A 115,343-nucleotide genomic window follows, 5' to 3' on the forward strand; every position below is an offset into this window, starting at 1 on the left:
ATCAACGACGTCCAGACCAGGAGCCCGAAAACCGTTCTCGTGACGCGCCATGACGGCCGCAGGGTACAGGGCGTATCGCGGTTCATGCCAGACGGCGGCTGGGTCACCGTGCATGAGGATGTCACCGAGCGGCTGCAGCACGAAGAGACGCTGAAACAGCAAAATCTCATGCTGGATGCCGCGCTCGAAAACATGGCGCATGGCCTCGCGTTCTACGACAGCGACATGCGCCTGCGCATCTGCAACTCCACCTACCAGCAGATCTATCGGCTGTCGCCGGAGCAGAGCGAGCCCGGCACGCATCTCTCCGAGCTGATCGAGCGCGCAATGGCGAACCGCGCCTTCGCTTCCGAATACACTCCGCAACAGCTCCTTGAAGCCGCCAGCGCGCGCATCGCGGACCGCGATTCCTCTCCGATGCGGCGGAGCATGTCGAACGGCACCGTGGTCTCGGTGCGCTATTGTGCGCTGCCCGAGGGCGGCTTCGTCGCCACATATGAGGACATCACCGAGCGCGAACGCGCGGTCGAGGAGCTGAGTGAGCAGTATCGCCGCTTCGACGCGGCACTGAACAACATGAGCCAGGGCCTGTGCATGCTCGATGCGAGCCTGCACGTCATCGTCTGCAACCGCCGCTATATCGAGATGTACGGCCTGTCGCCCGACATTGTGAAGCCCGGCGTCTCGATGCGCGAGATCATGGAGCACAGCTGCGATCTCGGCATCCATCCGAACACCACCGCCGCCCAGATCTATGCCGACTATGTCGAGCGGCTGCGCGAGGGCGAGCACACGCTGCACCGCCATTTGAGCGACGGACGCATCATCAAGCTCAACCACAAGCGGATGGAGCATGGTGGCTGGGTCGTCACCTACGAGGACGTCACCGAGCGTCATAAGGCCCAGGCCCGGGTCGCGCATATGGCGCAGCACGATTCGCTCACCGATCTTCCCAACCGCACGCTGTTCCGCGAGAAGATGGGCGAGGGGCTGAACCAGGTCGCGATCGCCGGCGGCGCCATGGCCGTGCTGTGCTTCGACCTCGACAATTTCAAGACCGTGAACGACCGGCTCGGCCACGCCGCCGGCGACCGGTTGCTGCGCTGGGTCGCCGCGCGGCTGAAGGAGAATGCCGGCGAGCACGACACCGTCGCCCGTCTCGGCGGCGACGAGTTCGCCGTGCTCCAGCGCGGGCCGCAACCGCAATCGGCGGAGCGGCTGGCACGATGTCTGGTCGAGATCATCGGCCATCCGCCGCCGCTGGAGAGCCAGTCGATCCATGTCGGCGTCTCCGTCGGCATCGCGATCGCGCCCGACCACGGCCTCGACGCCGACGAACTGATGAAATGCGCCGATCTCGCGCTGTACCAGGCCAAGGCCAAGGGACGCGGCGCATATCAGTTGTTCGAGCCCGAGATGGAAGAAGCAGCGCGCAGCCGGCATGCGCTCAATCACGATCTGCGCGGCGCGCTGGAAGCCAACCAATTCCATCTGGTGTTCCAGCCGCAGGTGCGGCTCGACACCACCGAGCTGACCGGCTTCGAGGCACTGCTGCGCTGGAAACATCCATTGCGCGGCTTCGTCTCGCCGGCCGAGTTCATTCCGATCGCCGAAGAGAACGGGTTGATCGTTCCGATCGGCGAATGGGTGCTGCGGACCGCTTGCGCCACAGCGGCCTCATGGCCGGATGTCACGATTGCGGTCAATCTGTCACCGGTGCAGTTCCGCGCGCGCGGGCTGGTGACGATGGTGACGAGCGCGCTTGCAGAGGCCGGCCTGCCGCCGCAGCGGCTCGAGCTCGAGGTCACCGAGACGGCGCTGCTCGATGACAGCGAAGCCACGATCGGGATCCTGCACCAGCTCCGCGCCCTCGGCGTGCGCGTCAGCCTCGACGATTTCGGCGTCGGCTATTCGTCGCTGAGCTATTTGCGCAAATTTCCGTTCGACCGCATCAAGATCGACCGCTCCTTCGTCGGCACACTGGGCGAAAGTCCGGAAAGCGTCGCCATCGTCCGCACCATCGCGAGCCTCGGCTCCGTGCTCGGCGTCGAGACAACGGCGGAAGGGGTCGAGACGATCGAGCAGCTCGAGTTCGTGCGCGAGTGCGGCTGCACCGCGGTGCAGGGCTATTATTTTGGCAAGCCGTGTCCCGCGGCGGACGTAGAGCGCGCTATCGAGCGGCTGAACGCAGTCCGCCGCGTGGCGTGAGCCCGCTTTGCCTATCTCCTAGCGGACATCGCGAAAACAACCCCATGCAAAGTAGAAGCGGCGTTGATTTCAAAGGGAAAAATCGTGGCGCTGGTGACGCGACCCTACTTCGTCCTGCGATGCCTCAGCTTGCCGCCGGCAGTACGCTGTCCGGCGGCGCACCCCACGGGCGGTCGGCGGATGCGAGGCCAATCAGGCGGCCCTGGATGTAGTCGCAACCCCAGTCGCGCAGCATGTCGGCGGCCTCCTCGTCCTGCACCCATTCGGCGACGGTCTTGATGTCGAGGCGGCGGGCGAGGTCGATCAAGGTCTGCACGAAAGCGCGGTCGTCGGCGGAATGCGTGATGTTCTGCACGAAGGCACCGTCGATCTTGACGATGTCCACGCCGAGCTTGCGCAGATTGCGGAACGAGGTGTAGCCGGCGCCGAAATCGTCGATGGCGATGCGGCTGCCGAAATTCTTCAGCCGGGTCACGAAGCCGCGGACATCGTCGATATCCTGGATCGCAACGGTCTCGGTGATCTCCACGATCAGCCGCTCGGCGACGCCGGGATGGGCGCGCATCAGCGATTCGATCCCGGCCCACCAATCGGGGTCCATCGTGGTATCCGGCGAGATGTTGAGGCTGAGGCGGATGTCGGGCGCGGCCGCGAGCTCGGCGACCACGAGCTCGAGCACGCGGTGATCGACCAGGCGGATGAGGCCGAGCCGCTCGGCGACCGGAACGATGTCAGGCGCGAGCAGCACCTGGCCGCCGCCCTGGTCCATCCGCACCAGGCATTCGTGGAACGCGCCCTCGCGCGTGGCAGCCGACACCACCGGCTCGTATGCGAGCTTGATGCGGCGCTCGTTCAGCGCGGTGACGATCTCGTCGGTGACGCGGATGTTGACGCGGCGCTGCGCGTCGCGCTCGGCGTTTGGACGCCAGACGGCGAACGAGCCGGCGCGGCGGCGCTTGGCGGCATCCAGCGTCTCGTGGGCGCGGTTGATGGCCTCGTCGGTATTGCGGGCATAGCGCGGCAGGTTGACCGCGCCGATCGAGACGGTGACCGAGACCGGGCCGGATTTGGTCGGCACCACCTCGTCACGGACGCCGGCGAGGAAGCGCTCGGCGGCGACGTTCATATCATCAACGGTGCAGTTCTTCAGGATCAGGCCGAACTTGTTGCCGGAGAAGCGGCCGAGCACGTCACCGCCACGCAAGCGCGCGCGAATGCGCTTGGCGACGTCGAGGATCACGGCATCGGCAACGTCAAAGCCAAAGGCGTCGTTGACGCGGGCAAGATGATCGATGCCGACCAGCATGAAGGCTGCGGTCGAGCGGAAGCGGCTCGTCTCCTCGATCGCCTCGGCCAGCGCCGCGATCAGGTGAGAGCGGTTGAGCTCGCCGGTCAGCGGATCAAGCCGGGCGAGCTTGGTCAGCTCCTCGTCGCGGGCGTGCTGCTCATTGTTGATGCGGACGGAGCCGATCGCTCGCATCGGGCGGCCGTCGGCACCCGCGAACCAGCGGCCGGTCTCCTCGATCCAGACCATGGGATCGGAGGCGCTCATGCGCACGCCATATTCGACCCGGTAGGGCGTGCCGTCGGTGCCGTGCACGGCGGATGTCTGCGCCAGCGCCGCGCTCCGCAGCGTCTGCGCGGGCTCGATCAGCTTGGCGAACTCGGCGCCGGTCGCGAGGCGCTCGAGGGGAATGCCGGGGAAGATGGCGCCGGCCTGCTCGCCCCAGACGATGGCGTCGCTGGCGATATCCCAGACGAACACGGCCTGACCAAGAGCGGCCAGGATTTCGGAGGCTTGCGGCAATGCTGGGGTCAAAAGCGCCTCGTTTCGGGACAGCGGGGAGTCCTGAGCCGGCACAGAATACGGCCAGATTCACCTCCCAACCTAGGCAAAGTTGATAAACAATTTGGAAACCACGTTTTGCGAGCCCCCGGAACCCTATAGGCTCGACCGGCATAGGCCTTGCGAGACCATCACAGGCACAGCGCGCTTCGTCCCGAAACGCGACAGTTGACCGGCCTGACGGTGTTACGATGGTGACGACTGATAGATCGGACGAAGTGGAGCGGACGATGGGCACCGCAGTGGTGCCGCTGACACCGACGCTGGAATGGGTCCACAAAGGCATCCCGGTGACCCGCCCCGATCCGAGCTTCGTCGCCCAGCTGATCGCCAATGCCGAGCACCTGCCCCAGGCAAGCCGGCTGCGCCGCGGCTCGTCCGAGGACGCACGCATGGCCTATGGCAACCGCCCGCTTCCCAGCGTCACCTCACGGACGCGTCAGGTGGCGTAGCACCGATCAGCGCGGCCACCTCTCTTCGACTCGCCCCGCTAGCGGCAGGGCAATCGCATATCGCATTTTGCACGACCTGAGTGCGCGCCTCATCGTTCGAGACGACCGCTTCGCGGTCTCCTCAAGATGAGGCTAAGCGGCATCGGTGCTCGTCAAAACGACGGCCCCATGCTCAGTCCTCGTCCTGAGGGCCCGTCAACGGCGGGCGTCTCGAAGGATGGCCACGGGGGAATCGCTCCCATATGCGATAGCCCTGCCGCTTGCGGTGCAAGGGAGCGCACCGGCGTCGCGGCAAGATCAGCGCGGCTCTTCGGGCGAGGACGGCGTGCCGTTGCCCGGCTGCAAATGCGGCGAGGGAATTTCCGGCGACGATACGATGCCCGGCTTCGGCGCGGGGTGATCCATCAAAACGGATTCGGCAACCGATTGCGCCGTGGGCGCGGGCGGCGATTCAGGCTGCGGTGCAGACACGGGATCGAGCTTCGGCTCGAACACTGTCGCTGGCGGCGGCGCCTCGGCCTGGCGCTTGGCCTTGCGCGGCACCGCCACCGTCTCCGCGGCGACATAGGCGATGCGCCGGCGTGCGCGTTGGGCGATGCCGCCGAGGAAATCGGCCATCGCAAGCAGCACCAGCAGGAAATAGGTGGAATTGCCGAATTTGGGCCACATCACGAATTCGGCCGCGGCCGCGCCGAACACGATCAGCGACAGCAGATGATCCATCAGGAATTTCGCGCCGGGCCGCGCGCCCTTGACCACCTCGAGCAGCAGCAGCAACACGCCAAGCGCAAGCAGCAGATCGGCAAGCGTGACCGGCCAGGTCTCGCCGGTGATCATCGGCACCTTGAACAGCACATCCGAAAAGGACACGCTGGGCATCAGGAAGGCGATGATGTTGTAGACCGCGAGCGGAATCAGAAGCAGCGGGAAACCGACCATCGGCAAAGCGCCTTCTCGATCAAGATGTCCGGGCAAGACAATGCGACGGCGAAGCATTCGCTCCGCCGCCGACACCGTCATATCTCATGGATTGGCCGAAATCAGGCAGGTCACGTCATCCTGATTGAGGATAACCCTGCCCGAGAAGAGTCTTTAGGACTCTTTCTTCTTCAGGACCTGACGGCCCTTGTACATGCCGGTCTTGAGGTCGAGATGGTGCGGACGACGGAGCTCACCGGAGTCCTTGTCTTCCACATAGGTCGGCTTCTTGATGGCGTCTGCCGAGCGGCGCATGCCACGGCGCGACGGCGAAGTTTTTCGTCTCGGAACGGCCATTTCAATATCCTCTAGGGATTGATGTTCATCCGGGCATCGTCCACGAAAGGACTGCTCAGCACCCGCAATGCGAGGCGAGCTGAATGCCGATCAAGGCCGGGCTTATAGAGGAAGGCTGGCCGTAAAGCTAGGGTTCTGGGACGGAAAATACGCCCGAAAAGAGCCCGAAATCAGCGATTTTCCCGCCAGCAGGTCAACAGCGAAGACGCCTGCCCCCTTGCCACATAGGTCCCGGCCAGTCGCCGGACGCCCGGTCCCGGGGTCCTGGCGCTGCGTTTGACCGGATTCGGGAGGATCGAGGCCAAAAGGGCCGCTTCCCGGGGGGAGAGGTCGCCAGCCGACTTGCCGAAAGCATAGGCGCTGCCCGTCTCGACCCCAAACTGGCCGTGCGGACCGAGCTCGGCGATGTTGAGGTAAATTTCCAGGATCCGCTGCTTGGGCAGGACCAAATCGATCCAGAGCGCCAGCGGGAATTCCAGCGCCTTGCGGACGAAATCCCGCCCCTGCCAGAGGAACAGGTTTTTCGCGACCTGCTGGGTGATGGTGGAGGCGCCGCGGAACGGCGTACCGTCCTCCTTGGCGTCGTCAATGGCTTCGCGCAGCGCGCCCCAGTCGATGCCGTGGTGCTTGCAGAAATGCGCATCCTCGGCCGCCACCACCGCGCGCGGCAAATACGGCGACATCGCCGCCAGATCGATCCATTCCCGATGCATCGGCGCGCCCGTCAGCGAACGCCAGGCCATCAGCGTCGAGACCGGATGGCCGCTGCGGTAGAACGGCGCGACCACATAGGGCGCGAGAGCCACGACCGCGAGCGCCAGCAGCAGGATTTTGACGATGCGCAAATCGACCTTTCCGGCGCAAAATGAAACGCGGCTCACGGCCTCGGCATTAAGTCTGTGAAAATTCGGGCCTTTTCCAGCACTTTTTAGGCCTTCCAAACGATTGACTGGGGCCGGCTCATAAAGGATTGTCCCGCCGAATTTTGGTTCTGGAGCCTTTCTTGATGACCGGCACGTCCCCGTCCGATTTCGCCAAACGTCTGGACAAGACCGCTGATGACACCGAAGCCCTGCTCGGGCGCCTGCTGTCGGACGACATCCTGCACGATGAGATCGCCCGTCCCAAGCGACTGATGGACGCAATGCGCTATTCGAGCCTGAATGGCGGCAAGCGCCTGCGGCCGTTCCTGGTGGTCGAGAGCGCGGCCGTGTTCGCCGTTCCCCGCGAAGCGGCGCTGCTCGTGGGTGCCGCGCTCGAATGCATCCACTGCTATTCGCTGATCCATGACGATCTGCCGGCCATGGACAATTCGGACCTGCGCCGTGGCCGCCCTACCCTGCACAAGCAGACCGATGATGCCACCGCGATCCTCGCCGGCGATGGCCTTCTGACCATCGCCTTCGACATCGTCACCCGGGACGAGATCCATCGCGACGCCAATGTACGGCTGTTGCTGACCCGCGCCCTGGCGCGTTGCGCCGGCATCGGCGGCATGGTCGGCGGCCAGATCCTCGATCTCGCCGGTGAAGGCCGCTTTGGCGATCGTGAACCGGTCGATGTCGCGCGCATCCAGCAGATGAAGACCGGCGCGCTGCTGCGCTACGGCTGCATCGCCGGCGCGGTCCTCGGCCAGGCCACGAAGGCGGAATATCAGGCGCTCGACGATTACGGCCGCGCGCTCGGTGAAGCCTTCCAGATCGCCGACGATCTGCTCGACGTCGAGGGCGATGCGGCGGCGCTCGGCAAGCCCTCCGGCCAGGACGCAGCGCTCGGCAAGACCACTTTCGTCACCCAGCTCGGCATTGAAGGCGCAAAGCAGCGCGTGCGTGACCTGCTCGCGCGCGCCGACAGCGCCGTCTCGATCTTCGGCGATCGCGCCGCCGTGCTGCAAGCCGCCGCGCGCTTCGTCGCCGAACGCAAGAACTGACGTTCGAGTTTTCACCTCTCCCGGCTTGCGGGAGAGGTCGCGCCGAAGGCGCGGGTGAGGGCTCTCTCCTCTTGGGGGTTCTCGCTGGCGGAGACACCCTCTCCCCTACCCTCCCCCGCAAGCGGGGGAGGGAGCGCACCTGCGATTGCCGCTCAGGCCTCACCGGACGATCTGCATGGAAAAAGAAGATCCCGTCCTCGTCCGCTTCCGCCAGATGTCACGGCCGATGCGGTTGATCTACGCCCGGCCACGGACGTTCATCTCGCTCGCTATCGGCATCCTCGTCTGCCTGCTGTTGCCGGGCTCGCCCCGGCTGACGACGCGGCTTGTACTCGGCTGGGATGCGCTGATCGCAGTGTATCTCGTGCTGGTCTACAGCATGATGCTGTGCAACGACCACCAGCACATCCGCCGCAGCGCCGCGATGCAGGACGACGGCCGCTTCGTGATCCTGCTGGTGACGGCGATCGGCGCGTTTGCGAGCATCGCGGCGATCGTCGCGGAGCTCGGTACCCACCGCGGCGCCGCGGAGCTGACCATCGCCATCACCACGATTGCGCTATCCTGGGCCGCCGTGCACACGACGTTCGCGCTGCACTATGCCCATGATTATTATCGCCCCCCGTTGGGTGGATTGCAGTTCCCGAGCGGCGACAAGGATGATCACGCCGACTATTGGGACTTCGTCTATTTCTCGTTCGTGATCGGCATGACCGCGCAGGTCTCCGACGTCGGCATCACCGACAAGACCATCCGCCGCACCGCGACGGCGCATGGCATCGTATCCTTCATCTACAATACGGCGTTGCTGGCATTGACGGTGAACATCGCGGCGAGTGCGATTGCGACATGATCGCCCGACATTGTCACGGCTTCGCATAGGGGAGCGATTCCCCTGTGGCCATCCTTCGAGACGCCCGCCGCTGGCCGGCCCTCAGGATGAGGACCTGTGCGTGCGGCCGTAGTTTTGACGAGCACCGACGCCGCTTAGCCCCATGCTGAGCTGCGTTGGCGGTTCCCCGCCAAGTGCGTACGAGCCGGGTTGCCCTAGGCATCCCGGATATGCTCCCGATACTGCGGCAGATCGTCCGTGATCTCGTGCCACGGTGCCTTGGAGCCGACGAAAATATGGGCGCTCGGGCGGATCGAGGGGAATCGACCAGGGTTCCCATGGCGACATGGGCCCATTTTCCTTCGCGGACGCGCGAATAGAGCAGCGAGCCGCAGCGGGCGCAGTGCGCGTCATGGGTGGTGTCGTCCCCGTAAATCATCCGCTGCTCCTCCCCGCCGACGAGGCGGAGCCGGCTGTACTCGATGCCCGCGAACGGCTTGAAGGCGGAACCGGTGGTCCGGCGGCAGTTCGAGCAGTGGCAGTTCAGCGCATAGGAGAACGCATCCGCCACCTCGTAGCGCAGGGCGCGGCAATAGCATTCGCCGGCAAGGGTGCGAGCGCTTGATGTTTCTGATCCGGTCATGACGATGCCCTCGCTTAGATTGCGCAGACACCCATAGCGCAATTCGATGCGTACCACTAAGTTCGCGGCGCGCCATCATTCAAGGGGGATGACCCATGAGCCCAGATCGTTCGAGCGTCGAAGCCGTCGTGCAATGCTATTTCGACGGTCTTTACGAGGGCGACGCCGAAAAGCTCGGTGCGATTTTCCATCCGTCCGCCGATCTGCGCTGGGTCGAAAAGGGCGAACTGCAGGTGCTCACCGTGCCCGACTGGCTCGACCGGGTGGGCAAGCGCGCATCGGCCAAGGCGGAAGGCAAACCGCGCGAGGATTTCATCGTCACCATCGACCGCTCGGACGACAAGACCGCCTTCATCAAGGTCAAATGCCAGCTGCCGCCGCGTTTTTTCACCGATTATCTGGTGGCAATGAAGCTCGCCGATGGCTGGCAGATCGTGTCGAAATCGTATCGCTATGATCTGAAGGAGTGAGGCTTCAATCGCCAGTGCCCGAAATCGGGCGCACTCGCCCCCATTCTCCGTCATTGCGAGCGAACCGAAGCAATCCGGAATCCCGCCGCGGTGACAGACTGGATTGCTTCGCTGCGCTCGCAATGACGATGCCCGAAAGTCCACCATGCTGCTCGACCGCCGTTCCCTGCTTGCCTCGCTGTGCTGGATGGCCGCTGCGCCGGCTCTCGCCGCGGACGCACCGCCTGAACTCGAATCCTATGAGCGCGAGAGCGGCGGACGGATCGGGGTCTACGCGGAGAATCTCGCCACCGGCGCCAAGCTCACCTGGCGGGCCGACGAGCGCTTCGTGATGTGCTCGACGTTCAAGGCCTCGCTCGCGGCTTGCGTGCTGGCGCGGGTCGATCGCGGCGAGGAGAAGCTGGCCGCGATAATCCCCTATGGCAAGACCGACCTGCTGGAGTACGCGCCGGTCGCGAAGCAAAACCTCTCGGCCGGCGCGATGTCGGTCGCGGACATGTGCAAGGCGATCGTCGAACTCAGCGACAACACCTGCGCCAATCTGCTGCTCGCGCGGATCGGCGGTCCCGCCGCACTCACGGCGTTCTGGCGAGCGATCGGCGATACCATTTCGCGGCTCGACCACAACGAACCCGAGCTGAACCGCTCGCCGCCCGGCGATCCCCACGACACGACGACGCCGGCGGCGATGGCCGGCAATCTCAAGCGGCTGGTGACGGGCGAAGCGCTGTCGCCGGCGTCACGAGCCCAGCTCATCGACTGGATGGTCGGCTGCAAGACCGGCGCGAACCGGCTGCGCGGCGGCTTGCCGGCGGCCTGGAAGATCGGCGACAAGACCGGCAACAACGGCAAGGACGCATCGGCCGACATCGCGGTCGCCTGGGCCAAAACCAGGCCTGATGCGCCGATCCTGATCGCGGCCTATACCCAGGGCGGCACGCCGAATGCGGCGCAAATCGAGGCGGTTTTCGCCCGCATCGGGCGCATGGTGACTGAGCGATTGTCGTAAGCGGCCTCGCATTGACCTCTTGGCGGCTTCCGGGCCAAGACAGGGCATGATCGCAGCGCAATTCCAGACCTTCCTGATCCTGCTCGCCGTGCTGGCGGGCACGGCGCTGGTCGCCCGCCGTTTCAACATGGCACCTGCCATTTTGCTGATGCTCTCCGGCGTCGGTCTCGCTTTCGTGCCGGGCATGCCGCCGGTGGAGCTGCCGCCGGAACTGGTGCTGTTGATGGTGCTGCCGCCGCTGATCTACTCGGCGAGTGTGGCCATGAGCTGGCGCGAGTTCAGGAACAATTTGCGTCCGATCGTGCTGCTCGCGGTCGGCGCCGTGATCTTCACCGCGGCGATGGTCGCGACGGCCACTCATTACGTGATCGGCCTGCCCTGGAGCATCGGCTTCCTCCTGGGGGCCATCGTCGCGCCGCCCGACGTGGTGGCGCCGCTCGCGATCGCGCGACGGCTGAACATGCCGCGCCGGCTCATGGTCATCCTCGAGGGCGAAGGGCTCGCCAACGACGCCACCGCGCTGATCCTCTACCGCTTCGCGCTCGCTGCGATCGTGGTCGGGCATTTCTCGCTGCCGCTGGCGGCCGGCGAATTTGCCCTGATCGTCGCCGGCGAAATCGCCTTCGGCATCGGTATCGGCTGGCTCTCCCTCCGCTTCCGCAAATGGTCCTGCGATCCGCAGGTCGAGCTGACGCTGTCGCTGATCACGCCCTACGTATCCTACTGGCTGCCCGAGCATGTCGGCGGCTCCGGCGTGATCGCCACCGTCGCCTGCGGTCTTTATGTGAGCTGGAACGGGCCGCTGCTGATTTCGGCGTCAACGCGCCTGCAAGGCATCTTCTTCTGGGACCTCATCATCTATCTGATCGAGGGCTTGCTGTTCCTGCTCACCGGCTTCCAGATGCGCGCGCTCTACGAGAAATCGAAAGCGTTCCCGCTCGACAACATCATGATCGCAACCGCCGTGGTCATGGCGATCATCGTTCTGGCGCGCTTCACCTGGCTCTACCCCGCGACCTATCTGCCGCGGATGTTCAGCAAATCGCTGCGCAGGCGCGATCCGTCGCCGCCCTGGCAATGGCCGTTCGCGCTCGCATTCACCGGCGTGCGCGGCGCGGTGTCGCTGGCCGCTGCGCTGGCGCTGCCGTTCACGCTGCCCGATGGCGCTGCCTTCCCGTATCGCGACCTGATCCTGTTCGTAGCCTTCGGCGTCATCTTCATCACGCTGATCGGCGTCGGCCTGACGCTGCCGCCGGTGGTTCGCTGGCTCGGCATCGCGGAGGCCGGCCGCAACGAGCATGCCGCCGAGCACGCGGCCGAGATCGCGGCACGGCGCCAGGCGCTCGACGCCGCGCTGAAATCGCTGGATGCATTGGCCGAAGAGAAAGAGGTCTCGGACGAGGTGATGCGGCTGCTGCGTGCCCGTCACGAGATCCGCGTCAACCAGCTGCCTGAGTCACTCGACCCCACCCACCACGACGTCTCCGCCGCCGGCACCGCACTGACCCGCGAATTGATCAGCGCCGAGCGCAAGTTCATCCACGACCTGCTGCGCGACGGTCAGATCACGGACGAGACACGACGCCGGATCGAGCGCGACCTGGACCTGGAGGAGGCGAGCCTGGCGAACCGGGAGTATCAGGGAGCGCCGCTGTAGGGCGTGCAAATCGCCGCGTCCTCTGCTACTGTTGCTGGATGACCAAGCAAGCCCTTGAGATATTGTTGGAACGCGTGTCGGCCTGGCCCGAGGAGGCTCAGGAAGAGCTGATGCGGTCCGTGACCGACATCGAAAACAGGCATCTCGGCATCTACCGGCTCAGCGACGACGAACGAAGTGCCGTACGCCGCGGCCTGAAGGATATGCGTGAAGGGCGGCTGGCAAGCGACGACGCGGTCGCCGCCGTTTTCAATCGCTACAGCGCATGAGAGTGCGCTGGTCCGAAAGCTCGCTTTCGGACATCGACGAGATATTCTCCTATATTCACGAACACAATCGCACGGCCGCAGCTGCGGTGGTTGAGCGCATCAAGGCCGTCGCCAGCCTCCTCCAGGATTTTCCCGAGGCTGGCCATCTTACCGACGAACCCGGCGTCCGCATGTTCCCAACCGTTCGTTACCCTTATCTCGTATTCTACACTGTCAATCCCGATGACGCCGAGATCGTGATTCTCCACGTGCGTCATGGAGCTCAGGAACGCCGGCCTTAGGATCGTAAACCTACCCCTTCTCGCAATAGGCCCGCATCGCCGTCACCACGGCGGTCGCAATCAGCTCCTGCCGCTCCGGCGAATTCATCGCCATCTCCTCGTCACGGTTGATGATCGAGCCGGCCTCCAGCAGCACCGCGGCGCTTCGGGTCTGCGAGAGCACGACGAGGCCGTCATAGCGGTAGACGCCGACATCCTTGTCGAGCAGGGGATGCCGGTAACGTCCCATCAGCGGCAGGCTGTATTGCGTGGCGTATTGCAGGCCTTTCTCCTTCAGCTCGCGGCCCAGCAACCGGGCGAAGGCGAGGCTGGCGGCGAAGTGCGGATTGCGCTCGGACACGAACAGTGAATGGCCGCTGAAGCGGTCGCTGAAATGGCTCCCGGCGCCCTCGAATTCCCAGTCCTCGAGCATCTTGTCCGGCACGGAATCATGGTGGATCGACAGGAAGAAATCGGCATGCCCGGCGTTGGCCGTGCCGACGCGCTTGAGCAGGCTCGCTCGCGCCTTGCCTTCGGTCACCAGCACGCGAGTCGCGGCAAAGCCGGCCGACGTCAAGCGCTGTCCGATCAGCCGGGCCAAATGCAGGTTGAAGCCGAATTCCACATCGTTGCGCGCGCTGGTCGCGCCCTGCGCTTCCGAGGTGTGTCCGACATCCACGATGATCCTGAATTTGCGCGGCTCGCAGGTCTCCGGAACAGGCGGCCTGCGCCTGGCCCTTGCGGCCTTCCGCGCCCCGGCTGCGTCGCCATGATCAGCCGAACACACCAGCAGCGGGATCAACGCGACAGCGATAGCGGCGGTGATGCGCCACGATATGCTCACACCGGCCGTTCCTCCTTCACCGTCACCCGCGTGCCCGAGCGCGTGTGCGGCCAGTAATCCCACATCGCGCGGTGCTGGGTGCAGCGGTTGTCCCAGAACGCGATGGCGTTCTCGGTCCAGCGGAAGCGGCACTGGAACAGCGGGTTTTCGACGTGCTGGTAGAGATAGGCCAGCATCGCGTCGCTCTCGTCGCGCGGGATGCCGTTGATGTGGCGGGTGAAGCCGCGGTTGACGTAGAGCGCCTTCTTGCCCGTGACCGGATGGGTGCGCACCACCGGGTGCTCGGCGTTCGGATAGGACGAGCGATCGGCGACGCCGTAATTGGCGTAGAGTCCGCGATAGATCGGCTCGCCGTCATGCAGCGCGGTCAGGCCGTCGAGATAGGCCTTCATGCGATCCGACAGCGCCTCATAGGCCGCGTACATGTTGGCGAACAGCGTGTCGCCTCCGCGCGGCGGACACTGCTTGATGTAGAGGATCGAGCCCATCGGCGGCTCGAGGTCGCAGGAGACGTCGGAATGCCAGCCCTCGCCGTTCGCGCGCGGCGAGTTCGCATCCGCATAGATCTTCATCAGCGCCGGGTCCTCGTCCTCGTGCGGCGCGGCCGGATGAACATGCAACTCGCCGAACTTGCGGCCGAAGGCGAGATGCTGCTGCGGCGTGATGGCCTGTTCGCGGAAGAAGATGACGAGGTTTTCGGCGAGCGCGCGGTGGATCTCATCCATCTGCTGGTTGGAGCGGGCATCGTCCGACACCAGCTTGCCGATGTCGACGCCGGAGATTTCCGCGCCGATGATGGGGGTGAGCTTTTCGACCGCGATGGTTTCGTAAGGTGCGCCGTCCTCCGCCGTGTGGCGATAACGCGGACCTTGTTTGCCGGCGAGTGAGCTCATGGGCGTTGCTCCCGATCATTGTTGATTGGGAGCATGGTAGCCCGGATGGAGCGAAGCGCAATCCGGGAGCAGTCAATCAGCGTGCGAGCGGCCCCGGATTTCGCTTCGAGACTGGGCAAGAATTGTATTGCGCGCTGATTATGTGGCTATGGCGAAGGTCAGGCGCACTTTGCCTTGGGAGAGCGGCATGCTGGCTTGTAGGCGGTTGACGATGGCCGAGACGGCTTTGAGCAGCAAGAACGCCCAATATGGATGGCGGTTGGCCAGATAAGCCATGAAACTGTCGCTGCCGAGGATGTTCAGCACGCGGGAGAAGTTGTAGCAGAGTGCCATCAGGCTCCATTCGCCGCGCACCTTGTCGAAGCCGCGAACGAGGAAGTGGCGATAGCCCGCCCGGCATTTCAGGGTACCGAAGGGATGTTCGGCGAGTTCTGCCCGGCGTCGCATCTGGGCGTCGGCGTCCTGCATCCGCGCACGATGCCGCTCGAGCACCGCCTCATGCTCCCAGCGGTAAACGGTGCGCGTCGGCGTCTTGGCAGAGAGGCAGCGTGAGCGTAGCGCGCAGGCGTCGCAGTCGGATTTGCGGCTGACATACCGGATCTCGATCCGTTTGCCGTTGGTCTTGCGGCCGTCCGTCGGGCTCAGGAGCCTGCCGGCGGGACAGCGATAGACATTGGCTTCGGTGTCATAGGCGAACTCTTCATGGCTGATGCGATCTTGCGCTTCGAGCCGCGCGGTCCGCCTGGCTTGCGGAACGTAGGCCACGATCCCGTTCTCCTCGCAGTCCTTCAGCGTGTGGCCGTTGTAATAACCGGTATCGGCCAGCGCCGTGAGCGTCTCGACGCCAAGCTCCTCCTTCGCGGCTTTGGCTATATCGTAAAGCTGGCCGGTGTCGTTGCCGTCGTTGACGACCTCGCTCGCCACGATCAGCTTGTGCTTGTCGTCGACGGCGATCTGAACGTTGTAGCCCGCCACCACCTGGCCGTTCTTTGCCAGCAAGCGGGCATCCGCATCGGTTCGCGACAACTGCGTCTGACCACTCTCTTCCAGCCGCGCCAAATCCGCCTTCAGGGCTGTGCGCTTGGCCATCAAGGTCGCCACCTTCTGCGCGACGTCCCCGCCGCCTTCGCCCCCGCCACCATCTGGCCCCGCCGGCGGACGTTCCGCCTCCACGCTGTCGTTGGCCTCCAGCGCGGCACCATAGGCTTCAATCTCCTGTTCGATCTCCGCCAGCCGCTTGGCAAGTCGGCGTTGCGTCTTGATGCTCGCCTTGCTGGCGTTGCCATCAAAAACGCCCCGTCGATCGCCACCACCTCACCACCCAGAAGGTCGAGTTCACGCATCAGCAGCACGAACTCCCGGTTCGCCGCCTTGAGCGCCTTCCAGTTGTCCCGGCGGAAATTGGCAATGGTACGATAGCCGGGCGCCAGGTGCTTCATCAGCCAGATAAGTTCGAGGTTGCGCCCGGCCTCGCGTTCAAGAGCGCGCGAGGAGCGGATTCTGTTGATGTAGCCATAAAGATAGAGCTTCAGCAGGTCGGCGGGATCGTAAGCAGGTTGTCCTGCCCCGCCGCCTGACCCAGCATGGCCGAAGCCAAGCCGTTTAAGATCCAGCGCTGCGACAAAAGCATCGATGGCGCGAACAGGGTTGTCGCCAGCCACGTAATCTTCCACTCTCGGCGGAAGAAAGCTCGCCTGATCCCGGCTTACCCCGGTCTTGAACATACGATCTCGTCATACCGAATCGTACACTCCTCTGCACAAACGGCTAGATTCTTGCCCAGTCTCTTCGCTCCATCCGGGCTACGCAGGCGCCGTAAAAGCAGAGTAAAACTACTCCGCCGCGGTCACCGGCGCCTTGGCGCCCTGGCCGTAACGCTGGTCGATGTAATCGATCACCAGCGCCTTGAAGTCGGCGGAGATCGTCGGCCCGCGCAACGTGCGGAACTTCTTGCCGTCGACGAAGACCGGCGCAGCCGGTGCTTCGCCGGTGCCGGGCAGGAGATACCGATGTTGGCGTGCTTGGATTCGCCGGGGCCGTTGACGATGCAGCCCATCACCGCGACGTTGAGCTCCTCGACGCCGGGATACTTGCTCTTCCAGTTCGGCATCTCGTCGCGGATGAAGTCCTGGATCGAGCGCGCCAGTTCCTGGAACGTGGTCGAGGTGGTGCGGCCGCAGCCGGGGCAGGCCGCAACCAGCGGCACGAAGGTGCGGAAGCCCATGGTCTGCAACAGCTCCTGGCCGACCTGCACCTCACGGGTGCGGTCGCCGCCGGGCTCCGGCGTCAGCGAGATGCGGATGGTGTCACCGATGCCCTGCTGCAGCAGGATGCCGAGCGCGGCCGAGGACGCCACGATACCCTTGGTGCCCATGCCGGCCTCGGTCAGGCCGAGATGGATGGCGTAGTCGGAACGGCTGGCGAGATCCTGATAGACCGCGATGAGATCCTGCACCGCCGAGACCTTTGCCGAGAGGATGATGCGATCCTTGGGCATGCCGAGCTCTTCGGCGCGCGCGGCCGAGAGCAGCGCCGACTGCACCATCGCCTCGCGCGTCACCGCGCGCACGTCACGCGGATTGGCGGACGCGGCGTTCTCGTCCATCAGCTTGGTCAGCAGCTCCTGGTCGAGCGAACCCCAATTGGCGCCGATGCGCACCGGCTTGCTGTTCTTGTTCGCGATCTCGATGATGTCGGCGAACTGGGTGTCGCGCTTGTCCTTGAAGCCGACATTGCCGGGATTGATGCGGTACTTGGCCAGCGCCTCGGCGCAGGCCGGATAAGCCGCAAGCAGCTTGTGGCCGATGTAATGGAAGTCGCCGATCAAGGGCGTGGTGATGCCGCGCTTGAGCAGGCCGTCGCGGATGTGCGGAACGGCGGCAGCGGCTTCCTCGCGGTCCACGGTGATGCGGACCATTTCGGAACCGGCGCGCGCGAGCGCTGCGACCTGGGCGATGGTGCCGTCGATGTCGGCGGTGTCGGTGTTGGTCATCGACTGCACGACGATCGGCGCACCGCCGCCGACGGCGACGTCGCCGACCTTGACCTGGGTGGTCCGGTGACGCGGCGCCGGGCCTGCGATATCGGAATCGAGGGGGTTTTCGAGCTTGTTCATGGGGTCCAAATATCAGGTTTTGGTGACGTTCAGCAATGCATCAGCTGGCGCCGCGGCCGTTTGGCTCGGACGGTTAACCAGAAAAAGCCCAGCAATGACAAGGACGGCAGCCGCCCCGAAGGCCAAGCTTAGGGTGTCGTGCATGATGAAATAGCTACCCACCACGCCAAACAAAGGGGTGATGAAGGTAAAAGCCGACAATTTGCTGGCCGAATAGGTCTTCACCAGCGCGAACCAAAGCGTGAACGTGGTTCCAACCACCCAGATCGCCTGGAAAGCCATCAGGGCGAACGACAGCGGCGACGGAGTGTGGGTGATGGATTCCCCGGCCAGCAGGGCAGCCGCCCCCAGGATCGGAATCGAGGTCGCGACCTGATAGCCCAGCGCCTTCTCCGGCGCAGCGAAGCGCAGCCGGGTGCCCTTGGCAACCAGCGTGGTCGCCGCCCAGAGCGACGCGCCAAGCACGATCATGAAATCACCGAGCAGAACGTGCGAATCGACATTGGCCTGCGGCACGCCGATCGCGAGCGCGACACCGGCGAAGCTCACCGCAAGGCCCAGCCATTGCGTGCTGCCGAGACGCTCGCCGAGCATCTGGTAGGAGCCGAGCGCGACAAAGAACGGCGCGGTGTAGAGAAACACCACCGCGCGTGACGCCGAGGTCAGGCGCAAGCCCTGGAAGATCAGCACGAACTCGATGCCGAACATCAGCCCGGCGATCAGCCCGGGCTTCCACGTGCCGTCACGCTCGAAGAATTTGACGCCGCGCAAGCTGCCGATGATGAACAGCACCGGCAGCGCGCCCATCGAGCGGATCATCGCCTGCAGCATCGGCGGAATGTCCGGCAGCACCAGCTTCACGGCGATCTGGTTGAAGGCCCAGGTCAGGCACAGCATGAGCATCAGGGCTATGGCGCCGGCACTGAGGGGGCGCGCGGCGGGCGGATTGGCTTGATGTGAGGACATGTCTTCCCGGGATCCGGCTTTGCGCCGTTGTTGCTTCAAGACGTTTTCTGACAATGGGTGCAGAGGCCCGTGATCTCGACGACGGACAGCTTTGGCGCGAAACCTGACGCGCGCGCCGCGGCATTGAGCTCCGTGGCGAACGACCCTGACGGGATCTCGCCGACGAGAGCGCAGCGCTCGCAGATCAGGAACGCGACCGCCGAGGTCGCGTCATGGTCGTGGGCGGCGCAGGCGAGATAGGCGTTGCGGCTTTCGATGCGGTGAACGAGGCCGTTCGCCATCAAAAAATCGAGAGCGCGGTAGACCGTGATCGGCGCCGGTCGCGCCATCGACTTGGCGAGCTCGTCGATCACCTCATAGGCCCCGAGCGGGCGATGGCTGGACAGCAGCGCACCCAGCACCTGGCGGCGTATCGGCGTGAATTTCTGCGCCCGCTGCTCGCAAACCGCTTCCGCATGCGCCAGCGCGTCCGCGGTGCAGCGGCCGTGATCGTGGTCGGGCGTCGGAAAGGCCGGCTTTGCGAGTGACATTCGGCCCGCCTTCTAGCATTTCGGCCGGGGAACCCAAAGCACGACCGGCGCCGCGGCGGTCAGCCATGCTTTTGCTGCGGGACAGCACCGCGTTCTTCCGCCATGAAATAATCATAAGCTTGCTTATTATATTCAAGCTCATTGGAGACAAAGCTTATGACCCGCGGGTCGGTCGACCAGAACTTCCTGTTCACGCTCGGCGAGCTCTACCGCCTGCTGCGCGTCTATGCCGACAAGGAGGCGTCGCGCTTCGGCATCACCCGCGCGCAATGGGCCGTGCTGGCCAAGGTCGAGCGCAGCGAGGGCATGAAGCAGTCGGAACTCGCCGAACTGCTGGAGATGCAGCCGATCACGCTGACGCGGCTTATCGACAAGCTCTGCGACAGCGACTGGATCGAGCGCCGCAACGACGCCTCGGACCGCCGCGTCAAGCGCCTCTATCTGAAGAAGGCCGGCCGCGCACTGCTCGGCAAGATGAGCGGCCTGAAATCGGAACTCACGGCAAACGCGCTCGACGGCATCAGCCCGGCGGACGCTCACCGTCTTCTCACCCAACTCGAAACCATCAAGGAAAACGTGCGTAACGCGATCCAGACCAGCGGAGCGGAACAAGCGCGTAAGGAGCAGCGCTATGGCTGATCAGGTTCTCAAATTCCAGCCCGAGCAGAAGATCGACAGCGGCAAGCCGACCAAGAAAGCCGGCACCGACCCGCGCCGCCGCTTCGTCGCCAGCCTGCGCCGCTATCGCCGCTTCCTGCTGATGGTGGTGCTGCCGATCGTGGCTGTCATCGCCGGCCTGACTTTCTATCTCAATGGCGGCCGCTATGTCGGCACCGACGACGCCTATGTCGGCGCACAGAAGGTGCTGGTGACGCCCGACATCTCCGGCAAGATCGAGAAGGTCGTCGTGAAAGAGGGCCAGCTGGTCAAGCAGGGCGACGTGCTGTTCGAGATCGACCCCGTGCCGTTCCAGCTCGCCGTGGATGAGGCTAAGGCCCAGCTCACGCAGGCCAAGTCGACCTATGACAACCTCGTTGCCAACATCAAGATCTACGGCGACATGCTCGATCTCGCCCAGAAGGGCGTCGACCTGAAGCAGCGCGACGTCGAGCGCAAGCAGGCGCTGGTCAAGAACAGCTACGGCTCGCAACTGGACCTCGACAATGCGGCGAACGCGCTGGTCACGTCGGGCTCGATCGCGCAATACGTCAAGCAGCAGATCTCGACCGCCAAGACTCAGCTGCTCGGTGATCCCGACTTGCCGCTGGAGAAATTCCCGGCCTATGCGCAGGCCAAGGCCAAGCTCGAGAATGCGGAACGCAATCTCGACCACGCCGTCGTGCGTGCGCCGATGAGCGGCGTGGCGACGCAGGTCGAGCAGATTCAGCTCGGCCGCTTCGTCGCCGCCGGCTCGCCGGTATTCTCGATCATCGATGTCGCCCATCCCTGGGTCGACGCCAATCCGAAGGAAAGCGATCTCACCTACGTCACCGAAGGCCAGCCTGTTACCCTCGAGGTCGACGCATTCCCGAACCACCTCTTCAAGGGCAAGATCGGTTCGCTCTCGCCCGGCACCGGCGCGCAGTTCGCGATCCTGCCGCCCCAGAACGCCACGGGCAACTTCGTCAAGGTGGTGCAGCGCGTGCCGATCCGCATCTATTTCGACGAGAGCGACAGATACGTGAAGAAGCTGAAGGCCGGCATGAGCGTGTACGCCACCATCGACACCGGCCACCAGCGCTCGCTTGCCGGTCTGCTCGGCCTGTCGGCGACGGCTGGCCAAGATAAAGATCAAGACAAAGATCAGGACAAGGACTGATCCGATGGCGGAGTCCAACCCCGCCCTGATGGTCCCCGGCCTGCGCCGGAACATGGTGACGATCTGCGCCATGACCGCGACCATCATGCAGGCGCTGGACACCACGATTGCCAACGTCGCCCTGCCCTATATGCAGGGCACGCTGTCGGCGTCGCAGGACCAGATCAACTGGGTGCTGACCTCCTACATCGTCGCTGCCGCCATCATGACGGCGCCGGTCGGCTGGATTTCCAACCGTTTCGGCCGCAAGCGCATCTTCATCATCTGCGCCGCCGGCTTCACCTTCGCCTCCGTGCTGTGCGGCCTCGCACAGGACATCAACCAGATGGTGCTGTTCCGGCTGCTGCAAGGCGTGTTCGGCGCAGCGCTGGTGCCGTTGTCGCAGTCGGTGATGCTCGACTATTACACGCTGCAGGAACGCGCCAAGGCGATGTCGATCTGGGGCATGGGCGTGATGATGGGGCCGATCATGGGCCCCTCGCTCGGCGCCTGGCTGACCGAGACCTATTCCTGGCACTGGGTGTTCTTCGTCAATCTGCCGTTCGGCGCGATCACCGTGCTTGGACTCAGCATCTTCATGGACGAGACCAAGCAGGATACCAGCCTCAAATTCGACTGGTTCGGCTTCGCGGCGCTGGCGATCGGAATTGGCGCGCTGCAGCTCGCGCTCGACCGCGGCGAGCAGCTCGACTGGTTCGAATCGGTCGAAATCCTGACCGAATTTGCCGTCTCCGCCGTCGCCTTCTACTATTTCTTCGCGCACTCCTTCACGACCGCGCGGCCATTCATCCAGTTCGCACTGTTCAAGGACCGCAACTTCCTCACCGGCTGCATCTTCATGACGGTGATGGGGCTGGTGCTGTACTCCACCATGGCGCTGGCCTCGCCCTACCTGCAGAACGTCATCGGCTATCCCATCATGACCGCGGGCGGCCTGCTCGCGAGCCGCGGCTTCGGCACCTTCTTCGCCATGATGATGGTTGGTCGCATCATGCGCTTCATCGAGGCGCGCACCCTGATCATCTCCGGCCTGACACTGACGGCGGCATCGCTGTTCCAGATGACCGGCTGGACCGACCAGACTCAGGTGCCGGAAATCATCATCGTCAGCGTGATCCAGGGCTTCGGCTTCGGCCTCGTCTTCGTGCCGCTCTCGACAGTGGCGTTCATGACGCTGCCGAACCATTTGCGCACCGACGGCACCTCGATGCTGACGTTGCTGCGCAACGTCGCGAGCTCGGTCGGCATCTCCATCGTCATCGCCCAGCTGACCCAAGGCACGCGCAAGACCTATGCGATCCTGTCCGAGCACATCAACCCGTTCAACCACGCCCTCCAGATGCCCGACGTGAGCGGCATGATCAACCTCTCCACCGACGCCGGCCGCGCCATGGCCGACCGCATCGTCGGCCTCCAGGCGCAGATCATCGCCTTCGCGCGCGATTACCAGCTCGTGATGTTCTTTATTCTTTGCACCATCCCGTTGGCACTGATGATCGGCTCGACCAAGGCCCTGCTGCGCAAGCAGACCGCAGCGCCGGAACATGCGGTGATGGAGTAGTTGTTCGGATACTGGCGCCTTATCGTCATTGCGAGCGCAGCGAAGCAATCCAGACCGCATCCGCCGAGGCAGTCTGGATTGCTTCGTCGCAAGTGCTCCTCGCAATGACAGCTTGCAGCACGAGCCCTACAACAACTCCTCGCAGCCGAGATCCTCGACCGCCATCATCACCCGCTCCAGATTATTCCACCAGATCAGCGGCGGGATGTTGATGGCCCATTGCCAGACTGGCTTGGTGATGTGCCAGAGCACCGACAAGCGGTAGTCACGATCGAGCGCGCCGCGCGTGTATCCCGTGATGCCGCTTGCGAGCAATGTCTCGTGATACAGATTGAGCAGCGAGCGTTCGAGCGCCTGCCGGCGTTCCGGATACCAATGAAGCGCCATCATGTAGGCGAGATCGTTGGTCGGGACGTTGATCCACCACAGGTCGAAATCGAAGATGCGCGCGGTACCGGCAACGCCGGTGCGCGGCAGGAGAAAATTCCAGGTATGGGCATCGCCATGGGTGATGCTGAGATGGCGGCGTGAATGGTAGCGCTCCGACAGCCGGGCCGACTGGTCGATCAGGCGCCGATAGAGAAGGCGCCGTTCTTCACTGAGGCGATCGCCGAGCAGATCGGCGAAACGGTCGTAATGGCCGGCAAAAGTCTCGATGTGCTGTGCGCTGTCTTCGGTGCTCACCCAGGTGCCGACGGTATCGCCAAGGCTCGGATGGTCCCACCAGGCCGCATGCCAACGCGCGAGGGTGGTCACGATCGCGACTGTTTGCTCACGCGACGGCGGCAACGGCCATTGCGTTGCGATCTCATGGCTATCGGTGAGATCTTCGAGCAGCAGATGCCAGGTCTGGCCCGCCTCGTCGAAACGTCCGTCGAAACAGCGCGGCACCAATCCCGGCGCCATGTTCGGTGCCAGCTTCGTATAGAAGGTCACCTCGTGCCGACCGCCATTGGCGAGCGTCTCGGCAAAATCCGCATGCGCCGTCTTGAGAATCAGCGATTGCGGCGCACCGGCTGATTCGCCGACATAGCGCAGGCCGAGCCGGGCGATGTGCGACACGACGGTGTCGCGCTCATGCAGCACCTTCACCTCGCGCACGGCGCCGGCGTCCAGCGCACCGGCCTTGCGCAGTGCAGCCGTCAGGTAAGCGGGCTCAGCGACCGCCGGCAGTTGCGTGGATGTCATGAAGCGCCCCCCGGTGCATGCAGCCATACTGCATGATCACTTGGGGAAGCGCCAGCCGCATCGGCCGCCTGACGCGGCGGCCCGGCCTCACACGTCGAAGAACACCGTCTCGTTGTCGCCCTGCAGGCGCAGATCGAGACGATAGACCGGCTTGCCGGTCTCGCGCGCCGCGATCAGCGTGGCGCGGCGGTCGGCCGGTACCAATCCCAGCACGGGATCGGCGGCGTTGCCCGCCTCGTCGCCGAAATAGATGCGGGTGTAGAGATGCCGCAGCATACCGCGCGCGAACACCGCCAGAACGATATGCGGTGCCTGCGGCTTGCCATCGGGATCGGGCACGACCCCCGGCTTGATGGTGTCGAAGGAATATTTGCCGTCCTTGTCGGTGCCGCAGCGGGCGAAGCCGCGGAAGCTGGCATTCGGCAATGCGCGCTTGTCCTGCGGATCGGCAAAGCGGCCCTGTGCATCGGCCTGCCAGAGCTCCAGCATGGCATCCGGCACGACGACGCCGTCGCCGTCAAACACCCGGCCCTCGATGCGGACGCGATCACCGGTGACATCGGGCGTCAGCGTCGAATTGGTGAACGCGTCGTTCCAGGCGTAATCGCCGGTCGGCGTCAGGCCGTATTTGAAGAATGGGCCGACCGTTTGCGACGGCGTGATCCCATTGGGCTTCACAGAATCCTGCACGTTAGTGGTTCTCCATGGGGGTGGCGTCCTTGCCGCGCAGCACGATGTCGAAGCGATAGCACAGCGCCCATTCCGGCTTCGTATTCTCCAGGTCGAACGACGAGACCATGCGCATCCGCGCCTTCTCGTCCGGCACCGAGTTGAAGATCGGATCGAACGGGAACAGCGGGTCGCCCGGGAAATACATCTGCGTCACCAGGCGGGTGACGAAGGAATGGCCGAACACCGAGAGGTGGATATGAGCCGGCCGCCAGGCATTGTGGTGATTGCCCCAGGGATAGGCGCCGGGCTTGATGGTGACGAAGCGATAGTAGCCGGCGGCATCGCTCACGGTGCGGCCCGCTCCGGTGAAGTTGGGATCGAGCGGCGCGGGATGCTGATCGCGGACATGGACGTAGCGGCCGCAGGCATTGGCCTGCCAGATCTCGACCAGGGAGTCCGGCACGCCGCGGCCGTCCTCGTCGCGGACATGTCCGTGCACGATGATGCGCTCGCCGAGCGGCTCGCTTTTGTGCTGGGTGGTGAGGTCGTTGTCGCCGTCACGCACGGTCTCGTGGCCATAGACCGGTCCGGTCAGTTCCGACAGCGTGTGGCGCATCGGGATCAAGGGCCTGCTCGGTGCGCGCTTGATCGAGCTCTTGTATTCGGGCGACAGCGGCAGCGGATGCGCCTTGTTGCTGTCGACGGGATAGATGAATGTCATGGGCGAACTCCTCCCCGGCCATTCTGGTCCGGCCGGTCAACGCTTGTGCCAATCATTATAGAACATAACTAATTTAGGGAAGCGGGTTTAGCGGCCTCCCGCGAACCCGACATGATCCGTCACGAGGCCTTACTTGATCGGTGCCCGCGGCAGGACGGCCTCTCCGGCCTCGAGCCGATAGGTGTGGTCGAGCGAATACCATGGCGTCGATACGTCAGGCGCGGCCGGATGCGGCGTCTCGTGGCGCACGAACTTGCCGATCAGCGCTTGTGTCACGCCGAACTGCACGTCGCTGTCGATATGGGGGTCATTGGGATCGTAGACCTGCGAGATCAGCACCTTGAATCCCGGTTTGACGATCAGGGCATGCAGATGCGCGGGGCGATAGGGGTGGCGGCTTTGCGCCTTCAGCAGCCGGCCGACCACGCCATCGGTAGGAATGGGATAGCCAACCATCATCACCGAGCGGAAGGCGAAGCGCCCATCCTGGTCGGTCGTGAACTTGCCGCGCAGGTTCATGTCGGCCTGCTCGGGGTCCTGGTTCTCATAGAGCCCGACCGGCGAGGCGTGCCAGATATCGACCTCCGCGCCGCCGACGGGGCGGCCGTCTCTGTCGACGACACGGCCGTTGACGAACAGCGGCGCGCCCGGTGTTTCGGAGCGGACGATTGATCCGCCATTCTCCACCCGCGGCGAGTTCAGCCGCCAGAATGGGCCGAGCAGCGACTGATCGGTTTCGGTATTGCCCTCATCGCCGTTGTTGAGGAGGCAGACCAGCGGCGAGACGCCGAGCGAACCCGCCATCAGCACGACTTCTTGTGCGTGTCCGTGGTCAGCTTGCCGAGTTCGGCGATAACAGCGGTGGCGTCGCGGAATTCCTTCTCGGTCAGGCGTACGTCACGGACGAAGCCGTGCAGATGCTTGACCAGCGAGACCATGATCTGCCGCATTCGCGGATCGGACGTCCGCTCCATCACCGCCAGTGCGGCGGCCGTGACGTCCTGCTCGCGCGCGATGATCATGGCATGATCCCTTCCCCGTCATTCCGGGGCCGCCCGCAGGGCTGAACCTGGATCTCGAGATCCGGATTCCGCTCTAAAGAGCGGCTCCGGGATGACGGTCCACTGGGTGGACCGTCAGTTCAGCTTCTCGATCGCAACGGCAACGCCTTGGCCTACGCCGACGCACATGGTGGCGAGGGCAAGCTTGCCGCCGCGCTTCTCCATGCCATGGACGGCGGTGAGCGCGAGGCGCGCGCCGCTCATGCCGAGGGGATGGCCGAGCGCGATGGCGCCGCCATGCGGATTGACGAAATCGGCGTCGTCGGCGACGCCGAGCTGGCGCATGCAGGCGATGCCCTGCGAGGCGAAAGCTTCATTGAGCTCGATCAGGTCGAAGTCGGTGATCTTCTTGCCCAGACGCTCCATCAGCTTGCGGGTCGCGGGCACGGGGCCAATGCCCATGATCCGCGGCGGCACGCCGGCCGAAGCGAGCCCGAGAATACGGGCGCGCGGCGTGAGGCCATGCTTCTTCACGGCAGCTTCCGACGCCAGGATCATCGCGGCCGCGCCGTCGTTGACGCCCGACGCATTGCCGGCCGTCACCGTGCCGGGGTTGCGCACGATCGGCTTCAGCTTGGCGAGGCCTTCGAGCGTGGTCTCGGGGCGCGGATGCTCGTCCTTGTCGACGGTAACAGGACCGGCCTTGCCGCCGGGAATGGTGATCGGGATGATCTCCTCGGCGAAATAGCCGGCTGCGATCGCCTTGCCGGCGCGCTGCTGCGAGCGGATGGCGAAGGCATCCTGGTCTGCGCGCGAGACTTGGAACTCCTCGGCGACGTTCTCGCCGGTCTCCGGCATCGCATCGACGCCATACTGCGCCTTGAGCAGCGGATTGATGAAGCGCCAGCCGATCGTGGTGTCGAATATCTCGGCCGAGCGCGAGAAGGCTTCCTGCGCCTTGCCCATCACGAACGGCGCGCGGGTCATGGATTCCACCCCGCCGGCGATCGCAAGCTCGATCTCGCCGGAGCGGATGGCGCGGCCGGCCGCACCGACCGCGTCGAGGCCGGAGGCGCAAAGCCGGTTCAGGGTCTGGCCGGGAACCGAGTCCGGGAGCCCCGCGAGCAACAGCGCCATGCGCGCAACGTTGCGGTTGTCCTCGCCGGCCTGGTTGGCGCAGCCGAAGAAAACTTCGTCGACCTGCGCCCAATCGAGATTGGGGTGCTTGGCCATCAGCGCCTTGATCGGGGCCGCCGCGAGATCGTCGGCGCGCACCTTGGCGAGCGAGCCGCCGAAACGGCCGATCGGGGTCCGCACGGCATCGCAGATAAAGACGTCACGCATCGTTGTTCTCCCTGACTGCCGCGGTTCGGCCAGAATTCTTCAATGACGGCGGAGTTTTAGGAGGGCGCCCGCGGCAGGTCAATTGACGGTTTGGGGGCGGCATATTTGACTGAATGCCATGAAACTCGGCCGTCATTCCGGGGCGCTCGGAGAGCGAGCCCGGAATCCATAACCATGAGCCGGGATTATGGATTCCGGGCCTGCGCCTGGCGGCGCATCCCGGAATGACAACGGAAAATGTGGCAGCCGCTTGCGCAACACGGACAACGTGGAAAACCTCCCCTCGCCGGCCAAACCGGTAGGATGGGCGGGTGAAATTTTGTAGGTTGCGCCGCTCATGACGATGCAACAGCCCATCCCTGTACCGCCTCCCGACGACATGCCCGCGCCGCTGGCGGAGGCCGCCGCGCGCGTCACGCCGATGATGGAACAGTACCTGGAGATCAAGGCGGCACATCAGGCCTGCTGCTGTTCTACCGGATGGGCGATTTCTACGAGCTGTTCTTCGAGGACGCCGAGATCGCCTCGAAGACGCTCGGCATCGTGCTGACCAAGCGCGGCAAGCACCAGGGCGCCGACATCCCGATGTGCGGCGTGCCGGTGGAACGCTCCGAGGATTATCTGCATCGCCTGATCAGCGCCGGCCACCGGGTTGCGGTCTGCGAGCAGACCGAGGATCCCGCCGCTGCGAAAGCGCGCGGCAACAAGAGCGTGGTGCGCCGCGGCGTTGTCCGGCTGGTGACGCCGGGCACGCTGACGGAAGACACGCTGCTCGATGCGCGCGCCAACAACTATCTGCTCGCGATTGCGCGAGCGCGCTCGTCGGCCGGCGGCGACCGATTTGGCCTCGCCTGGATCGATATCTCGACCGCCGAATTCACAGTCACGGAATGCTCTAGCGGGAGCTCGCCGCGACGCTGGCGCGCATCAATCCAAACGAGGCGATCGTCACCGACGCGCTTTATAGCGACAACGAGCTCGGCCAAACCTTGCGCGAACTGCCGGCGGTCACGCCGGTGACCCGCGACATCTTCGATGGCGCCACCGCGGAGAAGCGGCTCTGCGACTATTTTGCGGTCGCGACCATGGATGGGCTGGCGCAGCTCTCCCGGCTGGAGGCGACCGCTGCTGCCGCCGCCGTCAGCTATGTCGACCGCACCCAGGTCGGCAAGCACCCGCCGCTGTCGCCGCCCGCGCGCGAAGCCTCCGGCGCGACCATGGCGATCGATCCGGCGACGCGGGCCAATCTCGAACTGACGCGGACGCTCGCCGGCGAACGCCGCGGCTCGCTGCTCGATGCGATCGACTGCACGGTGACGTCGGCCGGCTCGCGCCTGCTGGCACAGCGGCTCGCGGCGCCCTTGACCGATGCGCCGGCGATCGCGCGGCGGCTCGATGCCGTCAGCGCCTTCGTCGCGGATTCGGCCACGCGCGAGGACATCCGCAGCATCTTGCGCGGCGCGCCCGACATGTCGCGCGCGCTCGCCCGTCTGTCGGTCGGCCGCGGCGGGCCGCGCGACCTGCAGGTCTGCGCGATGGCATCATCGCCGCCGACCAGGTGCTGGCGCGGCTTTCCGAACTGGACCAGCCGCCGCACGAGATCGCCGCCGTGATGGTCGCGCTGAGGCGTCCTCGCGGGAGCTCGCGGCCGAATTTGCAAGCGCGCTCGACGAGCAGCTGCCGCTGATCAAGCGCGATGGCGGCTTCGTTCGTGCCGGTTACGAGCCGGCCCTGGATGAAGCGCGAAACCTGCGCGACGCCTCGCGCCTCGTGGTCGCCTCGATGCAGGCTCGCTACGCCGACAACACGGGCGTCAAGGGCCTCAAGATCCGCCACAACAACGTGCTCGGCTATTTCGTCGAGGTCACCGCGCAGCACGGTGACAAGCTGATGTCGGCGCCGCTGAACGCGACTTTCATCCATCGCCAGACGCTGGCCGGCCAGGTGCGCTTCACGACGTCCGAGCTGGGCGAGATCGAAGCCAAGATCGCAAATGCCGGCGACCGCGCGCTTGGGCTCGAGCTCGAAATCTTCGAGCGGCTCTGCGCCAAGGCGATCGAGATCAGCGACGATCTGCGCGCGGCGGCGCAGGGCTTTGCGCTGCTCGATGTTGCGACGTCGCTGGCCAAGCTCGCGGTCGATGAGAACTATGTGCGGCCCGAGGTCGATGGCTCGCTCGGCTTTGCCATCGAGGCCGGCCGCCATCCCGTGGTCGAGCAGGCCCTGAAGCGCAACGGCGAGCCGTTCATCGCCAACGCCTGCGATCTGTCACCAGCACCTGCGCAAAAATCCGGTCAGCTCTGGCTGCTCACCGGCCCGAACATGGCGGGTAAATCGACCTTCCTGCGCCAGAACGCATTGATTGCGCTGCTGACGCAGATCGGCAGCTTCGTGCCGGCCACGCGCGCGCGGATCGGCATCATCGACCGCCTGTTCTCGCGCGTCGGCGCCGCCGACGATCTCGCCCGCGGCCGCTCGACCTTCATGGTGGAGATGGTCGAGACCGCTGCGATCCTCAATCAGGCCGGCGAGCGCGCGCTGGTGATCCTCGACGAGATCGGCCGCGGCACTGCGACCTTCGACGGTCTCTCCATTGCCTGGGCCGCGATCGAGCATCTGCACGAAAGCAACCGCTGCCGCACGCTGTTCGCGACGCATTATCACGAGCTGACCGCGCTCTCGGCAAAACTGCCGCGCATGTTCAATGCGACCGTGCGGGTGAAGGAGTGGCAGGGCAATGTCGTGTTCCTGCACGAGGTGCTGCCGGGCTCGGCCGACCGCTCCTACGGCATCCAGGTCGCAAAGCTCGCAGGCCTGCCACCGGCCGTGATCACGCGCGCGAAATCGGTGCTGGCAAAGTTAGAGGCACAAGACCGCGGCCAGACCGCCCGCGCGCTCGCCGACGATCTGCCGCTGTTCGCCGTCCCCTCACGCGCCGCCGCCGAAGCCGCGCCGCCGACCGAGGCGGAGCTATTGATGGACGCCGTCAAGGCACTGCACCCCGACGAGATGTCGCCGCGCGAGGCGCTGGATGCGCTGTATGCGTTGAAGGCCAAGCTGCCGAAGCAATAGCGGGGGCTTCCGCAATCGTCATTGCGAGCGAAGCGAAGCAATCCAGATCTTTCCGCAGAGGCAGCCTAGATTGCTTCGTCGCTTCGCTCCTCGCGATGACGGAGGCTAGCCCGCATTTCTCACACGACCGATTGCTCAGCGACGGAGGATAGGAGGATTTGGCAAGGCAACGGGGAGCCGTGGCGCTGAAGGCGCAGCCGGCGATTTGGTTTTGAATGTCTCCGTTGGGCCTGTTGGTGATGCCGCCGATTGAGCGCGTCGCAGCGTCGCGTGTCAGGCCGGCGAGGCGCGAGCCTTGGCGGCTTCGGCCAGGCGACGAGCCGCGTGTCCCCACGGCTGAGCGGCTGGGCAGGCCGAGGCCATGGCGATCCTGATGCGGCGGACGCTGATGCGCACCAGTGCGCCGATCTTGAGGAGCTTGAGGCGGATGGTGCCGCAGGTGGCGTCCGCAAGGTGGTTTCGGCAAGGCCGATGCGCCGCAGGGCACAGATCAGCACATAGGCCATCGAGGCGAACCACAGCCGCAGCTGGTTGGCGCGCATGGTGGCGGCCGAGGTGCGGTCGGCGTAGAGATCGAGCTGGCACTCCTTGATGCGGTTCTCCATGTCGCCGCGGGCGCAGTAGATGTCCTCATAGAGCTGCCGCACGCCCGCCGCGCTGCGCTTGAGCGAGGTGACGACGAAGCGCGGATTGGCCTCGCCTTGCGTCCACTCCGCCTTGGCGACGACGCGGCGCTCCTGGCTCCAGGTGTCGCGCGTACGCCATTGGAAGTCCTTGAAGCGGCGTGCCGGGTGGCCGGTCGTCTCGGCTGTGGCTCTCGCCGCGGCGAGCTCCTCCTCGATCATGGCGACCAGGCGCGTGTTGCGGGCGAGCCCGAACAGATAATCCACGCGGTTTTGCTCACACCACGCCATCAGCGCCTCGCGCGCAAAGCCACTGTCGGCGCGCAGCACGATGCGCACGAACGGCCAGCGGGCGCGGATTTGCCGGACAATCCGCGCGATCTCCGCGACACTGCCTGCGCTGGCATCGATGTCGGCGCGCCGCAGCTTGGCCGCCAGCAGATGCCGGCCGCAGAACACGTACAGCGGCAGATAGCAGTAGCAGTCGTAATAGCCGTGGAAGAAGCGCCCCTCCTGATGCCCGTGCAGAGGATCGTCGGTGGCGTCGAGATCGAGGATGATCTGCGGCGGCGGTCGCTTGTGCGCCTCCAGGAACAGCGTCACCGGCAACGCCTCGATCGCCGCCGCGTCGTAGGCGATCTTGTGATAGCGCGAAGGTTCCTCCGGCCCAGTTCCAGCCGGTTCAGCGTCGACTTGCCGGCCACCGGTGCGCAGTCCTCGCGCCTGGCAACAAGCTTGCCCGCCAGCACCGCCATCAGCGGGTCGTGCCGCAACTCGTCGTGATCGTTGATGTCTTCGTAGCCAAGTGCGATGCCAAAGACCCGCTGTCCGACCAACGTTCCGACTGCGTGCTCGATCAAGTCCACCCGGCGATGATCGCGAAAGCAATCGGCAAAGCGCCCCACCAGATCAATCGCCCGATCAGACGCGCCCAGCAGCAGCGCGCCCGCATCCGACGTCACCAGGCCACCATCAAAAGCCGCTTCCACGATGCGGCCTTCCACCTCTCCAAAATCAAACCGTTCTGCGCTACACTGTGCCGGCATCGGGGCATTCCCTGAATCACCGCGAAGTCCTTCTCGCAAAAGAACTTTCGCTGATTCGCGCCCCGATGCGCCTCAACACTGGAGAAATGCGGGCTAGCGCGCCAGCGGCTTCCGTCGCCCGTTCCACCACAATGTTAAATTCCACACGATGCAGGTCGTGAGCGCGAGGCCGAGGCCGATGGCGGAGCCGAAGTTCTCGGCACCGACATGCAGCACCGCAATCGCCATGCCGAAGCCAAGCAGTCCCCAGGCCGAGTTCGCGAGCACGGCGGCGGTCGGCGGACCGCCAATGCGCGGATGCAGGATCACCATCATGCTGGTGAAGACGATCGGATAGAGCGCGATGACGCCGGAGACGCGCGGGCCGACCCAGCCCGAGGTCGAGACCACGATCGCGACCAGCGTCGCGACCAACAAGGCGCGGAACGGAATGTCGTACCAGCGGCGCGTCACCAGCGGCATCTTGACGTGGCGGTACCGTGCAAGCAGCGGAATGCAGATGCCGAAGGCCATCAGGTTGACGGCGAGCCCGGCCGCGAGCGTCCAGTCGAACAGGCGAATGACCGAGGCGAGACCGATCCACACTGCGACCGCACACCCGACGCTCACGGCAAAGCTGTGCCGCTGGGCCAGCACGACATAGGTCAACTCAAGGAAGATCGTCGCGGCGTTGACGGGAAGGCTCGACAACGCGCCCTGCGCGATGAAGGCGGCGTCGTGGTCGATCGCGAGGAAGACGTAGGACGGGCCCGCCGAGATCGGCAGCGTCGCCACCAGCGCACCAATCACCGGGCCGGAGCGCTCGGTGATAACAGACGCCGACACCACAAAGGCGGCCGCAACCGCCATGCGCAGGAAAAGAAAGAGGATGTAAGACAGTTCGGCAGGCATTCAATCCGTCGTCCCGGCGCAGGCCCGGGATCCATAACCGCGACTATTCGTTGGGAGCGAAAGTCGTCAGGCAGCAAATGCTTCAATCGATGGGACGCGGCGTATGGGTCGCGGCTTTCGCCGGGACGACACCTAAACCCGCTGCATCGACACCGAAATCTTGGGGCCGTTCTTGATGGTCTGATAGACCACGCAATAACGCTCGGTGAGCTTGAGCAGCAGATCGAGCTTGTCCTGGGTGGCGTCGGTATCGACCTCGAAGCGCAGGCGGATCTCGGCGAAGCCGACCGGCGCCTCCTTGTCGACGCCGAGCGTGCCGCGAAAATCGAGATCGCCCTCGGCGTAGACGTTACCGGTCTTGAGCGGCACGTCGATCGCGGTCGCGACCGACTTCAGCGTGACGCCGGCGCAGGCCACAAGCGCTTCCAGCAGCATGTCTCCGGAGCAAAGCTCGAGGCCGGAGCCGCCGGTGGCCGGATGCAGGCCAGCCATCGCGATGGCGCGGCCGGTCTCGACCTTGCAGGCGATGCCTTCGCTGTCGGTCGAGCCCTTGGCCTTCAGCGTGATCATCGCGGTCTTCGGATCGGTCTTGTAGCGTTCCTTGATCGGGGCCTGCATCTGGCGCAGTTCTGCGGCGTCCATCTTGTTCTCTCCCGGAAAATTGCCCCTCGATGTACCGGCTCACAGAGAAAATGTCACCACCACATGGCCTGACCGGGACCCTGGGTTGCGTCCCGGTCGGGCACGTTGCGATCGAGCGAACGGTCGAGCGATGTCAGCACGCTGCGTTTGAAATTCTCGAACAGCGGCGAATTGCGGTCGCGCGGCCGGCCCAGATTGATCTCGATCTGGTCGAAGAGCCGGCCCGGCCGCGGCCGCATCACCAGCACGCGGTCGGCCAGCACCACCGCCTCGTCGACGTCATGCGTGACGAGGATCAGGGTCGGGCGCGTGTCGGCCCAGAGGTCGAGCAGATGATCCTGCAGGTCGCGGCGAGTGAAGGCGTCGAGCGCGGAGAACGGCTCGTCGAGCAGGAGCACCTCGGGCTGCGGCACCAGCGCCCGCGCAATCGCGACGCGCTGCGCCTGCCCGCCGGAGAGCTCGCGCGGCCAGGCCTGCGCCTTGTCGGCGAGGCCGACGCGGGCGAGCGCACGCGCCACCTTCTCGCGCCGCTCAGCGGCAGGCAGATCGGCGAGCCCAAAACCGATATTGTCGGCGACGCTGAGCCAGGGCAGCAGCCGCGGCTCCTGGAAGATGATGCCGATCTTGGCGTGCGGCGAGGCGATCGCTTCGTTGTCGAGCGTCACCGTGCCGGAACTGGCGCGGTCGAGGCCGGCGATGGCGCGGAGCAATGTTGATTTGCCGCAACCGGAGCCGCCGATGATGGCGACGATCTCGCCCTGCCTGATCTCGGCCGAGAAACGCGCCAGCGCCTGCACGCCGTTGGGATAGGTCTTGCCGACCCGGTCGAGCGCCAGCATCGCCTAAGTTCCCTTGGTGCGCCCGAAGGCGTCCTGCCAGCGCAGGAAGGGTGCGGCTCCAACCTCGATCAGCCAGTCGGTGAGCTTGCCGAGGATGGCGAAGATCACGATCGCGGCGAGGATCTGCGCCGGCTTGCCGAGCTGCTGGCCGTCGAGCAGGAGATAGCCGAGGCCTTCGGACGCGCCGATCAATTCCGCCGCCACCACGAACATCCAGCCGAGACCGAGGCCGACGCGCAAGGACACGACGTAAGCCGGCAGCACCGCGGGCAGCAGGATGCGGCGGATCATCGCAAACCCGGACAGGCGGAAGGTGCGGCCGACCTCGACGATCTTGCGGTCCACCGACAGGATCGCGCCCATCACGCCGAGATAGACCGGGAAGAACACGCCGACCGCGATCAATACGATCTTGGATGTCTCGAAGATGCCGAGCCAGAGGATGAACAGCGGCACCCAGGCCAGCGACGGAATTGCACGCAGCGCCTGCACGGTCGGGTCGAGCAGCCGCCGCGCCAGCGACCAATAGCCGGAGATGGCGCCGAGCAGCGTGCCCGCGATGACACCGAACGCGAAGCCGAGACCGACGCGCCACAGCGTCGCGGCGATGTGGCGGATCAGCTCGCCGGAGCGGGCGAGATCGGCGATGGTGGCGAAGACGCGCGAGGGCGGCGGCACCAGCCGGCCGTTGGACCAGCCCAGCCAGACGACGAGCTCCCAGCCCAGCGCGAGGATCAACGGCAGGAGCAGCCCCAGCATCGGCCGCGTATAGCGCGACAGCCGCGAGGGCGCCGCGGCGCTCTCGGCCGGTTCCGAAGATTGCTGCAAAACTGGCGCGTCGGAGATCATGGCCGGTAGGAAGCGCGTCTCACGCCGGAATGCAACAGTGTTGCCAAGCCCACGACCGTCGTCCCGGGCAGGCGCGCCTGAAGCGCACGCCGATCCGGGACGACGGCGGAGTTTGGTGCACGCGCGTGCCCTCTTCTGCGAAAACTAATTCGTCGGCAGCGCGACCTGCTCGTCGATTAGGGCATCCAGCGTCGCCTTCACGTCGACCTTGGCATCGACGACGCCGGCCTGTTGCAGGGCGAGGCCGGCGGCGAGGATCGACTCGCGCTGGGGCGCGCCGATGCGGCTGTGGGTGAGCTCGGTGCGCTCCTTGAGCTGCTTGTCCACGACGGCTTCCGGCAGCTTGGTCACGGCGATGAAAGTCTTCTTCAGCTCGTCGTAATTCGCCAGCGAATATTTCCGCGCCTCCTCATACACCGCGAGCACGCGGCGGGCGGCGTCCGGATAGTCCTTCAGAAACTGCTCGCGCACATTGAGGATGCCCCAAGTGTTGGCGTCGGCCTTGCGGTAGAACAGCTTCGCGCCCTCCTCGACCTCGGCCTGCGCCATCATCGGATCGAGGCCGGCCCAGGCATCGACGTCGCCGCGGATCAGCGCGGTCTTGCCATCGGCGTGCTGCAGCAGCACCGGGGTGATATCCTTCGGTGAGACCCGCGCTGAGCAGCGCGCGCACCAGGAAGATGTGAGGATCGGTGCCGCGCGTCACCGCGACGCGCTTGCCCTTGAGATCGGCAACGCTTGCGATTTTGGAATCCTTGCCCGTGACCAGCGCGGTCCACTCGGGGCGCGAATAGACATAGATCGACTTGATCGGGTTGCCGTTGATGCGTGCGACCAGGGCTGCCGAACCCGCGGTCGAACCGAAATCGATCGAACCGGCATTGAGGAATTCGAGCGCCTTGTTGGAGCCGGCCGACTGCACCCAGGTGATGGTGATGTCGTCCTTGGCGAACTCCTTCTCCAGCAGGCCCTTCTGCTTCAGGACCATCGACACCGGATTGTAGGTCGCCCAGTCGATGCGGATTTCCTTGAGCGGATCAGCGGCCCGCGCCGCGGGGGTTACAGCGAGCGCCACGGCTCCCGCCAAGAGAATGCGTCGTGAAATCCCGATCATGCCCAGCTCCTTGAAATTTCGTTGTTTTTCAACGAGTTATATCTAGAAATCAACCAGAAAATCCCACCCTGAAAGCGTAACGGCCGAGAACAACTTTGCCCAAAGCGGCCGTTTTGCAGCATGGAACGACTATTGCTAGAGAATGGCGGGTGACAGCGCCTGTCGCCTCTTATATCCGGTGAGGCATGGACAGCGTTGCGACCGAGCACAAGCCACCCGCGGATGATCGCTTCGACACCGCGCGGATCACCGCCGCGGTCGATGCGCTTGCCGAAAAGCACAGGGGACGCGAGGACGCGTTCCGCACCGCGACCGCGCAACTGCTCAAAGCCGAGCTGTTCGCCGCGCGCGCCGCAGCGCAGGCAATCCTGCTGAAGGACCGCCATGGCCGCCGCTGCGCCGAGCGGCTGTGCCACGTCCAGGATGAGATCATCCGCATCCTCTATTCGGCCGCGACCCGTCATCTCTACCGCTCGCCGATCCCGAGCGGGGCGGAGCGCATGGCGGTGGTCGCGACCGGCGGCTATGGCCGCGGCCTGATGGCCCCCGAATCCGACATCGATCTGTTGTTTATCCTGCCTTACAAGCAGACGGCCTGGGGCGAGCAGGTCGCCGAAGCCATTCTCTATTGCCTCTGGGACATGGGGCTGAAGGTCGGCCACGCCACGCGCTCGGTCGATGAATCGATCCGGCAGGCGCGCGGCGACATGACCATCCGCACCGCGATCCTGGAGACGCGCTTCCTCACCGGCGACCAGCCGCTCTATGACGAGCTCGTCGCACGCTTCGACAAGGAAGTGGTGCAGGGCACCGCGTCCGAATTCGTCACCGCCAAGCTCGCCGAACGCGAGGAGCGGCATCGCCGCGGCGGCCAGTCGCGCTATCTGGTCGAGCCCAACGTCAAGGACGGCAAGGGCGCGCTGCGCGACCTGCACACGCTGTTCTGGATCGCCAAATACGTCTATCGCGTCCGCGATACCGACGAGCTCGCCGAGCGCGACGTGTTCGACGCGCAGGAATACCGCACCTTCCGGCGCTGCGCCGACTTCCTGTGGTCGGTGCGTTGCAATCTGCATTTCTACTCCGGCCGCGCCGAAGAGCGCCTCTCCTTCGATCTCCAGCGCGAGATCGCGGTCCGGCTCGGCTACACCTCGCATCCCGGCATGCAGGACGTCGAGCGCTTCATGAAGCACTACTTCCTGGTCGCCAAGGAAGTCGGCAATCTCACCGCCATCCTCTGTGCCAAGCTCGAGGACCAGCAGGCCAAGCCCGCACCGGTGCTGAGCCGGATGATGGCGCGGCTGCGCCCCACGCCTGCGAAGCGGCGCGTGCCTGACAGCGACGACTTCATCGTCGACAACAACCGCATCAACGTCGCCGCGCCCGACGTCTTCAAGCACGACCCGGTCAATCTGATCCGCATCTTCCGCCTGGCGCAGAAGAACAACCTCGCCTTCCACCCGGACGCGATGCGCGACGTGACGCGCTCGCTCGGCCTGATCAACGCGCAGATGCGGGAAAACCCCGAGGCCAACCGGCTGTTCATGGAGATCCTGACCTCCGACAATGCCGAGATCGTGCTGCGGCGGATGAACGAGACCGGCGTGCTCGGCCACTTCATCCGCGCCTTCGGCAAGATCGTCTCGATGATGCAGTTCAACATGTATCATCACTACACCGTCGACGAGCATCTGATCCGCTGCGTCGGCTTCCTCCAGGACATCGAGCGCGGCGGCGCCGAGGAATTTACGCTCGCCAGCGACCTGATGCGCAAAATTCGCCCCGAGCACCGTTCGGTGATCTACATCACGACGTTGCTGCACGACATTGCCAAGGGACGGCCCGAGGATCATTCGATCGCAGGCGCCAAGGTCGCGCGCCGGCTCTGTCCGCGGCTCGGCTTCAGCGCGGCCGACACCGAGCTCGTAGCCTGGCTGATCGAGGAGCATCTCACGATGTCCACGGTCGCGCAGTCGCGCGATCTTTCCGACCGCAAGACCATCGAGAATTTCGCCGCCGTGGTGCAGTCGGTCGAGCAGATGAAGCTGCTCACGATCCTGACAACCGCCGACATCCGCGGCGTCGGTCCGGGCGTGTGGAACGGTTGGAAGGCACAGCTGCTGCGCTCGCTCTATTACGAGACCGAACCGGTGCTGACCGGCGGCTTCTCGGAGGTCGACCGCGGCAAGCGCCTCACGGCCGCCTACGCCGAATTCCGGCACGCCTTCGCCGAATGGCCGGCGGACGAGCTCGATGCGTATATCGGCCGGCACTATCCGGCCTACTGGCTCAAGGTCGAGCTGCCGCGCAAGATTCGCCACGCCCGTTTCGTGCGGTCAAGCGAACAGGCCGGCCACAAGCTCGCGATCAATGTCGGCTTCGACGAGGTGCGCGGCGTCACCGAGCTCACCATCTTCGCCGCCGACCATCCCTGGCTGCTGTCGATCATTGCAGGTGCCTGCGCTTCGGCCGGCGCCAACATCGTCGACGCCCAGATCTACACCACGACCGACGGCCGCGCGCTGGACACGATCTCGATCTCCCGGGAATACGACCGCGACGAGGACGAGGGCCGGCGCGCCACGCGAATCGGCGAGATGATCGAGGATGTGCTGGAAGGCAAGCTGCGCCTGCCCGAAGTGGTGGCGCGGCGCACCGTGCGCAGCAAGGCGCGGCCTTTCGTGATCGAGCCGGAAGTGACCATCAACAACCAGTGGTCCGACCGCTACACCGTAATCGAGGTGTCCGGCCTCGACCGCCCCGGCCTGCTCTACGAACTGACCACCGCGATCTCGAAGCTCAACCTCAACATCGCCTCGGCGCATGTCGCGACCTTCGGCGAGCGCGCCCGCGACGTGTTCTACGTCACCGACCTGCTCGGCGCGCAGATCAACGCCCCGACCCGCCAGGCTGCGATCAAAAGCGCGCTGACCCACGTAATGGCCGGCGAAAAGGCGGTTCAGCCGGCGGCGTAATTCGTCATTCCGGCGCCCGCGCAGCGGCGAGCCCGGAATGACAACGGAGAGAGGTCCGCGCGCAACGCCTTCAGGCCTCCACGCCCTCGTGCCGCAGCAGCCAGCGTTTGCGCTCGAGGCCGCCGCCATATTTCACCAGCGAACCGTTCGCGCCGATCAGGCGGTGACACGGCAGCACCACGCTGATCGGGTTGGAGCCATTGGCGTGCCCGACCGCGCGAATGGCGCTGGGCATCTCGATCTTCGCGGCAAGCGCGCCGTAGCTCATGGTGGTGCCGGCTGGAATCTTCGCCAGCGCGGTCCAGACCTTTTGCTGGAATGGTGTGCCGGCGATACGCCATTCGATGCGTGAGAGCTGGCCAAGGTCGCCCTCGAAGTAAGCCGACAGCGCGGCCTTCATCGCGCTCGGCGCAGACTGATCAACCAGATCCACCGCGTCATGATGCAGGCGCAGGAGTTCGCGCATGCGGTGCTCGTAATCGTCCCAATCGAGCGCGCGCAATGCGCCATCGGCATCGGTGACGAGCAAGGCGACCCCGATCGGCGTCGCCAGCCGATCGAGGCCGAAACGTTCAGGGGTCCTGGTTGATCGAGCGCCCATTGCGATACCGTTGCTTCGAAGCACGCTTCGCACTTGCCATGCCGGCCATGCTAACGTCCACCCGAAAGCTGACGCTTTTGGGGGCTCAACTTGATTCTGATCGCCAATATCCTGGTGGCGCTGGTCGCCGCACTGCACGCCTACTTCCTGATCCTGGAGATGTTTCTGTGGGACAAGCCGCTTGGCTTGAAGACATTCCGCAATACGCCTGAGAAGGCCGGGATCACGAAAGTGCTGGCGGCCAATCAGGGCCTCTATAACGGCTTCCTCACCGCCGGCCTGATCTGGGGCCTGGTGCATGGCAACCCGGCCTTTGCGTTCCAGATCAAGGTTTTCTTCCTGATCTGCGTGATCGTGGCCGGTGCTTATGGTGCCATGACCGTCAGCGCGCGCATCCTGATCGTGCAGGCGCTGCCGGCCGCGATCGCACTGGCTGCATTGTTCGTGACCTGAGACCTCGGCCTGAGACGCTGCGGCGCCGCACCGTGATCCCTGCGCGGCGCTTGCCCTTCCTCCACACTCTTGGACAACGATGGCGACCGTTGCAATCAACGGGAAAAGACCGTCGGCCGGAAAATTCCGTCAGGAGGAACAACCCACCATGAGCAATCGCAGAGCCTTCATCGCTGCCACGGCGGCGCTCGCCTTCGCGTTCCCCGTCAGCCAAGCCTTCGTAAGTCAAGCCTTCGCCCAGAAGAAATACGACACCGGCGCGAGCGACACCGAGATCAAGATCGGTCAGACCGTGCCGTTCTCCGGTCCCTATTCTGTCTACGCCAATATCGGCAAGACGCAGGCCGCCTACTTCAAGATGATCAATGATCAGGGCGGCATCAACGGCCGCAAGATCAACCTGATCCAGTATGACGACGCCTATTCGCCGCCGAAGACGGTCGAGCAGGTGCGCAAGCTCGTCGAGGGCGACGAGGTGCTGTTCACCTTCCAGATCATCGGCACGGCCGCCAATGCTGCCGTGCAAAAATATCTCAACGGCAAGAAGGTGCCGCAGCTCCTCGCCTCGACGGGCGCTGCGCGTTTCAACGATCCGCAGAACTATCCGTGGACCATTGCCTACAATCCCAACTACGTCTCCGAGGGACGCATCTACGCCAAATACATTCTCAAGGAGCATCCGAACGCCAAGATCGGCGTGCTCTACCAGAACGACGACATGGGCCGCGACTATCTCGCCGGCCTGAAGAGCGGCCTCGGCGACAAAGCCGCCAGCATGATCGTCGGCGAGGTCTCCTACGAGGTGACCGACCCGACGGTGGATTCGCAGGTGGTGAAGCTGAAGTCGATGGGGGCCGATCTTTTCTACGATGCCTCGACACCGAAGTTCGCGGCTCAGGCAATCAAGAAGGTGGCCGAGCTCGGCTGGACGCCGGTGCACATTCTCGACATCAATGCGAGTCCGATCTCGGCGACGCTGAAGCCGGCCGGCCTCGACATCTCCAAGGGCATCATCTCGACCCAGTACGGCAAGGAGCCCGGCGATCCCCAGTGGAAGGACGATCCGGGCGTGAAAGCCTTCTTCGCCTTCATGGACAAGTATTTCCCGGAAGGGGACAAGCTCAACACCGTCAACACCTACGCCTATTCGGTGGCGGAGTTGCTGACGCAGGTGCTGAAGCAGTGCGGCGACGACCTGTCGCGCGAGAACGTCATGAAGCAGGTCGCCAACATCAGGGACTTCACCCCGAGCTTTGCGCTGCCCGGCATCAAGATCAACACCGGGCCGAACGACTACCGCGTCAACAAGCAGATGCAGATGATGAAGTTCAACGGCGAACGCTGGGAGCTGTTCGGCCCGATCATCGAGGACTCCGGCCCGACGGGCTAGCAACTGCATAGGGTGGGTTATGTAACCCACCCTACGAACTGCGGGCGCCTCCCCACCTTGCGTTGCAGCAAGCACTCCTCCACACTCGCCCCTAGCGGTGGCGCCGGACGCGCAGTGCGTGCGGCAGACCATTGGCAATAACAGATTGAGGAAATTGCGAATGAGGGAAGGAATTCTGCACTTGGCCACGGCAACGGCGCTGACCATGGCGCTGTCGGTCTCTGCGGCCAATGCCCAGAAGAAATATGATCCGGGCGCCACCGACACCGAAATCAAGGTCGGACAGACCATGCCGTTTTCGGGACCGGCGTCGGCCTATTCGTCGATCGGCAAAACCCAGGCCGCCTATTTCAAGATGATCAACGACCAGGGCGGCATCAACGGGCGCAAGATCAATCTGATCCAGTACGACGACGCCTATTCGCCACCGAAAGCCGTGGAGCAGATCCGCAAGCTGGTCGAGAGCGACGAGGTGCTGCTGACCTTCCAGATCATCGGCACGCCCGTGAACGCGGCCGTCCAGAAATATCTCAATTCCAAGAAAGTGCCGCAGCTGTTCGCGGCCACCGGCGCTTCGCGGTTCACCGACCCCAAGAACTTCCCGTGGACCATGGGATACAATCCGAATTACTTCGTCGAGGGCCGCATCTACGGCCAGTACATTCTGAAGGAGCATCCGAACGCGAAGATCGGCGTGCTCTATCAGAATGACGACCTCGGCAAGGACTATCTGAACGGCATCAAGGCCGGCCTCGGCGACAAAGCCGCCAAGATGATCGTGACGGAAGCGTCCTACGAGGTCTCCGATCCCACGGTCGATTCGCAGATCCTCAAGATCAAGGATGCCGGTGCAGATCTGTTCTTCAGCGCCACCACGCCGAAGCAGGCCGCACAGGCGATCAAGAAGATCGCCGAAATGGGCTGGCATCCGGTCCAGATCGTCGACATCAACGCCACCTCGGTCGGCGCGGTGCTGAAGCCCGCGGGCCTCGATGCTGCCAAGGGCCTGATCAGCGTCAACTACGGCAAGGAGCCGCTGGATCCGACCTGGAAGGACGACGCCGGTCTGAAGAAGTATTTCGACTTCATGGCCAAGTATTATCCGGATGGCGACAAGGATTCGAACTTCAACACCTATGGTTATGGCACCGCCCAGCTCCTGGTCCATGTCCTGAAGCAGTGCGGTGACGACCTGACGCGCGAGAACGTCATGAAGCAAGCCGCTTCCCTGAAGGACGTCACCAGCGACGTCGCGCTGCCCGGCATCAAGGCCAACACCTCGGCGACCGACTACCGCGTCAACAAGCAGCTTCAGATGATGAAGTTCAACGGCGAGCGCTGGGAGCTGTTCGGCCCGATCCTGGAGGACGCAGGTCCGGCGGGTTAGCCGCCGAGCTCTGAATCCAATCGGCGGCCTGCGGGCCGCCGATTTTTTTCGGAGGGTCTACGTCGGTATCTCGCCAAAGTTCTTCCCCACCGGCAGCACCGCATGCCGGATCAGGCGCGAATCCTCGACGGCCGCCTGGCGGTGCTTGACCGCCTCGCGATAGACGGGGTCGCGGATCATCTCGACGAAGGCGGCGACGCCGGGGTATTCGGCGATGAAGCAGTGATCCCAGCGCTCCTGTTGCGGACCGATCAGCATCAGCTCGAACCTGCCCTGCCAGACGATGCGGCCGCCGAGGCGTTCGAACACCGGACCGCTTTCGCGGCCATAGGCCGCATAGGCTTCCGCGCCGCTGGCCTTGCGGCCGTCGGGATAGGCTGCGTCCTTGCGCAAGCGCACCAGGTTGAGCATGTGGATCGGGCCGGGACGGTCGTTGTCCCGGAATTGCGCGAAGATCTCCTTGGTCGGATCGATGTGGCCCATGCGAGTTCCCTTCTTTTTTATGGCCGCGATCCTAGCCCTGCCGCGGAGCGAGCGGAACTGCGGCGAGGAATGCCGCACCTCCTAATCAGACGTTAAGGACAGCGTAACGGGCCCTTAAACCCCGGCCGCTAGCGTGCGGCGGGGCGGGATGAGCGGGCGTTTGCGTATGGGATCGGGAAAGAAAAAGGGTGGGCGGAAGGAGCCGTTGTTCGGCTTGCCCGGGGCGCTCGCCGATCTGCGCCTGACGGCGGCCGATCGCATTCCCGGCGGCGAGAAGGCGAAAAAATCCGCGACCAAGCGCAAAGCCGAACCATCCGACGACGAGCCGCCGCGCGAGCGGAAGGCGCTACCGAGCCGCAGCGGCGCCAGGCGCCGGTCGAAATCATCCATCAGCGCGGGCCTCGGCCGCCTCGTCTATTGGGGCGCCGTGCTGAGCCTGTGGGGCGTGATCGCCGTGATCGGCGTGGTGATCTGGGTCGGTGCCCATCTGCCCCCGATCCAGTCGCTGGAAATTCCCAAGCGGCCGCCGACGATCCAGATCGTCGGCATGGATGGCAGCGTGCTGGCCCAGCGCGGCGAGATGGCCGGCGCCAACGTGTCGCTGAAGGACCTGCCGCCCTATCTGCCCAAGGCCTTCATCGCGATCGAGGACCGCCGCTTCTATTCGCATTTCGGCATCGATCCCATCGGCATCCTGCGCGCCCTCGTTACCAACGTGCTCCATCGCGGCGTGTCGCAGGGCGGCTCGACGCTGACGCAGCAGCTCGCCAAGAACCTGTTCCTGACCCAGGAGCGCACCATGGCGCGCAAGCTGCAGGAGGCGGAGCTCGCGATCTGGCTGGAGCGCAAGCACTCCAAGAACGAGATTTTGGAGCTCTATCTCAACCGGGTCTATTTCGGCTCCGGCGCCTACGGCGTCGAAGCCGCCGCGCAAAAGTATTTCGGCAAGCCGGCGAAGAACGTGACGGTGGCAGAAGCCGCGATGCTGGCCGGCCTGGTCAAATCGCCCTCGCGCCTCGCGCCGAACCGCAACCCCGAGGAGCCGAGCAGCGCGCGCAGATCGTGCTCGCGGCGATGGCGGATGCAAAATTCATCACCGAAGCGCAGGCCCAGGCTTCGATCGGCCATCCCTCCTACAATGTGAAGCCGGTCGGCGCCGGCACCGTGAACTACGTCGCCGACTGGATCGGCGAAGTGCTGGACGACCTCGTCGGCCAGATCGACGACAGCATCAAGGTCGAGACCACGATTGATCCGAAGCTCCAGGCCGTGGCGGAAGCCGCCGTCATCGACGAGCTCGCGGCCAAGAGCGTGAAGTTCAATGTCAGCCAGGGCGCGCTGGTGGCGATGACGCCGGACGGCGCGGTCCGCGCCATGGTCGGCGGCCGGAATTATTCCGACAGCCAGTACAACCGCGCGGTCACCGCGAAACGCCAGCCGGGCTCCTCGTTCAAGCCGTTCGTGTATCTCACGGCGATGGAGCAGGGCCTGACGCCCGACACCGTCCGTCAGGATGCGCCAATCGAGGTCAAGGGCTGGAAGCCCGAGAACTACACCCATGAATATTTCGGCGCGGTGACGCTGACCCAGGCGCTGGCGATGTCGCTCAACAGCGTCGCCATCCGCCTCGGCCTCGAGGTCGGGCCGAAGAACGTGGTGCGCACGGCGCACCGGCTCGGCATTTCCTCGAAGCTCGAGCCCAACGCCTCGATCGCGCTCGGCACCTCGGAAGTGTCCGTCGTCGAGATGGTCGGCGCTTACGCGCCGTTCGCCAACGGCGGCTTCGCAGCTGTGCCGCATGTGGTGACGCGGATCAGGACGCTGGACGGCAAGCTGCTCTACATGCGGCAGCCCGACGAGCACAATCAGGTGATCGAGCCGCGCTATGTCGGCATGATGAACACGATGATGCGGGAGACGCTGATCTCCGGCACAGCCAAGAAGGCCGAGATCCCCGGTTGGCAGGCGGCCGGCAAGACCGGCACCAGCCAGGACTACCGTGATGCCTGGTTCATTGGCTACACCGCCAACCTCGTCACCGGCGTCTGGCTCGGCAATGACGACAACTCGCCGACCAGGAAGGCGACCGGCGGCGGCCTGCCGGTGGAAGTCTGGACCCGCTTCATGCGCGCCGCGCACGAGGGCGTACAGGTGGCGGCCCTGCCGAACCTGCAAAGCAATTGGGGGCCGGCGAACCTCGTGCAGATCTCATCGCAGGTGTCGGCGCCGACACCGGCGGCGCCCGGACCTGGAGCTGCGCCGGTCAGCAATGGCGGCTATCGCTCACCGCCGCCGGCGCGCGCCAATGCGCGGCCAGAGGCGGCCGCGGGGCTTGATGGCTGGCTGATGGACCGGTTGTTCGGCGGAATCGGTAAGCTTCGGCCTGAGGTCTCGGTCGCCTCAGAACAAAAACCGCGAAACAACCCCATGCACAGTAGGCGCGCTGGTGCGCGGTGGATTGTTCGATCCGGCGGGGTAAAGATAGCGACAGCCGCGCGAGGCGCTGACATCGCGTCAATTTCCGCTGTCATTCCCCGCGAAGGCGGGGAATCCAGTACGCCGCGGCCTCTCGGTTCGACAACAACCGACTCTGGAATACTGAATCGCCCGCTCCAGGGCGCAAGAGCGCACAAGGCGGGCGATGACAGCTTTGCTGGGCTACCGTCCTAATCCTCGACGCCGTACCGGTGCAGGTCATTCCCGTAGGTGTCGAGCCACTTCTTGGCACGCTCCATCGAGGGGCAGATCTTGCCGCAGACGCGCCAGAAGCGGGCGGAGTGGTTCATCTCGACGAGATGGGCCACTTCATGCGCGGCGAGGTAGTCGAGCACGAAGGGCGGCGCCAGAATCAGGCGCCAGGAGAACGATAGCGAGCCCGCCGAAGTGCAGGAGCCCCAACGGCTTGACTGATCCCGGATCGAGAGCCGCTTCACCTTGACGCCGAGCTCGACGGCATGGGTCTGTGACGAACGCTGCAAATCGTGGCGCGCCTCGCGCTTGAGGAAGTCGCTGACACGCCGATCGACGTGCTCGAGGCCGCCGGCGACGCAGAGAATGCGTTCGCCGCTGTCGCGAATCTCGGTCCACACCGTTCCGCGCGCACCGGCGCGATGCACGATGCGATGGGCAACGCCGCGGAGCGGTATCACTGTGCCAGGCTGGAACGGTGCAGCTTTCGGCAAACGACCAAGACGCGCCGCGATCCACGCACCGTGACGCTGCGCAAACTCCTTGGCTTCGGCGAGCGTGCCACGCGGCGGGATCGTGAGGATCGCTTCGCGGTCGCTCGGATGAATTCTGAGCGTGTAACGGCGCGCTCGGCGGTGCCTGCGCAGCCGATCGCGAAAAATTGCGATCCATGAGTGATGACGAGGGTCTTCGGTTCGTGGGGCCGCCGATAAAGGAGCGCGCGAGTGGCCATGTCTGTCAGTCCAGGGAGCAAGAGTTCGCCCGGATTCTGCCATAACCGCCGCCACGGAAAGCGCTCGGCGCAAAAACAAATCATTTGCCCAATATACAGGGGTCTGGCGTCTGGAAGACCCTACAGACTGGGGTTGGAACCCTAATTTTTCGCCCCCGCTGGGCGCATGTGGTACCCCCAAGGGATGAGGGCGCACTCACTCCTACAAAGCTACCTAAATACCGCGAATCTGACGGGAACCGGACCCTGCCGACGCCCCCGACAAGCCCTCAATTTTCGCCGGGAAAGCCGAAATACCCGCCTATTCCGCTGCAAGCGCCTGCAACGAACTCGGATTCGCAGCCGAGACCATGAAATCATGGATGCGCGGCACGATTTCCGACTTGAAGCGCGAGCCGTTGAACACGCCGTAATGTCCGACGCCCTTCTGAACGTAATGAACGCGGCGATGATCCGGGATCGAGCTGCACAATCCGTGCGTTGCTTCGGTCTGACCGAGACCTGAGATGTCGTCCTTCTCGCCTTCGACCGTCATCAACGCAACGCGCGTCACCTTGGAAGGATCGACGCGAGTTCCACGATGCATCATCTCGCCCTTCGGCAGCGAATGCTTCACGAACACGGTGTCGACCGTCTGCAGATAATACTCGGCCGACAGGTCCATGACCGCGAGATACTCGTCATAGAAGTCGCGATGCTTGTCGACGAGGTCGCCGTCGCCCTTCACCAGATTGGCGAACAGGCGCTTGTGAGCGTCCATGTGGCGATCGAGGTTCATGCTGATGAACCCGTTCAGCTGCAGGAAGCCCGGATAGACGTCGCGCATCATGCCCGGATGCGGGAACGGCACCTTGGTGATGACGGTGTTGCGGAACCAGTCGATGCCGCGCTCCTGCGCGAGCTGGTTCACCCCGGTCGGATTGCGGCGGGTGTCGATCGGCCCGCCCATCAGCGTCATCGAGGTCGGCACGAAAGGATCGCGACGCGCTTCCATGATCGAGACGGCTGCGACGACGGGCACGGAGGGCTGGCACACCGCCAGCACATGGGTGTTGCCACCGAGGACGTGCAGCATCTCGATGACGTAGTCGATGTAGTCGTCGAGATCGAAGCGACCGTCGCTCAAGGGCACCATGCGGGCGTCGGCCCAGTCGGTGATGTAGACCTCATGCGCCGGCAGGAAGGCCTCGACCGTGCCCCGGAGCAGCGTCGCGTAATGGCCGGACATCGGCGCCACGATCAGCACGCGCGGCTGCGGGCTGCGCAGCGGTCGGGCGAACTTGCGATCGAAGTAGAGCAGCTTGCAGAACGGCTTTTCCCAGACCGAGCGGACCTCGACGGGGACGCGGATGCCGTTGACCTCGGTGTCGTTGAGGCCCCATTCCGGCTTGCCGTAGCGGCGCGTGGTGCGCTCGAACAATTCGCAGGCCGCAGCCACCGATTTGCCGACCTCGGTGCGCGCCCAGGGATTCAGCGGATTCTGAAACAGCAGCTTGGTCGCGTCGGTGACGGCGCGTGCCGGATTGAGAGAGGCCTGCGCCATCTCGTACATCCAGTACATCGGCGTCGTCAGGACCGGGCTGCCTTCATTAGCCTGGAGCGGTACGCCGCCAAACTCACCAATCGGCATGATCAAATTCCTCTTCGCATCGCAGCATACTGCCGAATGCGTAATATTGCGTCAATGCATGGTTCCGTACATCTACGTGGCGCAGACGGTTAAATCAGCCTGAATCCACGGGAAAGTGAGTTATTCGCCGCCGGAGAGCAGCGAGCCGTGCTTCCTGGCGCTGCGCAAAAGCGCAAGGAATGCCCCAAAAGAAGCCACCAGAAGCACTGTATTGATGGCCAACGCATCCAGCATCAGATCGATCCTGAAGGTCTGCTCGATCAGCAACGCACGCATCCCTTCGAACACGTAGGTCGGCGGCAAAGACCAGGCGATGGTTTGCAGCCAGGGCGGCAGCACGCTGACCGGATAATAGATGCAGGCGAGCGGCATGATCGCGAACATCAACGTCCAGACGATGCTCTCGGCGCCAAGGCCGTTCCGCAGCACCAGACCCGAGACGAAGATGCCGACCGACCAGCTGGTGAAGATCAGATTGCAGAAGAAGGCGATCAGCGGCAGGCCGAGGCTGTAGACATTGAAATGAAAGAACGCAATCGCGAGCAGCGTCATCGGGATCACGCCGATCGCAAGCCGGATCAGGCTCATCGCCATCAGCGAGAGCAGAAACTCGATCGGCTTCAGCGGGCTCATCATCAGGTTGCCGAGGTTGCGCGCCCACATCTCCTCCAGGAAGGAGATGGAGAAGCCGAGCTGGCCGCGGAACAGGATGTCCCAGAGGATGACGGCGCCGATCAGCGTGCCGCCGGCGCGCGCGAAGAAATTGGCATTCTGCGCGATGTAGAGCTGAAGAAATCCCCAGGTGATGATCTGCAGCGCCGGCCAGTACAGCAGCTCGAGCAGCCGCGGCCAGGACGACATCAACAGATACCAATAACGCAGGATCATCGCGCCGATGCGGTGGACGGAAATGCCACGGTGGAGGGAGATATCGGTCATGGTTGCGCCGCGTAGCCCGGCTGGAGCGAAGCGCAGTCCGGGAATCGTGACACAAGCGACGAAGGCGCCGGATTTCTCTTCGCTTCATCCGGGCTCCGGCTACGGCCGAGACGCAAGGGCTCCCTCATCGCGCTCCCTCCTTCGCCCCGTTCGTCCGCCCTCGCGCGACGTCCAGGAACACCTCCTCCAGCGTGGAGCGGTTGTAGCGGGCCATGATGGCGTCGGGCGTGTCGTCGTCCTCGACGCGGCCGCGCTTCATGATGATGACGCGGTCGCAGAGCCGCTCGACCTCGAGCATGTTGTGTGACGCCAGCAGGATGGTGGCATTGTTGTCCTTGCGATAGCGCTCCAGATGCGCCCGCACCCAATCGGCCGTATCAGGGTCGAGCGAGGCGGTCGGCTCGTCCAGCAGCAACAGCTCGGGCTCGTTGATCAACGCCTTCGCCAGCGCGACGCGGGTCTTCTGCCCGGCCGAAAGCTTGCCGTTGGCGCGGTCGATGAAGTCGGTGAGATCGAGCTCGTCGGCCAGCTTTGCGATGCGATCGGCGAGGTTTTTGACCGCATAGAGCTTGCCGAAAATGGTGAGGTTCTGCCGCACCGTGAGCCGCATCGGCATGTCGACATAGGGGCTTTCGAAGTTCATCCGCCCCAGCACCTCGGCGCTTTGCTCCGGCATCCGGTGCCCGAGCACGCGGACACGGCCGGAGGTCGGCAGCACCAGGCCCATGATCACCGCGATGGTGGTGGTCTTGCCGGCGCCGTTGCCGCCCAAAAGCCCGGTGATGCTGCCGCGGGGAAGCGTAAAGGAGACGCCGTCCACCGCGCGGGTCTGCTTGTAGAGCTTGACGAGGCGATCGACCTCGATAGCCGCGGACAAAGTGCCATCCGCGACAGTCGGCCGGCTTGAAGCGTTGGAATTCTCGGTCATGCTAAGGGCGTTCTTCGGCCATTGCCGCGTAGAGCGCAAGACTTGAAGTCACAAGACTTGATGTCACAGGACTTGATGTCAGGGACTTCCGCCCCCATGGACGTGCGGGCCAGCGTGTTTGTGATCGAACACGCGCACCGCTAGATTGGCCTGCAATGACCGAGACCGCCGCTTCCGACTTCCGTCCTTCGCAACGACATATCCGCCTGGACACCATCCTGCGGCTGCGCTGGCTCGCGGTGCTGGGCCAGCTCGCTGCGATCTTCATCGTGGCGCAGGGGCTGGAGTTCGACGTCGCCATTGTGCCCTGCGTCAGCATCATCGGCCTGTCGGCGGCGCTCAACCTGGCTCTGCAAACCGTGGCCAATCCGATGCAGCGGCTGGAGCCGCTTCATGCCGCCGGGCTATTAGCATTGAACCTCGTGGAACTGGCGGGACTGCTGTTCTTCACCGGCGGATTGCAGAACCCGTTCTCGTTCCTGTTTCTCGCACCGGTCCTGATTTCTGCAACCGCCTTGCCAGCCCGGCTGACCTTCGCCCTCGGCCTGCTGGCCGTGGCCTGTGCCTCGATCCTGTTCTTCTTGCATTTCCCGCTGCCATGGGACTCCGAGGATCCCGTGGTGCTGCCGCCGATCTATCTGGTCGGCGTCTGGCTTTCGATCGTGCTCGCGATCGGCGTCACCAGCCTCTACTCGTTTCAGGTCACCGAGGAGGCGCGCAAGCTCGCCGACGCCCTCGCCGCGACCGAACTGGTGCTGACGCGCGAGCAGCATCTGACCCAGCTCGACGGCCTCGCCGCGGCCGCCGCGCACGAGCTCGGGACGCCGCTTGCGACCATCTTCCTGATCTCGCGCGAGCTGGAAAAGACCGTGACGGACCCGGTCTTCGCGGCGGACCTGAAGACCTTGCGCGAGCAGACGCAACGCTGCCGCGACATTCTGAGCAAGATCACCCAGCTCTCCTCCAGCGGCGCGCCGTTCGATCGCATGAAGCTGTCCGAGCTGATCGAAGAGGTGGTGGCACCGCACCGCGATTTCGGCGTCGACATCAAGGTGCGGATCGCGGTGGCCGCCGTGGCCGAGCCGGTCGGATCACGTAATCCGGCGGTACTCTATGGCGTCGGCAACATCATCGAGAACGCGGTCGATTTCGCCAACTCCACGGTGGAGGTGAACGCGTGGTGGAACAATGAGACCATCGAGATCGTGATCTCCGACGACGGCCCCGGCATTCCGCCCGACCTCATGAACCGGATCGGCGAGCCTTATTTGTCGCGGCGGCGCACCCAGGATGCCGGCGGCGGGCTGGGGCTCGGCGTGTTCATCGCCCGCACGCTGCTCGAACGCACCGGCGCCAAGGTCTCGTTTACCAACCGGGTTTTCCCGGACCACGGTGCAGTGGTGCAGATCGCGTGGCCGCGGGAGCGTTTTGAGACTATCGAGAGCTTCGAGGAAACAATAGGATAGGGCGCGACCTTGCGTCGCACGCAAGGTCCGATCGACTATTGGCGGCCTTGGCACCGCCTGATTGCGACGCCATATGTAGATGTGCAGGAGAGAGGACAAAACCTTGAACGCCATCGCAGAACTGAACGAACAGACCGACCGCTCGCTTCTCATCGTTGAGGACGACAAGCCGTTCCTGGAGCGCCTGTCGCGCGCCATGGAGACGCGCGGCTTTGCGGTGACGTCATGCGACACGGTCTCCGATGGTCTCGCGCAGATCGGCAAGTCCGCGCCGGCCTTCGCCGTGGTCGATCTTCGCCTCGGTGACGGCAACGGTCTCGACGTCGTCTCCGCGCTGAAGAAGAAGCGCCCCGAAGCCCGCGCCATCGTGCTGACCGGCTATGGCAACATCGCCACCGCCGTCACGGCGGTGAAGATGGGCGCGATCGATTATCTCTCGAAGCCCGCGGATGCAGACGACGTCGTCGCCGCGCTGCTCTCGACCAGCACGGACAAATCCGAGTTGCCGGCAAACCCGATGTCGGCCGACCGCGTGCGCTGGGAGCACATCCAGCGCATCTACGAAATGTGCAACCGCAACGTCTCGGAGACGGCGCGGAGGCTCAACATGCACCGCCGTACGCTGCAGCGGATTCTGGCCAAGCGCGCGCCAAGGTAATTTCAGCGCTGCTCTCGTGCCCCGAACGCAGCGCAGCGCTTCTTCAGCGGTGCGCTGCAGAGCCGGGGCCCACGCCTCAGCATAAACCGCTGCCTTCTGGGTCCCGGCTCTGCGCAGCAACGCCAGCGCGTTGCAGCGCGTCCGGGACACGAGACCATCCTACTCCCAAAATTCCGCATGCCCTTGCGGATCGACCAGGCGGTTGATCCGCAAAGCTGCCGCCATGCCAAACCGCACCGTCATCTGCTTGCGCGTGGCGGCTGCGATCTTGTGCTCGGACGCTTCGCAATGCATGTGCGCGCCATAGGCATCCGCGATGATCAGGCCGGTGTCTTCGGGGAAAATCTCGCACGGCAGATCCTGCGTGAAGGCGAAGAACAGCCGGTCGCAATGGGCGCGGTATTCGTGCCATTTCCGATCGGCCCGCAGATCTTCCACGGACGATTTGATCTCGACGATCCAGATCTCGCCGCGCTCGTTCAGCGCCACGAGATCGGCGCGCCGGCCCGACGGCAGCGGCAATTCGCTGATGCAGGAAAAGCCGAGCGAGCGTAAGAGCCGCGCCGTGCCGCGCGCGATCGCGAGCGCTGTTTCCGATTGACGACGGTCGGGCGGCGGCACGAGCGCGATGTTGCGGGCGTTGTCCATGGCGGGAGATTAGCCGATTCCTCCGTGGTCGTCCTGGCGAAAGCCAGGACCCATTCCCCCAAGGGGTCGTTGTCGCACGAGCTGGTACCACCAGCCTTCGTCAAACTGTGCCCTGTGGTCATGGGTCCTGGATCAGCGCTCGCTCCGCTCGCTTGTCCAGGACGACACCGAGGCGCGGAACCTCCCCTCCCCTCGCACTTATCAGGCAGCCGCCGACGATCGCGGGCGGACCGACGAGGGCTGGCCCGATATGATCGACGATCTCTGGTACAAGAATGCCATCATCTATTGCCTCTCCGTGGGCACCTATATGGACGCCAACGGCGACGGAATCGGCGATTTCAAGGGCCTGTTGCGGCGGCTCGATTATCTGCACGGGCTCGGCATCACCACGATCTGGCTGATGCCGTTCCAGACTTCGCCGGGACGCGACGATGGCTACGATGTCGCCGATTATTACAGCGTCGATGCCCGCTACGGCACGCTCGGCGATTTCGTCGAGTTCACCCATGGCTGCAAGCAGCGTGGCATTCGCGTCATCATCGATCTCGTCGTCAACCACACGTCAGACCAGCATCCCTGGTTCAAGGCGGCGCGGAGCGACAGGAATTCGCCGTATCGCGACTGGTACGTCTGGTCCGACAAGAAGCCGGCCAACGCCAATCAGGGCATGGTGTTTCCCGGCGTTCAGAAATCGACCTGGACGCGCGACAAGGAGGCCGGCGCCTGGTACTTCCATCGCTTCTACGATTTCCAGCCCGACCTCAACACGTCAAACCCGCGCGTCCAGGCCGAGATCCTCAAGATCATGGGATTCTGGATCCAGCTCGGCGTCTCCGGCTTCCGGATGGATGCCGTGCCTTTCGTGATCGCGACCAAGGGCGCCAAGGTGAAGAAGCCGGCCGAGCAGTACGACATGCTGCGCATGTTTCGTGAATTTCTGCAATGGCGGCAGGGTGATGCCATCATCCTCGCCGAGGCCAACGTGCTGCCGAAGACGGACATGGAATATTTCGGCCGCGATGCCGATCGCATGCACATGATGTTCAACTTCCAGGTCAACCAGCACCTCTTCTATGCGCTGGCCTCGTCCGATTCCCGTCCGCTGGCACAAGCGCTAAAGGCGACCAAGCCGCGGCCGGCCTCGGCGCAATGGGGACTGTTCCTGCGCAATCACGACGAGCTCGACCTCGGCCGGCTGACCGAGGCGCAGCGCGACCGCGTGTTCAAATGCTTCGGCCCGGACAAGGACATGCAGCTCTACGACCGAGGCATTCGCCGCCGTCTGGCGCCGATGCTGGGTGGCGACCGCCGGCGACTCGAGCTTGCCTACAGCCTGATGTGCACGCTGCCGGGGACGCCTGTGATCCGCTACGGCGACGAGATCGCGATGGGCGACGATCTTTCGCTGCCGGAACGCAACTGCGCGCGCACGCCGATGCAATGGTCGACGGAGCCGAATGGCGGCTTCACCACCAGCGACAGGCCGGCCTTGCCCGTCATCGACCAGGGGCCCTACGGCTTCGAGCATGTGAACGTCGCCAAGCAGCGGCGCGATCCGAACTCGATGCTGAACTGGACCGAGCGCATCGTCCGCATGCGCAAGGAAGTGCCTGAGATCGGCTGGGGCGATTTCACGGTGATTCCGACGCGCGACCCCGCCGTCTTCATCATTCGCTACGACTGGCGCAACAATTCGGTGCTGTTCGTGCACAATCTCGACGAGAAGCCGCGCGAGACCGCGTTTTCGGTGCAACTGCCCGGCGAAGCCGGCGAGCACCTGATCAATCTGCTCGCGGAAGACCATAGCCACGCCGACAAACGCGGCCAGCATCGCGTCGTGCTGGAGCCGTATGGGTATCGCTGGTACCGGGTCGGCGGGCTGGATTATCTGCTGAAGCGGAGCGACGTCGATGAGAACACCGCGGGCAACAAGCATCCGGGGTGACGTCGCGTGCCACGTTTTGCTCCGCCGTTTCAACAATCGTCATTGCGAGCGCAGCGAAGCAATCTAGAAATCATTCCGCGGAGGCAGCCTGGATTGCTTCGCTGCGCTCGCAATGACGAGGAGAGAGCGTCGGCCATCTCCGCCGCTGCGCGGCAGCTACGAGGGCGGCGCGACGATCACACCCTCATTCCCCCGCAAATCCAGCACGCCTTCGAGCTTCTCGCCTTCACGGTCGAGGGAGGTCGATATCAAAATCTCGCTGTCCACCCGTATCGCGCTCGTTGTCACCGCGATCGGGTCAGGCCCGAGATTCAGCACGACGATGACCGCCCTGCCCTCGGCCTCACGACGATAGATCAGGAGATCGCCTTGCGCGGCGATCGGGTGATAATCGCCTGACACCAGCGGCGGACAGGCCCTGCGCAACGCGATCAGCCGCTTGTACAGGCTGAGAATCGAGCGCGTGTCGGCATCGAGATTGACGACGTTCTCGTGGATATGATCCTCCGGCAGCGGCAGCCACGGCCTGACCTCCGAGAAGCCGGAGAAGCTGGACGAATCCCACTGCATCGGCGTGCGGCAGCCGTCGCGCCCCACCCCGATGCCCGGCACGTTCTTCTCGAAGGGATCGCGGACATCCTCCGGCGCAATCGCGAGCTGGTGCATGCCGATCTCGTCGCCGTAGTAGAGTGTCGGCGTGCCGCGCAAGGTCAGCAGCAGCATGGCCGCGACGCGCGCCTGCTCGGGCCCGACCCGGCTGGCGACGCGCGGGCGATCGTGATTGCCGAGTACCCAATTCGGCCACGCGCCCGTCGGCAGCGCCTTCTCGTAGTCTTCGATGATCTTCTCGATCGAGCGCGCGCTCCAGAAGGTCGAGAGCAGCGCAAAATTGAACGGCATCTGCGCGCCTGTGAGGTCGTTGCCGTAATAGGCCATGAGGCGATGCAGCGGCAGATAGATCTCGCCGATCAGCACGCGGGCGCCGAAGGCGTCGATGACGCGCCGCATCTCGGCGATCACGTCAAACACCTCCGGCTGGTCGGTGGAGTATTGCGTGAGGATCTTCTCGTTCGGCGGCCGGCCCTCGACATAATGCGGGTTCGGCGGATTGTCGCGAAACTCGGCATCTTTGATCAGGTGCCAGATCACGTCGACGCGAAAGCCGTCGACGCCCTTCTCCAGCCAGAACCGCATCACGTCGTAGATCGCGGCGCGGACTTCCGGATTGCGCCAGTTGAGGTCCGGCTGCTGGGCGAGAAAGGCGTGGTAGTAATATTGACCGGTCGCGGCGTCGATTTGCCATGCGCTGCCGCCGAATTCGGATAGCCAGTTGTTCGGCACGCCGCCATCGGGGGCCGGATCGCGCCAGATGTACCAGTGGCGCTTCGGGTTGTCGCGCGAGGAGCGGCTTTCGACGAACCAGGGATGCTGGTCGGAAGTGTGGTTCGGGACGAGATCGAGGATCAGCTTCAGGCCATTGTCATGCGCGGCCGCGAGCAGCGCATCGAAATCCGCCATCGTGCCGAACAGCGGATCGATGCCGGTATAGTCGGAGATGTCATAGCCGAAATCAGCCATCGGCGAGGGAAAGATCGGCGACAGCCAGATCGCGTCGACGCCGAGCGATTTGACATAAGGCAGCCGCCGCAAAATGCCGGAGAGATCGCCGACACCGTCGCCATTGCTGTCCTGAAACGAGCGTGGATAGATCTGATAGAAGATGCCGTCGCGCCACCAGTTCTCGCCGCCTTGAGCCATGTCGGAAAACCCATCCGAAATCTGAGCCTCGCGCGGGAGAACGCGGAAGCAACGCCCCGGTTCAAATCGGCAAGTGAATTGAGACGGCCGTGTGGCAGCGGCCGCGACTGTTCCCCGTAGCAGCCACGACTATTTTGCTTGGCGGCGCAACAAAAATCGGCATTGTGAGCCCATGACCGAGCAAAATGACACCCAACAATCCAAGGCCGGCGCGATCATCGTCCCCGTGACATTGTTCGAGCAGAATTGCACCATCATCTGGGATGAGCCCGGCAAGAACGCCGTGGTGATCGACCCCGGCGGCGACGTGCCGAAGATTCGCGAGGCGATCAAGCAGGCCGGCGTCACCGTCGAGAAGATCTGGCTGACCCACGGCCATATCGACCATGTCGGCGGCGCAGCCGAATTGCGCGATGCGCTGAAGGTGCCGATCGAGGGCCCGCATCTCGCGGACAAATTTCTGCTCGACAACGTCGTGGAGAGCGGCGCGCGCTTCGGCATGACCGGGGTGCGCAATTTCGAGCCGGATCGCTGGCTCGACGAGGGCGACAGCGTATCGATCGGCGGATTGGCGTTCGATATTTTCCATTGCCCCGGCCATTCGCCCGGCAGCGTAGTGTTCTTCAATAACGTTCTGCGCTTTGCCCATGTCGGCGACGTCCTGTTCGCGGGCTCGGTCGGGCGCACCGATCTGCCCGGCGGCAGTCACGCCACGCTGATCAACTCGATCATGACAAAGCTGCTGCCGCTCGGCGACGATGTCGGCTTCATCTGCGGCCACGGCGCCGGCTCGAGCATCGGCCAGGAGCGGATGACCAATCCGTTCATCACCGGCGAGATGTAGGCCTTACTCGGCGGCCTCGACGAGCGCCGCCGGCTCATCGAGGTTACGCTCGCCCCATTCGCGGATCGCGGCGACCACAGGCACAAAGCTCTTGCCCTTGCGGGTCAGGCGATATTCGACCTTGGGCGGCACCTCGCCGAAATCCCTGCGATCGATCAGGCCGCTCGCGGTCAGCGCCTTCAATTCACGGCTGAGCACGCGCGGGGTGATCTCGGCGCTGCCAGATGCCCCGCGCAACAGGCCGCTGCGGATTTCGCCGTAGCGGCGCGGGCCGTCCTTGAGATCCCAGACGATGCGCAGCTTGTACTTGCCGCTGATCATCTTTTGAAACGCAGCGACGGGACAGCTGCGTGCTGGGGAAGCCTTTGCCATGTCGTCTCCTCCGTGGACATTGTTGTTTTGACGCGTTTTCTTGACGCGAACCGGGATCCACTTCGCTTGAAAACGCTATGGAAGGATAGGAGCGGCACCGAAAAAGTCCATACTTTCAATTTTGTCCGTACTTGCAGGATGGCTCACAAGCCGCAGATGATGCTGCACATGACGAACAGGGAGCGTCACATGAAGCACTTCATGATCCGATACGAATTCAGGAACGGCACGACGGAGGCCTGGCATCAGGAGATCGGCCGCTTCATCAAGGCGATCGACGACGATCCGGAGCTGAAAGGACGGATCGGCTATCGCGTCCTGAAGAACCGCGACGACGGACACTATTTCCATCTCGCCAGCGTCGCCGACGAGGACGCGCAAAAGACGCTGCAGTCGCGCGACTTCTTCAAGCACTATTCGGCAATGACGCGACAAGTCTCGGGCGGCGAGGTGACAGCAACGCCGATCGAGATGATCGACGTGACGGCCTGAGCTACTTCATCAGGCCCGCAGCCGTGAGCACGCGCGTGATGATCTGGCCGAGATCGAAGCCGCGGGATTGCTGGCGCTTCGGCTCGGCCTGTTCGTCGGCGACCGCGGCGCGGATCGAGCGGGCGAGATGCGGGGCGGAGGTCAGCGCAGGCTTCGGCGATTTCGTTTCCGCCTTCTTCCCGGCCGCATCCGAATCCATCCGGTCAGACCGAAGAACTTTGCGATGTGATAGGACGACGAAATGCCGGCCTCGATCAGAAACGCGCCTTCCACGCCGTAGCGCTGGTCGTTATCGGCGAGCCCCAGCGGCGTCCCGTGGGCCATGCCGGTGATGGCATAGGATTCGACCAGCGTCTCTCCGTCCTTGTTCCACCAGGCCTGGCGCGGGTAGCCGTCGACATTGGTTTCGGCCATCGGCGTCATCGGCAGATCGTGCAAGTCGAGCCACTGCTTGACGATCTCGTTGGCATTGCCGGGATTGACGGTGCGGTCGGCGCTGCCGTGCCACACCGAAATCTTCGGCCACGGCCCGCGATGATTGGAGGCCCGCCGCACGAAATCGCCGAGCTCGCGCCCGGGCCGCGCCGGGGAATGAAACATACCGTCCAGCGCCTCGCGCAGATTCGACGCGATGCCGTAGGGAAGGCCTGCGATGATCGCGCCGGCGGAGAACACCTCCGGATAGGTCGCGAGCATCACCGAGGCCATGCCGCCACCGGCGGACAGGCCGGTGATGAAGACGCGCCTGGGATCGATGCGGTGGGCGTGAACCATATGCGCGACCATCTCGCGGATCGAACGCGCCTCGCCGCCGTCCCGCGCGGTGTCTTCCGGATTGAACCAGTTGAAGCAGGTGTTGCCGTTGTTGATGCGCTGCTGCTCGGGCATCATCAGCGCAAAGCCATAGTGACGTGCGAGCGTCGACCAGCCGGCGCCGAGATCGTAACCCGCTGCCGTCTGCCCGCAGCCATGCAGCACGACGACCAGCGCGCGCGGCTTCTGCAATTGCGCCGGCACGAACGCGAACATGCGAAGGCTGCCCGGATTGTCGCCGAAGCCGGTGACTTCCTCCAGTGGACTGGAGGAATCAGCGCTCGCACCAAAGTCGGGCAAGCGCAGACCATCCATCCTTGGCAGATGTCTCAAGAGGTCGACATTACGGGCTAACGACACGGCAAATTCCTGGTGGGCGTCTTTCAACGTTTACCCAGACCAGATAGTTGCTGCAGTGCAAAATGAAAAGGCCGTGTGCTGTCGACATCCGGGAAACCACGCGGAATCCCGCAGAAATCTGCAGGAATCCGCATATTAACTGCAATGCCTCAACTTCGAGCAGGTGCGCGGCGCATCCACGTCAGGAATGCGGCGCAGATCATGATTAACGCCGCAAACAGCCCGAGTGAGGCGAGAAAGCCTGCGCGCGCTGATTGCAACGCCTCGACCGCGAAGAACGCCGCGCCGATTGCGGCCACTCCGGCCGCATTTCCGATCTGCGCGATGGTGCCGTACATGCCCGACGCCGAGCCTGCGGCGACGGGCTTGACGGTCGAGAGCACCGCGCCCGAGAGCGGCGCCATCACCAGTCCCTGGCCGTAGCCGAAGACGATCATGATGAACGCGAGCGCAAGCGGCGTCGGTGCGTCGATCAAGCCTGCGAGAAGCGCGAGCGCGGCGAGGCCCGCGATCTGCAGCGCGCAGCCTTCGATCAGTACTCTGGTGCCGCGATGTTTTGCGCGCGCGCCGCTGTGGCGCGAGGCCACCACGAAAGCGAGCGCGAGCGGAATGAAGGCGAGGCCGGCGGCGAGCGGCGGAATCTTCAGGCCACGCTGCATGAACAGCGTCATCACCAGATAGAACGAGAGATTGGCGACGAAGAAGAAAACGCGGCGCCGAGTCCGCGCAGGAAGGCGGCGTCCGCCAGCAGCGTCAGATCGATCAGCGGCATGCCCGCGCGCGCGACGAAGTGCTCGAGCTTGAGGAATCCCGCGAGCATCGCACCGCCGCCCAGCATCACCGCCCACAGCCACGGCGCCCAGCCGACATCGTGACCGAACAGCAGCGGGCCGATCAGGCACAACAGCCCCGCGAACAGAACCATGCTGCCCTTGATGTCGAGCCTGGTGCCCGCCCGGCGCGGCACCGACGGCATGATGCGCTATGCGGCAAAAGCGATGGCGAGGCCGCAGGGCACGTTGACGAAAAACACCGAGCGCCAGCCGGTGTGCGCAAGGTCGATCGTGACCAGGAGGCCACCGAGCAAAAACCTGCGGCGCCCGCAAGCCCGAGCACGATGCCGTAGATGCCGAAGGCGCGGCTGCGCGAGTCGTCCGTGAACAGCAGATGCAGCGTCGCGAGCACCTGCGGCACCATCAGCGCGGCGGTCGCGCCCTGCGCCAGCCGGGCAATGATCAGCTCCGTGCCTGACAGCGCCAGCCCGCACCAGAGCGAGGTCGCGGTGAATCCGAGCACGCCGGCAAGGAAGACGTTCTTCGTGCCATGGATGTCGCCGAGACGGCCGCCGGTGACGACCAGCGTGGCATAGGCGATCAGATAGATCGCGATGACGGATTCGATCTGAGCCGGGGTCGCGTGCAGATCGACCGCGATGGTCGGAATCGCGACGTTCACGATGAAGGCGTCGACGCCGAACATGAACTGCGCGGCGACGACGATCGCCAGCACCCACCAGCGGCGGGTCGAATCGACGGGCTTTGTGACGGTTTGATGCATTTTTCGCGCGAGCTTTCGCAGATTTACTTGCGCCCGATGCTGGCAGATCGGCGTCATCCCTGCGATTACCTCGGAGGTAGGACTTCGAGCTGCTCGAACATCAGACGGTCGCGGCAGCGTCTTAACGCATGCCTGCATTCCGCGACGCGGGACATGGCGCGATTGCGTTCGCGGCATCGGGCACGTAGCCTCACGCTGACCTAACAAACAGAAAATGACAGCCGGAGAGAACGCCATGGCGCGCCTGAAGTTTGGAGCCTTTCTTGCCCCGCATCACCCGATCGGGGAGCATCCGATGCTTCAGTTCCGGCGCGATCTCGATCTGGTCGAGCAGTTAGATAGCCTCGGCTATGACGAGTTCTGGTGCGGAGAGCATCACTCCTCCGGCTGGGAGATGATCGCCTCGCCCGAGATGTTTCTGGCCGCGGCCGGCGAACGCACCAAGCGAATCAAGCTAGGCACCGGCGTGGTGTCGCTGCCCTATCACCATCCCTTCAATGTGGCCCAGCGCATGGTGCAGCTCGACCACATGACCGGCGGCCGCGCCATCTTCGGCTCCGGCCCCGGCGCGCTGGCCTCGGACGCGCACACGCTCGGCATCGACCCGATGACGCAGCGCGACCGCCAGGACGAGGCGATCGCCGTGATCCGCCGGCTGTTCAACGGCGAGCGCGTCACCGCCAAGAGCGACTGGTTCACCATGAACGACGCCGCGCTGCAGATCCTGCCGTTGCAGGAGGAGATGCCGTTCGTGGTGGCCTCACAGATCTCGCCGTCGGGCATGACGCTCGCCGGCAAATACGGCATCGGCATCATCTCGCTGGGCTCGATGACGACGCAAGGCCTGATGTCGCTGCAGCAGCAATGGCAGTTCGCCGAGGATGCCGCCAAGAAGCACGGCACCACGGTCAACCGCGCCGACTGGCGCGTGCTCCTCACCTTCCACATCGCCGAAACTCGCGAGCAGGCGCGCAAGGAAGCGGGAGCCGGCCTGATGCGCTGGCATAACGAATATAATGTCGGCACGCTGCAGCGGCCGGGCCTCACCGCGTTCTCCTCGCCCGACGAGGCCGTCGACAAGACTGCCTTCGTCGAGGGCGCTGCGTCCACCATCGGCACGCCCGACGATCTCGTCAAAACCATCAGGAACGTGATGGAAGTGTCCGGCGGCGTCGGCGCCATCATCGGCTTCGTGCACGACTGGGCCAATCCGGAGGCGACGCGCCGGAGCTGGGACATGGTGGCGCGCTATGTCGTGCCGGAGATCAACGGCTACATCGAAGGCCTGCGCAGGTCGCAAAAGTTCGTGATCGAGAACCGCGCGATCTTCGAGCGCGCCGGTCAGGCCGTGATGGCCAAGATCATGCAGAACGAGAAAGCCGCCGAGGCGCTGAAGGTGACCGGTCCCGGCCGCGTCGCCATTCCCGCCGTCAACGCACCGGATCTGCAGAAGGAAGCGGCCAAGCGGTAGGTTTCGGCGCTACGCTCGTAACGCCATTCACAAGCGAGACATCCCGGCCTGTGCTATGCTGATGATGATCAGCCTGGCGCAGGCCCTATTGTTGCCGCGGTCGCGCGATTCCGTCGGTCAGCCAACCGGAGCATTCGTCATGTACACCGCACCCAGGCGCAATGAGCTGACGCATATCCCCGGCGACGAAGGCTGGCCGATCGTCGGCATGACCCTCAAGGTGCTCGCCGATCCCAAGGGACATATCGAGCGGAACGGCGCCAAATACGGGCCCTTCTATCGCACCCACATTTTCGGCGAAACCAACGTCGTGCTGCTCGGCCCTGAGGCGAACGAGCTCGTGCTGTTCGATCAGCAAAAGCTGTTTTCGTCGACCCATGGCTGGAGCAACGTGCTCGGCCTGCTGTTTCCGCGCGGATTGATGCTGCTGGATTTCGACGAGCACCGGCTGCATCGCAAGGCGCTCTCGGTCGCCTTCAAGTCAGGACCGATGAAGTCCTATCTCAACGATCTCGACCGCGGCATTTCGGCACGGGTAGCGCAGTGGAAGGCAAATCCGGGCGAGATCCGGCTTTATCCGGCGATGAAGCAGCTCACGCTGGATCTGGCCGCGACGTCCTTTCTCGGCGCCGACATCGGGCCCGAGGTCGACGAGATCAACCGCGCCTTTGTCGATATGGTCGCCGCTGCGGTCGCCCTGATCCGCCGTCCCCTGCCCGGCACGCAGATGGCGGCCGGCGTGAGGGGGCGCAAACGTATCATCGCCTATTTCCGCGAGCAGATCCCGCTCCGCCGCGGCAATCACGGCGGCGATGACCTGTTCTCGCAGCTCTGCCGCGCCACCCATGAGGATGGCGCGCTTCTGTCCGACCAGGACGTCATCGACCACATGAGCTTCCTGATGATGGCGGCGCACGACACGCTGACATCCTCGCTGACGTCCTTCATCGGTGAGCTCGCGGCCAATCCGGAGTGGCAGAGCAGGCTGCGCGCGGAAGTTCTCGCGCTCGAACTCGGCCCAGGGGCACCGAGCAGCTTCGACGATCTCGAAAAGATGCCGTTGACGGAGATGGCCTTCAAGGAAGCGCTGCGGATCAAGCCGCCGGTGCCCTCCATGCCGCGCCGCGCCATGCGCGATTTCACCTTCATGGGCTATACCATCCCCGGCGGCACCGCCGTCGGCGTCAATCCGCTCTTTACGCACCACATGAAGGACATCTGGCCGGAGCCGGACCGGTTCGATCCCTTGCGCTTCACCGAGGAAGCGCAGCGCAACCGTCACCGCTTCGCCTGGGTGCCGTTCGGCGGCGGCGCGCATATGTGCCTGGGCCTGCACTTCGCCTACATGCAGGCGAAATGTTTTGCCCGGCACTTCCTGCAGAACATCGAGGTGTCGCTGGAGCCCGGCTACAAGCCGGACTGGCAGATGTGGCCGATCCCGAAGCCGCGCGATGGGTTGAAGGTAAGGGTGAAGGCGGTTTAGCCTCATTCGTCATTGCGAGCGAAGCGAAGCAATCCAGAATCTTTTCTGCGGAGACAGTCTGGATTGCTCACATGGGGATTAGGTGTGTCAAGGCGGTTGTTCAGCTCTTTGTTCGATTGCAGGCCAGCTCTTCGTCCCGACCGCGGGATGTTTCGGATGGCGCGCGGAGATCGCGTCAAGGTCGGCTCGTTAGAGCCGCCGCGCAGCGGCTTGACCTTGACGTGATCGAGCACGCCATCAGGCTTGTGTGGTCGGGAGGCCGCGGGCGAACTCCTCCTTATGGTTCAGCGATCTCAGGGTCGAGCCGGTTTTGACAATCTGGTTTTGCGTGCCAGATCAAACTCACATCCGGTCGTCGCGCGGTAGCGACTGCACCAACATTCCGCTTGCGGCGGGCAGGCTCGAGAGGACGGGACCATTCTTCGTTGCGGCGTTTGAAGCCATGCAATCCATCGGTTCGTCCACCCCGGATCGGCCGAGGCTGATCGTTCCTCGGCTGATTGGTTTTAAGGCTGCGGGAAGCGTTGCATCAGGCGACGGTCTTCATCACGGCTCCCTCGATCACGACGCCGGCGGTCACGTACTTCCACAAGGCCACGAGCAGCTTGCGGGCCAGCGCCACGATCGTGCGCTTGCGGCCGCGCTGGCTGTTGGCCTTGAACCACTGGGTCAGCGCCGATTGAGGCTGGTGGCGTATCCACAACCAGGCGAGCTGGATCATCGTGGTCCTCAGCCGCGGATTGCCGGCCTTCGACACCCCTTGTTCGCGCTCGATGCCGCCGCTCCGCCATGGCGTGGCCGCAAGACCGGCATAGGACGCAACCTGACGGCGGTTGGCGAATTGCCGCCAGAACGCCTCCGTCCAGAGAACGGCCGCGAAGTTCGGGCCCATGCTCTTCAGGGCGAGCAGCATCGTGACGGGATCCGCCTTCTCCCCGGCTGGCTTGCTCACGACCAGCAACGCCTCCTGCTCGCGCTCCACCGCCGCGATCTGGTCGAGCAGCAGTTCGAGACGATCGAGCTCGCGGCTGATCTGGGCCTTCAGATGCGCCGGCAGCATGCGCCCATCTCCGGTCCGCAAGGCTTCGAGCCGTGCCCGTCGATCGCGCCGCAGCGGCACGTAGCCGAATATCCCTTGCGCGAACAGAACGCCCTTGATCCGGTTCACATGCTCGATCCGCTCGGCGATCAATGTCCGCCGCTCGCGGCAAAGCCTGCGGCGGTCCTCCGCTTCCGGAGAGGGCGCCACCACCATCGCGCAGACCCGCGGCTCGCCGCGCTTATAGGCCAGAAGCGCCCGCAACAGCGTCTCGCCATCGAGCCGATCCGTCTTGGCCCGCCTGCGCCGGCGCGGCGTCGCAATCGAGGCCGGATCGACCACGTGGCTCTCGATGCCTTCCTGCTGCAAGGCGCGGTGCAACCAGAACCCGTCCAGCCCCGCCTCCTGGATCGTGATGATCGGATAGCTCTCACCCGTTCGCGCCTGTGCCTTGCGCTTCAGCTCCGCAAACAGCTTCAAGAGTTCCGCAAGATCGCCGGCCTCCACGCTGCGCTTCGACATCTTCTCGCCCTTGCCGGGCGACAGCGAGGTCACCAGCCATGTCGAGCGGCTCAGTTCCAATGACACGAAAATTGCGCCAAACTGCGTGCGGATAGCGGCCAGTCCGTCGGAAGGATGATCGAGCAACATCATTGTCTCCAGGTTGAGTGTTTCAGCAACCTCAGTCTGGCCTCAGACTTGGCTGCTATCCACTCCCCATGGAATCTTCGTCGCAAGCGCTCCTCGCAATAACGAAAACTACCCCGCCCCCTGATCGAACGCCTTGCGCGGGGCGACATAGCCGTGCTGCTGCTGGCTCTAGGTGCGGCCGCCGGTGATAGTCGGATTCGTCGCTCGCCAAAACATCGCGGCGTCTGGGCAGCTTCGCTCGACGGCCCCAGCGGCTCCGCGATCCGCGCCTGCATCTGCACTTCGACGGTCACATCCGTCTGGCGGCAAATGCAGGAAGCGCCGAGGTGCTTCGCCAGCGCCTCGCCTTCGGTATACGGCGGCCCGCGATCACAATTTTGGCACCTTCGGCAACGAAGACTTCCGCGGTACGCAATCCGATCCCGCTCATGGCCCACGTGATCACCGCAACCCTGCCATCGAGCCTGCCCCTGGAATCCTCCTGTTTTCGAATGATTTGAAGCCAAATGGCGGGCCGATCGATGACGTCACGACGACAATCGGCGCCGCAACGATCACAATTCCGGCCGACACCCGACACGGCAAGCTTTGCTTGCGCATGCGAGATGCGTAACATCATGCCCCGTCTCTCGATTTTCGGACTTCTATCGCAACCGGGCTGCGCATGGGGAAGCTGATCAACGAATTCCGCAAGGGCTGGCAAGGCGTGGCACCGCCGTCGCTCGGCCTGGGCGCTGCGTTCGCGGTGGCCTGCCTGTTGGTTGCGACCCTGGCACGCTGGGGCCTCGCGCATGTCCGGCCCGACGTCTACTTCACGCCGTACTTTCCGGCCGTATTCTTTGCCGCCGCCTTCGGAGGCATTCGGATCGGCGTGGTGACGGCGCTGGTCGGCGGCGTGCTCGGCGTCATCTTGAATTTCGGCGACGCGTTTGCCGATCGCGCGCGGTTCGCCCTGCTGGCACTGTATTGGGGCGTTTCCGCCCTGACGATCTGGGGCGTCGAGCACTATCGCACGATACTGGCGGAGCAGCGCCGGATCTCCAAGCGCCTGATCGAGGAGGAGGACTATCGCAAGATCCTGGTCGACGAACTCCAGCACCGGCTGAAGAACAAGCTGTCGACCGTGCACGCCGTGCTGCACCAGGTGCTGCACGACGAGCCGCAGGTCTGGGCCCGGATCGATCCGCGGCTGCGGTCGCTGGCCGCGACCGACGACCTGATTTCGCGGATCGACAAGGCAGGCTGCGACATCCGCGACCTCCTGATCTCCGAACTCGGCCCTTACGGCCACGTTCGCTTCACGCTCAACGGCGACCGGCTGTTCCTGCCGCCGAAGCTTGCGGTGACGCTGTCACTGATGTTTCACGAACTCGCCACCAACGCCGGCAAATACGGCGCATTCTCCTCGCCACGCGGATTGCTGCAGGTATCATGGACCGTCAGCGACGATCGCCTGACCGTCACATGGGACGAAACCGGAGGACCGAGCGTCGACAAGATCTCGGAGCCCGGTTTCGGCACCAAGTTGCTGAAATCGGCGCTCTCCGCCTTCGACGGCAAGACCGAAGTCGCTTATTTGAAAACCGGGCTGCATTGCATCATGCAGTGTCGCATTCCCAAGGGTGAATAGAGCAAAATGAACTCGCGCTCCGTCGGTGGATCACCTCTCCCCACGGGAGAGGTGTCAACGACAACGCGCATCGATGCAAACGAAGGAGACCCAGGCGCGCGCTTTCGCTGACGCTGTTGACCTTCCGTTAATGACGATCGGCGGCGCAGCTCGCGACGCCACAGGTTTCTCTCAAAACACCCCCGTATTTCTGGCGACCCCTTAACCAAACCTAAGAGGGAACCGCGCATGATCGCGTCCATTGCAAACGCGCGCTGAAACAACAAAATTCATGACTTCTATGAACGACAATGCATATAGCGGCGCGAGTGAAGCCGAACTCGGATTTCTCAAGGAAATCGTTAGAATGCTGCCTGCCGGCCTGACCGTGCAGGACGCGCAAGGCAAGCTTCTCCTGGTTAACGATGTCGCGGCCGCCCAGCTCGGCATGGACGGCAGTCGCCCGTCGCCCGATCTTACACAGCGCCGCGCGGCCTGCGAGCGCGCGCTGAGGGCCGGTCAGCCGGTCACCTCCGAAGAAGCGCTCCAGGACGGCACCGCGCGCCAGGTGCTGCTGACGACTCATCGGCCGGTTCAGCTCGCCGGCCGCGAGCTCCTGATCTCGTCCTCCGCCGACATCACCGAGCAGAAGAATTTCGAGGACCAGCTGTTTCGCTCGGCCTATTTCGACGAGCTGACCGGCCTGCCCTCGCGGCGCGTGATCGAGCATCGCGCGAACAGCCTGCTCGCGCAGGAGCGCGGCGGTGAGCGCTTCGCCCTGGCCTTCCTCGACGTCGACAATTTCAAACACATCAACGACTATTACGGCCACGCCGTCGGCGACGCGCTACTGGTCGAGCTGTCGAAGCGGCTCGGCCGCGACTTGCGCGATTCCGACGTGCTGTCGCGCATCTCGGGCGACGAATTCCTGCTGCTGCTTTCCCCGATCCAGAGCCAGGACGAAGTCGCCGAATTCCTGAACGCGACATTGGAGCGGCTGACCGCGCCGTTCTTCATCGACAATTCGGAAGTGTTCGTCTCCACCTCCGTCGGCGTCAGCCTCCATCCCGATCATGGCCGCAGCTTCGAAACGCTGCGCCAGAACGCGGATATCGCGATGTACCGCATCAAGAACGACGGCAAGGGATCCGCCGCCTTCTTCGACGCCGGCATGGAGCGCGAGGCCTTGGCACGGATGAAGATCGAGCAGTCGCTGCGGCTCGCCATTCTCGAAAAGCGCTTCTGCTGCGCTTTCCAGTCCAAGGTCGACATTCGCTCCCAGGCCGTGAAAGGCATCGAGGCCCTGGTGCGGCTGCGCGACGACGAAGGCGTGATCCAGGCGCCGGGCTCATTCATCAATCTGGCGACCGAGCTCGGGCTGATCGACGAGCTCACTCATCTCGTGCTGGCCGAGATCGTCAAGTCGATCGACCTGATCAACGACACGTTCGGCGCGGAAGCGACCATCAGCATCAACGTCGCCGCCAAGCAGGCCGGCAATCCCGAGTTCATGCGCACCTTCGCGCAGGCGCTGGACGACACCGGTTTTCCCCAACGCTTCATGATCGAAGTGACCGAAGACGCCTTCGTCGCCAAGAATCATTTCCAGTCCGAAATCCTGCCGATGTTCCGCAAGCTTGGGGTCGGCATCTCGATCGACGACTTCGGCACCGGCTATTCATCGCTGTCGGCGCTGGCCGACATCACCGCCGACGAGATCAAGATCGACCGCTCGTTCATCACCGACATCCATAAGCGCCCGCGCAGCCAGGGCATTCTGCGCGCGATCGAATCCTTGAGCGAAGCACTCGGCATGACCGTGATCGCCGAGGGCCTCGAATCCTACGAGGAACTCGCCTATCTCCAGGCCGCGACCAAGATCCGCTACGCGCAGGGCTATTATTTTGCTCGCCCGATCTTCCTGGAGGAGCTGAAGCTCGCCACGCCCGCCTCGAGCGAGTCCCGCGCCAGCGTCTCCGCGCGCCCGATGCAGCAGAACCGCCAGGGCTATTCGCGGGTGGGTGGGTATCGACGGTGAGGCAGACCGCTAGGCGGTGATGCGACGCGCAACAATCTCGGTGTCGCCAACCGACTTGACGGAGCGACCTGGTCCGCCGAAGGCAGTTGTGATCGAAGCGATGGACGCGGCGTACTGGATGCCGCGCCTTCGCTGGGCATGACAGGGTGCGCGGCCGCCCCGCAGTAGGCTTCAATTAACGATGCAGCGCAGCGCGCCTTGCAAGGCGACGTAACCGTGGCGCGACGTCAAGCGTTTCTTGCGTGGAGGATATCCGTAGAAATCCGCAACCGTTTAAGCCGCGGGTAACCGGCTTTCCTAAGCATTGCGCCATCTGTCCGTAGTATTTCTGTTCCTCCAGGGGGAGTGGAATGCGCCAGGTGTTTCTACGGATGGCAGCTGCGATGTTCCTGGCCGCAAAGAGCGGCTGGGACGCCGCCATGCGGCGCGGCCCCGTGCTGTGGCTGACACTCTCGGGCGCATTGCTGGTCGCCGGCATCTTCGCGGTGACCGCGATGGCCGTCGGCGAGTTTCGCGAGAAGACACTCACCAATCGCGAGCGCGAGCTGGAAAACACGGTGCAGCTGATCGCGCGGCATTTCGACCAGCAGTTTGAAGATTCCGATGTGGTCGCGGCCGATTTGATCGGACAGATGCATTTGCCGGAGATCACCTCGCCGCAAATGTTCCGCGAGCGCATGTCCGAGCCTGAGGCCCAGCGGATGCTCATGGGCAAGGTCGGCGCGGTGTCCTATCTCGGCGATATCGCGATCTACGACGCCGACGGCGAGCTGATCAGCTGGTCGCGAGCCCAGCCGCTCCCCAAGGTCAACGTGTCTTCGCGCGCCTACTTCCAGACCTTCAAATCGAATCCAATGTCGGAGCCGGTGCTGCTGGAATCCGTGCGCAGCTTCCTGATCGGCAAATGGACCACGATCGTGGCACGCCGGCTGAGTCTCCCGGACGGCACTTTCGTCGGCGCGATGGTCCGGCGGATCGATCCCGACAGCTATCAACGCTATTTCGCCTCGGTCGCGCTGGCTGACGGCGCCGCCATCTCGCTGTTCGACCGCGAAGGCGTGATGCTGGCGCGCTATCCGCATGTCGACTCGATGATCGGAACCAGCTACAGGAGCGCGCCGCTGATGCGGAAGGTGCTGACTCGCAGCGGTCAGCACACGCTTCGCGTCAAGAGCCCGGTCGACGGCGAGGAGAAGCTCGGTTCGGCTGCGTCGCTGACCCATTTTCCGCTGGTCATCGTGGCCACTCATACCATGTCGTCCGCGCTTGCCGACTGGCGGCAGCAGACCGGCTTCATGGTCACCACCGCGACGCTCTCGGCGGCGGTGATCGCGCTGATCCTGTTCATGATCATCCGCCAGATCAACCGGCAGAACCGGGAGGCCCAGCAGCGGCTTGAGGCGGAGCGGCTGCGGCTCGACACCGCCCTCAACAATATGTCCCAGGGGCTGATCCTCTACGACGCCGCCGGATACATCGTCACCTGCAATCGCCGCTATGCCGACATGTTCGGCCTCTCCCACGACGTCATCAAGCCGGGCTGTCACATCACCGAAGCGATGTCCCATCGCAAGGAACGCAACGCTTTCAGCGGCGACGTCGAAGCGTTTTGCGCCGATGTCATGAGGGGCGTTGCCGAAGGCAAGGTCGCCACGAAAACGCATCAATTGCCCAACGACCGCGCCTTCCAGGTCATCAACACGCCGCTCGCGTTGGGCGGATGGGTCGCCACGATCGAAGAGATCACCGAGCGGCTCAACCTGGAGCAGGAGCGCGACCGCAACTACACGTTCCTCCGCGAGATCATTGATCACATTCCCTCGCAGATCACGGTGAAGGACGCCCGGACACGGCAATATCTGCTGATCAACCACACTGCTGTCGAGCAGCTCGGCCAGTCGCGCGAAGCCATCGTCGGCAAGACCCCCTTCGACATCTACCCGGATGAGACCGCCAGGGTCGTCACCGAGGACGACAGCAAGGCGCTGCAGATGACCGAGGGATTGTCCAAGGACGAGCATGCCTGGACAAGCCAGACCATGGGTCTGCGCTACATCACCTCGACCCGGATCGGCATCCGCGACTCCTTCGGCGAGCCGCGCTACCTCATCAACGTCGTCGAGGATGTCACCGAGCGGCGGCGCGCCCATGACAAGATCGCGCATATGGCGCATTACGACGCGCTGACCGACCTGCCGAACCGCACGCTATTCCGCGAGCAGATCGAGCGCGAGCTGGAGAAGGCCGCCCGCGGCGAACAGTTCGCGCTGCTCTATATCGACGTCGACGAATTCAAGGCCATCAACGATCTGCTCGGCCATCACGTCGGCGACGAGCTGTTGAAGGCGATTGCCGGGCGCATCCGCGCCTGCCTCAAGCCGGGCGATCTGATCGCGCGGCTCGGCGGCGACGAATTTGCGGTGATCCAGACCGGGATCGAATCATCCGCCGACGTGCTGTCCTTCGTGACGCGGATCCATGAAGCGATCCGCCGCCCCTATCACTGCCTCGGCCACCAGCTCTCGACCGACGCCAGCATCGGCATCGCGCTCGCGCCGCAGGACGGCGCCGATCTCGACCAGCTCATCAAGAACGCCGACCTCGCCATGTACGGCGCCAAGGCGGAAGGGCGGCGCACCTACCGCTTCTTCGTGCCGGAGATGGATGCGAGCGCCAAGGCCCGCCTCACCCTGGAGCAGGATCTGCGCCAGGCGCTGATCGACGGCGGTTTCGAGATCCACTACCAGCCGCTGGTCAATCTGGACTCGGGCGAGGTCTCCGGCTGCGAGGCGCTGCTACGCTGGCGCCATCCCGAGCGCGGCATGGTCTCGCCGGCTGAATTCATTCCGATTGCCGAGGATACCGGCCTGATCAACGAGATCGGCGACTGGGTGCTACGCACGGCCTGCAACGAGGCCGCGACCTGGCCCGCCCATGTGCGCGTCGCCGTCAACGTCTCGCCGGTGCAGCTCAAATGCGACACGCTGGCGCTGCGGATCGCGGGGGCGCTGGCCGCCTCCGGACTCGCGCCGCGGCGGCTCGAACTCGAGATCACCGAGGCCGTGCTGATCCGCGACGACGAGGCGGCACTCTCGATCCTGCACCAGCTTCGCTCGATCGGCGTGCGCATCGCGCTGGACGATTTCGGCACCGGCTATTCCTCGCTGAGCTATCTGAAGCGCTTCCCGTTCGACAAGATCAAGATCGACCGCTGCTTCGTCGCCGACATCGCCGATTCCGGCGGGTCCCCCGTGATCGTGCAGGCGGTGGTGAACATCGCCTCCGCCAGCAACATGACCACGGTCGCCGAAGGCGTCGAGACCGAGGCCCAGCGCGAGATGCTGCGCGCGCTCGGCTGCACGGAGATGCAGGGCTACCTGTTCAGCAGGCCGAAGCCGGCGGCCGAGGTGCGCGGCCTGTTTGGCCCGGGCGATGCCATGCCTGTGGCGGCGGTGGCCTGAGATGGCAAAACACATCAAGACCATTGCTGGAAAGACCCTTGCTGGAAAGACGCCCGCCAAAGCCGTCGACGTGGCGGATTCCTATGCGGTGCGGCTGATGCAGCACCTGGTGGTGCCGACCTTCGTGATCGACCCCAGGCGCCGCGTCGTGATCTGGAACAGGGCGTGCGAGCGGCTGACCGGCGTTGCCGCTTCCGAGGTGATCGGCACCACGAAGCACTGGCAGGCCTTCTACGAGACCAAGCGCCCCTGCCTCGCAGATCTGGTCGCGCTCGACCGGCCCGAGCAGCTGCCGGAGTTCTACTCGGAGTACGCCGCGCGCGGCCACAACGGACTGGGCTTCAGCGCCGAGAACTGGTGCGTGATGCCCAAGCTCGGCAGCCAGCTCTATCTCGCGATCGACGCCGGCCCCATCCATGACGAGGCGGGCAATCTGATCGCCGTGGTGGAGACGCTGCGCAACCTCACCGACCAGAAGCGCGCCGAGATGGCGCTGAAGGAGCTCGCTACCAAGGACGGCCTGACCGGGCTGTCGAACCGCCGCTCGTTCGACCAGATGCTGATGAGCGAATGGGAACGCGCGCAGCGGACGCAGAAGCCGTTGGCGCTGCTGTTCGTCGATGTCGATCATTTCAAGCTGTTCAACGACGCGCACGGCCACCAGTCCGGCGACGAATGCCTGCGCGAGGTCGCGCGCGTCGTCAGCCGCCACGCGGTGCGCCCGCTCGACCTCGCCAGCCGCTATGGCGGCGAGGAATTCGCGCTGATCCTGCCCGACATGAGTTGCGCCGACGCCTGCGCCATCGCCGAGCAGATCCGCGGTGCCGTCATGGCCTTGCGGATCGCCCATGGCGCCGAGGGGGCCGGCAACCACGTCACCCTCAGTGTCGGCGTCGCCAGTCACATCCCCGGCGAGGACGACGGCGCCCCCGACCGGCTACTGGGGGCCGCCGACCAGGCGCTCTATGCCGCCAAGCGGCTCGGCCGCAACCGGGTCGTCTGCTCCGAGCGCATCCTGGCCGAATTCGCGGGCCTCGGCCGCGACAATGTGCCGGCCAGCGGTCCGGTTGGTCATCAAGTTCCTGGTCTGGCCCCACGCAAATCGGCCTGAAGCGCGGCGATTGCCGCGGCGAGACCGGTTGCCCACCTCTCGCCAATCGGCTACATGAACCCTCGCTGCACCCGTAGCTCAGCTGGATAGAGCGTTGCCCTCCGAAGGCAAAGGTCACACGTTCGAATCGTGTCGGGTGCGCCATTTGAATTGGGCACTTCTCGGATTTGGCTCGCTGCCCGAATTTGGCTGGGTAAGCACCGGGTAAGCAGGCGAGACGGTCTCAGTCCCAATAATTCGATTTCCGGGAATTTCAGACGAACCGCGCCACTTGGCGTACAATCCCGGCGGCTCTAACTGCCGCCGGATGAAAGTTCGTTGGCCACCACTGGACAACGAAACGCGAAAAGAATTATCGACAATGTTGCCGACAGCGCTCGGCAAGCCAGCGCGCCAGCTCGGCTTTCGCGCTTTGGGCAGCCTTCAATCTGGCTCAAATCATCAGGGCTCGAACGGAAGGAAATGCAACGTGTCTGTCGAGCCAGGCGGCTGACTTGACCAGCAAGCGTCTCGAATTTCTGCGCCAAGGTATCCCGGACCTGCGCCGTCTTGCGGTCCTGACCGAGATTGGCAATCTCGGAATGTGCTTGAGCTGAACCAGCTACAGGCAGCGGTCAAAGCGCTCGACCTCGTCATGCGGAACGCATGAGCTGAAGCGGTTACGATGGTAGCGAGGGTTTCCGGTATATTACCCTCATAGCGTCAAAAAGGTTCACCGGAATCCCAACAGACTTTCCAAAGCTGATTTTTGTCCGCCCGGTGAAACCGAGAAGTCTGGGAAGTTGGAACAGAATGAGATCCAGGGGTACCGTCTTCCACGGATGATCGAATTTCTCGAGTACCGCACCTAGGCGATGTGCAAGCGCCTTCACGCTCTTGCGCGTGAAAAAAACAGGTGTTGTGGCGGCGTCATCAATCTCCAGTTCTTCATCCCGGCGCGCGCCGGGATCGAGCCGAAATCTCCGGTGGTGAATACGATCACTCCACCCGGATTGAGATGCTGCCAGCACAGAGCAAGCGTTGCGTGTGGATCCGGCAAGTGTTCAATGACATCAAAAAGAACGATTGCGTCGAATTTTCCCATTTCATGTAGTACTTGCTCGCTAACCAATCCGGTCCGTACCGCGAGCCCTCTTGAGCGCGCGAATTTTGCAGCTTCTTCGGAAATTTCGATTCCTTCCGCGGTGAAAAATTTCTCAGCCTCGAGCAGGAAGAAACCGTAAGCTGAACCAACTTCCAGAATTTTGGCTCCCTTGGGAATATATTGAAGCAGGAATCTGACGGATCGGGCGAATTCTATTCGAAGAACGGCTTCCGAAGCCACGTAGTCGGAATATCCGTCGCTGTGTCCTCCATTGAAATAATTCTCAGTATAGTACGATTCGGGGCGAAATTCCGCGCGTCGGTGCGACCGATACCGCACGTCTCGCATTTGAAAATCTTGAAACCCGACTTTTCAAAAAGAAAAGTGTGAGGGGATACTGCTCCGCACGCCGGGCAATCAAAATCTCTAAACATCCAAATCCCTCAGATGATCTGTGAGGCTGCTGAAAGGGTTTTATGCCGTATCACCGGAGCGATCTGAATGCATCAGTCGCTTATCGTTCACGATCGAAAGTTGGCCCATTTGCTCGCTACGAATCCTACAGAGATGACCACTGAGTTTTCAATCGGTTGCTCGCCCCCGTAGAACATAAACGCTTTGACATTTCCGCTGTCTGGCGACGCCTTGATTTGCCTGAATATTGCACACAATGAGTATGCATGCTAACTCCGCCCAATTGCGGGGGCAGGCTATGACCGTATTGGTCACCGGGGGCGCCGGTTACATCGGAAGTCATATGGTTCACGCCTTGGTTGATTCCGGGGAGCGGGTGATTGTGCTCGACAATCTTTCGACCGGGCGTACTGCCGCGTTGCCGGCGGGTGTACCGCTTATCGTGGGAGACACCGGCGATTCGGAACTGGTGGCCTCGCTTATCCAGACTCATCACGTAGAGGCTATCCTGCATTTTGCGGCGTCGATCGTGGTTCCCGAATCGATCGGTCAGCCCCTCGGTTACTATCGCAATAACACCTCGAACTCGCGTACCCTGATGGAAACGGCGATCACTGGGAAGGTCCAGCGCTTCATCTTTTCGTCCACGGCCGCGGTGTATGGGAACCCCTACAAGTACCGGTCCCCGAGGATGCTGTGCCCGCGCCGCTGTCTCCCTATGGATGGTCTAAACTGATGACCGAGGTGATGCTGCGCGATGCTGCGGCGGCGCACGGTCTCAGTTACGTCGTCCTGCGCTACTTTAACGTCGTCGGCGCGGATCCGCAAATGCGTACGGGGCATTCCGCGCCGGACGCGAGTCATCTGATCAAGGTTGCCGTTCAGGCCGCGCTGGGGTTGCGGGACCATCTCGATATCTTTGGTACGGACTACGAAACTCCGGACGGGACTTGCGTACGCGACTACATCCATGTCAGCGACCTTGTGCGGGCACATCTTGCCGCGCTCGGCTATCTACGGAGAGGAGGCGCTAACATCACGCTCAACTGCGGCTATGGTCGCGGCCATTCGGTGCTTCAGGTCGTTGACAGCGTGCGCCGCGCGGTCGGGCACGATTTTCCGGTTCGGATTACTTCGCGCCGCCCCGGCGATCCGATGGCAATCGTGGCGCAAGCGTCGAAGATCTGTTCGCTATTGAATTGGTCCCCCCAATTTGAGGATCTCGATAAGATCATCGCTCATGCAATTGCCTGGGAACGCTATTTGATGTGCCAAGCCCAGGCGGGACACTCGGCGGCTACGTAAACTATGCTTTCGATATTTCCTCTATTTGCAATTCTCGGTGGCGGCCTTTGGCTGTCGCACATCACACGCAAGCCCATCGAACTCACGCTCCTGGCCTTGTGCTGTTGGATCATCCAGATTTTGTTCTTCTCCGGTCTGCTCGGCTTTCTGCCTCAGGGCCGGTTGATCCTGATTGCCGCTGGCCTCGGGGCGTTCATCTGGATCGCGGTTCGGCATCCATCCATACTTAAGCAATTGATGGAGCCGGGACCTGTGATCACGGGTCTCGTTCTCGCGGGCCTGGCTGTGCTGAACCGGCATTCGATGCTGATTTCTTGGGATGAATTCTCCCACTGGGGGCAAATCGTACGGTATATTACCTTGACGGATGCATTCCCTGTTCGCGCTGACGCTGTCCTATTGCCAGACTATCCGTTTGGAACCGGGCTGTTCGAATATTTTGTTGCGATCGGAGCGGGGACCGACGAGCGATCCAGGATATTTGCGATAAATCTTCTCAAGCTGACCGCACTTCTTCCGTTGTTCACGGGACTCAAATGGAAAGACGCGATTATTCTGCCGGTGACGGCTTTCATAATCCTGTCGCCAAGTCTTCTTCATTTTCAGTTTAGTACCGTCTGGGACAACCTGCTGATCGACATAACTCTCGGCATGATCGGAGCAGGTGCTGTGGTGGTTTATCTGAATGGCGGCGCCGATTTCCGCTCGACCATCCCATGTATTGTCCAATGCTGAAGCCATCGGCATTCCCAAGTTTAAAGCACGAACCGTTAATTCTAGCGTCAATTTACGAAATTGTGCCCACGCCTCGGAGCCCCCTTCATTAAAAGGGCGTTGCCGGCTCCTATCAATAGCGTAGATGTGGCGATGAATCCAAAATTCGTCGCTGCGAGTCACTTCCGGTCGTCAAAGGTCTTCAGAGTCCCCGAGGAAGCGGCGGACGTCTTTTTTATCCGAACAAGGGTAAGAACCGCGAGGAAACTCTCCTGCGCCGCAGTATGATAAGGTAAAACAAGGGCAGGCAACCCGCGCTTGCTCTGGTATTTGGCTTCCAGGAACCCGCTCCCATCGGCGGGTCTTCGGTCCCGTAGCTCAGATGGTTTTCCTAAACCGAAAACGGCCTATATCCTCGGCACGGGAAGGAAATGATGGACCCCGCATGCCCCCAAGATCGCGTAGCGCACGTCCGGGTCAAGCCGGTAGACGTCACACGGGAATTATACCCTCATGAGTCATGCTTTCGCGCTGCTATTGGCTGAAGGCGACGATAAAGTGATTGGGCTAGTTTTTGCCGTAGCGGCTTGAGCATGCCAGGAAAGAGGCTGATGGAACTGTGCATAACGTCCTTATCTCAGTTCATCGTCGGCTTTCCGATCGTCTCGGCCTGCTCATCAGACCACAAGCGCGCTTCGTTGGGGAGCTTATCATAAAGCGCGTAGGCTTCCGCCGATAGCATGTCGAGTTGTGGAGTACCGGCCATGGACTCAGCATCGACCAGCTTGGTTAAAAACTGCTCCATCGATCCGAGACCAGATCAGTATCGATCTCTAGAAAAATCGTAGGGTATCGCTCTTTTCTGGTCCCGCGTCACGGCGCGCGGTCTCGCCGGCTTCATCCTCCTGCATCGCACGGAATGGTCTGCGCGATCTCAAATGAGGAGACTGCCATGCAGAACATGGCTCGCGAATTGAGGGAGACGGAGCTCGAGACGATCGCCGGCGGAAATCTCTGGGACAGCATTGCCGGCTCCTTCCGTGGCCCGCTCGGCGGCGCCGGCGATCTTCGCCGTCCGCTCGACCGCCCCTGATCTTAACTGCTCCGGATGGGGTCCGCACGCGGCCCTCGTCCTCGCGATCTCAGTGCCTGATATGCTCGAACACCACGATCACGCCAGTCGGCTCGGGCTCGTGCGCCATCAGGCGTGTCAGATCCGCATCGCTCCAGTCGGCGAGGCTGACGACTTCACCGGTCTCGCGCTGCGCGCCGAGCGACGGGGTCGGCTCGAGGACTTTCAATCCCATCTCGTCGACGAAGAAGGTGTGTTCCCCGAACATGCTGTTGAGCTGCGGCATGGCGGGATGCTCGTCGGGCAGCACCTGCGCGCCGAGCTGGTTGACGGTCTGCTTCACCTGGTCGGATGTGAGCTTCATGAGCTGCTCCGTTCTGTCACGTCGGTTTCCTGGCTTGAACCAAGTTTCTGGCCGGAGCGCGTGTTCCCTGCGCCTGTGTCGCCTGGCTCAGCTCGAACGGGTGCTGCGCACAAATGTTCCAGCGAAATGAATTTCGTGATCGCGCGTTGCATCTGTCGCGCCGACGGTGCGCAGGCAGGCGGCGACACCCTTCGGGGTGACGAAACTCACGCCCGCGAGAGTGAAGGCACCTCATCCGGCATAATGGCCTGGAGGCCGCCGAAGCGGCGTTCGCGACCATGGAAGGAGGCCAGCGCCGCAGCGAGATCGCCTGCATCGAATTCCGGCCACATCCGCTCGGTGAAATGCAGCTCGGCATAGGCGCCTTCCCAGAGCAGGAAGTCCGACAACCGCTTTTCGCCCGACGTGCGGATGATCAGATCGACGTCGCGCAAGCCGGCCTGACCGGTGACCAGTTGCGAGAAGGCTTCGCGGGTGAGGCTGGTCAGCGCGGCCGCTTTCGCAGCGGCATTGAGAATGGCGTCGCGCGCGGAATAGTCGACGGCGATGCGCAGATGCAGCGTGGTGCCGTGCGCAGTGGCGGCCTCCGCGCGCGCGATGGCGGTGGCAATGCCGCCCGGCAAGCGGTCGCGGCGGCCGATCACGTTGAGCCGCACGCCGTTCTTCACCAGGCTCTGCACCTCATGTGCGAGATAGAAGCGCAGCAGCGTCATGAGCGCGGCGACCTCGGCCTTCGGCCGGCGCCAATTGTCGGTCGAGAACGCATACAGCGTCAGCGTGCCGATGCCCTGCTTGGGCGCGGCCTCCACGATGCGGCGGATCGTCTCGACGCCGGCCTCGTGGCCGCGCATGCGCGACAGGCCGCGCCGCGTCGCCCATCGTCCGTTGCCGTCCATGATGATGCCGACATGAAGCTTCTCGTTGGCGGACGTGACGTCACTTTGCATCGCAAAGTCTCCAGTCAAAAAGGGGGACGATCAGGTCGGGAGAATGCCGAGCCGGCCGAGCGGCGGTGCCTCGCGGCCTTGGCGGCATCGCGCACCAGCCGCTCGAGCACAGCGAGATAGTCGAGGAAGCGGCGGCGGCCGGACTTGGTCAGACGGCAGGTGGTGTGCGGGCGATTGCCCTCGTAGCCCTTGGTCACCTCGACGAGGCCCGCTTCCTGAAGCACGGCGAGGTGCCGGCTGAGATTGCCGTCGGTCAGGCCGCAGAGCTGCTTGAGATCGGCGAACGCAAGCCCCTTCGGGTATGCCATCAGCGAGGTCAGAAGCCCGAGCCTCGCCTTCTCGTGGATCACACGGTCGAGCCCCTCATAGGAGAACGGCGCGGTGTCAGTCTTCGACATCATTCTCTCCGGAGGCGACATACAGAATGGCCGCCATCACCGACTGGCCGATCACGAAAGGCAATCCCATCGTCCATGGCGACAGCATGTGAGTCTGGCTCGCCAGCGCCAGCACCGCAAAGCCCGAGATGAAGTACCAGGCCCCGGCGAACGCCACGCTGCGCGGCAGCGCGCGGATGGAGGCGAAAATGCCGAGCGATATCAGGATCTGCCACAGTCCCGGCAGGAGCCACAGCGTCTCGCCCGCGAACTTCCACATCACCACTGCAAGCAAAATGCCGGCGACGCCTGCGGGCAAAAACTGTTCGACTGCCTGGTGGATCATGGCGTCGGCAAGGCCCGAATGGTGACGGTGCGAGCGCGCGCGCATCTCGATCCAGATCATCAACCCAGACAGCGCAGCGGCAGCGAACCAGCCGAGAAAGAAGCCGAGCGGCTCGCCGGTGGGATCGCCGAGCAGCCAGAACTGCAGGACCGCGGTGACAAGTGCGACGGCGCCGGTCGCGGCCATCGTCGCCGGGCCGTAGCCGCGGAACGCCGTGCCGGCCGCAATCTGGCTGCGGATCGCCACGATGTCGGCCAGCGCCTTGTCGAGATCGCGCGTCGGCAACGCCAAAACTTCGCTCCACCCCTTACGGCCGGAATCACTCCGATCACTTTGTATCGCAAAGTATACCGCGCCACAAAGCAAAGGCAAGCCTGAAGGTCGTCGGCAGGGGACGGATCTAATCGGACAACTGTCGGTTGCGCTGCGCACCCTCCCGCAGATAAGATGAGTTCAAAAGCAATCCGGGGGAAAATATGTGGCTTAAGTCAGTTTTCGTAGGATTTGTTGTTTTGCAGGCGATGCTCGCCGGGTCCGTCCACGCGGCGGGGCCTTTGAATGATCCATGTCGGCAATTGGAACGGCGGGGCCTACACCAATGATTCTGACCGGTGCATTCTCCCACTGTGCCGCGAGTACACCGTACGCAAACGGCATGACTTTGCTTGTCGGCCAGGATTCAAACAATGCGTGGTTGCTCGGCTTTGCCAATCCGGCGTTTCGCTTCAAGACGGGGAGAACCTGACGGTCGACGTGACGTTCGACGGTCAAGCCGAGGTAAGACTCTTCGCAACCGCGTTTTCCGAGATCATGGTCTCGGCAGTTCTGCCGACGAACGTCGCTCGCGCTTTCCAGAAGGCGAGTCTGATGGTTGCAGTGGCGAGAGGCACGCCTTTTCAATTCAGTTCGACATCAACTGCGCCGTTGGTCGCAGCGGTCACCAATTGCGTGACTCGAGTCAAGGCGGACGGGGTGGACAAGGCTGGCGACTTTACCAAAGGCGCGGCGAAGCCGGCCGCCACGGCGGAGAAGCAAGGCGCGCCGCCGGCCAGCAAGTCCGTCAAAGCCAAGAGCGGCACCGGATTCGTGGTGAGCGCCAACGGGCACATCGTGACCAACAACCATGTGATCGAGGGTTGCAGCGAGCTCAAGGGTAACCTCACCGGCGAGGCCGCGATGATGTTGCGCGTCGTATCGAGCGACGCGAACAACGATCTCGCGCTATTGCAGGCGCCGTCGACGGCAACGTTCAAAGGGTTTGCCCGGATCCGTGACCGCTCGATCCGATCCGGCGATTCCGTCGTTGCGATCGGCTTTCCGTTTCACGGGCTGCTGACTTCGGACTTCACCGTGACGACGGGCATTGTGAGCTCGCTTAGCGGCATGCGCAACGATCTGCGCTTCCTGCAAATCAGTGCGCCCGTGCAGCCCGGCAACAGCGGAGGCCCATTGTTCGACACGACTGGTCAGATCGTCGGCGTCGTCACCGGGAAGCTCGATGGATTGCGAGTCGCCGTCGCAACCGGCAGCATCCCCGAAAACATCAACTTCGCCATCAAGACCGGCGCGCTGCGCGACTTCCTCGACAACTCCGTGGTGCCCTATCAGACCGCCGAACCGAAGGCCGAGCTCAAGACCACCGACATCGCCGGTAATGCGCGGCCCTATACGATGCTGATCTCGTGTAACGGGACCGAGCAGGCCGACGCGAAGAAATAAAAAGCAGGGTGGGCAGCCGCGCCAATCGCCACTGTCATTCCCCGCGAAGGCGGGGAATCCAGTACGCCGCGGCGTGTCGAATCAATCACCGCCGTCTCGGAGTACTGAATCGCCCGATCAAGGTCGGGCGATGACACCGTTCACATGGACAGAGCGGACCCACCCCTCACCCGTGGCAGCACGTGCCCTTCGCCTGCGGCTCGTACTGGTCGTGCAGGCGGACCCAGTCCATCGGATAGGGCAGACCCTCCTCGTGACGGCCGAGCGGGGTGAGATCGAGATATTGATAGGCCGCGTTCATCATGTCGAGACCGCGGGCGAAGCAGGAATAGGTGTGAAAGATCTCGCCGGCCTCATTGCGATAGAACACGCTGATGCCGGGCAGCTCCGGGCCATAGAACGGCGTGGTGCCGAAATTGTATCTCGGGACGCCCTGATCGATCTGCTCGCGCGTGAACGAGACCTCGTAATCATAGTTGAAGTCGGTGTCGCCTGAAGACACCCAGTCAAAGCTCCAGCCCATGCGCTGCTTGAACGCCTCGAGCTTTTCTATTGATGCCAGCGAGATCGCGACCACGGTGGTGTCGCGCGCCGCCAGATGCGGCACCATGCGCTCGAGACCGTCGGCCCAGAACGAGCAGCTCTTGCAGGCGGCGTCCCAGTCGGGCGCGAACATCACGTGCTGAACCACGAGCTGCGGGCGGCCCTTGAAGAGATCGCCAAGCGTGACCTTGCCGTTCGGTCCATCGAACAGATAGCTCTTGTCGACCTTCACCCAAGGCAATGCGCGGCGCTCCTCGGCAAGGCGTTCGCGGGCCCGGCTCAACTCCTTCTCATGCGCCAGATGGGTTTTGCGGGCGGCGATCCATTGCTCGCGCGAGACGATCTGATGTTGCTGCATGATGTCCTCCTTGCGGTCAGGCGACAAAGGTGTCGAGTTTGTCGAAGAACGAGCTCCAGCCACGCTGGTGGTTGTCGCGCGCGGTTTCGTCGAAGAACTGAGCGTGATGGAAAATCATCAGCGTGCCGGCGCTGTCAGGCCTCAGCGTGATCGTCACCAGCGATCTGCGTTCCGGCGTCGAATGCCAGGCCCAGGTGAAGACCAGCCGCTCGTTCGGCACGACCTCGCGATAGAGGCCGCCCGCCTCGAAATATTCGCCGTCCTCGCGGGTGAAGGACATGCGGTAGCGGCCACCGGAGCGAACATCGAGGTCGGCGTTCAGCGTCGCCGGCTTCATGTTCGGCGGCCCGAACCATTGTACTAGCTGTTCGGCTTGCGTCCAGGCGGCGAAGACCTTTTCCGGCCGCGCGCGGAGCCGGCGCGTGAGCGTGAGGCTTGGACCTTCGGTTGCGCGGTCGGCGGCATTGGCGGCTGCATTGACCATGGTTTGTCCTCCACAAAGGCGGCAAGGCGGTCGAAGCTCTCGGACCAGAATTGCGCGTAGCGATTGAGCCAGTTCATCGCCCGCTCCATCGGCTGCGCGGTAAGCCGGCAGGAGACCGTGCGTCCGGTCTTCTCGCGCACGATCAGGCCCGCATCGTTGAGCACGTCGAGATGCTTCATGATCGCCGGCAGCGAGATCGGGAACGGCGCCGCCAGCTCGCTCACCGAGCTGTCCTTTTCGCCAAGACGCGCGAGCAGCGCGCGCCGCGTCGGATCGGACAGCGCCGCAAAGGTACGATCGAGCGTCTCGTCCTGATACTTAACCATAGGGTTTAGTATAGGCGCAAACGCCATCCCGTCAAGCGGGAACCACGCAGGATAAAAGCCCCGCCTTGCGGCGGGGCTCCGTGTCCGGTCAATCAGAAGAGTGCTACTCGACCTTGAGGCCGGCGAATTCAACAACCTTCTTCCACTTCGCGGTCTCGGCCTCGATCTCCTGACCGAATGCCTCCGGCGTCAGCACCAGCGGATCGCCGCCGAGCTCGACCAGCCGCTTGGTCATGTCGGGCTCCTTCATGAGCGTGTTGATCTCGTTGTTGAGCTTGGCGATCATGTCCTTGGGCATGTTCTTCGGCGCACCCATGCCGAACAGCGCGCTTGCCTCGTAGTCCTTCACGGTCTCGCCGATCGCAGGCACGTCCGGAAGCTGCGGCGAGCGATGCGCCGTGGTGACGCCGAGCGCGCGAAGCGAGCCGGAGCGGATGTGCTGGATGATAGAGGGCATGTTGTCGAAGATCACCTGCACCTGGCCGCCGAGCATGTCGGTGATCGCGGGCGCAGCACCGCGATAGGGCACGTGCTGCATCTTGCAGCCGGTCATCGCCATGAACATTTCGCCGGACAGATGCACCGAGGTGCCGTTGCCGGAGGAGGCCATGTTCACCTTACCAGGATTGGCCTTCACGTATGCGATGAACTCGGCGACACTCTTGGCCGGCACGTCGTTGTTGACGGTCATCACGTTCGGCACGCGCTGGAAAGCGGCGATCGGCGCGATGTCGCGGACGAAGTTGAACTTGAGATTGGCGTAGAGCGTGGCGTTGATGTAGTTCGCCGGATTGACCAGCAAGACGGTATAGCCGTCGGGCTCGGCATTCACGACGGATTCGGTACCGATGTTGTTGCCGGCACCCGGCTTGTTCTCGATTACGAATTGTTGGCCGAGCCGCTCCGAGAGCCGCTGGCCGATCAAGCGCGCCAGGATGTCGGTGGCGCCGCCCGGCGGATAGCCGACCACGAACTTCACCGGCCGGGACGGATAGTCGGCGGCGAAGGCTTTCGACAGCGGGCTGGCTGCAAGAGGCGTGGCGGCAAGCAGGCCCAGCGCGGAACGGCGAGTGATCATCTCAAGGGTTCTCCGAGTGTTGTTCTTGGAAGGACGTTGTTCTTGAAGGCCGGATAGCTTGATCGTGGCGTCAGCGGCGTTGTAACAAAGCCCGCCAGGCGCGGAAAGTGCGCAACGTTCATGGCGACGAAAGGATAAGGCATGCCGGTCAAGGTCGAGGCCCTCGATCACCTCGTGATCAACGTCGCCGACATCGCGATTACCACCGAGTGGTATCGCAAGATCCTCGGCATGGAAGTCAAGGTGTTCGACCCCGGCGGCGGCAAAGCGCCGCGGACCTCGCTTCAGTTTGGTCAACAGAAGATCAACGTCCGGCCGCGCGACGCCGACAAGGTGGAGTGGTTCACCGCCGACCACCAGACCGCGGGCAGCGAGGATCTGTGCTTCCTCACCTCGGCGGCGCCCGACGAGGTGGTAGCGCATTTGCAGGCACATGGCGTCGCGATCGAGGAAGGCCCGGCTCCCAAGCAAGGCGCCCGCGGCACGCTGCGCTCGGTCTATTGTCGGGATCCGGACGGCAGCCTGATCGAGATTTCGTCTTACGAGGACGGCAACCGGTAGGCGACGCCGCGCGCCCCAAACACCGTCATATGAGCGTAGCGAAGCAATCCCGATTGCCTCCGCGGCGACAGCCTGGATTGCTTCGTCGCAAGGGCTCCTCGCAATGACGGGGAGAGAGTGCGGATATGCTCGATTTGCGCCCCGCGCCATCCGATGGCAGGAAGACGCAATCATCAAAAGGCAGCCGCCATCAAGATGCAGGCTGCATGGGAGGATTCATGGCATATCAACAGACTGCAGCCGGAATCGTGGGTCCGTTCGACGGGCTCGACGTGCCATGGCTGCTGAAGATGCGGGCCGGGGTGCGCCGCGATCATCCGTTCCTGATCTGGGCGCCGTTCGAGGCGCCGGCGCGGCGCTGGAGCTATGGCGAGTTTCATGAGCGGGTCGGTGCGCTCGCGGCAGGGCTCGCCAGACGCGGCGTGAAGCCGGGCGAATACGTGCTCATTCATCTCGACAATTGCATCGAGGCACTGCTGGCCTGGTTTGCCTGCGTAGAACTCGGCGCCATCGCGGTCACCACCAACACGCGCTCGGCGCCGGCGGAGATCGAATATTTCGCCGATCATTGCGGCGCGGTCGCAGCGATCACGCAGCCGGCCTATGCGGAGATCGTTGCGCGGAACTGCCGCAACATTCGCTGGATGGCGGTGACCTCGCACGACGCCGGAGCCGCGCCCGCGCAAACCGTTTCACGCGGCGACAGCTTTGAGGCGCTGTTCGCCGACAGCGCGGATCGCCCCAAGCGCGCCATCGATCCGCTCGCGCCATGCAGCGTGCAATACACGTCGGGCACGACATCGCGGCCGAAGGCGGTGCTCTGGACCCACGCCAACGCGCTGTGGGGCGCCAAGATCAATGCCGCGCACGAGGACCTTCACGCCGGCGACGTGCACCAGACTTATCTGCCGCTGTTCCACACCAATGCGCTGGCCTATTCCATGCTGGCGGCGCTGTGGGTCGGGGCGACTTGCGTGATCCAGCCGCGCTTCTCCGCGAGCCGATTCTGGCGCGTTGCGCGCGAGCACGGCTCGACATGGACCTCAACGATCCCGTTCTGCATGAAGGCGCTGCTCGAGCAGGACATCCCCAGGGACCACAAATTCCGTCTGTGGGGCACGGCAGTGAACGAGCCGCCCGCGTTTGCGGCGTTCGGCGTCAAGATCATCGGCTGGTGGGGCATGACCGAGACCATCACCCACGGCATCATCGGCGAGGTCGACCAGCCCAACGTCCCGATGTCGATCGGCCGCGCGGCGCCGGAATATCAGATCCGCATCACCGACGATGACGGGCGGCCGGCCGCGGTCGGCGACACCGGCAATCTCTCGATCAAGGGCATCCCCGGCCTGTCGCTGTTTGCCGAATATCTGCACAACGAGACGGCGACGCGCGAGAGCTTCGACGAACACGGCTTCTTCATCACCGGCGATCGCGTCACGCTGCTGGAAAACGGCTTCATCAAGTTCGGCGACCGCGCCAAGGACATGCTGAAGGTCGGCGGCGAGAACGTGGCGGCCTCCGAGATCGAGCAGGTGATCGCAATCGTGCCCGGCGTACGCGAGGCGGCCGTGGTGGCGAAGAAACATCCGATGCTGGACGAGGTGCCGGTCGTGTTCATCATCCCGCATGGCGGCGTCGCGGGCGCCGCGCCGGATCTGCGGGACAGCGTGATGGCGGCCTGCCGCAACGGCCTCGCCGACTTCAAGGTGCCGCGCGAGATCAGGCTTGTCGACGACATGCCGCGCTCGACGCTCGAGAAGGTCGCGAAGGCGGAATTGCGGAAGATGCTGGGCTAGCACGGCGCCGGCTCAGAACGACCCCAGCGCCACCGGGCGGAACGCCTGCAGCAGTTGCTGGTCGAGCTTGCCGCCCATGCCTTCCATCATCGTGAACGCACGCGAGTGCGTGAAGGGCATGCGGTAGGCCCGCTTCTCCACCAGGGCTGCGTAGATATCGACGATCGTCGTCAGCCGCACGATGTCGCTGATCTGGTTCGACGACAGGGCGTTGGGATAGCCGCTGCCGTCGAGGAATTCGTGGTGATGCAGCACGACATCCAGCATCTCCGGCGGGAAGCCGCCCTGGGCTGCGAGCGCGTCATAGCCGCGGCGCGGATGCTGGCGGACCTCGGCCATCTCCTCGTCGGTGAGCTTGCCGGGCTTGTCGAGCAGATCGGAGGGAACGAAGGCCTTGCCGACATCGTGCAGCAGGGCGGCACGGGTCAGCCGGCGCTGGTCGTCCTCGCGCATGCCGAGATGCTGCGCGAAGGAAACCGCAAAGCCGGTGACGAACAGGCAATGGCGATAGCTGCCGACATGGTGGCAGCCGACGGTGGTGAGCCATTCGCGCAGCGAGGAGTGCTTGATCGCCTTCAGTATCTTGCTCTCGGCCGCGATGATGTCGTCGAACGTCAGGGGAATACCGAGCGGCAGCTTCTCGAACATCTTCTTCAGCACCGCATGCGCCGCCTCGACGCCGCGGTTGAGCGTCTTGCCGCGATCGGTCGCATCATAGGTCGTCGTATCGGGGAACGCGGCGCGGATGCGCTGCAGGATCGCGTCGGGCTGAAGCGGCCGCGAGATGGTGTCGGTCGCTCCGAGCGCCCAGGCCTGCATGCTGCCGTGATGCAGGGCGTCGGCCAGCACGAACAGCCGCGGCATCGCGCGATAGGCATCGCCGCGCAGCTTGTTGCGCACCCGCTGCACGCTTTCGGGCGAGCGCAGGTTGATGTCGACCACGAGGCCGGACAGATCGCGCGACGGCTGCTCGGGGATGTCCTGCGTCGTCACCGTCGAGACATCGCCGACCGCCTTCAAGATGCCGGCGAGCTCGGTGCTCGCATCGCTCCGGTCGGAGGCGAGCAGAAGCCGGCGTTTGGCGGCGGATTTGGCTGGCGCGTTCATGGCTTCCCCAAAGGCACGGGAGTGTATTTGGCGCGAGCCTAAGCCGGATCAGGTTCTCCGGCCCTTAAGAGGCGTGCTCTACGGAACCTGCCGGAATTGCGCGCAATTTTACGAATCTTCGTTCCAATCAACGGACGAAAACAACCCCATGCACAGTAGAAGGGTCATTGAAAACACTGGCTTTTCTGAAATGAAAAATCCGCCGGAGGCTGCCCTCCGGCGGATCATCTCACGTCACGATCAAGCCTGGCCTTACGCCTTCATCGCCCCCTTCACGGCCTCGGCCGTGATCGGCAGCGCCCGGATGCGGGCGCCGGAGGCGTTGAAGATGGCGTTGCCGATGGCCGGCGCCACCACCGTCACCGCGGGCTCGCCGACGCCGGTGGCCTTCTCGCCATTGGCGATCACGGCGACCGCGACCTCCGGCATCTGGCTCATGCGCAGGGGCGTGTAGCCATCGAAATTGGTCTGTTCGATGCCACCGTCCTTCAGCGTCGCCTTCTCGTACAAGGCCAGCGACAGGCCCCACAATGCCGCGCCCTCGACCTGGGCACGGATGTTGTCGGGATGCACCTGCGTGCCGACATCGGTCGCGACCGTGAGCTTCTTCACGGTCACTTCGCCCGACGGCGCCACCGCGACATGCGCGACGCAGGCGGTCCAGCTTGCGGTCGCACGTTCCTGCGACGACACGCAGGCCACGCCCATGCCTTCTCCCTTGGGGAGTTTCTTGGTGCCGTAGCCGGCGAGGCCCGTCGCGGCCAGCAGCGTGTTGCGCAGCCGCTGCGCGCCGCCGTCGTTCTTGCCGGCGCCGTCGAGCAGCGAGATGCGGTATTGCGCCGGATCCTTGCCGGCCGCAGCCGCGATCTCGTCGATCATGCTTTCGACCGCCCAGAAGGTCCAGCCCGGCGCCACCGAACGGAGCTGACCGGACGGGGTTGCGTTGTGCGCCATCTCGTTCTTGATCGCCCGCACATAATGGTTCGGCACGGTGTAGAAGAAGTCCGACCCGTTCACCGTGAACGCATCGAGCGGCCCCTTCTTGTCGACCGAGGGCGACAGGAAATCGGGGATGCCCCAGCGCTGGGTGGGCCAGGCCGAGACCACGTCGTGGCTGAGTGCGACCAGCTTGCCGTCGCCGTCCAAACCGGCTTTCACTTTCTGGTAGGTGAGCGGACGCGAGAAATCCATCGTCATGTCGTTCTCGCGCGTGTAGATCACCTTCACCGGCTTGCCCACGGCCTTGGCCGCCTGCACTGCCGGCACCATCATGTCGGCGTCGAGTCTGCGGCCGAAACCGCCGCCGAGCCACAGCTGGTGCATCACCACAAACTTCGGATCGATCCCGGCCGCACCGGCCGCAATCGCGCCGGAGCGGGTCGCGAACTGGTTGCCGGAATAGATGTGGAGAATGTCGCCCTTGAACTCCGCGGTGGCATTCATCGGCTCCATCGGCGCGTGGATGTTGATGCTGGTGGTGTATTCCGCCTCCAGCACCTTGGCCGCCGTGCCGAGAGCGGCCGCGGGATCGCCGTCCTTGACGAAGAACTGGCCGGAATCATCGAGCTTCTGAAGCCGCTTGGCTTCCTCGAGCAGCGACTCACTCGATACCTTCGCATTCGGGCCGCCGTCATAGCTGACCTTCAGCGCCGCCGCCGCCTTCTTGGCGTTGGCATAGGTGTTGGCGACCGCAACCACCCAGCCGGTCGTGGTCTGGGTCTTGTCGTCGAGGGCGACGGCCTTGATGAAGCCCGGCACCTTCTTCGCATCGCTGTCGTCGACCGATTTCACCGTGGCGCCGTAGCGCACCGGCGGCGTCACCACCGCGCCATAGACCATGCCCGGAAGCATCACGTCGATGCCATACTTGGCCGTGCCGTTGGTCTTGGAGGGGATGTCGATCTGCGGCACCGACACGCCGATCATGGTGTACTGATCCGGCGTCTTCAGCTTGATCGCCTTCAGCTCGTCGGGCGTGAACGTCTTGGTCGCCTTGCCGCTCTTGACGACATCGGCGAACGACATCTGCTTTTTCGATTTCGCATGCACGATCATGGAATCGCGCACGGCGAGCTCGCCTGCCGGTACGCCCATCGCGGCGGCGGCACCTTCGGTCAACGCCATGCGTCCGGCGGCGCCCGCCCGGCTCATCGCGTCGAAATTCATCATGGTCGACCAGCTGCCGCCGGTGATCTGCGCCCCCAGCACGGGGTCGTTGAATTTCGGATCGTTGGAGGCGAGGTTGACCCGCATGTCGCTCCACTTCGCGCCCAGCTCCTCGCAGACGATCTGCGCCATGGTGGAGGCGATGTGCTGGCCCATGTCGGCCTTGCCGCAGGTTACGGTGACCAGGCCATCGGGCGAGATCGCGTACCAGACGCTCGGCTCGAAATTGGCGGGAGCCGCAGCGAGCGCTTCGCCGACGCCAGGCACGCCGGCATAGCCGAGCACGAGGCCGGTCGCGGCGGTGCCGACCAGGAAGGAGCGGCGGCTGAGATCTGATGTCTCGGGGGTGACGTTCTTCACGTGCTGATTCATGTGTGCCTCCGCTCGTTGCCGGCGGCGGATGCAGTGCGCATCTCGGTGGCGGCGCGCATGATTGCCTTCTGGATCCGCGAATAGGTCATGCAACGGCAGAGATTGCCATCCATATGGGCCACGACCTCTTCCTTGGTCGGATTGGCGTTCTTCGCCAGCAGCGAAGCCGCCTGCATGATCTGGCCGGACTGGCAGTAGCCGCATTGCGGCACCTGCTCGGCGATCCACGCCTTCTGCAGCGGATGATCACCCTTGGCGGAAAGACCTTCGATGGTGGTGATCTTCTTGCCGGCGACGTCGCCGACCATGGTCTGACACGAGCGCACGGCTTCGCCGTTGACGTGCACGGTGCAGGCACCGCACAGGCCGGCACCGCAGCCGAATTTCGTGCCGGTCATCTGCAATTGTTCGCGGATGGCCCAAAGGAGCGGCGTGTCGTTTGCCGCATCCACGGACATGCTCCGCCCGTTGATGGTGAGCGTTGGCATAGGCGTCTTCCCCTGCCGGTGCAATGAAGCCGCTTACGGCGGCAACTTGTGTAGCGGACACCCACCGGGTCGGCGGCCGCCTTGTCCGCAAGAATGATCGCGTTCTCGCGCGGAGGCAAATGCAATTTGGAATCGATCGAAACTATCGCGGCGTCCGCTTTGTTGTGCATTGCGACAACAGCACTGACGCTAGCGACTGGACACAACAAGCAGTGCGTTCAGCATGCATGCCACAGCGACGAGGCAGTTTCCTCCGAGTAACCTCGCGGGCTAGGATAGGCGAGGAGCCAGAATAATAATAATAAGGTCGTAGTTCGTAGGGTAGGCAAAGGCGCGCTCTTCGCGCCGTGCCCACCATCTCCCCACGTCTGCAACAGAAGTGGTGGGCACGCTACGCTTTGCCCACCCTACAAATTCTCGCACAAGGGGGCGAGGGTGCATCGTGGTTAGAATAAACAAGAACAACAAGGGCGGAAAACAATGCCAAGGATCGATCGGGACGGCGTCGGGATCTTCTATGAAGTGCATGGCGACGGGCCGCCGCTGCTGGTCACCCACGGCTATTCCTCGACCTCGGCGATGTGGCATGGGCAGATCGATGCTCTCGCGAAGGACCACAAGTTGATCCTGTGGGACATGCGCGGCCACGGCCAGTCCGATTATCCCGATGATCCCAACGCCTATAGCGAAGCTCTCACCATCGGCGACATGGCGGCGATCCTTGATGCCGTCGGCGCCAGGCGCGCCATCATCGGCGGGCTGTCGCTCGGCGGCTACATGTCGCTCGCGTTCTATCGCGCTCATCCGACGCGCACGCAGGCGCTGCTGATCATCGACACCGGCCCCGGTTTCAAGAAGGAGGACGCGCGCGAGGCCTGGAATGCGCGTGCGCTCGCCACCGCCGACAAGCTCGATCGTGAAGGCCTCGACGTGCTGAAGGCGGCGACGCGTGAGCGCGCCACCGCCAGCCATCGCAATGCCAAGGGGCTGGCGCTAGCCGCGCGCGGCATGCTGACCCAGCGCGATGCCAAAGTGATGGAGTTGCTGCCCGACATCAAGGTGCCGTCGCTGATCGTGGTCGGCGCCGACGACACCCCGTTCCTGGCGGCGTCCGACTACATGACGGCAAAGATCCCCGGCGCACAAAAAATCGTGATCCCTGCGGCCGGGCACGCCGTCAACATCGATCAGCCCAAGGCTTTGTTGACGCCGTGGTGCCTTTCCTGAAGAACTTGCCGGGATAGGCGGTCATACGGGGATCACGGCAATGAACCGGGCAATCCTGGCTGCGGGCGCAGCGCTTCTCTCGATGACAGCGTCGGTGCAGGCCGAGCCGTTCGGCACGATGCCGCTGCGCCGTCCCTTCGTCGACACCTTGTCGAACAACACGCCGCTGGCGTTCGGGATGGATGCGGAGCAGACCGCGCACGCCCTCGGACAGCCCTTGCAATACGTCAAAGGGCGCCCCGGCAACGAGATCTATCTCGCGCTTCGCAATATCGGCGGCAGTGGATTGATCCCTTACCGCCACCGCCTGTTCCTGCAATTCCGTCATGGCCGGCTGGCAGGATGGAAGGAGGATTACGGCGAGAACTGGATGTGGGAGTGAGCGCGGCGGCGCAACCGCCTCCCCTCATCCTGAGGAGCTTGCGAAGCAAGCGTCTCGAAGGATGAAAGGCCCCGCTGTTACGTCACGGGCCTCGATCCTTCGAGACGCGCGCAAGGGGCGCGCTCCTCAGGATGAGGCGAGAGAGCACTGATTTCGGATCGACAAGCAAGGACAACCCGCGTGGGACAAGACATCAAACTGACGGCCTCGGACAATTTCCAGCTTGGCGCGTATCGCGCCGATCCCGCGGGCAGCCCGAAGGGCGCGGTGGTGGTGATCCAGGAGATTTTTGGCGTCAATCATCACATCCGGTCGGTCTGCGACCGTCTGGCAGGCGAAGGTTATGTCGCGATCGCGCCGTCGATCTTCGATCGCACGTCGCCGGGCTTCCAGTCGGGCTATACGCCCGATGAAATCACGGAGGCGCGCAAATTCGTCGCCAATCCCGATTGGGATGCGATGCTGCGCGACACGCAAGCCGCGATCGATGCGGTGAAGAGCGTCGGCCCGGTCGGCATCATCGGCTTCTGCCTCGGCGGCAGCATCGCCTTTGTCGCGGCGACGCGGCTCACCGGCCTCAAGGCTGCGATCGGCTATTACGGCGGCGCCGTCGTGCGGTTTGCGGATGAGACACCGAAGGTGCCGACGCAGCTGCATTTCGGCGAGAAGGATGCCGGCATTCCGTTGACCGACGTCGAGACCGTCAAGGCGAAGCGGCCTGACGTCGAGGTCTTCACCTATCCGAATGCCCAGCATGGTTTCCATTGCGACGAGCGGCCGAGCTACGACAAGGCCAGCTCCGAGATCGCCTGGCCGCGCAGCCTGGCCTTTTTCGCGAAGCATTTGAAATAGCGCCTGTCCTTCCGGGATGCGCCGCAAAGCGGTGCAGGCCCGGAATCCATCAGGCGACGGAGTTGGTGGCGCGATGGATTCTCTGATGCGCAATTGTGCATCATAGCTCGCGACTTCGTCGCGCCCCCGAATGACGAGAGGAGAGAATTGCGCCGCCCCAGAGCAGAAATCGGGTGGTTGCGGCATGGCGCGCGGCGATAGAGCTGGCTGATCACGCAGTTCACGCCGGGAGAGCGTCATGCAGCAGGCCAACACGAACATCATCATTCGCAATCCGTTCGGCACCATGGACGTACCGGAACCCGGCGATTCCGAAATCATGCATTATGCCATCACCGCTTCGCTGGCTGGTGACGCCGCCGACGCCAATGCGGCGCATTGGGCATCCATTCCCGCAGCATCCGATCCGCTCGACGGCGCCTGGGCGAGCTGCTGGAACGGCGGCGCCGATCCGACCATCACCGGCGATACGCCTGAGACTTGGAAACAGGGCCGCGCGGAGGTCCGTGTCATGGGCGAACGGATCTACCTGCGATTCGATTGGGACCAGGGCCGGCGGCACGGACTGATCGATGCGGCACGCGAGAGCGGCAATGGTCTGGTCGGGAAGTACATCAACCTCACCAATCCCGCGATCGTGCGGCCATGGATCGGAGTGGTCGTCGATGCCACGCGGATTGACGGCTGCTTTCCGAACGGGCGGCTGGATTTTCGGAGGTGAGGTGCGGACGTAGCGCACCCAATCTCTCGTCACGTCATTCCGGGACGCGACGAAGTCGCGGGCCCGGAATCCATCGTGCGTCAGAGTTGGTGGAGAAATGGATTCCGGGCTCGCGCTATGCGCGCCCCGGAATGACAGCGAGCTAGAACCAGCGCTCGGCGACGAACACGGTGTCGCCGGGACCGACCGGCGTGCCGAGCGGCACGACAGCGCGCATGGCGCCGCCGCCTTCGGCGTGCGTGACGGTGACCACGTCGCGCTTGGCGCGCGGCGAGAAACCGCCGGCGATAGCGACTGCACTCTCGACCGTCATGTTGGGCACGTAAGGATATTGGCCGGGCGCTGCGACTTCGCCGAGGATGAAGAACGGGCGGTAAGACTCGATCTCCACGGCGACCGACGGCTCGCGGATGTAGCCGTTGCGCAAGCGCGCGGCGATTTCACCGGCGAGCCCCGCGGTGGTGCGGCCACGCGCCGGCACCGCGCCGATCAGCGGCATGGTGATGGAGCCGCCGGCGTCGATGGCGTAGCTGTTGGTGAGGCCTTCCTGGCCATAGACCACGACGCGCAGCTTGTCGCCGGCATCGAGGTGGTAGGAGGCGTCGTAGCGCACGGGTGCCGCCATTATCGGCGCCGCATAGGCGACCGGCACGGGGGCGGGACTCGACGCAAAGGAATTGCTGAGGGCCGCAATGGCGCCACCGCCGTTGTCGGCCACGACGACCGGCGGCGGTGCGCTATAGGGCTGGCCATAGGCCATGGCGTCGAGATCGGGACGGGGCTGCACATATGCGACGGAGCCGGTGGTCTGCATGCAGCCGCCCAGGCCCAGCGCGGCGGACGCTGCCAGGATCGACCATCGAAACGCGCGTGCAACCGGCACCGGAGCCATCCCTCGGAACGAGACAGCTCCAGTGATGCACCGGTTATGGTTAACAAAGGGTTGAGGGGCGTGGGACGTGGAATAGCGCTACGAGCGCGGTGCGTCCCCCGCCTGCTTGCAAGCGGGAGAGGTGCACCGACACTGCGGCTCGCCTACGCGCTCACACCCACACCGATGGGGCATGACACGCCGGTGCCGCCGAGGCCGCAATAGCCGGCGGGATTCTTCGCCAGATATTGCTGATGATAGTCCTCGGCGAAATAGAATTCGCCCGCCGGTGCGATCTCGGTGGTGATGCCGCCGAGACCCTTTGCAGCGAGCGCCCTCTGATAGAGCGCCTTCGACTCCAAGGCCGCTTTCTGCTGCGCGTCGGAGGTCGTGTAGATCGCGCTGCGATACTGCGTGCCGAAATCGTTGCCCTGGCGCATGCCCTGCGTCGGGTTGTGGTTCTCCCAGAACGTCTTCAGGAGCGCCTCGTAGGAGATCTTGTTCGGATTGAACACGACCCGCACCACTTCGGTGTGGCCGGTGCGTCCCGAACAGGTCTCTTCATAGGTCGGGTTCGGCGTGTGACCGCCGGCATAACCGACGGCAGTCGTGTGGATGCCCTCGCCGAGCTCCCAGAATTTGCGCTCGGCGCCCCAGAAGCAGCCGAGCCCGAACACGGCCTGCTCGAGGCCCGCGGGATAAGGCGGCGCGAGCTTCGTGCCTTTGACGAAATGAGTGGTCGCCGTCGGAATCGGTTGCGCCCGGCCGGGCAGCGCTTCAGCTGCGCTCGGCAGTGCGGTGGTCTTGCGCATGAACAGCATGATTGGATCTCCGGGGAACGAGCTGTCGCGCGCCTGAACCAGGTGCTCAGGCGGCGTGCTCGCGATCGAGTGGGAATATAGGTCTTTACGCAACAAGCGGCAGCCTTGTTACGCCGCGCTTCGTCTGCAGATCAGTCCCGGGAATAACCGATCAGCGGCTTGCGCGGGCGGAACAGGATCATCAGGAGAATGCCGAGGAGGCCAAGGACGGCGAAGACCGGCTGGTCCAGCACCAGGCGGATCACCGAGGTCCAGAGCCAAGGCGCCTTGGCCTCGACCCAGGTCCGGACGGCAGACTGGCTGGCCTGGTTGATATCGTTCCAGAACTGGCCGAACCGGGTGAAGCGCAGGGTCTGGTCGGCCACCCAGCGGGCGCCGTCATAGACCATGAAGAAGAACCCGCCGGCCAGCAGCAACAAGCCAATCAGTCGGAAAAAGCCGCGGATCATGCCTCACCCTCTATGGTCACTCGATCGGACGACCCTAGCAAACGCCGACGAAATGCCGTCAGCCAATAGCCGGGAGACGGCAGAAATTCAACCTCATCAGGGCGTTACGGCCCTCTCTGGCGTTCCCCGGGACCTGCTTTTCCAGCCCCTAAAGCGTTGACGGTGCCAAAGACCCCCTCTATAAGGGCGCCAACTGGCGGTGGGCGCAATCCTGCCGCCGCTGTTCTTTGAGCAATTGCAGGTTCTTTTGAGCCTCAGAGATGGCCGCAAGGCTTATCGCTCATGTTCCGGGAACGGCCCAGCAACCGAACATCCTAAATCCGAGCGTCGATTCCGCGGTCAAGCTGCCGGCGCTACCCGACCCAGACGCGACCGGTACCCGCAAAGGACATTGAGACCATGGCCAACACGACCTCCGCCAAGAAAGCGACGCGCAAGATCGCCCGCCGCACCGCCGTCAACAAGTCGCGCCGCACCCAGATGCGCGGTGCCGTGCGCAACGTCGAGGAAGCCATCGCGACCGGCGATCGCGCCGCCGCCGTCAAGGCGCTGGCCAATGCCGAGCCCGCGCTGATGCGCGCCGCCCAGCGCAATATCATTCACAAGAACAACGCCAGCCGCAAAGTCTCGCGCCTCACCGCGCAGATCGCCAAGCTCGGCAAGTAAATTCGCGAAGCAAGTTCGTCAACGCGACCCGATCGTCTCAGTCGATCGGTTGAAGCGAGCATCGCATTCGTCAATCAGCCCGGCTTCGCGCCGGGCTTTTTGTTGCCCGTCACAATTCACCTCGCGAGTCTTTGGGCGACCAATCTTCCGTTGGAAGAATCTTGTCGTGTTCGCTATGCTATATCCGTAATTCTACCTGTCGTTGTTTTTGCCACAGCGGAAACTTTCACCGCGCTGCGAAAAACCCCTGCGGGGCGGGCTTAAGTTGCATCCTCGCGCGCGCGAGTTCTGCACACCGTAATTTTCCAGGAATGCGTTTCGCGCTGGGGTTACCCTGTGAAACGCGACTCAAAAAACGATGTCTCGCTAATCACTTATCGACATAGCAGCGCCAAGCATTTGGAAAATTCGGGTGCACGGCACGTGCGTGACGCTTTTGTAAAAAATTTTTGGCGGCAGGGGAGTCGTTGTCACACGACGTCCCGCATTTTCGAATCTGTGCACGAATCCAGAAACTTGCTCCCGAGCCTGTGAACAACTCCCGCGCGGCGTTAACGCAGATCAAGTTTTTAATCGCCTCAAGTGTGAATCAATTCCGTTGCGAGTCTTTCCGCTTAGTGTATTTCTTAAGTCGTTCGCGGCGCCCACGATCTTGAAACCAGCGCGGTTTTGGAAACGGGGCGAGCGTGCAAATCGGCGGCGGTGTGCACGTAGGCGACGCTTCAACAAGCGATTGTCGGATCAAAACCCACAGCAACGTGGGAAGGGTAGTTCTTTGTCTGAAGGTCTCCAAGCGGGATTTTTCTCAATCTCGCTCGCGCCAGGCGCAAATGAGGGACCTCACGAAGCTACCCCGACACGCATGATGGCGTAGCCGAGCGGACGAACAGTGCAGAAGGGCGGGACATCGGCGGCTTCAGTCGCAGTTGTCTTCTAGGACACGCAGGACCTTGTCGTGAGCAATCACGGCAGGACGGGGAGGTATCATGTCTTACGGACTCAACGCGGTATTGAAACAAGTTTGCTTTTCGAAGTCTGCCGTTCTAGATCTGTCGGACATCCAGCCTCCCGAATGTGACGCAGCGCCGAGTACGCGCTGACCTCGCGAACACCCCATCTCTGACATCGCTGATCTGACCGCGGCGTTCGCGCCGAACGGCCGGGCTACGTCCGACGATGGAATCGCTTGAGGTCGCGCCACTGCAGAAACCCTGATGGCAGGAACTCTGCATGGCGCTCGCAACGCAACCTTATCTCTCAAGAAAAGTTCTCAAATGATGACGACATCGGAACAGGATCGCTGGTCACGCGTGAAGAGCCGGCTGCGCTCGAACGTTGGCGAAGACGTCTATACGAGCTGGTTTGCGCGCATGGATCTCGAAGGCGTGCAGGAGGAGAGTGTGCGGCTCTCGGTCCCGACCCGCTTCCTGAAGAGCTGGATCCAGGCCCATTACGCCGAGCGCGTGCTGTCGTGCTGGCAGGCCGAGATGCCGGAAGTGCATCGCATCGATCTCACCGTTCGCTCCGCGGTGCGCCCCGTGGTGCAGGCGAAGGAAGCGCCGGCACCGGTCGAAACGCGCCGTGCGCCTGCGCCCGAGCTGCGCTCGACGGCGACCGCGCCGGTATCCGCCAATCATGATGCGCTCGGCGGCTCGCCGCTCGATCCGCGGCTGACCTTTGCGAGCTTCGTCGTCGGCCGCTCCAACACGCTGGCGCATGCCGCCGCGCGTCAGGTCGCCGAAGGTCGCCGCGGCGATCCCGTCATGTTCAACCCGCTCTACATTCATGCCGGCGTTGGCCTCGGCAAGACGCATCTCTTGCAGGCGGTGACCTGGGCCGGCAATTCCGGCAACGAGCGCAAGGTGCTTTATCTCACCGCGGAAAAATTCATGTACGGCTTCGTCGCCGCGCTGAAGACGCAGACGGCGCTCGCCTTCAAGGAAGCGCTGCGCGGCATCGACGTGCTCGTCATCGACGATCTCCAGTTCCTGCAGGGCAAGTCGACGCAGGCCGAGTTCTGTCACACGCTGAATGCGCTGATCGATGCCGGCCGTCAGGTCGTGATCGCGGCCGACCGTCCGCCGTCCGATCTCGAAAGCCTGGACGACCGCGTCCGCTCGCGTCTGGCCGGCGGTCTCGTGGTCGAGATGGCCTCGCTCGGTGAAGAGCTGCGGCACGGCATTCTCAAATCGCGCGTCGCAGCCGCCCGCGCCCATCATGCGACCTTCGAGGTGCCTGAGGACGTGCTGACCTATCTGGCGCGCACCATCACCCATAACGGCCGCGACCTCGAAGGCGCCATCAACCGTCTGCTCGCGCACTCGAAGCTCAACAACCGGCCGGTGACGCTGGAGATGGCTGAGCACGAGGTGCGCGACCTGATCCGGCCGCAGGAGCCGAAGCGGATCAAGATCGAGGATATCCAGCGCGTGGTGGCACGGCAGTATAATGTCAGCCGCTCCGACCTCTTGTCCTCGCGCCGGACCGCCAATGTGGTGCGTCCGCGCCAGGTGGCGATGTACCTCGCCAAGACGCTCACCCTGCGCTCGCTCCCCGAGATCGGCCGCCGCTTCGGTGGCCGCGACCACACCACGGTGCTGCACGCCGTGCGCAAGATCGAAGCCCTGGTTTCCAAGGACAATGCGCTGTCCGAGGAGGTCGAGTCGCTCAAGCGCCAGCTTCAGGAATAAGCGCCTATCTCTTTCACTTCTCACCGTCCCTGCGGAGACTCCCCGCACCCAGCCCTCCCCCGTAAGAACGGGGCGAGGGAGCGCACTTGGGGCCCGGGGCGGCGGTCTTTATTTCTGTCTGCAAATCAGGGGAACCGGTCCCCAATCCCTTGAAACGGATGGCTTTCCGCGCCACCTTGCGCGACCCGTCGGCTTTGGTCATATCGGCTGGACGATCCGGCTTTCCGGGGTCTTCGGTGCCGTGGCGCGCTTTCCTCCGCCCGGCTTTTTCCATCTTTTGGGGATCGGGCGAGTAGTGCAATGAAGGTTACGGTCGAACGCGCGCAACTCCTGAAGTCGCTGGGCCATGTCCATCGCGTGGTCGAGCGCCGCAACACGATTCCGATCTTGGGCAACGTGCTGGTCCGCGCCGAGAACGCGAAATTGTCGCTGAAGGCGACCGACCTCGACCTCGAGGTCACTGAGACGCTGCCTGCGGAAACCGCCACGGCCGGCTCGACCACCGTGCCGGCGCATATGTTCTACGACATCGTGCGCAAGCTGCCTGATGGCTCGCAGATCGTGCTGGAAGCCGACGGCGACCGCGCGGTGCTCGCGATCCGCGCCGGCCGCTCGCGCTTCACGCTGCAGACGCTGCCGGAGAACGACTTCCCGGATCTCGCCACCGGCGACCTGTCGCATTCGTTCTCGCTCGCCGCCAAGGACGTCAAGCGGCTGATCGACCGCACCCAGTTCGCGATCTCGACCGAAGAGACGCGCTATTACCTCAACGGCATCTATCTGCATGCCGCAGGCTCCGCGAAGGCCGCGACCCTGCGCGGCGTCGCCACCGACGGGCACCGCCTCGCCCAGCTCGACCTGGTCCAGCCCAAGGGCGCCGAGGGCATGCCGGGCGTGATCGTGCCGCGCAAGACCGTCGGCGAGGTGCAGCGCCTGATCGAGGACAACGAGGCGGAGGTCACGATCGAGCTGTCGCAGGCCAAGATCCGCTTCACCATCGGCAATGTGGTGCTGACCTCGAAACTGATCGACGGCACCTTCCCCGATTACGGCCGCGTCATTCCGCAGGGCAACGACAAGGAGCTCGTGGTCGACAAGAAGGATTTCGAGAACGCGGTCGACCGCGTCTCGACGATCTCGAGCGAGCGCGGCCGCGCGGTGAAGCTGTCGCTGTCGCCGGGCAAGCTGGTGCTCTCGGTGACCAATCCGGATTCCGGCAGCGCCACCGAAGAGCTCGAGGTCGAGTACGCCTCCGACGCGCTCGATATCGGCTTCAACTCCCGCTATCTGCTCGACATCGCAGCCCAGATCGAAGGCGACGTCGCCACGCTGAAGCTCGCCGACCCGGGCTCGCCGACCCTGGTGCAGGACAAGGACGACAAGAGCGCGCTCTATGTGCTGATGCCGATGCGGGTGTGAGGGCTACCGTCCTCTCCGCGCATTGACTACATCCGTCATGGCCGGGCACAGCCGTCCGAAGGGCGGCGCCGCTGACGCGCGCCAATGACAAAGACCGCATGACCTCCTCCCGCATTCATCGCCTGACGCTGACGCATTTTCGCAATTATCGGGCGGCGGGGCTCGAGACGGCGGCTGACATGGTGGCGCTGGTCGGGCCGAACGGGGCGGGCAAGACCAATTGCATCGAGGCGATCTCGTTCCTGTCGCCGGGACGCGGCTTGAGGCGCGCCACGCTGGAGGACGTCGCCGACAACCAGGGCGACGGCTCCTGGGCGGTGTCCGCTCAGGTCGAGGGCGCGCTGGGGCTTGGCACGCTCGGCACCGGCATCGACGCACCGCAAGCCGACGCCGCGGTCAGCCGGCGCTGCCGCATCGACCGCGAGCCGGTCAATTCGGCGGCCGCCTTCGGCGACCACATTCGCATGGTGTGGCTGACGCCGGCGATGGACGGGCTGTTCATGGGCGCTGCTTCCGAGCGGCGGCGCTTCTTCGATCGCCTGGTGCTCGCGATCGACAGCGAGCATTCCAGCCGCATCAACGCGCTCGAACGGTCGCTGCGCTCGCGCAACCGCCTGCTCGAGACGCGCAATTACGACGACCATTGGTGTGACGCGATCGAACGGGAGACCGCCGAGCTCGCGGTCGCGGTCGCCGCAACGCGCGGCCAGACCGCGGCGCGGCTGACCGGCATGCTGAACGCGCGCGCACAACAATCCGCATTCCCGTCGGCGCAGATCGCGCTCGACGGCTGGATGGAAAATGCGCTGCTGACGGAGACCGCGACCTCGGTCGAGGACCGCTACCGCCAGATTCTGCGCGACAACCGCCCGCGCGACGCGATCGCCGGCCGCACCACCGACGGCCCGCATCTCACCGATCTCCAGGTGATCTATGCCCCGAAGAGCATGCCCGCACGCGACGCCTCGACCGGCGAGCAGAAGGCGCTCCTGATCGGCCTCGTGCTGGCGCATGCGACGCTGGTCGCCGAGATGACCGGCATCGTGCCGCTGCTCTTGCTCGACGAGGTCGTCGCCCATCTCGATCCGAACCGGCGCGCGGCGCTGTTCGACGAGCTACGCAAGCTCGGCGCGCAGGTGTGGCTGACCGGCGCGGATCCGGCCGCCTTTGCCGAGATCGGCGCCGGCAGCGAAGTCTTTGACGTCGAGAGCGGACGTGTTTCCGCCCGGCGATAGCTGCGTCGTTGAACCCGCCCATTTCCCGCCGCGACTAGCTCCCTGAGGCCGCCGCTTCAGCTGTGTTAGACGTTGCATCATCCTGATCGGGAGCGCCTCGGAACCATCCTTCGTCTCCGCAAAATCCACGTCCTTCGAGCGCCGAGAACGCCCCTCGAATCGCGCTTTCTCCGGGGCCCGGAATCGGCTTTCAGGCGCCTTGAAAATCGGCTAAAAATCCCTATCTCGTCAAAGGGTTGCCGGAAGATACTTTGCGCTAGGCGCAGGCGGTCTTTCATGGCACAAATAGCCTGCAAATCAGCGCCTTTTGCGCGGCTGATTCGGGCGACATCTCGAAGGCCTCTCATGACAGAACCTGCTCGGCAGACGCCTGCCGAAAACGAGCTCTCAAATCCAAGCGATTACGGGGCGGAATCGATCCGCGTGCTCAAGGGCCTCGATGCCGTCCGCAAGCGTCCGGGCATGTATATCGGCGACACCGATGACGGCTCGGGCCTGCACCACATGGTGTACGAGGTCGTCGACAATGCGATCGACGAAGCGCTGGCGGGCCACGCCACGCGCGTCGACGTCGTGCTCAACGCCGACAATTCCGTCACCGTGCGCGACGACGGCCGCGGCATTCCTGTCGACATTCACAAGGGCGAAGGCATCTCCGCGGCCGAGGTCATCATGACCCAGCTCCATGCCGGCGGAAAATTCGACCAGAACTCCTACAAGGTCTCCGGCGGCCTGCACGGTGTCGGCGTCTCCGTCGTCAACGCGCTGTCGAGCAAGCTCGGCTTGCGCATCTGGCGCGACAACAAGGAGCACTACATCGAGTTCGCCCATGGCGATGCGGTGGCACCGCTGGCCGTCGTCGGCGATGCGCCCGGCAAGCGCGGCACCGAAGTGACGTTCCAGGCCTCGAGCGAGACCTTCAAGAACATCGAATATGATTTCGCCACGCTCGAGCACCGGCTGCGCGAGCTCGCCTTCCTCAATTCCGGCGTGCACATCGCCCTCTCCGACATGCGTCACGCGGTCGAGAAGCGCGAGGAGATGTACTATTCCGGCGGCGTCGAGGAATTCGTCAAGTATCTGGACCGCAACAAGAAGGCGATCGTGCCTGCACCGATCATGGTGCGCGCAGAAGCCAACGGCATCGGCGTCGAGGCCGCGTTGTGGTGGAACGACAGCTACCACGAGAACGTGCTGTGCTTCACCAACAACATCCCGCAGCGCGACGGCGGTACGCATCTCGCCGGCTTCCGCGGCGCGCTGACGCGCCAGGTCAACGGTTATGCCGAGGCCAATGCGAAGAGGGAAAAGATCGCGCTGACCGGCGACGACTGCCGAGAAGGCCTCACCGCCGTGCTGTCGGTGAAGGTGCCGGACCCGAAGTTCTCGTCACAGACCAAGGACAAGCTGGTGTCCTCGGAAGTGCGTCCCGTGGTCGAGAACATCCTCAACGAGGCGCTCCAGGCCTGGTTCGAGGAGCATCCGAGCGAAGCCAAGATGATCGTCGGCAAGGTGATCCAGGCCGCCGCCGCCCGCGAAGCCGCGCGAAAAGCGCGCGAGCTGACCCGCAAGAGCCCGCTCTCGGTTTCCTCGCTGCCGGGCAAGCTCGCCGACTGCCAGGAGAAGGATCCGGAAAAGTCCGAACTGTTCATCGTCGAGGGCGACTCGGCAGGCGGCAGCGCCAAACAAGGCCGCAACCGCGAATTCCAGGCGGTGCTGCCGCTGCGCGGCAAGATCCTCAATGTGGAACGCGTTCGTCCCGACACGATGCTGAAAAGCGAGCAGATCGGCACGCTGATCACCGCCCTCGGCACCGGTATCGGTGACGAGTTCTCGATCGACAAGCTGCGTTACCACAAGATCATCGTGATGACGGACGCCGACGTCGACGGCGCCCACATCCGCACGCTGCTGCTCACCTTCTTCTACCGGCAGATGCCTGCCATCATCGACGGCGGCTATCTCTATATCGCCCAGCCGCCGCTGTATAAGGTCAACCGCGGCAAATCCGAGCAGTATCTGAAGGACGAGCGGGCGCTCGAAGATTATCTCATCGACACCGGCCTCGACGACTGTGTGTTCATTCCCGGCGCTGGCGGCGACCGCACCGGCCGCGATTTGCGCTCGCTGGTCGACGATGCCCGAATCGTGCGCAGCATCCTTCGCAACCTGCACAGCCGCTACAATCGCAAGGTGATCGAGCAAGCTGCGATCACCGGCGTGCTGAACAAGGCGATCTACGGCAACCCCGAGAAGGCCGCAGCGGCCGCACAATACATCGCCGGCCGCCTCGACAATCAGTCCGAGGAGGTCGAGCGCGGCTGGATCGGCCAATACGTGGAAGGCCAGGGCTTCCAGTTCGAGCGCACGGTGCGCGGCGTCAAGGAAGTTGCCGTCGTCGACGATGCTTTCCTGGGCTCGGTCGAGGCCCGCAAGCTCGACGAGTACACGCCGAAGCTCCAGGACGTTTATGCCCGCCCCGGCAAGCTGCGGCGCAAGGACGTCGAGCACATGGTCTACGGCCCGGTCGACCTGTTCGAGGCGGTCACCGACGCCGGCCGTAAGGGCGTCGCGCTGCAGCGCTACAAAGGTCTCGGCGAGATGAACCCGGAGCAGCTCTGGGAAACCACCCTGGATATCAATGCGCGCTCGCTGCTGCAGGTGAAGGTCAAGGAGGTCGACGAGGCCGACGATATCTTCACCAAGCTGATGGGCGACGTGGTCGAGCCGCGCCGCGATTTCATCCAGGAACATTCGCTGAGCGCGACGATCGATATCTGAGGCTTGCACTGGCCCTCATCCTGAGGAGCCCGCGACAGCGGGCGTCTCGAAGGATGGCCGCGGGCGACAGCCGGGCCTTCATGGTTCGAGACGCGCGTTCCGCGCTCCTCACCATGAGGGTCTTGCGACGCGAGAAGTGCAGAATTGCCCCCCGGCTGATTCTCGGTAGTTTCCGCCCTCCAAACCAGCCCGCCCCACCGCAACAGGACGGAGAGATCCCCGTGGCGCCCATCCAATATATCGTCGAGGGCGGTCACCGGCTCTCGGGCTCGATCGAGCCGGCCGGCAACAAGAATTCGGCGCTGCCGATCATCGCGGCCGCACTGCTCACCGAGCATCCGGTGACGCTGGAGAACGTGCCGCGGATCCGCGACACCGAGACGCTGGTCGAACTGATCCGCTCAGTCGGCGCATCAGCGGAATGGACTGCTCGCAACACGCTTCACATCCACGCCAAGAGCATCCGCGCCGCCGATCTCGATCCCGAACTCTGCGTCCGTATCCGCGCCTCGATCCTGCTCGCAGGCCCCCTGCTCGCGCGCTGCGGCGAGGTGATGCTGCCGCCGCCTGGCGGCGACGTCATCGGCCGGCGCCGGCTCGACACCCATATGCTTGCGCTGGAGCAGTTAGGGGCCAAGGTCACCGCGACCGACCGTCTCGAATTCCGCGCGCCAAAGCTCACCGGCGCCGACGTGTTCCTGGACGAGCCGAGCGTCACCGCGACCGAGAATGCGCTGGTTGCTGCCGTCGCTGCCGACGGCGTCACTTATCTGCGCAACGCGGCCTCCGAGCCGCATGTGCAGGACCTCGCCAACTTCCTGGCCGCGCTCGGTGCGAAGATCGAGGGCATCGGCACCAACACCATGATCGTGCATGGCCCGGCGACGCTGGGGGAAGCGACCTACCGGATCCAGCCCGACCATATCGAGGTCGGCTCGCTGATCGGCCTCGCCGCCGTAACGCGCTCGCCCCTGCGGATTGTCCGAGCCGGCGTCGAGCATCTGCGCTCGATCCGCATGGGTTTCGAGCGGCTCGGCATCGTCTGCCGGATCGAGGGCGACGACCTCATCGTGCCGTCGAACCAGACGCTGAAGATCCAGGATGACTTTGGCGGCCACGTGCCGAAGCTGGAGGACCAGCCCTGGCCGGCCTTCCCGGCCGATCTGATGTCGATCGCGATCGTCACCGCCACGCAGTGCGAAGGCGTGATTCTGATGTTCGAGAAGATGTTCGAATCGCGGATGTTCTTCGTCGACAAGCTGATCGGGATGGGCGCGCGCATCGTGCTGTGCGATCCGCATCGCGCCATCATCGCAGGGCCGAGCCGCTTGCGCGGCGCTTCGATGATCTCACCCGACATCCGCGCCGGCATGGCGATGCTGCTCGCCGCCGTCTGCGCCGAGGGCACCTCCACCATCAACAACGCCGACCAGATCGAGCGCGGCTATGAGCGCATCGACGAACGGCTGAACGCGCTGGGCGCGAAGATCCGGCGCGTGCCCGAGCGGAAGGGGTGAGGCTCTTTTCTTCCCTTGCGGGAGCACCCTCCGCGACGACAGTATCGTAGGGTGGGCAAAGCGAAGCGTGCCCACCGATTTCTCTCGAAACTCTGTGATGAATGGTGGGCACGGCGCAGGTGCGCCTTTGCCCACCCTACGATACCGAGCTAGCGGATCGAGCCCCTCGGGGCCATGTTTTCGTCGCGCGGCCGTGCTATTGAGCCGCCATGCTCGATACTGTCGAACCTCACACGCAGCCGCAAGCCGGCGTGCAAAGTCATCTCGCGCAGGAGTTCGTCGAGACGTTGCGGCTGGCCGTGCCGATGATGCTGACGCAGCTCGGGCAGATCGCGATGATCACGAGCGATCTCGCGCTGATCGGCAGGCTCGGCGAGGACGCGGTCGCCGCTGCGGCACTTGCGCACACCGTCTATTTCGTCAGCTTCACCTTCGGACTGGGATTGATGGCTGCGGTATCGCCGCTGGCCGCGCAGGCGTTCGGCGCCGGCGACGTCAGGCGCATCCGCCTGTCCTTGCGCGTCGGCCTCTGGGTTGCGCTGCTGATCTCGCTGCCGATGATGGCGTCACCGCTCTATGGCGAGCACATCCTGATTGCGCTCGGTCAGGCGCCGCATTCGGCGAGCCTCGCCCAGCGCTATCTCAACGGCCTCGCCTGGGGCATCGCGCCGGCGCTCGGCTTCATCGCGCTGCGCAGCATGATGAGCGCGGTGAACCGGCCGCAACCGCCGCTGTGGATCACGCTCGCGGCGATACCTGCGAATTTCGTGCTGGTCTACTGCCTGATCCATGGCCTGTTCGGCCTGCCCGAGCTCGGCCTGTTCGGCGCGGGACTGGCGACGACGCTGGTCAATCTCGGCACCTTCATCGCCGCGCTCGCCATCGCGGCGTGGCGCAGGCCGTTCGCCGACTATCATCCGCTGGCCCATCTGTGGCGAATCGACTGGCCCTTGATGCGTCAGCTGATCGCGATCGGCGCGCCGATCTCGTTCTCGCTCCTGCTGGAATACGGCCTGTTCTCTTCGGCCGCGCTCTTGATGGGACTGATCTCGACCACCGCCCTGGCCGCGCACCAGATCGCGCTCCAGGTCACGGCCGTATTGTTTATGGTCCCGCTCGGCATCGGCATGGCCGCGACGGTGCGGGTCGGGCATGCCTTTGGCCGTAACGAGCCGGCCGGCGTCCGGCGCGCGGGCCTCGTCGCAGCCGTGCTCGGGATCGCGTTCGTCTCGGGCTTGACCGTTGTCGTCATCCTCGGCCGCTATGAGCTGGGGCGCCTGTTCTTCGGCAGCAGCGAGGCCAACGCCCCGACCGTCGAGCTGACCGCAACGCTTTTGCTGGTCGGCGCGACCTTCTTCATCGCCGATGCGCTGCAGACCATCATGGGCGGTGCGCTGCGCGGCATCAACGACACAAGGATGACATTGGTGTTCGCGGCGATCGGCTATTGGTGCGTCGGTTTCCCGATCGCCTGGGCGCTGGCCTTCCACGCCGGCCTCGGCGCGGTCGGCGTCTGGATTGGACTGTCGATCGGATCGTTCGCCTATGCCGGCCTCTTGATCTCGCGTTTCCGGATGCTGACGCACAAGATCGCGGGATGACCAGACCCGTCCGCGAAGTCGCCCCGCGGGTTGCCACCTTCGCGTTCCCTAACATGCTCTCTCCTTTCTGCGTTACGCGTTGCCGTCGAAAGCCGACGTTTACGAGTTCACGTCCTATTCCGCCACGCGCGCGGGCTTGTCACCCCGGGGCCTCCGACCATTCGCCGACGACGCGGTCGAGATCGCAGAGATTCCTGGTGCATCTGCTCCAGCGAGAAGCCGAGGGCGAAGAAACGCTCCGCGGTGTCGCTTGCGTGACCGCGGATCAGCCCGTCCTGCCGCACGGCCGCAACCGCTTCGGAATAATGCTGGAGCGCGACGTGCACGGGATGGATCGGTGGCGCACCACTGCCCTCGCGCAGGGCTTCCGCCGCGGATTTGAGGAAGCGCAGGATCGCCGCGCTGACTTCCGCCAGCGGGCCGGCGAGTCCGACCTGCACCTCGACCGGCAGCGGCACCACGGTGGCGCGGCCGATCATCACGACGTCGTGGCGCAGCCGGAGGATCGTGCGCAGCAGCGGACCGGTGTCGGGTCCGCTCGACAGCCGCGCCGAACGCTCGCGCTCGGCCTCCGCACCGATCGCATTCATGCCCACTATGGCAGTGCCGATGCCGTCCTGGATCCGGTGCAGCGCATCGTTGTCGCGGCCGCGGGTGAGGCCCGCGAGCAGTTCCGTAAAAGCCTCCGCGATCAGCTCGAGCAATTTTGCTGCGCTGGCGCGGATCTGCCGCACCGCGCGCGAAGGCAGCACCAGGAAGGAGACGAGCAGCCCCGTAACTGCGCCGACCGAGACTTCGCTGACGCGGTCGATCGCCGAGGCCATGGGATCCGCATGATGCATGCTCGGAAGCACGAGTACGATCACGGCAGTCACGGTCGCAGAGCTCAGGTTCGGATAGATCGCTGCGACAAAGGCAAGCGGCGCCACCGCCAGCACCAGCAAGCCCAAAAGACCCAGTTCGCCGGAATAGGGGATCAGGATTGCAATAGCGCCGCCGTAAATCGCGCCACCGATCGTGCCAAGCATGTAGTCGCGCGTCGCCTTTAGCGAGCGCCCGACACTCATCTGGGTCACGATGATGGAGGTGAGGACGGCCCAGAGCGGCAGCAACAGATGCAGCGCGGTGGCAAGCGCATAGGCCGCAGTGGCCGCCACCGTGACCCGGACCGCGAGCCCCAGTTGCGTTTTTCGCGACCAGACCCGGTCGAACAGCTCCTTTGCGCCTGTCATCGTCGAATGTCCCGATCCTCGTTGATCAGCCAGAAGCATAGCTGATGCCCGCAGCCTCAGGGCCGCTTGAAAGGCAAAATCAGCCCGCCTAATTTGCCGGCCAGAACGAGGAAACACGATGGCTCACGAAACCGCAACGCTCGCCGCCTATGTCGCCGACCTGAAATTCGCAGATATTCCGGCGGAGGTGCTGGATCGCGCCAAGGTGCTGACGCTGGATTTCCTCGGCAGCGCCATCCGGGCGCGAAGCGAGGCGGAATCGACCCCGTCGCTGCTGAAGATGCTGGAGACGCTCGCGCTCGATGCCAAGGGCTATTCCACCGTGTTCGGCGACAGCAAGACCTGGACACCGGCGGTGGCCGCCCTGCTCAATGGCGCGCTCGGCCATTCCCTCGATTTCGACGACACCCATGCGGACTCCTCGCTGCATCCGAGCGCGCCGGTTGTCCCGGCCGCGTTTGCGGTCGGCGAGATGGTCGGCGCCTCCGGGCGCGACGTGCTGACCGCAATCGTGGCGGGCTATGAGGTCTGCTGCCGGCTCGGCAACGCGCTCGACCCGACCTCGCACTATGCGCGCGGCTTCCATCCGACCGCGACCGCCGGCACCTATGGCGCAGCCGCGGCAGCCTCAAAGCTGTTTGGCCTCTCCGAGACGCAGATCATCGCCGCCTTCGGCGTCGCCGGCAGCCAGGCTGCGGGCTCGCTGCAATTCCTGGTGAACGGCGCCTGGAACAAGCGCTACCAGGTCGGCGCCGCCGCGATGAACGGCGTGATCGCCGCGACGCTGGCGCGCAATGATTTCGTCGGCGCAACGGAATCGGTCGAGGGCAAGCACGGCCTGCTCGCCGGCTACACCGACGACGCGCATCCCGACAAGGCGGTGGCCGGGCTCGGCAAGACCTACGAGACCATGAAGATCGGCGTGAAGCCGTATCCGAGCTGCCGCTACACCCATGCCGCGATCGACGCGCTGATCGCGATGCGGCGCGAGCACAATCGACGCCCGACCAGGTCCGGCGCGTCGAGATCGGCTTGCACCGCAACGGCATCACGCTGACGGGCGATGCCGCCACCAAGCGGCATCCGACCTCGATCGTGGGCGGCCAGTTCTCGATGTTCTTCACCGGCGCGCTCGCGCTCGACCAGGGCTCGTTCGGCTGGGACGACTACAACCGCCTCGGCGATGCCGCGATCGACGCGCTCGCCGACAAGTTCGACGTGGTGCAGGACGACCGGCTCGAGGTCGACCGCACCCATCCCTTGGCGCACGCGTCAGCATCACCACGGATGACGGCGTGCACGAGCGGCTCTACGCCGACCCTTCGGGAGAGCCGACATCGTTCCCGGATGCGCAGGCGATGCAGCAGAAATTCCTGACGCTGGCGCGGCCCGTGCTGAATGCGCGAGCCGACAAATTCGCCGATGCGATCATGACGCTGGAGCGGTTCGACCGCGTGGCACAGGCGACGGAGCTGGGACGGCAGTAACGCTCTCGCCACGCGACAGCTCCACCCTCGCCCGTTGTGGGAGGATGGTGGCTCGCCGCTAAGCGGCGAGACGGGTGAGGAGTGCTCTCCGCGAATCCAACTTTCTGTTGAATTCGCGGAGAGAGACCCCTCATCCGGCGCTTCGCGCCACCTTCTCCCACAAGGGGAGAAGGGAAGAGGCGCCTAGTTCGCCCCTACCAGCTTCCCCTTCTCGCGGGTAGTCGCCACCACATCCCGCACCAGATCGAACACGCCATCGGCTTCCGGCGGCGCGTTCGGCGAGCGGCCGAGGCGCACGATCACCAGCCGCTCCGACGGGATCACGATCGTGTACTGCCCGATCGTGCCCTTGGCGAAGAAGGCATCGCGCGGCCAGCCGAGCTTGACGCGAAACTTCGCGCCAAGGCTGTCGCCCTGGTTGGTCCAGAAGCCCGCGCCGATACCGACCCACGCGTTTGGCGTCGCCGTCGCGGAATAGTTGACCCAGCCCTCGGGCAGGATGCGCTTGCCGCCGACGACGCCGTCGTCGAGATAGAGCTGGCCGAAGCGCGCCCAGTCGCGCGCGGATGCCAGCATCTCGCCGGAGCCCTCGATCGTGCCGGCTCCGTCGAGCTGGAGCGTGACGTTGTTCATGCCGAGCGGCGCAAACAATTCGCGGCGCGCGAAGGCAAGCGCATCCGCGGGCTTGCCGCCGGCGGCGTTGCGGATCAGATGCGCGAGAATGATGGTGTTGCCGTCATGGTAATTCCACGCCGTGCCCGGTGCGGTCGCAAGCGGCGCGCGCTCGGCAAAGCTGGCCATATCGTCTTCGGCGTATTTCATGGCATTGACCGGTTCGAGCACGGAGCCGAGCGAGGCCTGCAACGAGCTTCCGAGCGCAATCCCTGCGGTGTGACGCAGCAACTGATCGACGGTGATGGCATGGCGCGGATCATCCGGATTCTGCCAGGCGGCAATTGGCGCGGGCCCGTCGAGCTTCAATTTGCCCTGGCGCACGAGAATACCCGTCAGCGCTGACATCACCGACTTGGTCATGGAGAAGCCGAGCAGCTGCGTCTCCGGCCCGACACCATCCGCATAGCGCTCGGCGACGATGCGGCCGGCCTTCATGACGACGATGGCGCGGGTGCGGCGATAAGGCGGTTGCCCGGGCTCTGCGAAAGCGCGGTCGAGCGCGACGGACAGGCCCTCGCTTTGCGGCGGCACGAGTCCCGGGCCGGCGATCTCGGGGAGCCACGCCGGCTGTTTGTCATCAGGCGGCGACGCGATCTCAGCGATTCCTTGGCCATGCTCAAGGGTGCAGCCGAGCCCCTCGCGATAGACGGCGTGGCTGCGGCCGATGCCGAACAGCGTCACCGTGACATCCTTGCGGGCGCGATCGACCCGAACATCCATCGCCCAGGTCAGAAGAGCCGCACCCGGCATCGCGTCGGCGGTCTCGGCGAGGTCGCGCAGGGGATCGAGGCCGGAGACGAACGTCTCCGAGCAGAGCGTGTCGGCGATGAAGCCGGTGGCAACCTTCGGCACGTCGCGGGCGCGCGCCGCGCCGAGGGCGAGGCCGGCACAGGCGATGGCGGTGGTGAGGATGATCTTGCGGCGGCGGGTCACGGGCTTTCTCCGGCTTCAGGGCGAGTGGCGGAGAAGGAGCCGGATGCCGGCGAAGCGTGCTCGCCGGATTTGAAATACGACCTCGTCGAAACTGACCGGGGCTAGCCGAATTTGAAATTCCGGTGTGATTTCAGTGAACCAATAATCTAGGCGGCTTCCGCCTTGAGCCGTCGATACTCCGTCGGGGTCACGCCCGTGACCGCCTTGAAGGCGCGGTTGAACGGGCCGAGCGACTGGAAGCCGGCATCCATCGCGATGGTGATGACGGGAACCTCGGCCTGGGTGGGATCGGCGAGCGCGGCCTTGGCCTCCTCGATCCGGTGATTGTTCAGGAACACATTGAAGTTGCGATAGCCGAGCCGCTGGTTGATCAACCGGCGCAGCCGGTATTCCGGAATTTTCAGCCGGCCCGCCAGCACACCGATGGTGATATTCTCCTGACGATAGACCCGCTCGTCGGCCATCAGCCGCATCAGGGCGTCGATGATCTTTTGATCGGCGGCGTCATCGGCCGCAGGCTGAATGGAAACGATTGCCGGTGCGGGCTCAACCGCGGCCGGGAATAGACCCGCCCCGTCAACGCGCATCATGGCATAGACGATCGCCGCGACGGTGCAGGCGAGCGCGCCGGCATTGATGGTTTCGGCGACATCGCCGACGTGGTGCCCGGCGACGGCGATCTGCAGCACCGCGTTCAGCCCGCCATAGAGCGCAGTCGCGCAGACGATGAAGACGCGAGCGCTGCGGCGGCGCTCGACCAGGTCGGCCGGCCAGGAGGCGATCGTCTGCCCGATCGCAAGCGCAATGAACCCGAGCACGATCAGATTGACCACCGTCACCGAGAATCGCACATGGCCGCCGGGTGCAATCCAGACGCAGCCCGCGAAGCTGAAGGCCGTCACCAGCGCCCAGACCGATCCGTGCCACCAGCGGAGGCGAAACTCGTCGTCGAACAGGGAGCGAGTGAACAGCCAGAACACCACCATGGTGCCGGTCGACAACGCGATCAGCGGTGCATGCCAGAGCGGGATCCGTGACGTGACATCCAACGAATAGCTCACAGCATGCGCGGCCGCGCCCAATGCGAAGGCCGCACCGAGGCGGGCAGCCAGCACATTGCGAAAATCGGCAAGCAATGACGCCGCCAGCACCAGCAGCAGCGCGACGCTGGCGGCGCGAAAGGCGAGCTCGAGGGCAGGTATTGTCATCAAATGCTGCGCGAAGAGTGTGAGCTGCCCGAACATCGTCCGTCAGGCCCATTTTTTCAAGGACCATCCTCACCACAGCTGTCGTCGCCCGGCTTGACCGGGCGATCCAGTACTCCGAGACGGTTGTGATTGAAACGATGGGCCGCGGCGTACTGGATCGCCCGCTTTCGCTGGCGATGACATCGAGCTTGTACAGCAGCCTTTGCCGCGACGGCGATGCGAAATCCTGCTACCATCGGCTCCAAGAAGGTCAAAAGGAGTCCACCATGAGCTGGCAGCCCTCCAACGATCCCGTGCTCGGCGATCCCATGTCCTGCGACGCGCTCGATCTCGTCATCGTGCCGCGCACCCGCGATCTCGGCGACGGCTTCGCGGTGCGGCGCGC

86 protein-coding genes, 1 tRNA gene and 17 pseudogenes (2 of these 104 running past the window's edge) are annotated in these 115,343 nt (G+C 64.1%); 49 read left to right on the forward strand and 55 right to left on the reverse strand.

Features of this window, described 5'->3' with window-relative positions:
* On the forward strand, positions 1-2,208 hold the 3' portion of the coding sequence (locus ACTGJ9_RS04330) for a PAS-domain containing protein (RefSeq protein ID WP_456676070.1). Its footprint begins 660 nt before the window's first position; the window shows 2,208 of its 2,868 coding nt (coding positions 661-2,868); the start codon falls outside the window, past its left edge; it ends in the stop codon at positions 2,206-2,208.
* Between the two features lie 124 nt (positions 2,209-2,332).
* On the opposite strand, the gene ACTGJ9_RS04335 is transcribed toward ACTGJ9_RS04330, so the two are convergent.
* On the reverse strand, positions 2,333-4,027 hold the full coding sequence (locus ACTGJ9_RS04335) for a putative bifunctional diguanylate cyclase/phosphodiesterase (RefSeq protein WP_456676071.1): 1,695 nt from the start codon (positions 4,025-4,027) through the stop codon (positions 2,333-2,335).
* Positions 4,028-4,245: 218 nt separating this feature from the next.
* Between ACTGJ9_RS04335 and ACTGJ9_RS04340 the strand changes: the two genes are divergently transcribed.
* Positions 4,246-4,506, forward strand: a complete 261-nt coding sequence (locus ACTGJ9_RS04340) for a hypothetical protein (protein WP_456676072.1) — start codon at positions 4,246-4,248, stop codon at positions 4,504-4,506.
* A gap of 297 nt (positions 4,507-4,803) precedes the next feature.
* On the opposite strand, the gene ACTGJ9_RS04345 is transcribed toward ACTGJ9_RS04340, so the two are convergent.
* The 3 genes from ACTGJ9_RS04345 to mtgA form a co-directional block, all read right to left on the reverse strand.
* Positions 4,804-5,445, reverse strand: coding sequence for a hypothetical protein (locus ACTGJ9_RS04345; protein ID WP_456676073.1), 642 nt, complete (start codon positions 5,443-5,445; stop codon positions 4,804-4,806).
* Between the two features lie 153 nt (positions 5,446-5,598).
* The gene (gene rpmF / locus ACTGJ9_RS04350) at positions 5,599-5,781 is read right to left on the reverse strand and encodes a 50S ribosomal protein L32 (RefSeq protein ID WP_007598106.1); all 183 of its coding nucleotides are present in this window, start codon (positions 5,779-5,781) and stop codon (positions 5,599-5,601) included.
* A gap of 170 nt (positions 5,782-5,951) precedes the next feature.
* Entirely contained in the window at positions 5,952-6,626 is a 675-nt protein-coding gene (gene mtgA / locus ACTGJ9_RS04355; RefSeq protein ID WP_456676074.1) for a monofunctional biosynthetic peptidoglycan transglycosylase, read from the reverse strand.
* A 161-nt stretch (positions 6,627-6,787) separates the two neighbouring features.
* On the opposite strand from mtgA, the gene ACTGJ9_RS04360 reads away from it, so the two are divergent.
* Together ACTGJ9_RS04360 and ACTGJ9_RS04365 are read left to right on the forward strand one after the other, a co-directional pair.
* Positions 6,788-7,711, forward strand: coding sequence for a polyprenyl synthetase family protein (locus ACTGJ9_RS04360; RefSeq protein WP_456676075.1), 924 nt, complete (start codon positions 6,788-6,790; stop codon positions 7,709-7,711).
* Positions 7,712-7,886: 175 nt separating this feature from the next.
* On the forward strand, positions 7,887-8,564 hold the full coding sequence (locus ACTGJ9_RS04365; RefSeq protein WP_456676076.1) for a DUF1345 domain-containing protein: 678 nt from the start codon (positions 7,887-7,889) through the stop codon (positions 8,562-8,564).
* A 194-nt stretch (positions 8,565-8,758) separates the two neighbouring features.
* On the opposite strand, the pseudogene ACTGJ9_RS04370 reads toward ACTGJ9_RS04365, so the two are convergent.
* Positions 8,759-9,186: pseudogene (locus ACTGJ9_RS04370) on the reverse strand (GFA family protein).
* A gap of 95 nt (positions 9,187-9,281) precedes the next feature.
* Here ACTGJ9_RS04370 and ACTGJ9_RS04375 point away from each other — a divergent pair.
* The 5 genes from ACTGJ9_RS04375 (at position 9,282) to ACTGJ9_RS04395 (ending at position 12,872) form a co-directional block, all read left to right on the forward strand.
* On the forward strand, positions 9,282-9,656 hold the full coding sequence (locus ACTGJ9_RS04375) for a nuclear transport factor 2 family protein (RefSeq protein ID WP_456676077.1): 375 nt from the start codon (positions 9,282-9,284) through the stop codon (positions 9,654-9,656).
* A 145-nt stretch (positions 9,657-9,801) separates the two neighbouring features.
* Positions 9,802-10,665 (forward strand): class A beta-lactamase, encoded by an 864-nt coding sequence (gene bla, locus ACTGJ9_RS04380; RefSeq protein WP_456676078.1) that lies wholly within the window; start codon positions 9,802-9,804, stop codon positions 10,663-10,665.
* A 46-nt stretch (positions 10,666-10,711) separates the two neighbouring features.
* Positions 10,712-12,322, forward strand: a complete 1,611-nt coding sequence (locus tag ACTGJ9_RS04385) for a Na+/H+ antiporter (RefSeq protein ID WP_456676079.1) — start codon at positions 10,712-10,714, stop codon at positions 12,320-12,322.
* A 38-nt stretch (positions 12,323-12,360) separates the two neighbouring features.
* Positions 12,361-12,591 (forward strand): hypothetical protein, encoded by a 231-nt coding sequence (locus tag ACTGJ9_RS04390; protein WP_456676080.1) that lies wholly within the window; start codon positions 12,361-12,363, stop codon positions 12,589-12,591.
* Positions 12,588-12,872 carry a type II toxin-antitoxin system RelE/ParE family toxin gene (locus tag ACTGJ9_RS04395; RefSeq protein ID WP_456676081.1) on the forward strand — a complete coding sequence of 95 codons (285 nt, stop codon included), beginning with the start codon at positions 12,588-12,590 and terminating at the stop codon, positions 12,870-12,872. The genes ACTGJ9_RS04390 and ACTGJ9_RS04395 overlap by 4 nt, the downstream gene beginning before the upstream one ends.
* A gap of 10 nt (positions 12,873-12,882) precedes the next feature.
* Here the strand turns inward: ACTGJ9_RS04395 and ACTGJ9_RS04400 are convergent, their stop codons facing one another.
* The 7 genes and pseudogenes from ACTGJ9_RS04400 to ACTGJ9_RS04430 all read right to left on the reverse strand — a co-directional run bounded on the left by ACTGJ9_RS04400 (position 12,883) and on the right by ACTGJ9_RS04430 (position 19,199).
* Positions 12,883-13,638, reverse strand: a complete 756-nt coding sequence (locus ACTGJ9_RS04400; protein WP_456678439.1) for an N-acetylmuramoyl-L-alanine amidase — start codon at positions 13,636-13,638, stop codon at positions 12,883-12,885.
* Between the two features lie 53 nt (positions 13,639-13,691).
* Positions 13,692-14,588, reverse strand: coding sequence for a TauD/TfdA dioxygenase family protein (locus ACTGJ9_RS04405; protein ID WP_456676082.1), 897 nt, complete (start codon positions 14,586-14,588; stop codon positions 13,692-13,694).
* A gap of 138 nt (positions 14,589-14,726) precedes the next feature.
* Positions 14,727-15,677 (reverse strand): transposase, encoded by a 951-nt coding sequence (locus ACTGJ9_RS04410; protein ID WP_456676083.1) that lies wholly within the window; start codon positions 15,675-15,677, stop codon positions 14,727-14,729.
* Positions 15,677-16,249: a transposase gene (locus ACTGJ9_RS04415; protein ID WP_456676084.1), complete on the reverse strand. Its 573-nt coding sequence runs from the start codon at positions 16,247-16,249 to the stop codon at positions 15,677-15,679. The genes ACTGJ9_RS04410 and ACTGJ9_RS04415 overlap by 1 nt, the downstream gene beginning before the upstream one ends.
* A 171-nt stretch (positions 16,250-16,420) precedes the next feature.
* Positions 16,421-17,703, reverse strand: a pseudogene (gene ispG, locus ACTGJ9_RS04420) (flavodoxin-dependent (E)-4-hydroxy-3-methylbut-2-enyl-diphosphate synthase).
* 12 nt (positions 17,704-17,715) lie between these two features.
* Positions 17,716-18,669, reverse strand: coding sequence for a DMT family transporter (locus ACTGJ9_RS04425; protein ID WP_456676085.1), 954 nt, complete (start codon positions 18,667-18,669; stop codon positions 17,716-17,718).
* A gap of 35 nt (positions 18,670-18,704) precedes the next feature.
* Positions 18,705-19,199, reverse strand: coding sequence for a Fur family transcriptional regulator (locus ACTGJ9_RS04430; RefSeq protein WP_456676086.1), 495 nt, complete (start codon positions 19,197-19,199; stop codon positions 18,705-18,707).
* Positions 19,200-19,355: 156 nt separating this feature from the next.
* On the opposite strand from ACTGJ9_RS04430, the gene ACTGJ9_RS04435 reads away from it, so the two are divergent.
* The 3 genes from ACTGJ9_RS04435 to ACTGJ9_RS04445 are packed head-to-tail and all read left to right on the forward strand — an operon-like array spanning position 19,356 to position 22,579.
* Positions 19,356-19,838, forward strand: coding sequence for a MarR family winged helix-turn-helix transcriptional regulator (locus tag ACTGJ9_RS04435; protein WP_456676087.1), 483 nt, complete (start codon positions 19,356-19,358; stop codon positions 19,836-19,838).
* Entirely contained in the window at positions 19,831-21,018 is a 1,188-nt protein-coding gene (locus ACTGJ9_RS04440; protein WP_456676088.1) for an HlyD family secretion protein, read from the forward strand. Before ACTGJ9_RS04435 ends, ACTGJ9_RS04440 begins: the two co-directional genes overlap by 8 nt.
* Before the next feature lie 4 nt (positions 21,019-21,022).
* Positions 21,023-22,579, forward strand: coding sequence for an MDR family MFS transporter (locus ACTGJ9_RS04445; RefSeq protein ID WP_456676089.1), 1,557 nt, complete (start codon positions 21,023-21,025; stop codon positions 22,577-22,579).
* A 126-nt stretch (positions 22,580-22,705) separates the two neighbouring features.
* On the opposite strand, the gene ACTGJ9_RS04450 is transcribed toward ACTGJ9_RS04445, so the two are convergent.
* The 5 genes and pseudogenes from ACTGJ9_RS04450 to pcaF all read right to left on the reverse strand — a co-directional run bounded on the left by ACTGJ9_RS04450 (position 22,706) and on the right by pcaF (position 27,505).
* Positions 22,706-23,767: a phosphotransferase gene (locus ACTGJ9_RS04450; protein ID WP_456676090.1), complete on the reverse strand. Its 1,062-nt coding sequence runs from the start codon at positions 23,765-23,767 to the stop codon at positions 22,706-22,708.
* Positions 23,768-23,854: 87 nt separating this feature from the next.
* Positions 23,855-24,457: a protocatechuate 3,4-dioxygenase subunit alpha gene (gene pcaG / locus ACTGJ9_RS04455; protein ID WP_456676091.1), complete on the reverse strand. Its 603-nt coding sequence runs from the start codon at positions 24,455-24,457 to the stop codon at positions 23,855-23,857.
* 1 nt (position 24,458) lies between these two features.
* Positions 24,459-25,160 carry a protocatechuate 3,4-dioxygenase subunit beta gene (gene pcaH / locus ACTGJ9_RS04460; protein WP_456676092.1) on the reverse strand — a complete coding sequence of 234 codons (702 nt, stop codon included), beginning with the start codon at positions 25,158-25,160 and terminating at the stop codon, positions 24,459-24,461.
* A 129-nt stretch (positions 25,161-25,289) separates the two neighbouring features.
* Positions 25,290-26,182: pseudogene (locus ACTGJ9_RS04465) on the reverse strand (dioxygenase family protein).
* 114 nt (positions 26,183-26,296) lie between these two features.
* On the reverse strand, positions 26,297-27,505 hold the full coding sequence (gene pcaF, locus ACTGJ9_RS04470; protein WP_456676093.1) for a 3-oxoadipyl-CoA thiolase: 1,209 nt from the start codon (positions 27,503-27,505) through the stop codon (positions 26,297-26,299).
* 337 nt (positions 27,506-27,842) lie between these two features.
* On the opposite strand from pcaF, the pseudogene mutS reads away from it, so the two are divergent.
* Positions 27,843-30,577 (forward strand): annotated as a pseudogene (gene mutS / locus ACTGJ9_RS04475) (DNA mismatch repair protein MutS).
* Between the two features lie 273 nt (positions 30,578-30,850).
* Here the strand turns inward: mutS and ACTGJ9_RS04480 are convergent.
* From ACTGJ9_RS04480 to ACTGJ9_RS04505, 6 genes and pseudogenes are all read right to left on the reverse strand, one after another.
* Positions 30,851-32,246: pseudogene (locus ACTGJ9_RS04480) on the reverse strand (IS1380 family transposase).
* 93 nt (positions 32,247-32,339) lie between these two features.
* Positions 32,340-33,137 (reverse strand): hypothetical protein, encoded by a 798-nt coding sequence (locus tag ACTGJ9_RS04485; RefSeq protein WP_456676094.1) that lies wholly within the window; start codon positions 33,135-33,137, stop codon positions 32,340-32,342.
* Positions 33,138-33,269: 132 nt separating this feature from the next.
* On the reverse strand, positions 33,270-33,779 hold the full coding sequence (locus tag ACTGJ9_RS04490) for an OsmC family protein (RefSeq protein ID WP_456676095.1): 510 nt from the start codon (positions 33,777-33,779) through the stop codon (positions 33,270-33,272).
* 53 nt (positions 33,780-33,832) lie between these two features.
* Positions 33,833-34,618 (reverse strand): ABC transporter ATP-binding protein, encoded by a 786-nt coding sequence (locus tag ACTGJ9_RS04495; protein ID WP_456676096.1) that lies wholly within the window; start codon positions 34,616-34,618, stop codon positions 33,833-33,835.
* Positions 34,619-34,621: 3 nt separating this feature from the next.
* Positions 34,622-35,467: an ABC transporter permease gene (locus ACTGJ9_RS04500; RefSeq protein WP_456676097.1), complete on the reverse strand. Its 846-nt coding sequence runs from the start codon at positions 35,465-35,467 to the stop codon at positions 34,622-34,624.
* Positions 35,468-35,611: 144 nt separating this feature from the next.
* Positions 35,612-36,581 (reverse strand): annotated as a pseudogene (locus ACTGJ9_RS04505) (aliphatic sulfonate ABC transporter substrate-binding protein).
* Between the two features lie 185 nt (positions 36,582-36,766).
* On the opposite strand from ACTGJ9_RS04505, the gene ACTGJ9_RS04510 reads away from it, so the two are divergent.
* On the forward strand, positions 36,767-39,556 hold the full coding sequence (locus tag ACTGJ9_RS04510) for a [protein-PII] uridylyltransferase (RefSeq protein WP_456676098.1): 2,790 nt from the start codon (positions 36,767-36,769) through the stop codon (positions 39,554-39,556).
* Between the two features lie 70 nt (positions 39,557-39,626).
* Here ACTGJ9_RS04510 and ACTGJ9_RS04515 read toward each other — a convergent pair whose 3' ends face one another.
* Complete coding sequence (locus ACTGJ9_RS04515) at positions 39,627-40,157, reverse strand: methylated-DNA--[protein]-cysteine S-methyltransferase (RefSeq protein WP_456676099.1); 531 nt, start codon at positions 40,155-40,157, stop codon at positions 39,627-39,629.
* Between the two features lie 90 nt (positions 40,158-40,247).
* Here ACTGJ9_RS04515 and ACTGJ9_RS04520 point away from each other — a divergent pair, with 90 nt between their 5' ends.
* The 3 genes from ACTGJ9_RS04520 to ACTGJ9_RS04530 all read left to right on the forward strand — a co-directional run bounded on the left by ACTGJ9_RS04520 (position 40,248) and on the right by ACTGJ9_RS04530 (position 43,387).
* Positions 40,248-40,610 (forward strand): DUF1304 domain-containing protein, encoded by a 363-nt coding sequence (locus tag ACTGJ9_RS04520; protein WP_456676100.1) that lies wholly within the window; start codon positions 40,248-40,250, stop codon positions 40,608-40,610.
* A gap of 148 nt (positions 40,611-40,758) precedes the next feature.
* A complete protein-coding gene (locus ACTGJ9_RS04525) occupies positions 40,759-42,000 on the forward strand; it encodes an ABC transporter substrate-binding protein (RefSeq protein ID WP_456676101.1) in 1,242 nt (413 codons plus the stop codon).
* Positions 42,001-42,160: 160 nt separating this feature from the next.
* Complete coding sequence (locus tag ACTGJ9_RS04530; RefSeq protein WP_456676102.1) at positions 42,161-43,387, forward strand: ABC transporter substrate-binding protein; 1,227 nt, start codon at positions 42,161-42,163, stop codon at positions 43,385-43,387.
* Between the two features lie 57 nt (positions 43,388-43,444).
* Here the strand turns inward: ACTGJ9_RS04530 and ACTGJ9_RS04535 are convergent, their stop codons facing one another.
* A complete protein-coding gene (locus tag ACTGJ9_RS04535; RefSeq protein WP_456676103.1) occupies positions 43,445-43,870 on the reverse strand; it encodes a DUF1330 domain-containing protein in 426 nt (141 codons plus the stop codon).
* A 166-nt stretch (positions 43,871-44,036) separates the two neighbouring features.
* Here ACTGJ9_RS04535 and ACTGJ9_RS04540 point away from each other — a divergent pair.
* Positions 44,037-46,237 (forward strand): annotated as a pseudogene (locus ACTGJ9_RS04540) (transglycosylase domain-containing protein); the annotation flags it as partial.
* A 299-nt stretch (positions 46,238-46,536) separates the two neighbouring features.
* Here the strand turns inward: ACTGJ9_RS04540 and ACTGJ9_RS04545 are convergent.
* The 4 genes and pseudogenes from ACTGJ9_RS04545 to ACTGJ9_RS04560 all read right to left on the reverse strand — a co-directional run bounded on the left by ACTGJ9_RS04545 (position 46,537) and on the right by ACTGJ9_RS04560 (position 50,788).
* Positions 46,537-47,375 (reverse strand): annotated as a pseudogene (locus ACTGJ9_RS04545) (M48 family metallopeptidase).
* Between the two features lie 217 nt (positions 47,376-47,592).
* The gene (locus ACTGJ9_RS04550) at positions 47,593-48,921 is read right to left on the reverse strand and encodes a polyhydroxyalkanoate depolymerase (RefSeq protein WP_456676104.1); all 1,329 of its coding nucleotides are present in this window, start codon (positions 48,919-48,921) and stop codon (positions 47,593-47,595) included.
* Between the two features lie 120 nt (positions 48,922-49,041).
* A complete protein-coding gene (locus ACTGJ9_RS04555; protein WP_456676105.1) occupies positions 49,042-49,860 on the reverse strand; it encodes an ABC transporter permease in 819 nt (272 codons plus the stop codon).
* Positions 49,861-49,984: 124 nt separating this feature from the next.
* Positions 49,985-50,788 (reverse strand): ABC transporter ATP-binding protein, encoded by an 804-nt coding sequence (locus tag ACTGJ9_RS04560; protein WP_456676106.1) that lies wholly within the window; start codon positions 50,786-50,788, stop codon positions 49,985-49,987.
* 155 nt (positions 50,789-50,943) lie between these two features.
* Here ACTGJ9_RS04560 and ACTGJ9_RS04565 point away from each other — a divergent pair, with 155 nt between their 5' ends.
* Together ACTGJ9_RS04565 and ACTGJ9_RS04570 are read left to right on the forward strand one after the other, a co-directional pair.
* Positions 50,944-52,254, forward strand: a complete 1,311-nt coding sequence (locus ACTGJ9_RS04565) for an ActS/PrrB/RegB family redox-sensitive histidine kinase (RefSeq protein ID WP_456676107.1) — start codon at positions 50,944-50,946, stop codon at positions 52,252-52,254.
* Between the two features lie 103 nt (positions 52,255-52,357).
* A complete protein-coding gene (locus ACTGJ9_RS04570; protein WP_027531452.1) occupies positions 52,358-52,912 on the forward strand; it encodes an ActR/PrrA/RegA family redox response regulator transcription factor in 555 nt (184 codons plus the stop codon).
* Positions 52,913-53,071: 159 nt separating this feature from the next.
* Here ACTGJ9_RS04570 and ACTGJ9_RS04575 read toward each other — a convergent pair whose 3' ends face one another.
* On the reverse strand, positions 53,072-53,560 hold the full coding sequence (locus ACTGJ9_RS04575) for an MmcB family DNA repair protein (RefSeq protein ID WP_456676108.1): 489 nt from the start codon (positions 53,558-53,560) through the stop codon (positions 53,072-53,074).
* Positions 53,561-53,810: 250 nt separating this feature from the next.
* On the opposite strand from ACTGJ9_RS04575, the gene ACTGJ9_RS04580 reads away from it, so the two are divergent.
* Positions 53,811-55,508 (forward strand): alpha-amylase family protein, encoded by a 1,698-nt coding sequence (locus ACTGJ9_RS04580; protein WP_456676109.1) that lies wholly within the window; start codon positions 53,811-53,813, stop codon positions 55,506-55,508.
* Between the two features lie 156 nt (positions 55,509-55,664).
* Here the strand turns inward: ACTGJ9_RS04580 and ACTGJ9_RS04585 are convergent, their stop codons facing one another.
* Complete coding sequence (locus ACTGJ9_RS04585) at positions 55,665-57,266, reverse strand: alpha-amylase family glycosyl hydrolase (RefSeq protein WP_456676110.1); 1,602 nt, start codon at positions 57,264-57,266, stop codon at positions 55,665-55,667.
* 172 nt (positions 57,267-57,438) lie between these two features.
* On the opposite strand from ACTGJ9_RS04585, the gene ACTGJ9_RS04590 reads away from it, so the two are divergent.
* The gene (locus ACTGJ9_RS04590) at positions 57,439-58,110 is read left to right on the forward strand and encodes an MBL fold metallo-hydrolase (RefSeq protein WP_456676111.1); all 672 of its coding nucleotides are present in this window, start codon (positions 57,439-57,441) and stop codon (positions 58,108-58,110) included.
* Between the two features lie 3 nt (positions 58,111-58,113).
* Here the strand turns inward: ACTGJ9_RS04590 and ACTGJ9_RS04595 are convergent, their stop codons facing one another.
* Positions 58,114-58,482 (reverse strand): winged helix-turn-helix transcriptional regulator, encoded by a 369-nt coding sequence (locus ACTGJ9_RS04595; RefSeq protein ID WP_456676112.1) that lies wholly within the window; start codon positions 58,480-58,482, stop codon positions 58,114-58,116.
* 189 nt (positions 58,483-58,671) lie between these two features.
* On the opposite strand from ACTGJ9_RS04595, the gene ACTGJ9_RS04600 reads away from it, so the two are divergent.
* On the forward strand, positions 58,672-58,974 hold the full coding sequence (locus ACTGJ9_RS04600) for a hypothetical protein (protein ID WP_456676113.1): 303 nt from the start codon (positions 58,672-58,674) through the stop codon (positions 58,972-58,974).
* A gap of 1 nt (position 58,975) precedes the next feature.
* Here the strand turns inward: ACTGJ9_RS04600 and ACTGJ9_RS04605 are convergent.
* Positions 58,976-60,147 (reverse strand): annotated as a pseudogene (locus ACTGJ9_RS04605) (extracellular catalytic domain type 1 short-chain-length polyhydroxyalkanoate depolymerase).
* A 149-nt stretch (positions 60,148-60,296) separates the two neighbouring features.
* Positions 60,297-61,704: pseudogene (locus tag ACTGJ9_RS04610) on the reverse strand (MFS transporter).
* 235 nt (positions 61,705-61,939) lie between these two features.
* Between ACTGJ9_RS04610 and ACTGJ9_RS04615 the strand changes: the two are divergent.
* Entirely contained in the window at positions 61,940-63,175 is a 1,236-nt protein-coding gene (locus ACTGJ9_RS04615) for an LLM class flavin-dependent oxidoreductase (RefSeq protein WP_456676114.1), read from the forward strand.
* 139 nt (positions 63,176-63,314) lie between these two features.
* The gene (locus tag ACTGJ9_RS04620; RefSeq protein ID WP_456676115.1) at positions 63,315-64,658 is read left to right on the forward strand and encodes a cytochrome P450; all 1,344 of its coding nucleotides are present in this window, start codon (positions 63,315-63,317) and stop codon (positions 64,656-64,658) included.
* Positions 64,659-65,187: 529 nt separating this feature from the next.
* Here ACTGJ9_RS04620 and ACTGJ9_RS04625 read toward each other — a convergent pair.
* Both ACTGJ9_RS04625 and ACTGJ9_RS04630 read right to left on the reverse strand, forming a co-directional pair.
* Complete coding sequence (locus tag ACTGJ9_RS04625; protein ID WP_456673537.1) at positions 65,188-66,351, reverse strand: IS110 family RNA-guided transposase; 1,164 nt, start codon at positions 66,349-66,351, stop codon at positions 65,188-65,190.
* A gap of 257 nt (positions 66,352-66,608) precedes the next feature.
* Positions 66,609-66,778 (reverse strand): annotated as a pseudogene (locus ACTGJ9_RS04630) (SDR family NAD(P)-dependent oxidoreductase); the annotation flags it as partial.
* A 234-nt stretch (positions 66,779-67,012) separates the two neighbouring features.
* Here ACTGJ9_RS04630 and ACTGJ9_RS04635 point away from each other — a divergent pair.
* The 5 genes from ACTGJ9_RS04635 to ACTGJ9_RS04655 all read left to right on the forward strand — a co-directional run bounded on the left by ACTGJ9_RS04635 (position 67,013) and on the right by ACTGJ9_RS04655 (position 74,711).
* Positions 67,013-67,978, forward strand: a complete 966-nt coding sequence (locus tag ACTGJ9_RS04635) for a sensor histidine kinase (RefSeq protein WP_456676116.1) — start codon at positions 67,013-67,015, stop codon at positions 67,976-67,978.
* Positions 67,979-68,258: 280 nt separating this feature from the next.
* Positions 68,259-69,995 (forward strand): putative bifunctional diguanylate cyclase/phosphodiesterase, encoded by a 1,737-nt coding sequence (locus tag ACTGJ9_RS04640; RefSeq protein WP_456676117.1) that lies wholly within the window; start codon positions 68,259-68,261, stop codon positions 69,993-69,995.
* Between the two features lie 350 nt (positions 69,996-70,345).
* The gene (locus ACTGJ9_RS04645; protein ID WP_456676118.1) at positions 70,346-73,456 is read left to right on the forward strand and encodes an EAL domain-containing protein; all 3,111 of its coding nucleotides are present in this window, start codon (positions 70,346-70,348) and stop codon (positions 73,454-73,456) included.
* 1 nt (position 73,457) lies between these two features.
* Positions 73,458-74,567 carry a sensor domain-containing diguanylate cyclase gene (locus tag ACTGJ9_RS04650; RefSeq protein WP_456676119.1) on the forward strand — a complete coding sequence of 370 codons (1,110 nt, stop codon included), beginning with the start codon at positions 73,458-73,460 and terminating at the stop codon, positions 74,565-74,567.
* Positions 74,568-74,634: 67 nt separating this feature from the next.
* Positions 74,635-74,711, forward strand: a tRNA-Arg gene (locus ACTGJ9_RS04655).
* 724 nt (positions 74,712-75,435) lie between these two features.
* On the opposite strand, the gene ACTGJ9_RS04660 is transcribed toward ACTGJ9_RS04655, so the two are convergent.
* Positions 75,436-75,891, reverse strand: coding sequence for a class I SAM-dependent methyltransferase (locus ACTGJ9_RS04660; RefSeq protein WP_456676120.1), 456 nt, complete (start codon positions 75,889-75,891; stop codon positions 75,436-75,438).
* Positions 75,892-76,363: 472 nt separating this feature from the next.
* On the opposite strand from ACTGJ9_RS04660, the pseudogene galE reads away from it, so the two are divergent.
* Positions 76,364-77,370, forward strand: a pseudogene (gene galE / locus ACTGJ9_RS04665) (UDP-glucose 4-epimerase GalE).
* Between the two features lie 3 nt (positions 77,371-77,373).
* On the forward strand, positions 77,374-78,105 hold the full coding sequence (locus ACTGJ9_RS04670; RefSeq protein WP_456676121.1) for a hypothetical protein: 732 nt from the start codon (positions 77,374-77,376) through the stop codon (positions 78,103-78,105).
* A 616-nt stretch (positions 78,106-78,721) separates the two neighbouring features.
* Here ACTGJ9_RS04670 and ACTGJ9_RS04675 read toward each other — a convergent pair.
* Positions 78,722-78,889 (reverse strand): hypothetical protein, encoded by a 168-nt coding sequence (locus ACTGJ9_RS04675; RefSeq protein WP_456676122.1) that lies wholly within the window; start codon positions 78,887-78,889, stop codon positions 78,722-78,724.
* Positions 78,890-79,036: 147 nt separating this feature from the next.
* On the opposite strand from ACTGJ9_RS04675, the gene ACTGJ9_RS04680 reads away from it, so the two are divergent.
* On the forward strand, positions 79,037-79,177 hold the full coding sequence (locus ACTGJ9_RS04680; protein ID WP_456676123.1) for a hypothetical protein: 141 nt from the start codon (positions 79,037-79,039) through the stop codon (positions 79,175-79,177).
* Positions 79,178-79,226: 49 nt separating this feature from the next.
* Here the strand turns inward: ACTGJ9_RS04680 and ACTGJ9_RS04685 are convergent, their stop codons facing one another.
* The 4 genes from ACTGJ9_RS04685 to ACTGJ9_RS04700 all read right to left on the reverse strand — a co-directional run bounded on the left by ACTGJ9_RS04685 (position 79,227) and on the right by ACTGJ9_RS04700 (position 81,481).
* Complete coding sequence (locus ACTGJ9_RS04685) at positions 79,227-79,520, reverse strand: hypothetical protein (RefSeq protein ID WP_456676124.1); 294 nt, start codon at positions 79,518-79,520, stop codon at positions 79,227-79,229.
* A 206-nt stretch (positions 79,521-79,726) separates the two neighbouring features.
* Positions 79,727-80,467 (reverse strand): di-trans,poly-cis-decaprenylcistransferase, encoded by a 741-nt coding sequence (locus tag ACTGJ9_RS04690; protein WP_456676125.1) that lies wholly within the window; start codon positions 80,465-80,467, stop codon positions 79,727-79,729.
* A 14-nt stretch (positions 80,468-80,481) separates the two neighbouring features.
* On the reverse strand, positions 80,482-80,865 hold the full coding sequence (locus ACTGJ9_RS04695) for a transcriptional regulator (RefSeq protein ID WP_456678440.1): 384 nt from the start codon (positions 80,863-80,865) through the stop codon (positions 80,482-80,484).
* Positions 80,852-81,481 carry a hypothetical protein gene (locus tag ACTGJ9_RS04700; protein WP_456676126.1) on the reverse strand — a complete coding sequence of 210 codons (630 nt, stop codon included), beginning with the start codon at positions 81,479-81,481 and terminating at the stop codon, positions 80,852-80,854. The genes ACTGJ9_RS04695 and ACTGJ9_RS04700 overlap by 14 nt, the downstream gene beginning before the upstream one ends.
* 185 nt (positions 81,482-81,666) lie before the next feature.
* Between ACTGJ9_RS04700 and ACTGJ9_RS04705 the strand changes: the two are divergent.
* Positions 81,667-82,909, forward strand: a pseudogene (locus ACTGJ9_RS04705) (S1C family serine protease).
* A gap of 166 nt (positions 82,910-83,075) precedes the next feature.
* Here ACTGJ9_RS04705 and ACTGJ9_RS04710 read toward each other — a convergent pair.
* The 4 genes and pseudogenes from ACTGJ9_RS04710 to ACTGJ9_RS04725 form a co-directional block, all read right to left on the reverse strand.
* The gene (locus ACTGJ9_RS04710) at positions 83,076-83,810 is read right to left on the reverse strand and encodes a DUF899 domain-containing protein (RefSeq protein WP_456676127.1); all 735 of its coding nucleotides are present in this window, start codon (positions 83,808-83,810) and stop codon (positions 83,076-83,078) included.
* Positions 83,811-83,826: 16 nt separating this feature from the next.
* Positions 83,827-84,159, reverse strand: a pseudogene (locus ACTGJ9_RS04715) (SRPBCC family protein); the annotation flags it as partial.
* 11 nt (positions 84,160-84,170) lie between these two features.
* Positions 84,171-84,620: an ArsR/SmtB family transcription factor gene (locus ACTGJ9_RS04720; protein WP_456676128.1), complete on the reverse strand. Its 450-nt coding sequence runs from the start codon at positions 84,618-84,620 to the stop codon at positions 84,171-84,173.
* A gap of 103 nt (positions 84,621-84,723) precedes the next feature.
* On the reverse strand, positions 84,724-85,698 hold the full coding sequence (locus ACTGJ9_RS04725) for a Bug family tripartite tricarboxylate transporter substrate binding protein (protein ID WP_456676129.1): 975 nt from the start codon (positions 85,696-85,698) through the stop codon (positions 84,724-84,726).
* Positions 85,699-85,839: 141 nt separating this feature from the next.
* Between ACTGJ9_RS04725 and ACTGJ9_RS04730 the strand changes: the two genes are divergently transcribed.
* Together ACTGJ9_RS04730 and ACTGJ9_RS04735 are read left to right on the forward strand one after the other, a co-directional pair.
* On the forward strand, positions 85,840-86,259 hold the full coding sequence (locus ACTGJ9_RS04730; RefSeq protein WP_456676130.1) for a VOC family protein: 420 nt from the start codon (positions 85,840-85,842) through the stop codon (positions 86,257-86,259).
* Between the two features lie 218 nt (positions 86,260-86,477).
* On the forward strand, positions 86,478-88,058 hold the full coding sequence (locus ACTGJ9_RS04735; RefSeq protein WP_456676131.1) for an ATP-dependent acyl-CoA ligase: 1,581 nt from the start codon (positions 86,478-86,480) through the stop codon (positions 88,056-88,058).
* A gap of 12 nt (positions 88,059-88,070) precedes the next feature.
* On the opposite strand, the gene ACTGJ9_RS04740 is transcribed toward ACTGJ9_RS04735, so the two are convergent.
* The 3 genes from ACTGJ9_RS04740 to ACTGJ9_RS04750 all read right to left on the reverse strand — a co-directional run bounded on the left by ACTGJ9_RS04740 (position 88,071) and on the right by ACTGJ9_RS04750 (position 92,191).
* Entirely contained in the window at positions 88,071-89,165 is a 1,095-nt protein-coding gene (locus ACTGJ9_RS04740) for an HD-GYP domain-containing protein (RefSeq protein ID WP_456676132.1), read from the reverse strand.
* A 252-nt stretch (positions 89,166-89,417) separates the two neighbouring features.
* Positions 89,418-91,703, reverse strand: coding sequence for a molybdopterin cofactor-binding domain-containing protein (locus ACTGJ9_RS04745; protein WP_456676133.1), 2,286 nt, complete (start codon positions 91,701-91,703; stop codon positions 89,418-89,420).
* A complete protein-coding gene (locus ACTGJ9_RS04750; RefSeq protein ID WP_194478611.1) occupies positions 91,700-92,191 on the reverse strand; it encodes a (2Fe-2S)-binding protein in 492 nt (163 codons plus the stop codon). Before ACTGJ9_RS04750 ends, ACTGJ9_RS04745 begins: the two co-directional genes overlap by 4 nt.
* 480 nt (positions 92,192-92,671) lie before the next feature.
* On the opposite strand from ACTGJ9_RS04750, the pseudogene ACTGJ9_RS04755 reads away from it, so the two are divergent.
* The 4 genes and pseudogenes from ACTGJ9_RS04755 (at position 92,672) to ACTGJ9_RS04770 (ending at position 95,373) form a co-directional block, all read left to right on the forward strand.
* A pseudogene (locus tag ACTGJ9_RS04755) lies at positions 92,672-93,435 on the forward strand (alpha/beta fold hydrolase).
* A 23-nt stretch (positions 93,436-93,458) separates the two neighbouring features.
* Positions 93,459-93,800 carry a hypothetical protein gene (locus tag ACTGJ9_RS04760; protein WP_456676134.1) on the forward strand — a complete coding sequence of 114 codons (342 nt, stop codon included), beginning with the start codon at positions 93,459-93,461 and terminating at the stop codon, positions 93,798-93,800.
* A 180-nt stretch (positions 93,801-93,980) separates the two neighbouring features.
* A complete protein-coding gene (locus ACTGJ9_RS04765; protein ID WP_456676135.1) occupies positions 93,981-94,652 on the forward strand; it encodes a dienelactone hydrolase family protein in 672 nt (223 codons plus the stop codon).
* A 238-nt stretch (positions 94,653-94,890) separates the two neighbouring features.
* A complete protein-coding gene (locus ACTGJ9_RS04770; protein ID WP_456676136.1) occupies positions 94,891-95,373 on the forward strand; it encodes a hypothetical protein in 483 nt (160 codons plus the stop codon).
* Between the two features lie 142 nt (positions 95,374-95,515).
* Here ACTGJ9_RS04770 and ACTGJ9_RS04775 read toward each other — a convergent pair whose 3' ends face one another.
* The 3 genes from ACTGJ9_RS04775 to ACTGJ9_RS04785 all read right to left on the reverse strand — a co-directional run bounded on the left by ACTGJ9_RS04775 (position 95,516) and on the right by ACTGJ9_RS04785 (position 97,514).
* Positions 95,516-96,256 (reverse strand): polysaccharide biosynthesis/export family protein, encoded by a 741-nt coding sequence (locus ACTGJ9_RS04775; RefSeq protein WP_456676137.1) that lies wholly within the window; start codon positions 96,254-96,256, stop codon positions 95,516-95,518.
* A gap of 152 nt (positions 96,257-96,408) precedes the next feature.
* Positions 96,409-97,065, reverse strand: coding sequence for a peptide-methionine (S)-S-oxide reductase MsrA (gene msrA, locus ACTGJ9_RS04780; RefSeq protein ID WP_456676138.1), 657 nt, complete (start codon positions 97,063-97,065; stop codon positions 96,409-96,411).
* 131 nt (positions 97,066-97,196) lie between these two features.
* Positions 97,197-97,514 carry a hypothetical protein gene (locus tag ACTGJ9_RS04785; RefSeq protein ID WP_234682382.1) on the reverse strand — a complete coding sequence of 106 codons (318 nt, stop codon included), beginning with the start codon at positions 97,512-97,514 and terminating at the stop codon, positions 97,197-97,199.
* Between the two features lie 399 nt (positions 97,515-97,913).
* On the opposite strand from ACTGJ9_RS04785, the gene rpsT reads away from it, so the two are divergent.
* The 7 genes from rpsT to ACTGJ9_RS04820 all read left to right on the forward strand — a co-directional run bounded on the left by rpsT (position 97,914) and on the right by ACTGJ9_RS04820 (position 109,423).
* Positions 97,914-98,180 carry a 30S ribosomal protein S20 gene (rpsT, locus tag ACTGJ9_RS04790; protein WP_456676139.1) on the forward strand — a complete coding sequence of 89 codons (267 nt, stop codon included), beginning with the start codon at positions 97,914-97,916 and terminating at the stop codon, positions 98,178-98,180.
* Between the two features lie 1,277 nt (positions 98,181-99,457).
* Complete coding sequence (dnaA, locus tag ACTGJ9_RS04795; RefSeq protein WP_456678441.1) at positions 99,458-100,870, forward strand: chromosomal replication initiator protein DnaA; 1,413 nt, start codon at positions 99,458-99,460, stop codon at positions 100,868-100,870.
* A gap of 300 nt (positions 100,871-101,170) precedes the next feature.
* On the forward strand, positions 101,171-102,289 hold the full coding sequence (gene dnaN / locus ACTGJ9_RS04800) for a DNA polymerase III subunit beta (protein WP_456676140.1): 1,119 nt from the start codon (positions 101,171-101,173) through the stop codon (positions 102,287-102,289).
* A gap of 98 nt (positions 102,290-102,387) precedes the next feature.
* Positions 102,388-103,524 carry a DNA replication/repair protein RecF gene (gene recF / locus ACTGJ9_RS04805; protein ID WP_456676141.1) on the forward strand — a complete coding sequence of 379 codons (1,137 nt, stop codon included), beginning with the start codon at positions 102,388-102,390 and terminating at the stop codon, positions 103,522-103,524.
* Between the two features lie 345 nt (positions 103,525-103,869).
* Positions 103,870-106,305 carry a DNA topoisomerase (ATP-hydrolyzing) subunit B gene (gene gyrB / locus ACTGJ9_RS04810; RefSeq protein ID WP_456676142.1) on the forward strand — a complete coding sequence of 812 codons (2,436 nt, stop codon included), beginning with the start codon at positions 103,870-103,872 and terminating at the stop codon, positions 106,303-106,305.
* A 221-nt stretch (positions 106,306-106,526) separates the two neighbouring features.
* Positions 106,527-107,822, forward strand: a complete 1,296-nt coding sequence (gene murA, locus ACTGJ9_RS04815; protein ID WP_456676143.1) for a UDP-N-acetylglucosamine 1-carboxyvinyltransferase — start codon at positions 106,527-106,529, stop codon at positions 107,820-107,822.
* Positions 107,823-108,031: 209 nt separating this feature from the next.
* Entirely contained in the window at positions 108,032-109,423 is a 1,392-nt protein-coding gene (locus ACTGJ9_RS04820) for an MATE family efflux transporter (RefSeq protein WP_456676144.1), read from the forward strand.
* Between the two features lie 114 nt (positions 109,424-109,537).
* Here ACTGJ9_RS04820 and ACTGJ9_RS04825 read toward each other — a convergent pair.
* Positions 109,538-110,655 (reverse strand): annotated as a pseudogene (locus ACTGJ9_RS04825) (FUSC family protein).
* Between the two features lie 118 nt (positions 110,656-110,773).
* Between ACTGJ9_RS04825 and ACTGJ9_RS04830 the strand changes: the two are divergent.
* Positions 110,774-112,142, forward strand: a pseudogene (locus ACTGJ9_RS04830) (MmgE/PrpD family protein).
* A gap of 183 nt (positions 112,143-112,325) precedes the next feature.
* Here the strand turns inward: ACTGJ9_RS04830 and ACTGJ9_RS04835 are convergent.
* The gene (locus tag ACTGJ9_RS04835) at positions 112,326-113,750 is read right to left on the reverse strand and encodes a serine hydrolase domain-containing protein (RefSeq protein ID WP_456676145.1); all 1,425 of its coding nucleotides are present in this window, start codon (positions 113,748-113,750) and stop codon (positions 112,326-112,328) included.
* Positions 113,751-113,896: 146 nt separating this feature from the next.
* Complete coding sequence (locus ACTGJ9_RS04840; RefSeq protein WP_456676146.1) at positions 113,897-114,958, reverse strand: helix-turn-helix domain-containing protein; 1,062 nt, start codon at positions 114,956-114,958, stop codon at positions 113,897-113,899.
* Positions 114,959-115,224: 266 nt separating this feature from the next.
* On the opposite strand from ACTGJ9_RS04840, the gene ACTGJ9_RS04845 reads away from it, so the two are divergent.
* Positions 115,225-115,343 carry the beginning of a pirin family protein gene (locus ACTGJ9_RS04845; protein WP_456676147.1) on the forward strand. 799 nt of this gene lie beyond the right edge of the window, so only the first 119 of its 918 coding nucleotides appear in the window; the start codon lies at positions 115,225-115,227; its stop codon lies beyond the right edge, outside the window.

The sequence above is a fragment of the Bradyrhizobium sp. RDM12 genome, assembly GCF_051917485.1.
Classification (GTDB): domain Bacteria; phylum Pseudomonadota; class Alphaproteobacteria; order Rhizobiales; family Xanthobacteraceae; genus Bradyrhizobium.

Excerpts from the sequence above, each read along its gene's own strand:
- ACTGJ9_RS04340 (WP_456676072.1), top strand. The coding sequence starts at position 4,246 with ATGGTGACGACTGATAGATCGGACGAAGTGGAGCGGACGATGGGCACC.
- ACTGJ9_RS04345 (WP_456676073.1), bottom strand. The coding sequence starts at position 5,445 with ATGGTCGGTTTCCCGCTGCTTCTGATTCCGCTCGCGGTCTACAACATC.
- rpmF (WP_007598106.1), bottom strand. The coding sequence starts at position 5,781 with ATGGCCGTTCCGAGACGAAAAACTTCGCCGTCGCGCCGTGGCATGCGC.
- ACTGJ9_RS04360 (WP_456676075.1), top strand. The coding sequence starts at position 6,788 with ATGACCGGCACGTCCCCGTCCGATTTCGCCAAACGTCTGGACAAGACC.
- ACTGJ9_RS04365 (WP_456676076.1), top strand. The coding sequence starts at position 7,887 with ATGGAAAAAGAAGATCCCGTCCTCGTCCGCTTCCGCCAGATGTCACGG.
- ACTGJ9_RS04375 (WP_456676077.1), top strand. The coding sequence starts at position 9,282 with ATGAGCCCAGATCGTTCGAGCGTCGAAGCCGTCGTGCAATGCTATTTC.
- bla (WP_456676078.1), top strand. The coding sequence starts at position 9,802 with ATGCTGCTCGACCGCCGTTCCCTGCTTGCCTCGCTGTGCTGGATGGCC.
- ACTGJ9_RS04385 (WP_456676079.1), top strand. The coding sequence starts at position 10,712 with ATGATCGCAGCGCAATTCCAGACCTTCCTGATCCTGCTCGCCGTGCTG.
- ACTGJ9_RS04390 (WP_456676080.1), top strand. The coding sequence starts at position 12,361 with ATGACCAAGCAAGCCCTTGAGATATTGTTGGAACGCGTGTCGGCCTGG.
- ACTGJ9_RS04395 (WP_456676081.1), top strand. The coding sequence starts at position 12,588 with ATGAGAGTGCGCTGGTCCGAAAGCTCGCTTTCGGACATCGACGAGATA.
- ACTGJ9_RS04405 (WP_456676082.1), bottom strand. The coding sequence starts at position 14,588 with ATGAGCTCACTCGCCGGCAAACAAGGTCCGCGTTATCGCCACACGGCG.
- ACTGJ9_RS04410 (WP_456676083.1), bottom strand. The coding sequence starts at position 15,677 with ATGGCCAAGCGCACAGCCCTGAAGGCGGATTTGGCGCGGCTGGAAGAG.
- ACTGJ9_RS04425 (WP_456676085.1), bottom strand. The coding sequence starts at position 18,669 with ATGTCCTCACATCAAGCCAATCCGCCCGCCGCGCGCCCCCTCAGTGCC.
- ACTGJ9_RS04430 (WP_456676086.1), bottom strand. The coding sequence starts at position 19,199 with ATGTCACTCGCAAAGCCGGCCTTTCCGACGCCCGACCACGATCACGGC.
- ACTGJ9_RS04435 (WP_456676087.1), top strand. The coding sequence starts at position 19,356 with ATGACCCGCGGGTCGGTCGACCAGAACTTCCTGTTCACGCTCGGCGAG.
- ACTGJ9_RS04440 (WP_456676088.1), top strand. The coding sequence starts at position 19,831 with ATGGCTGATCAGGTTCTCAAATTCCAGCCCGAGCAGAAGATCGACAGC.
- ACTGJ9_RS04445 (WP_456676089.1), top strand. The coding sequence starts at position 21,023 with ATGGCGGAGTCCAACCCCGCCCTGATGGTCCCCGGCCTGCGCCGGAAC.
- ACTGJ9_RS04450 (WP_456676090.1), bottom strand. The coding sequence starts at position 23,767 with ATGACATCCACGCAACTGCCGGCGGTCGCTGAGCCCGCTTACCTGACG.
- pcaH (WP_456676092.1), bottom strand. The coding sequence starts at position 25,160 with ATGACATTCATCTATCCCGTCGACAGCAACAAGGCGCATCCGCTGCCG.
- pcaF (WP_456676093.1), bottom strand. The coding sequence starts at position 27,505 with ATGCGTGACGTCTTTATCTGCGATGCCGTGCGGACCCCGATCGGCCGT.
- ACTGJ9_RS04485 (WP_456676094.1), bottom strand. The coding sequence starts at position 33,137 with ATGCCTGCCGAACTGTCTTACATCCTCTTTCTTTTCCTGCGCATGGCG.
- ACTGJ9_RS04490 (WP_456676095.1), bottom strand. The coding sequence starts at position 33,779 with ATGGACGCCGCAGAACTGCGCCAGATGCAGGCCCCGATCAAGGAACGC.
- ACTGJ9_RS04495 (WP_456676096.1), bottom strand. The coding sequence starts at position 34,618 with ATGCTGGCGCTCGACCGGGTCGGCAAGACCTATCCCAACGGCGTGCAG.
- ACTGJ9_RS04500 (WP_456676097.1), bottom strand. The coding sequence starts at position 35,467 with ATGATCTCCGACGCGCCAGTTTTGCAGCAATCTTCGGAACCGGCCGAG.
- ACTGJ9_RS04510 (WP_456676098.1), top strand. The coding sequence starts at position 36,767 with ATGGACAGCGTTGCGACCGAGCACAAGCCACCCGCGGATGATCGCTTC.
- ACTGJ9_RS04515 (WP_456676099.1), bottom strand. The coding sequence starts at position 40,157 with ATGGGCGCTCGATCAACCAGGACCCCTGAACGTTTCGGCCTCGATCGG.
- ACTGJ9_RS04525 (WP_456676101.1), top strand. The coding sequence starts at position 40,759 with ATGAGCAATCGCAGAGCCTTCATCGCTGCCACGGCGGCGCTCGCCTTC.
- ACTGJ9_RS04530 (WP_456676102.1), top strand. The coding sequence starts at position 42,161 with ATGAGGGAAGGAATTCTGCACTTGGCCACGGCAACGGCGCTGACCATG.
- ACTGJ9_RS04535 (WP_456676103.1), bottom strand. The coding sequence starts at position 43,870 with ATGGGCCACATCGATCCGACCAAGGAGATCTTCGCGCAATTCCGGGAC.
- ACTGJ9_RS04550 (WP_456676104.1), bottom strand. The coding sequence starts at position 48,921 with ATGCCGATTGGTGAGTTTGGCGGCGTACCGCTCCAGGCTAATGAAGGC.
- ACTGJ9_RS04555 (WP_456676105.1), bottom strand. The coding sequence starts at position 49,860 with ATGACCGATATCTCCCTCCACCGTGGCATTTCCGTCCACCGCATCGGC.
- ACTGJ9_RS04560 (WP_456676106.1), bottom strand. The coding sequence starts at position 50,788 with ATGACCGAGAATTCCAACGCTTCAAGCCGGCCGACTGTCGCGGATGGC.
- ACTGJ9_RS04565 (WP_456676107.1), top strand. The coding sequence starts at position 50,944 with ATGACCGAGACCGCCGCTTCCGACTTCCGTCCTTCGCAACGACATATC.
- ACTGJ9_RS04575 (WP_456676108.1), bottom strand. The coding sequence starts at position 53,560 with ATGGACAACGCCCGCAACATCGCGCTCGTGCCGCCGCCCGACCGTCGT.
- ACTGJ9_RS04580 (WP_456676109.1), top strand. The coding sequence starts at position 53,811 with ATGATCGACGATCTCTGGTACAAGAATGCCATCATCTATTGCCTCTCC.
- ACTGJ9_RS04585 (WP_456676110.1), bottom strand. The coding sequence starts at position 57,266 with ATGGCTCAAGGCGGCGAGAACTGGTGGCGCGACGGCATCTTCTATCAG.
- ACTGJ9_RS04590 (WP_456676111.1), top strand. The coding sequence starts at position 57,439 with ATGACCGAGCAAAATGACACCCAACAATCCAAGGCCGGCGCGATCATC.
- ACTGJ9_RS04595 (WP_456676112.1), bottom strand. The coding sequence starts at position 58,482 with ATGGCAAAGGCTTCCCCAGCACGCAGCTGTCCCGTCGCTGCGTTTCAA.
- ACTGJ9_RS04600 (WP_456676113.1), top strand. The coding sequence starts at position 58,672 with ATGAAGCACTTCATGATCCGATACGAATTCAGGAACGGCACGACGGAG.
- ACTGJ9_RS04615 (WP_456676114.1), top strand. The coding sequence starts at position 61,940 with ATGGCGCGCCTGAAGTTTGGAGCCTTTCTTGCCCCGCATCACCCGATC.
- ACTGJ9_RS04620 (WP_456676115.1), top strand. The coding sequence starts at position 63,315 with ATGTACACCGCACCCAGGCGCAATGAGCTGACGCATATCCCCGGCGAC.
- ACTGJ9_RS04625 (WP_456673537.1), bottom strand. The coding sequence starts at position 66,351 with ATGATGTTGCTCGATCATCCTTCCGACGGACTGGCCGCTATCCGCACG.
- ACTGJ9_RS04635 (WP_456676116.1), top strand. The coding sequence starts at position 67,013 with ATGGGGAAGCTGATCAACGAATTCCGCAAGGGCTGGCAAGGCGTGGCA.
- ACTGJ9_RS04640 (WP_456676117.1), top strand. The coding sequence starts at position 68,259 with ATGAACGACAATGCATATAGCGGCGCGAGTGAAGCCGAACTCGGATTT.
- ACTGJ9_RS04645 (WP_456676118.1), top strand. The coding sequence starts at position 70,346 with ATGCGCCAGGTGTTTCTACGGATGGCAGCTGCGATGTTCCTGGCCGCA.
- ACTGJ9_RS04650 (WP_456676119.1), top strand. The coding sequence starts at position 73,458 with ATGGCAAAACACATCAAGACCATTGCTGGAAAGACCCTTGCTGGAAAG.
- ACTGJ9_RS04670 (WP_456676121.1), top strand. The coding sequence starts at position 77,374 with ATGCTTTCGATATTTCCTCTATTTGCAATTCTCGGTGGCGGCCTTTGG.
- ACTGJ9_RS04675 (WP_456676122.1), bottom strand. The coding sequence starts at position 78,889 with ATGGAGCAGTTTTTAACCAAGCTGGTCGATGCTGAGTCCATGGCCGGT.
- ACTGJ9_RS04680 (WP_456676123.1), top strand. The coding sequence starts at position 79,037 with ATGCAGAACATGGCTCGCGAATTGAGGGAGACGGAGCTCGAGACGATC.
- ACTGJ9_RS04685 (WP_456676124.1), bottom strand. The coding sequence starts at position 79,520 with ATGAAGCTCACATCCGACCAGGTGAAGCAGACCGTCAACCAGCTCGGC.
- ACTGJ9_RS04690 (WP_456676125.1), bottom strand. The coding sequence starts at position 80,467 with ATGCAAAGTGACGTCACGTCCGCCAACGAGAAGCTTCATGTCGGCATC.
- ACTGJ9_RS04695 (WP_456678440.1), bottom strand. The coding sequence starts at position 80,865 with ATGTCGAAGACTGACACCGCGCCGTTCTCCTATGAGGGGCTCGACCGT.
- ACTGJ9_RS04710 (WP_456676127.1), bottom strand. The coding sequence starts at position 83,810 with ATGCAGCAACATCAGATCGTCTCGCGCGAGCAATGGATCGCCGCCCGC.
- ACTGJ9_RS04720 (WP_456676128.1), bottom strand. The coding sequence starts at position 84,620 with ATGGTTAAGTATCAGGACGAGACGCTCGATCGTACCTTTGCGGCGCTG.
- ACTGJ9_RS04725 (WP_456676129.1), bottom strand. The coding sequence starts at position 85,698 with ATGATCACTCGCCGTTCCGCGCTGGGCCTGCTTGCCGCCACGCCTCTT.
- ACTGJ9_RS04730 (WP_456676130.1), top strand. The coding sequence starts at position 85,840 with ATGCCGGTCAAGGTCGAGGCCCTCGATCACCTCGTGATCAACGTCGCC.
- ACTGJ9_RS04735 (WP_456676131.1), top strand. The coding sequence starts at position 86,478 with ATGGCATATCAACAGACTGCAGCCGGAATCGTGGGTCCGTTCGACGGG.
- ACTGJ9_RS04740 (WP_456676132.1), bottom strand. The coding sequence starts at position 89,165 with ATGAACGCGCCAGCCAAATCCGCCGCCAAACGCCGGCTTCTGCTCGCC.
- ACTGJ9_RS04745 (WP_456676133.1), bottom strand. The coding sequence starts at position 91,703 with ATGAATCAGCACGTGAAGAACGTCACCCCCGAGACATCAGATCTCAGC.
- ACTGJ9_RS04750 (WP_194478611.1), bottom strand. The coding sequence starts at position 92,191 with ATGCCAACGCTCACCATCAACGGGCGGAGCATGTCCGTGGATGCGGCA.
- ACTGJ9_RS04760 (WP_456676134.1), top strand. The coding sequence starts at position 93,459 with ATGAACCGGGCAATCCTGGCTGCGGGCGCAGCGCTTCTCTCGATGACA.
- ACTGJ9_RS04770 (WP_456676136.1), top strand. The coding sequence starts at position 94,891 with ATGCAGCAGGCCAACACGAACATCATCATTCGCAATCCGTTCGGCACC.
- msrA (WP_456676138.1), bottom strand. The coding sequence starts at position 97,065 with ATGCTGTTCATGCGCAAGACCACCGCACTGCCGAGCGCAGCTGAAGCG.
- ACTGJ9_RS04785 (WP_234682382.1), bottom strand. The coding sequence starts at position 97,514 with ATGATCCGCGGCTTTTTCCGACTGATTGGCTTGTTGCTGCTGGCCGGC.
- rpsT (WP_456676139.1), top strand. The coding sequence starts at position 97,914 with ATGGCCAACACGACCTCCGCCAAGAAAGCGACGCGCAAGATCGCCCGC.
- dnaA (WP_456678441.1), top strand. The coding sequence starts at position 99,458 with ATGACGACATCGGAACAGGATCGCTGGTCACGCGTGAAGAGCCGGCTG.
- dnaN (WP_456676140.1), top strand. The coding sequence starts at position 101,171 with ATGAAGGTTACGGTCGAACGCGCGCAACTCCTGAAGTCGCTGGGCCAT.
- recF (WP_456676141.1), top strand. The coding sequence starts at position 102,388 with ATGACCTCCTCCCGCATTCATCGCCTGACGCTGACGCATTTTCGCAAT.
- gyrB (WP_456676142.1), top strand. The coding sequence starts at position 103,870 with ATGACAGAACCTGCTCGGCAGACGCCTGCCGAAAACGAGCTCTCAAAT.
- ACTGJ9_RS04820 (WP_456676144.1), top strand. The coding sequence starts at position 108,032 with ATGCTCGATACTGTCGAACCTCACACGCAGCCGCAAGCCGGCGTGCAA.
- ACTGJ9_RS04840 (WP_456676146.1), bottom strand. The coding sequence starts at position 114,958 with ATGACAATACCTGCCCTCGAGCTCGCCTTTCGCGCCGCCAGCGTCGCG.